This is a genomic window from Nocardia sp. NPDC051756 (assembly GCF_040681495.1).
Taxonomy (GTDB): domain Bacteria; phylum Actinomycetota; class Actinomycetes; order Mycobacteriales; family Mycobacteriaceae; genus Nocardia.
Genome location: NZ_JBFAYV010000011.1, coordinates 1 through 115,343 on the forward strand (window position 1 = coordinate 1; position 115,343 = coordinate 115,343).

Genomic DNA, 115,343 nt, shown 5'->3' on the forward strand with positions numbered 1-115,343 from the left:
TCACCGACCCCAACACCCTCGCCGCAGCCACCAGCAACCTGCCCGGCACCTACAACTACAAACAACCCACCGGCAACAACCACGACAACAACAACAACGACAACAGTGGCGGCGGTAAAGGCGGCGGCGGAACAGGCGGCGGCAAAGATAGCGGCAGCGGAGGCAAGCCCGGCGGAAGCGACAGTGGCGCAGGCAAACCCGGAGCGGGAAGCGGCGGTAAGAGCGGCGCGGGGAACAGCCCGCACTCCAGCGCAGGTGCCGGACCGTCTCCCACCGGCCGCCCAGGCCCCACGCCCGCCAACTCCCCCGGTGGCGCCACCGGCCCACTCACCGATGCCACCGGGCCGCTGTCGACTCTCGCAAACATGTTGCAGCAGTTGAACTCCGGCGCTCTACTTGGCCCGTCCGGCGTTTCCGGCCCGTGGGGTGCGTCCGGTCCCTGGGGCGCCTCCGGCCCACTGGGCGCGTCGGGTCCCTTCGGACTCAACGTCTCTCCGGCCGGCGCCGGTGCCGGCGGCGGTTCAGCAGGCGCCGGAAGCAGCCCCACCAAGTCCGGTGTTCCGTCAACTCCCGTCGATGACAAGCTGTTTCCTCGCGCGGGCGCCTCCGGTGCCAAGACGGAGACCGAGGTCGCCCGGGCCGGCATAGCGCCGTCCGCCGCAATGCCCATGGGCGGCGGCTACCCGATGGGCGGTGGCATGGGTGGCGGAATGGGCGGCGCGCAGGGCGGTCAACCCCAGCAGCAGCGCAAACGCGCGGCCTACCTCGACGGCCCGGAGCACCTGGACGAAGCCGTCGGCGAGGATCCGTTGTCGGTCCGGCCCGTCATCGACCGCTGAGGCACCCCGACCCTCCGAGCCGAATGTGAGGCCCGCCCATGCGTTTCCATGTCGTCAACCTGCCCAACACGCAGACCACCAAGTACTACCAGCCCTGCGCCTACACCCAGAAGAACCGGCGCTTCGCCGAGATGATGACGAACCTCGGCCACGAAGTGTTCCTCTACGGCGGTGAGGAAAACACCGCGGCCTGCACCGAATTCGTCACCATAGTGACGAAAGCCGAGCAGGCCGAATGGTTCGGCGGCAACGACCTGTACAAGGAGCTCAACAATCTGACCTGGGATCCCTACGAGCCGCACTGGCTGATCTCGAATGAACGCGCGGTCACCGAGATCGCCAAGCGCCGGCAGGATCGCGACTTCATCTGCGTCCTCGGCGGCGGCAGCCAGAAACCGATCGCGGATATGTTCCCCGAGCTCATGACCGTCGAATTCGGCATCGGTTACAGCGGGGTGTTCGCCAAATACCGAGTCTTCGAGAGCTACGCCTGGATGCACGCCGTATACGGTTCGCGCACAACGGTTCCCGGCGTGATGAGTGCCCGCGGCGCGTTCTATGACGCGGTGATCCCGAATTACTATGAGGTGGAGGACTTTCCGTTCTCGGCCGAGAAGGACGACTACTTCCTGTTCATCGGCCGCCTGGTCGAGGCGAAGGGCATCCAGATCGCTATCGAGACCTGTCAGCGGCTGGGGGTGAAGCTCGTGGTGGCCGGTGCTGGTGAACCGCCCGCGGCCGATGTCGCCGAGTATGTCGGCGTTGTCGACCACGTGCGCCGCGGTGAGCTGATGAGCCGCGCCCGTGGGGTTTTCGTGCCCTCGCTGTATCTGGAACCGTTCGGCGGTGTGCATGCCGAGGCGATGTTGTGCGGTACGCCGGTCATCACCACCGACTGGGGCGTGTTCACCGAGACCGTGCAGCAAGGCGTGCAGGGCTACCGGTGCCGGAACCTCCAGGAATTCTGCACCGCCGCAGACTCGGTGGACAAACTCGACTATCAGGGGATCCGCGACTACGCGATCTCCAAGTTCTCGACCGATGTCGTCGCTCCCCAATACGAGGCGTATTTCGAACGTCTGCAAACCCTTTGGGGCGAGGGCTGGTACGCCGCGTAAGGAGATGGTCATGACGACAGCACCGCACACCACCGGTGTCCGGCCGACGACCCGACGGAACCTGGTAGTCCTTCGGGCGGGCGACGCGTCGCTGCACGAAGAATGGCTCGCGGGACCGCACCCACGGACTTGGGATCTGGTGGTCAGCTACTTCGGCGACGACCCGCACCGATTTCGCGCCGACGGCGTGATCCGACTGGATCGCAAAGGGCCGAAATGGCCCGCCCTGCACCATGTCCTGACCGTCGACCTGGCCGCGACGCTCGCCGACTACGACTACGTCTGGCTCCCCGACGACGACCTCGCCACCGACACCTACACCATCAATGAACTATTCGAATACGCTGCGCAGTACCGTCTTTCGCTCACTCAGCCCGCGCTCACCGAAGACAGCTACTACACCCACGAGATCACCCTGGTCGATCGCCGGTTCGAGCTTCGATACACGAATTTCGTGGAGATCATGGCACCGTGCTTCAGCCGGGAGTTCCTGGCCCGCTGCCTACCGACGTTCGACGCGACCCAAACCGGTTGGGGCCTGGACTTCCATTGGCCGCGGTTCGCGCCGGACACCTCATCGATCGCCATCGTCGACGCAGTCACGGTCCGGCACACCCGCCCGGTCGGCGGGCCGAATCTGACGGCGGCACGGGCAGCCGGCGTGAATCCCCTGACGGAGTATCACGATTACCTGGTCACGCATGGGATCCACGACCTCACGACGCGGATGTTCCGGGGCGTCGGCGCGGACAAGCGAGCGCGGGCAGCGGAACCGACCGCGATCTGCGTCAGCATCGACGCACCGCATCCCGGGCTGGCGACCTGGTTGAAACATCATGCGGCACACGCGGATCTGATCATCGTCTACACCGACGATTCGGTCGTGCGGGCCACCGTCGAGGAACTGTGCGCGGAACAGTCCGTGCTCCTGCGTGACCGGGCCCCGGACAACGGCGCCGCGGCGGACCGGGAGGTGGCCGATATTCGTTCCGCCGTCGCGACCGCCCTCACGGCCGGAGTGACCTGGTTGCTTCCACTGGGCCCCGACGAACTGTTCTACGACGACGGCCGCCGACGCTGGCAGATTCCCGGCGCTGGTCAGGTGACCTTCCTCGGCCACGAGGCCATCCCCGTCGGTCGCCAGGTGACCGATCCGTTCCACGAATGCACCGTGTTCCGGGTCAGCGGCCGTTCGCCGTTCCAGGACACGCCGGCCAACCGCAGCGCCGTTCGGCTCGGCCCACACGTCACACCGGTCGACCGACATGGATTCACCGGATTCACCGACCCGGGCACGATGGTCACCGCGCCGCTGATCCTGCACTACCCGTACCCGAGCTTCGAGAGCTGGCTGGCCCGTGCGGCCGCGGCGGCCGCGAGCGGGGGGACCCTCGCGCTGAACTTCGCCCACTACTCCCGCGAACTGTTGCAGGTAGCCGTCGCCCACGACCGACTCGACGGCGCCCGCGCCTGCTTCCAAGCCGGGATCCCCTCGGATGGCATGATCGACCGCATGGTGCGCGCCGGCGAACTCATGCGCGCGTACCCGACCCGGGGCCTCCCCTACGCGATGACCAATCGTCAAGTGCCAGCACATACTTCGGCTTAGCCCGGAAAATCGGTTTGCCTCCGCGGTTGTTGTTCGTACCGTGAGCGAATGGATTGCGTAGAGGTCAGGCGGATGCGTACGGACGACTTGCCCGACGCGGAACGCACTTCCGGAGCGGTCTTCCTCGACAGCGATCGACGTGATCGGCGGGTCAGTGAGCCCGAACCCGAACCTCGATCGGAAGATGCCGCCGAGCGGTGGATCGAGCGGATGCGCTACTTCCTCGGGATCGATCCGCAAGGTTGCTGGGTCGCTGCCGACGGTGCGCAGATCGTCGGATTCGCGGTCGCGCAGAACCGAGATCGCCTGTGGTACTTGGCGACCTACGGTGTCCTGTCGAGCCGGCAGGGGCACGGCATCGGGAAACGACTGCTCGACGCCGTCCTGACCCACGCCGACGGTCGCCAGGGAATGTTCTCCTCCTCAGTACATCCCGGCGCCACGCGACGCTACCGATTGGCCGGGTTCTCGCTGCACCCCCAGATGCGCATGTTCGGCACCGTCGATCGCACCAAGCTGGCGGCGGTGACCGGACTGTCCGACGGGTCGGCCGCGGACTTCGACTGGATGAACCGGCTGGACCAGCGGCTCCGCGGGGCCGGCCATGGGCCCGATCACCAGTACCTGCTGGCCGGTCACCGCCTGGTCGTGTCCCGGGCCGGCGACGAGCCGGGTTACGTTTACCTCGACCACCGAGGACGGCCGATTCTGCTTGCCGCCGCCGATCAGCGGACCGCGGAAAAGCTACTGTGGGAAGCGCTCGCCTCCACAGACGGCGACACGCTCGTCAACTGCATCACCACCGCGAACGAGTGGGCGATCGACGTCGGACTGGCCGCCGGACTCCGTCTCGGCCAAGAAGGTTATCTCGCCGTTCGTGGCATGCCGACTCCAGCGCCCTACCTGGCCAGCGGGCAGTTCCTTTGAATCGCGGGCCTGTCCTCCGGAGCGGTTTTCGGGTGGTTGACGCTGCGTGATGCCCTAGAGTTTGGGCGAGCGCACGTTACGAGATCCGCGACGATGGGGTGACGTTCGATGGTCGAGCATGTGGCTAAAGCGGGAACCGCCGGGACATTTCGCAATGCGTTGAATCCGGCGGCTGATCCGTTCCTGACCTATTACGCAGGGAACTACTACCTTTCGACCAGCCAAGGCACCGTCTTGCGGATCTGGAAGGCTACTTCACTGGGCGATCTGGCTGCCGCACAACCGAATACGGTGTGGTGCGACCAGGACCCCGCACGCAACCAAGACATGTGGGCGCCGTCTTTCCGTCTGCTCGACGGGCATTGGTACTTCTACTACAGTGCCGGCGACGGCACCCGCGACGGACACCGCCTCTATGTCTTGCGGTCGGAGGGCTCGGATCCGTTGGGCCCGTACACTTTCGCCGGCCAACTCGGCGCGCCCGAAATGTGGTCGATCGACCCGGAACTGCTACAGCTCGGCGGCCGGCTCTACCTGTTGTGGGCCGGCCCGAACAACCTCCTGCACATCGCCCCGATGAGCGACCCCGTCACCGTGTCCGGCCGAGCCGTGTACCTGCCCTCGGCCGGTGGATGCGACGAGGTACGCGAAGCCCCGACGACAATCCAGCGCAACGGCACCACCTACCTGGTCTACTCCACCTGCGACACCGGAAAACCCGACTACCAGCTGTGGATGCATTCCCTTCCACCCGGCGCAGACCCCCTCGTACCCGCCAACTGGCACCAGCACCCAACCCCACTCTTCACCCGCAACGACCCCGCCGGCGTCTTCGGCCCAGGCTCCAACGGCTTCTTCCAAAGCCCCGATGGTACCGAGGACTGGATCGTCTACCACGCCAAAGACACCAGCGAATACACCTACGACCGACGAACCACCCGCGCCCAAAAATTCACCTGGAACACCGACGGCACACCAGATTTCGGCAGCCCACTCTCGATGGACACCGACATCCCATTACCCTCCGGTGATCCCGCAGCTTCGAATGCCGCCGACGATCGGGCGTGAGCGACCGGACGGCAGGCGAGCCGACAAATGCTTTGTTCACGACGTTCCCATCCGTGCGCCGAAGGATTGATAACTCAGGAGATCTTGCGGCGGTAGGTGAGCATGGCGAAGAAGTAGGCGACTGCGAGGATGCCTAGGCACCAACCTAGGGCGATCCAGATGTCGCCGCCTACTGGTTGTTCGGTGAACAGGTTGCGGACGGCGTTGACGATGTAGGTCACCGGTTGGTTCTCGGCGAATGCGCGGACCGGGGCAGGCATGGAGCCGGTGGGGACGAAGGCCGAGCTGATGAAGGGGAGGAAGATCAGGGGGTAGGAGAAGGCGCTGGCGCCGTCGGCGGTTTTCGCGGTGAGGCCGGGGATTACGGCGATCCAGGTCAGGGCGAGGGTGAACAGGATCAGGATGCCGGCTACGGCGAGCCAGGCCAATACTCCTGCGCCGGAGCGGAAGCCCATGAGCAGGGCGACGAGGACGACGACCACGACCGAGATCAGGTTGGCTACGAGTGAGGTCAGCACGTGCGCCCACAGCACCGACGACCGCGCGATCGGCATGGATTGGAAGCGTTCGAAGATGCCGCCCTTCATGTCCAGGAAGAGCCGAAATGCGGTGTAGGAGATGCCCGATGCGATGGTGATGAGCAGGATGCCGGGCAGCAGGTAGTTCACGTAAGAGTCCGAGCCGGTGTTGATCGCACCGCCGAATACGTAGACGAACAGCAGCATGAAGGCGATGGGCATGATCGTGGTCGTGATGATGGTGTCCACGCTGCGCGTGATGTGCCGCAGGGACCGGCCGAGCAAAGTGGCGGTGTCGCCGAAGAAGTGCGTGGTCATGAGTGTTCCTTAGTCGTCACGGCTTCGTCGCCGACGAGGGAGAGGAAGACGTCTTCGAGAGTTGGCTGCTTCTCGACGTATTCGACTTTGGCGGGTGGGAGCAGTTGTTTCAGCTCGGCGAGGGTGCCGTTGACGATGATTCGGCCCTTGTGCAGGATGGCGATCCGGTCGGCGAGTTGTTCTGCCTCGTCCAGGTATTGGGTGGTGAGCAGGACGGTTGTGCCTTGGCCTGCGAGATCCTTGACCGCTTGCCACACTTCGAGGCGGGCTTGCGGGTCCAGGCCGGTGGTGGGTTCGTCCAGGAAGATGATCGGCGGGTTGCCGATGAGGCTCATGGCGATGTCGAGGCGGCGGCGCATACCACCGGAATACGTGGAGACTTTGCGAGTGGCCGCGTCGGCCAAAGAGAAACGGGCGAGCAGGTTGTCGGCGATCGCGCGGGGGTCGTCGAGGTGGCGCAGCTTCGCCACCAGCACGAGATTCTCCCGGCCGCTGAGGATTTCGTCGACGGCGGCGAATTGTCCGGTGAGGCTAAAGGATTCGCGCACGTTCGCCGCCTGGGTGGCGACGTCGAAGCCGTTGACGACGGCCGTGCCCGCGTCGGCTTTGAGTAGCGTGGCGAGGATTCGGATGACGGTGGTCTTGCCGGCGCCGTTCGAGCCGAGCAAGGCGAAGATGCTGCCGTGCTCGACCTCGAAGTCCACGCCGCGCAACACATTCAGGTCCTTGTAGGACTTTTCCAGGCCCTGTACGCGGATTGGTGGAGCTTGCTGTGTCGTCATCGGGCGGCCCTGCCTTCGTTGTCCGCAGATGCGGCCACGGCGTCGACCTGGACCGACACCGTGCCGATCCGGGTCGGATTGATGCGTTGAACGTTCATGTGATCACCCTTGGGGTTGCTACACAGCATATACGTAGATGTATACGTAGATACTATAGGTATAGCTATACGTACACACAAGTGGCAGTTGTGTGGGAGTTGAGAGTTCATGATTGAGGCGTCCGCAAGTACGGAAACCCCAGTTCAGAGACCTATATAGCGTCGTCGAGGACGCGCTCGACGTGCGCGAGGTAGTCGAGCAGATCCCCGATTTCGGCCAGCGGCACACCCGCTCCGGCCAACGTTCGGACTTGCACCAGCCGCAGTAGCTCGGCAGGTCGATACCGGCGAGCGCCGGAACTGTCGCATTCCGGTTCCCCGACCAGGCCGTGCCGGTGATACTCCCGCAGCGTGGCCACCGTGACGCCGGCGAACGCCGCCGCCCGGTCGACAGTGAACCCGTCTCGCGCGGTATGCATTGTCCCGCAGTACTTCTCAGGAACCCGCGCTTGCGCTGTCGGCATCGCCCTAACTTTTCTCTCCGGCAGCGCGCTCGATGGCGGTGATCAGCCGCTGCTGTTCACGGCTCATCCACGACTCTTCCTGATAGTTCCGCGCAAACGCCTCGATGAACTCCACCGGATCCTGACCGACAACCTCGCGGATAGGCGTTCCCTCCGCCGCGCTCTGCTCGAACAGGTCGAGCAGGTCCTCGAACAGCGAAACACCGCCGCCCGACCCGGAGTAGTTCACGTACCGTTCGAAAGCATCTACGGCCGTATGATACGGCGCGGGAAGCTGTTTCACCCGCGCCTTGTACTGCCACCAGCGCCGCTTCTCGCCGAGGTCGCCGATCACCTTTTCGATGAACATGGTCACTTGCCTCCTTCATGAAGTTGTTCGAGCCGTTCCGCGAGGAATCGCCAGGTGCTCCAGAACTCGTCGAGGTATTCGCGCCCCTGCGCGTTGAGCGAATACACCTTGCGCGGCGGACCCTTCTCCGACGGGATCTTCTCCACGTCGACCAGATCCTTCTTCTCGATCCGGACGAGCAGGGCGTAGATGGTGCCCTCGGCGATGTCGGCGAATCCCTGCTCACGCAGCCACGCCGTGATCTCGTATCCGTACGCGGAACGCACGGACAGGATCGCCAGGACAATGCCCTCCAACGTGCCTTTGAGCAGCTCTGTCATCTGCTTGCCCACGGATCACCTCCCACTACTCAATATCACTGACTACTAGTAGATAGTAACACTGAATAGCGGCAAGGCAAGGGGCCCGCAGCACGTGCTCTGAACCCCTTCCCCGCTCTACGAATAGAACGGTTTCTCCAAGCACCCCAACATGATTCGGCGCAGACCGCCCCGTCGAGGGGACGGTGAGCAATCCCCCACAACCTTGGGCATGACGCCCTACCCGGGGGCGGCGATGATGTGACTACCGAATGGAGATGATCCCTGGGGGGATTCGATGGTTTCTTTCGCCGATTTGCGGGATGCTAAGCCGGATCTGTGGCAGGTGGCTGCCGATGATCTGTTGGCGGTGTCCAAACAGACCGAGCGGACTGCGGACAATATTCATGCCAACGGCATCAAGGCGCTCGAGAACAGCTGGCCGGACAACACCGGTACCCGGGCCCGCGAAACCCTGGTCAAGGTCGCGAATCGGATGGTGAACGCGAGCATTCTGTCCCGCGGTGCGATGACCGCGCTCGACGCGCTCCAGGATTCGGTCGCCATCGCGCAGCGCGAATTGACCGCCGCCGTGAATTACGCGACCGCGCAACAGTTCTCCGTGGCGGCGGACGGATCTCTGAGCATGCCACCGGACGGCGAGTTCAGCATCGCCAAATATCTGTCGATGCTGAGCACCCAGCGCATGATCAACGACGCGATCGAGGCGGCCACCCAGGCCGATCAGGCGTGCGTGGAGGCGATCGCCGCGGTCAATGTCGATCCGGACAACGTGACGCAGGAAGACGCGCAGAGCAGGCAGAGCGAGGCGGTGCGCAAGGCGCTCCAAGAGATGCGGAACCTGCTGCCCGACGGATTGTCTCCACATCAGGTCGAGCAATGGTGGAAGGCACTCACGCCCGAACAACAGCAGCAACTGATGCGCGCGGTGCCCGTCGAACTGCACAACCTGGCCGGAATTCCGGACGACGTGAAGAAACAGCTCGCCGACGACGGCCGCGGCTACGATCCGGTGAAAACGGTCCGCTGGGCGCTGGAAAATGCCAACAACACAGACATCGACGTTTTCGGCAACAATTGCGCGAACTTCGCCTCGCACTCGCTGCGGGAAGGCGGCCTGAAAGACAAGATGGACTTCTGGAGCTGGGGCACGCTGGACAGCGACAACTGGGGCACCTCGTTGGCGGGCGACGCGGGTGTCCCCGGCATAGAAGGCAAAACGCACACCCGATCCTGGTATAACTCGGACGCGCAGCGACAGTTCTTCCTCGAGCACGGCGGCGCCGAGGTGCCGCCGTCGGCCGCGAAACCAGGTGACATCGTGTACTTCAATTACAACGACGGTCCGGGCGGTCACCCGGACGGCGAGAGCCACCACACGGCCGTGGTCACCGCGGTCCTGCCCGACGGTGAAGTGCTGTACACACAGCACACGCCGGGTGCGGCGAACCAGAGCCTGAACGACCGCCTGCCGATGGTCGAGCAGGGCGAGGGGCGGCAGGGGATCACGATCGTCCGCCCGAAGGAAACATGGTGACCACGGCGCCGGCCCGTACCGCCGAGTGGTCATCCGCCGCCCTCGGGCTGGTCGCACTCGTCGGATCCGTTGCCGCGTACGGGGTTCGGCATGCGCGGCGGCAGGATTGGCAGGACCTGGTCGTCGGCACCCGCTGCCGCACGATCCCGCCGCTGCCGAACGTCACGGCGTTGAACTGGCTCGGAATCGTGTCGAGCGTGGTCGCGATCATGGCATTCGCGTACTACTGCCGGGTGGTCGTTCGCGGGCGCGGGACGTCGCTACGCGTCGTGATCGGCGCATTACTCGGAGTGGTGGCCGTCGGCTGTGTGGTGATCGGACTGCTGTTCGTGACGACCACCCCGACCGATGCGCACGACGGTTTGGACGGCAGCGGATTGCCCTGCGCCAGCGGGTAATCCGTTCGGGGAGAGGAAGTTCGATCATGACCGACGAGATCAACATCGCGCCGGGTGAGGTGAAACAGTCCGGCTCGACGATTTCGACCGAAGCAACCGAGGCGCGCACGGCGTTGAAGGCGATGTTCGACTCGGCGCAGCCGGCCGCGGACGGGAACAAAGGTTTCGCGTCCGGCCCTGCCCTGGTCACGTATTCCAACGGGCTGAAAACCGAGATGGAGGGCACAATTACCGATCTCGAGACGACTGGCCAGAAGATCGTGGCGGCGGCGGAGACGTTGCAGGGCATGGACGTCGACAACGCCACCGGTATCAGCCGGGTCGCCACCGCGCTCAACGGTTTGGGCAAGCCGCCGCAGTAGTTACTGTCGGATCAGTTGGCGCAGTGCGGGATTCGGTCCGTCGGGGTGTGTGATCACGGCTGGGCGGGCGTGGACCTGTTCGACGGCTCGTCGGCGTAGTTGTGCGCGGTCTTGTTTTCCGTTGCAGGTCAATGGGATTCGGCGGGTGCGGACGAAACGGCTTGGTACCGATGCCGACGACAGTTGTCGACCGAGGCAGGCGCGTAGGCGGCGGAACAGAGCTTCTGGTTCGCATTCGGTGTCGGTGGGTTGGATCCAGGCGACCATGGTGGTGTCGTCATCGACGTCGACCGCGACCACCACGGCTGCGGCGACCCCGGGATCCGCGAGTAGATGCTGCTCGATCTCCCCCGGCTCGATTCGCTGACCGCGGATCGTCACCTGGTCGTCGACGCGGCCGAGATACTCCAGTTCGCCGTTGACCAGCCGTACTCGGTCGCCGGTTCGGTAGAGCCTCGACACAGACGAACCCGCGGGGGCTGCGACGAACGCTCGCGCGGTCAGGTCGGGACGGTTCAGATATCCGGCTGCTATCGGGATGCCGCCGATGTGCAGTTCACCCTCGTCACCAGGGCAGACCGGCAGTCCGTCGGCGTCGAGGACACTCAGCACGCAGTTATCGATCGGCCGGCCGATGTACACCGCGTCGATGTCGGCCGGGTTGCTCGGACAGGTCCAGGCCGTCACGTCGATCGCGGCCTCGGCCGGGCCGTACAGATTGTGCAGCGCGGCGGGCAGTGTCGCCACGAACTCCCTGGCCACGGGCACCGGGAGCGGCTCACCACCACAGAACACGTGCCGCAACGACGTACACCGGGCAGCGTCCGGCCACCGCAGGAACTCCCGCAGCATGGACGGCACGAAATGGCAGATGGTGATCTGGTGCCGCGCGATGGCCTGTGCGACCGCGACCGGGTCGCGATGTTCCGCCGACGCCAGGAAGACGCATCGCGCACCCGCGATCAGCGGCAACAGCAGTTCCCAGCCGGAAACGTCGATCGAGACCGGTGTTTTCTGCAAGATCCGGTCATCGGCGCCGACCCCATACGTCTCGCGCATCCATTCCAGGCGATTGCCCAACGCGCGAACAGACACGACGACACCCTTCGGTGCGCCCGTGGATCCCGAGGTGAACAGCACATAAGCGGGTTGATCGGCCGGCACCTCCGGCAACGGGTCGAGCTCGTCCGTGTCGGCCTCCCGGGGCAGATCCAGCGCCCGCAACCCGCACTCGACGACCAGTTCCCGACCGGCACCGGTCACCAAAGCCACTGCGCAGTCGGCGATCTCGGTGACCTGCCGCATCCGCGCCGTGGACGCGCTCGGGTCGACCAGCAGGTAGGGCAGCCCGGCCTTGAGCACACCGAGCAATGCGACGAGCAGGGCGGAGCCGCGCGGTACCGCGATCGCGACGGTCCGCCCCCGCGGCGCGCTCGTGCGGAGCAGCCGGGCGACGCGATCCGAGCGCAGCTCCAACTCGCGATAGGTCAGCTCACCGCAGCCGTCCGCGGCGGCGATCGCCCCCGGCGCCCGCGTCGACGCCGCCCGGACCAGACCCGGAATGCCGTGCCGGAAACTCCGCTCAACGGTTCGGCCACGCAGCTCCAGCGCCGCCACCGAGTATTGCTCGTGCAACAAGACCTCCACGCTCCAACTCAGTCCCTCGATGACCACGGTAGGCCGCGGAATCCCCCGGACATACGGCCCTGACGCAACCTTTACGAGGCGGGAGACGCTGGTCACGTAATCGGAGCGGGAGCGTCTCGGTGCGGTCAGGTGGTCAGGCGCAGCCAGGCGGTGGCGAGCGCGTGGTGGCCGGCCGCGGTCGGGTGGACGCCGTCCGCGGACCAGTATTCCGGTCCGGTTGTGGCGGCGAGTTCGGCGAACATGGTGTCGGCCGGAATGAGGTGAGCATCGTACTTTTCCGCGAGTGCGTGCACCGCCTCGATCTTCGGGTCGAGATCGGCGCGCCACTCCTTGCGCTCTTCCGGTCCGACCGACGCGACGCCGGCCTCGACGACGCCGTCGATGGGCAGGAGGAACGGTTCGATGAGGATCAGCTGGGTGCCCGCTGCGGCGAGGGGTGCGAGTAGGCGGTCGTAACCCGCTTGGAACTCTTCCACGGGGATCACATAGCCGTCCGGATCAAGAGTATGCCAGCCCATGTCGTTGACACCGACGAGGATCGATACGACGTCCGGGTGAGCGTCGAGTACATCTGTCTGCCAACGTGTTTCGAGATCCACCACCTTGTCGCCGGCGTTCGCGGTGTTCAGCCACGTGACGGGGCGGTCGGGGTGGCGGAAGCACCATTCGCCCGCGACTCGCAGGGGGTAGGCGCAACCGGTTTCGTCCTCATCGACCGGTCGACGGAGGTCGGTGATCGAATCGCCGGTGAACATCACGGTGGTTCCCGGGCGGAGGGTGATCGTCATTTCCGTGCTTCCTATCCTGCCTGAATTTCAGTGCGTGGTAACGAGTTCCGAGCTGGACAGCGGGAGCGGACCGCTGCGGAAGAGCAGCGCGGCCAGGGCAGCGGCGCAGAGGAAGACCGCTGCGGCGATCCAGAACACGAGGTGGTATCCGGCCAAGGTTGCTTCGGCGATCGCGGCGGGCTGTGCCGCGGTCGCCGGATGGTGGGCGAGCCTGTTCGCGATGACCGTCGTGGCGAGTGAACTGAACACCGCCGTTCCGAGGGATCCGCCGATCTGCTGGGCGGTGGTCACCAGGGCGGCCGCTACTCCGGCGTCGTGCGGGTGAACTCCGCTGGTCGCGGCGTTCTGCACCGGGCCGAAGATCAAGCCGAAGCCGATGCCCGTGACGAGCAGAGCGGGCAGGACGGCGCTGACGTAGCTGGAGTCGGTGTGGATGCCGGTGAGGAGCGCCATGCCGATCGCGGCGAGCACGCAACCGATCGGGACCAGCGGCCGAGGTCCGGTGCGCGGCAACAACACTGCGCCGGAGAAGACCGCGCCCACCATGACCGACGCGATCATCGGAAGGAACGCGACTCCGGTCAGAACTGGGGAGAATCCCAGCATGTTCGCCAGGTAGTAGGTGAGGAACAGGAAGACGGCGAACATCCCGATTCCGGAGATTCCGAGCGACAGGTACGCCGCTCCGCGGACCCGGTCCAGGATCACCCGCAAGGGCAGCAGCGGATGTTCGGTGCGGAGTTCGATCAGCACGAAGGCGGCGACGAGCGCGACGCCCGCCAGGACCGAACCGATCGTCCGGAAGTCGTTCCAGCCGTGCGTTTCCGCGGTGCCGAGACCGTAGACGATTCCGACCAAACCGAGGACCACAGTGACCGTGCCCGCGATGTCGGGGCGGGTCCGCTCCGGTCGATCGCCGTCGCGCAGGAAGATGATCCCGCCGATGAACGCGACCGCGGCGATGATCAGGTTCACGTAGAGGCACCACCGCCACGAAAGACTCTGCGTGAGAACGCCTCCCAGCAGCAGTCCGACCGCGCCGCCCGCACCGGAGATCGCGCCGAAGATGCCGAACGCGCGGCCGCGTTCCTTCGCGTCGTCGGCGAAGGTGACCGACAGCAGCGACAGCGCCGCCGGTGCGAGCATCGCGGCGAACGCGCCCTGGCCGATCCGGGCGATCAGCAGCATCGAGAAGTCCACGGCGGCACCGCCGAAGGCCGACGCGACGGCGAATCCGCCTACGCCGATGAGGAATAGCCGTTTGCGGCCGAAGAAGTCCGACAGACGTCCGCCGAGCAGCAGGAGGCTGCCGAAGGCGAGGGCGTAGCCGGTCAGCACCCATTGCCGGTAGTCGGCGGGAAAGCCCAAGTCCTGCTGGGCACTCGGTAGTGCGATGTTCACGATGGTGGAGTCGAGGATGTCCATCAGCTGGGCGAGGCCGAGGACGACCAGGGCCATCCAGCGGTTCGGCACGCCGGCCCCCGCTTTCCGCGGCGCTGCTCTGACGGTTTCGGTCGATGACGTGGTGGAGGTGTCAGGGTTCATGGTGCTCTCTCATGGGATGTGGGCGTGACGAGGCCGGCCGCCAACGCCATTGGCGGCCTGAGGTTTTCGGATAGAGGTCGGGTCAGTCGACGAGCAGCACGAGCTTTCCGCGCACCTGGCCCGTCTCGCCGGCGCGGTGTGCTTCAGCGACTTCGGCCAGGGGGAAGGTGCGGCCGACGGGCAGGACGAACCGGCCGGATTCGATCAGCTCGCCGATCTGGTCGATCACGTACAGCGCGCGGCCAGCGTCTCCCCTGCTGAACCGCACACCGTGCTGCTCGGCGCCGGCGAAGTCGGCGAGGGTGACCACATGCGCTGCGCCACCGGCGAGTTCGATGAGTTCGGGCAGGATGCCGCTGCCGGCCACGTCGAGCGCGAGGTCGACACCGTCGGGTGCGAGTGCCCGGACCCGCTCGGCCATGCCCGCACCGTAGGCGACGGGTTCGGCACCGAGCGAGCGCAGGAAATCATGGGTGGCCGGGCTACCGGTGCCGATCACGCGGGCACCCCGGGCGACGGCGAGTTGGACCGCGGCACTGCCGATGCTGCCGGAGGCGCCGCTGACCAGCAGTGTGCTGCCGCTTCCGACGCCCAGCTGGTCGAGGGCGCGTGCTGCCGTCTCGAGCGCGGCAGGCAACGCGGCGGCGTCGGCGAAACCGAGCGATGGCGGGATGGGAGCGTAACAGGCCAGCACGGCCAGTTCGGCTTGTGCGCCGCTCTCGGCGGAGAAGCCGAACACGCGGTCGCCGAGGGCGACGTCGGTGACATCGGGACCGAGTTCGTCGACGATGCCCGCCGCCTCGTACCCCAGGGTCTGCGGGAGTTCCTCGTCCATGAGTCCCTGGCGCTTCTTCCAGTCGCTCACGTTGACGCCCGCGGCGCGCACGGCGATCCGGACCTGACCGGGGCCCGGGTGCGGATCCGGCAGGTCGACGATTTCGAGGACGTCGGGGCCGCCGAACCGGCTGAACTCGACTGCCTTCATGAGGTGCTCCGTTCTCGCCGCAGAGGGCGCGGATGGATGGGCACGTCGGGCGTGCCGAAGCTGACTCGCCAAGACTGCTCCGTGCCGCTCACACGGGGCGCACACCACGCTGACACGGGAACTGCCCTGATGTGAGGACCCGGGTGGGAGTGCGCGAAGATCGGGGGATGAACGGGGATGCGCGACTGCACGTCACGCTGCTGGGCGCCTTTCAGGTGTCCCGCGGTGAGGCTGCGCTGTCCGTTCCCGGGGCGCGGTTGCAGGGGCTCGTCGTTCGGCTGGCGCTCGCGGGTGGACGGGTGGTCCCGCAGGGGGTGCTGGTCGACGCGATCTGGGCGGCAGATCTGCCGGCCGATCCCGCGCACGCCTTGCAGGCGCTGGTCTCACGGCTGCGGCGGATTCTCGGCTCGTCCGGGGATGTCGTGCAGGTCGCGGGCGGATACCGGCTGGCGGTGGACGACGTGGACGCGGTGCGGTTCGAGCAGCTCGCCGCGGCCGGGCGTGAACACCTACGTCGTGGTGACGTGAACGCGGCGGCGGCCGCGCTCGGCGAGGCCGTGCAGTTGTGGGGTGACCGGCCCGGCGTCGAACCCTCGGTCGTCGCCGCGGCGGCGCCCGCCGTGGCGGCTCGGCTGGCCGGCGCCTCCGTCGAGGCTGTTGCCGATCTCGCCGAGGCCGAGTTGTCGCTGGGATGGCCGGATCAGGCCGCCGATCGACTGACCGCGTTGCTCGCCGAGCAGCCTGTCCACGAGCGAGCGGCCGCGCTGCTCATGGACGCGCTTGCCGCCCAGGGTCGCCAAGCCGAGGCGCTTGCCCTGTACGAGCGGGTCCGCGAATCCCTCGCCGACGTTCTCGGCACCGACCCGGGTGCCGCTCTGCGCGAGCGCCACCTGAGTCTGCTTCGTGCGGATCAGCCTGCGCCACAAGCCGACTCGACCAATCTGCCTGCGCCGCTGACCAGCTTCATCGGCCGTGACGACGACCTCGCCCGCATCGACACGCTGCTTGCCGCCGGGCGCTTGGTCACCGTGCTCGGTCCCGGTGGGGCAGGCAAAACGCGGCTCGCCGTCGAGTCCGCGCGCCGGCGTCGCCACGAATACCGTGACGGCGCTTGGATGATCGACCTCGCTTCTGTCACCGAGCCGTCGAAGGTCGGCGCGGCGCTACTCACTGCGATCGGGTTGCGCGGGTCGGCGTTGTTCGAGGCCTCGGCCAAGCTGCGTGGCGACCCGGTCGGCGAGCTGGATGTGCTGGTCGATCAGCTGAGCGGGCGGGAATGCCTGCTCATGCTGGACAACTGCGAACACCTGATAGACGCTGTAGCCCAGCTGATTTCGGCGCTCCTCGCTCGCTGCGCCGGGTTACGCGTGCTGGCCACGAGCCGCGAACCGCTGGCGATCGACGGCGAAGCGCTGGTCCCTCTCGGCCCGCTCGCCGTGCCTGAGCCGGACGCGGACATCGAGCAGGCCCGTGGTGCGGCATCGGTGCGCCTGTTCACCGAACGAGCGGCAGCCGTGCGCCCCGGATTCGAGGTCGGCGAAGGCAATCTCGACGACGTGCTGCGCATCGTCCGCGCCCTGGACGGCATGCCACTCGCCCTCGAACTCGCCGCCGCCCGCCTGCGCACACTCGCGCTGGCCGACCTGACTGCCGGGCTCGCCGACCGATTCCGGCTGCTCACCACCGGCAGCCGCACCGCCCTCCCCCGCCATCGCACGCTCCGGGCCGTCATCGCATGGAGCTGGGACCTATTGAGCGAGCCCGAACGGATTGTCGCCGAACGAATCTCAGTGCTACCCGGTGGCGTCACATCCGCCTCGGCCGCTGCGGTCTGCGCTACCCCAGCGGTAGCTGCCGGAGCCGGCGCGGAACAGATCTCGGCAGTCGGTGCCGCCGTACCGGCCGATGACCTCCCGGAACTGCTGGCCGGCCTGGTCGACCGGTCGCTGCTGCAACTCGCACCGGACACCGGGCGATATCGGATGCTCGAGACGATTCGCGAATACGGGCTCGAACGCCTTGCCGCGCAGGGCATTCTGACCGGCGTGCGGGATCTGACCGCGCACTACTTCGGCGACCTGGTTGCCCATTACGACCCGTTGCTGCGTGGTCCCGAGCAACTCGACGCACTCCACGTGTTGCGGTCCGAGTACGACAATGTGCTCGCGGCTCTGCGACATTCCTGCGACACCGGTGATGCCGACGGCGCGATCGGGCTCGCGGTGAACCTGACGTGGCACTGGCAGATGCTCGGCCAGCGCAACGATGCGGCCTACTGGTTGGGCGAAGCGGTCGCGGTGCCGAGTGAACGGCCGAACGTGCAGCGGGACATCGCCGAAGGGCTGCTGCTCACCACCATCGCCACGCAGAGTGCGCTGGTCGTCGACTCCGCCAAGGAGCAGCGCACGGAACTCTGGAGGCTGGCAGATCGACTGCTGAGCCAGCCGGAGTTGCCGGGCTTCGGCGGGGCGCTGATCACGGCCAGGCTGGCTTCTATGGCGGTGCACGAGGCGTCACCGGCGATCATGCAGCGGCTGATCGACGGGCCGGATGTGTGGCTGGCCGGGTTGGCCCGTATGTTCCGTTCCCATCTCGCGGAGAACGCGGGGCAGCTCGATCAGGTCCGCGGCGACGTGAGCGCCGAACTGGATTGCTTCGCGCAGGCGGGCGATCGCTGGGGTCTGGCCACAGCGTTACCGATGCGCATACTCCTGCGGCAGTACGACGGCGATCTGGACGGCGCGCTGGCCGATCTGACCGAGGCCAAACGGCTGGCCCGCGAGTTCGGGTCGCTCAGTATCAGCGACGAGATCTTCATCGACCTGCGCTGGATCGATCTGCATGTGCGGCTCGACGAGACCGCGGCGGCGATCGAGATGATCGCGGCGACACGAGAGCGCTTGCAGCGCAAGACATCACCCGAGCTGGTCATGCTGCTCGACATCCGCGAGGCCGACCTGTCGCTCCGCGTCGGCGACCTCGATCGGGCAAGGGCGCTGATCGAGGCGGCCGAGGCCACGTTGTCCGAGCGACACCCGTTCAGCGGCGATCAAGGACAGGCGGTGATCGGCGCGGTGCGGGGCGCACTCTGCCTCGAACTCGGCGACGGGCCAGGAGCCGCGGACGTGCTGAGCCGGGCTTATACGGCGGCGGTCGACGCTCGGGACATGCCGATCGTCGCGACGGTAGCGGTCACCGTGGCCGCGCTCGCCGCGTTGTACGAGCGATATGACGACGTGGCCGCACTACTCGGCGCGGCAGCTCGACTGCGGGGCGCGCATGACCGGACCGATCCGCAGGTCCGAATACTGAGCATCCAGGGCCGGACTACATTGGGCGACAAGGGCTTCGACGACGCATACGACAGCGGCTGGCAGCTGGACACACCTGCGGCATTGGCTCGAGTCGATCCGGCACGGCTGCGGATCCCGCCCGAAACCCAGCCGGATACATCGGTTCGCCGGTAGGATCCGATGCACGAATGCCGTTGCCACACAGGTGATTGAGCTATTCCACGCGAGGGCCAGGTGATACGTCCTAACGCACCGACCGCGTCGGCGTGAGAGCGAAATGGAACCAGGTGTCGTACAACCATTGCTGATAGGCGGCAGAGTCCCAGCCGAGGGTTCGGGTCATCAGGATGTAGGTCTCGGCCTGGCTGAGCAGGCCGACGGTGGCGATAGTCCAGTCCAGGTCGATGCCGGGATCGAGGAGTCCGTCGGCGTGCAGTTGCTGCCAGACGTGGGTGATGTTGGCGTGGGTGGCGTCCCGGCCGGCCTTGGCCGCGGCGGCGATGAGTGGTTCGCTGGCTTCGGCTTGCACGGCGACCGCGATGAGCGGGGCGGCGCGTTCCATCAATCCGCGGGAGCCCTCGGCGTACGCACGAATTCGTTCATCGAGGGTCGATGCGGTGACCGCGCGTACGTGCCACTCACGGTGCGCCACATCGACTTCGGCGGTATCGCCGACGATCGCCACATCGATCGCCCGGTTGAGCAGATCAGCCTTGGTGCCGAACCTCAGGTACACCGTGCGCGCACCGACGCCCGCAGCGGTGGCAACATCCGCGAGGGTGGTCGCGACATAGCCGTCGGTGAGGAACAACCGGACCGCCGCGTCCAGGATCTTCTGCTCGGTCTCGGCCTTGCGTGCCTCCCGCAACGCAGATTGCTTCTTGACACCACCACTCACTAGATGCACCCTTACTATATCAATGCAGTGATACTGCATTTAAGCACTGTTACTGCAAAGGATACGTCATGACCCCCACCTTGGCCGGAGTGCATCACCTCAAACTGCCCGTGTCGAACCTCGCCAGATCGATCGAGTGGTACCGGACGCGACTCGGCTACGAGGTCGAGATCGAGTTCCACGAGCACGACGTACTCATGGGCGTCAGCCTCCACCACCCTGCGGGCGGCCCGATGTTCGCATTGCGACTCGACCCCGAAAAGGCCGCCGCAGCAGCCGGATTCGACTACTTCTCCATCGGCGTACCGGACAAGACGTCGATCGTCGACCTCGCCGAACACCTCAGCGCCCTCGGCGAGCAGCACGCCGGGGTGCACTTCGCGACCATCGGCTGGATCCTGCCCGAACTGCACGACCCCGACGGTCACGAGGTGCGTTTCTACACCGTCGCGTCACACACCGACGTCGACCCGGCACACCCGCTGGTCATCGACGACGCGCGCAAAACCAGTGCAGCACGGGAACATTCGCACTAGCGCCCGGATCTCACCAGCCGTTGTGGCGGGCCCACACCGCGTCGATCACGGGCGTGGTGGCGGCGCTCGAGCCATCGATCACGTGATAGCGGTCGTGTTGGGCGGCGGTGGCGCAGGCGTGGTTGGGGAGGATGCGTAGGCGGGTGCCGAGGGGAAGGTCGGGGGTGGGGTGGGGGCTGTCGGGGCGGGGGGTGAGGATGCCGTGTTCTTGGCTGGCTCCGGTCATGATCAGGTCTGGAATGAGTTGGCCGGCAAGGGTTGTGACGAGGCCGTAACCCTGGTCGACGGGCTGGTTCTGGGGGCCGCGGTCGCGGGAGGTGGCCATCCAGCCGCCGTCAGTGATGGTCCAGTTCTTGGCGGGTTGGTGCCCGATGACGGTGACGACTACGGACAGTGCGAGGTCGTCGGGGGTGCAGATGCCGATGCCGGCCATGACCAGGTCGAAGAAGACGTAGTTGCCTGCTCTGACCTCGGTTACTCCGGTGAGGTCGATGGCGCCGTGGGCGGTGGGGGTCGATCCGACGCTGACCACCGGACAGGGCAGTCCGGCGAGGCCGAGGACATGTGCCGCGCCCACCGTGGCGTCACGCTCGTCTTCCGCGGCTTTCCGCAGCGCGTCCGAGGTGTAGGCGAAGTAGGACTCGCCGGCGTGGCCGAGGACACCGGCAAGATTGTCCACCAGGATCTGGGCGATCTCGACCAAGGCGGGATCGCTCGGCGTGACGCCGCCGCGGTGACCATCGCAGTCGATCTCGATCAGCGCGGGGATTCGTATGCCGTGCTCGCGGGCGAAGCGGGTGACCGCGTCCGCTTGAGCTGAACTATCAAGTAGGACAGTTATTTTGATGCCGCGAGTGATGAGTGCGGCGACGCGGGGCAGCTTGTGCGGATCGATGCCGACAGCGTAGAGGATATCGCGGTAACCGGCATCGGCGAAGTACTCGGCCTCGCCGAGGGTGGAGACGGTGATGGGTCCGGGTTCGTCCGCGTGCACGCGGCGGGCGACGTCGATGGATTTGCTGGTCTTCACGTGGAGGCGCAGTGGTACGCCGAGCGTGTCCAGATGGTCTTGCAGCCGTTGGATATTGCGGTCGAGGCGGGTGGTGTCGACGACGGCGAAAGGGGTGTCGGGGGTGTCCAGCGTGGTCACGAGTTTCCTACGAGTCGTGGTGGCGGCGCAGCAAAGCGGCGGCGAGGGTGAGGTCTTGCAGAGCGAAGCCGGAGCTGTCGAATACCGTGATGTCTTCAGGTGAGCGTCGGCCCTCGGCGGCACCGGTGAGCACGGCACCCAACGGGGTGAGCACGGCCGAACCTGCGTGCTGGAATTCGCCGATGGCGCTCGACTGGTCCGGCAGGTCGCAGAACAAGCGGGCTCGGTGGTACAGCTCTGGCGGTAGTTCCTGCTTGCCGGGTCCGTCGGCGCCCATCGCGGAAATGTGGGTGCCAGGGGTGATCCATGCGGCGTCGAAAAGCGGGGCGCGGGCGGTGGTCGCGGTGACGACGATGTCTGCCGCGCCGACCGCGGTCTGCGCCTCGGCAGGTTCGGCCGGTAAACCGGTGTAATCGATTACCGCTCGGGCTAATTCGCTCGCAGCTTCGGGGCGTCGGCCGACCACGAGGACCTTGTCGATCGGTCGCACTCGAGCCACAGCACGCACCTCGTAGAGAGCTTGGTTGCCCGTGCCGATCACGGTCAGGGTGCGCGCGTCGGACCGTGCGAGAGCGTCGACGGCGAGCGCGTCGGCAGCAGCGGTGCGATAAGCGTTGGCGGTCCCGGCCTCCACCACCGCAGCCAGGCGACCGGTCTCCGGCGAGAGCAGCACGATCGTGGAGTTGTGCCGCGGTATCTCGACGTTGCCGGGCCAGTAACTACCGACTTTGACGCCGACCAGGTCACCCGCCGAGCCGGATTTCAGCGTGAACCGATTGGCAGAAGCATGCCCGATCACCACCGGAAACGCCGTTCCCGTCGTGCTCGCCACGAACGCCTCGCGCGCAGCCCGCAACGCGAGTTCCTCATCGATCAGCGACGACGACTCGGACTCGGTGATCAACACCGGGACGGATGCACGGATTTCCCGAAACCCCGTGTCGGTCATGGCAGTTCGCTGTCCTTCTTGAATATGGCCAGGTCGTTGTAGAGGCCGGTCCGGGAGATGCCGAGGCGTTTGGCCACCCGCGCGGGCGCTCCACGCAGCGCGAAAACACCCGCATCATGCAGCGCGCGAACAAGTTCGAGCCGCTGCTCCCGCCCGAGCGCCGACGCGGGCACCGCGTGCGTGCGCTCGGCACGCTCGATCAGGGAGTCGAGCACCTGGTCCAACTCCCCCGAGAAATCTGTCGCCGGCACAGGCGAATCCGCGCTCACGGACAAGCCAAGCAGATCCGACAGCACCCCCGTCGCCCGGTTGATCGCCGAGAGGTCGATGTTGATGCACAGCGCGCCGATCAGTGACCCGTCCGCGTCGTGCAGCGGCAGGGTCGTGCACTTCAACAGCCGCCCGTCCTGCGCACGCGTGACGTACCCGACCTCATTGCTCGCCTCGGCCCCCGCCGCCAGAACCCGCAGCCCGATCTCGCTCATCGCATCCCCGACCGCACGCCCGGTGACCGAACCGGCGACCGCGGCCACCGACCGCTCCGGCTCGCGATAGTCGTGCAAAACCACCTCGCAGCTGCGCCCGAAGGTGGCCGCGATCCCCTCGACCAGCGGCTTCAGCGCACCGAACACCGCGTCCGCAGTGTCGGTCACCTCTTCCCCGCCGACGTCCCGGCGTTGCCGATCCGTGCCGCCACCATCAAGACCACCGCGATCATCCCGATTGCTCCTTAACAAAGTGTCTAGAACTGAACAAAGTGTCACACACTGGGCGTGTGAGCGCCACTCGGCCGATCAGAACTCGGCGACTTCAGGATCTGAATTGCCGACAACTCCCTGCGCCGGGCGTCAGGACCCGGCGCTGGCCTCGATGTCGATCAGTCGACGCAGCGTCGACAGTTGATGCTCATAGTCGCCGTCGAGCTTGACCAGCAGGCTGGTAATTCCGGCGGCGCGATAGTGCGTCAATCGCTCGGCGATCCGGGCGGGTGTTCCGATGAGGTTGGTCAGCTCGCCGAGTTCGCGCGGAACAGCGCGACGCGCAGCGGCTTTGTCGCCGGACTGCCACAGTTCGACCACCCGCTCGACGGCCGTTCCGAAACCCAGGCGGGTGAAGGCGTCGTTGTAGAAGTTCCGCCCGCCGACGCCCATGGCGCCGATCGTGAACGCGTATCCCTCGGCGTGCTTGTCGATCGCCTGCGCCGCCGCCTGGTCGTCGTCGGAGATTTCCACGGCGACGGGTGCCACCAGGTCGAGATCGGACAACGAGCGTCCGGCGTTAATTGTGCCCTCGCGCAACGGATCCAGGAAAACCTCGGCCGCTTCGGGGATGAACGCGTTCCCGAGCCAGCCATCGGCCAGTTCGCCGGTCAATCGCAGGTTTCGTGGACCCATCGCCGCGTTGTAGATCGGGACGTGGGCCGGCTTCACCAGCGGTTGCAATGCCCGCCCAGGCCCGTCCGGCAACGGGAGCGGATAGATCTCGCCGGCATGCTCGAGCCGTTCGCCGCGACCGACCGTCCGGATGATCTCGATCGTCTCGCGCGTGGTCTGCACCGGCTGCCGAAACCGAATGCCGTGCCACCCCTCCATGACTCGCGGCCCGGAAACGCCGATGCCGAGGTCGAACCGTCCGCCGGACAGCTCGTGCAGGCTCAACGCCGAGGTCGCCAGCAGCGCGGGCGTGCGCGACCCGAGCTGAACGACGAACGTCCCCAACCGGATCGACGACGTTTTCGCCGCCAGATAGGCCAGCCCGGTGAGCGCGTCGTAGCTCCACACCTCCGCCACCCACAGCGACGAAGCCCCGGCTTCCTCTGCCGCGACGGCGAACTCCACCGCGCCGGGCAGCCGTGGCTCGATCAGAACACCGATACGCATCGCGCCTCCTCGGGCATAGTGGCAATAGCGTATAGAGAGATCGGATCGCAGCAGCAGGGAAGGGTGCGGATGCGCTATCGAGACTGTCCGACTATCGAAGTGGCGGAACGGATTCCAAGCGACGCGGACACCGTGTGGGCACTGATCACCGACATCGAGTTACCGGTACGCAGTTCACCTGAACTGACGTCCGTCGAATGGGAGGGAACCGCGGGCCGGGTCGAGCCGGGCGCGCGGTTTCGCGGTCGAAACGATCACCCCGCCCTCGGATCCTGGGAAACCGTCTGCGAAATCGTCGAGGTCGAGCCCCCGCGTCGCTGGGTCTGGCGAGTGCTCGGCCCCGACAACGGCACCAGCGCCACCTGGGCTTTCGAGATAGACCCGGCGCGCGAAGGTGTCATCGTCCGACAATGGGCGCGGATGGGTCCAGCACCGTCCGGGTTGACCCCGGCCATCACCGCGAACCCGGAACTCGAAGGCCGGATCATCGCCCGGCGGCTGGAGGAATGGGCGGACGGCATGCGCGCGAACCTCGCCTGGCTCCGCACCGAGGTCGACAGCGAAGCCCATCCCTGACCAGCCGCCTCGACCCGGAGATCAGGCGTCAGTGGACTGGAGAGTATCGGGCGTTGCTTCCCGGTCAGGCTCTTGCACCCGATACAACGGGTTGGGCCACCAGATCTTCGGGCCGATGACGCTGAAAAGTGCTGGGATTACTACGGTTCGGACCAGGAAGGTGTCGAGGAGGATGCCCAGGCCGACGATGATGCCCAGCTGAGTGAGGATGATCAGCGGAAGAACGCCGAGTACGCAGAAGACGGCGGCTAAAACGATGCCGGCGCTGGTGATCACGGCGCCGGTAGCCGAGACGGCGCGAACGATGCCCTGGGTGCTGCCGTGGTCGGGGGTTTCTTCGCGGGCCCGGCTGACCAGGAAGATCGTGTAGTCGACGCCGAGGGCCACCAGGAAGAGGAAGGCGTACAGCGGGGCGCTGGTGTCCAAGGCGGGAAAACCGAAGAGGTGCAGGCCGATCCAGGCGCCGAGGCCGAGCGCGGCCAGCGCGCTGAGCACCGAGACGCCCACCAGCAGCACGGCGGCGGGGACGGCGCGCAGCAGGGCGAGCAGGATGGTCAAGACGACGGCCAGGATCATCGGAATCACCACGCGCTGATCGTGTTCGGCGGCTGTTCTGGTGTCCAATCCCTCCGCGTCACCGCCGCCGACGAGCGCGCCGGGTATCGACGCCAACTCGCCGCGCATCGACTCGATCGTGGAAAACGCTTCCTGGGAACCAGGTTCGGCGTTCAGTACGACTGACCAGCGCGCCAACCCGGACGGCGAGGTTCCGGTCGAGGTCACCTGCGTGACACCGGGCAAGGCGCGCAACGCTTGTTCGACTCCGGCGGCCGAATCACCCTTGGCCAGAACGATCGTCGGGTTGGCCGCACCTGCGGGGAAATGCGCGGCGAGCGTGTCGAATCCCTCGACGGATTCCGCGCGAACCCGGAACTGATCGGTCTGCGACAACCCGACGTCGGTGCCGATCAACCCCGCCGCGAACCCGCCGAGCACGATCAACGTCCCGCTGGCCACGAGCACCGGCCTGCGCACCACCCACGCGGCGATCGCGTGCCACATCCCCTGCTCGGCCGCGATCCGATCGTCCGCCTGCGGCACGAACGGCCAGAAGACGTTCCGCCCGAACAATGCCAGCGCGGCAGGCAGCGCCACCAGCACGAACACCACCGCAACCACCAACCCGGCGGCCGCACCCACACCGAGACTGCGAGTATTGGGCAGCGAAGCGAGCAGCAAGGTGAGCAGCGCGGCGACCACCGTGACGTTGCTCGCCAGAATCGCCGGTCCGGCATGCCGGACCGCGTGCCGCAACGCGGTTCGATGATCGGCATTGCGGTGCAACTCGTCGCGATAGCGCGAGACCAGCAGCAGGGCGTAGTTCGTCCCTGCACCGAAGACGAGCACGCTGGTGATGCCCGAGGTCGACCCGTCGAAGGCGAGTCCGGTCAGCCTGGCCAGACCGGTACCAACGGTGGCGGCAACCCGATCGGCGGACCCGACCACGAGCAATGGCACCAGCCACAGCACCGGCGACCGATAGGTCACGATCAGCAGCAACGCGACGACCACAGCCGTCACCGCAAGCAGCGTGATGTTGGCGCCGGCGAAGGAATCCGCGATGTCCCCACCGAACGCAGGCCCACCGGTCACCTGAATACGCAGATCCCCCTGCTGCCCGGCTTTCACCGAATCCCGCAGCTCATTGATGCGATCGGTCAGCGCGAACCCACTCAACTTGGCATCGACCGGCAACCGCCCGATCGCCGCCTTCCGATCGGGCGAGATCGCCAGATCCCCGAGTTTCGAGCGCAGCCCGGTCAGATCATCGGCACCCAGCTCGGCCGCATCGGTGCGCGTCACCACGACCACCGCGGGTGCCGTGCCGGCATCCGGGAACTGCGTCAGCAGCTCTTTCACCTGCGCCGATTCCGCACTGCCCGGCAACGAGTTCGGCGCCTCCCCCGCGGCATCGTTCCCCCCGATCCCGCCGATCAACCCCGCCGAGACGGCGGCAAGCACCACGAGCAACAACCATGACCTACGAGCGGTGACCACGGCCGCGAACCGATCCCACATGCGCATCACCACACGATCGCAGACCCGCGCGCAGACCGCGCGTTGTCACCGCACCCGCGTGGGCATCATCACCGCAACTATTGCCCGGTGCCGTTGTCGAAAACCGGTGGGAACGTCACCGGCAACGTGGCCAGTGCTCGGTGAAACGGCCCCGGCCGCCAAACCAATTGAGCTGCGGGGACGGATAGTTCGAGGTCGGGCAGCACATCCAGGAGCTGGTCGACGGCTTCCTGCGCGACCAGGTAGGCGGCGGAACGGGCGGGGCAGGCGTGCGGGCCTGCGCTCCAGGCCAGGTGGGAGCGGTTACCGGTGCGGTCGTCGGCGCGGATCGCGGGGTCGTTGTTGGCGGCGGCCATGCTGATCACCACCGGCTGGTGAGCGGGCAGCCACACCTCGTCGATCAGGACGGGCTGGCGCGGGTAGGTGATGCAGAAGTTGGCCATCGGCGGGTCGGTGAACAGCACCTCGTCCAGCGCGTCGCGGGTGGACAGGCTGCCGCCGAGCAGGTCGCCGCCGAAGCGGTCGTCGTCCAGGATGAGCAGCAAGGCGTTGAGGATGAGATTTTGCAGCGGTTCGATGCCCGCGCCGTACAGGACCACCAATTGGTGGACCAGTTCCAGGTCGTCTAGGGCCACCTGATGGGTGAGCAAACGGGTGGTGACATCCTCGCCCGGTGCGGCGCGCTTGTGTTCGACCAGGTCCATCAGCGCCGCGCTGAGCAGCTGATTGCCTTCGGCCGCATTATCGCCCTCGAAGATCGCGACCATGCCGCGGGCGATCCGCTCGCCGATGTCGGCCGGGCAGCCGAGCATGCCGTTGACCACCCCGAACGCCAGCGGCTGCGCGAATTCTCGGACCAGGTCGGCCTTTCCGGCCCGGCGGAACCGGCCGATCAGCGCCGTGGCCAGCTCGGTCACCGTGCCGCGCAGTTCACTCAGATCGATGCCGTTGATGGCGGCGGTGTTCGCCAGCCGATACCGCGCATGCTCGGCTCCGGTGCTGCGCAAGGCATTCGGCCGCCACTCGAGCAGCGGCAGCACGGCGGAGTCGGCCGGAGCGGAGTGCTGCCAATAGCGTGGGTCGGCCGGAAAATGCTCGGGGTCATGCAGGATTCGCAGGGCGGTGTGATAGCCGATCACCAGCGTGGCGGGCACGTCCGGCGCGAGTTCCACGGGTGCCAACGAGCCGTATTCGGCGCGCATCGCGGCGTAGGCCTGATGCGGGTCGGCGGCGAATTCGGGGCGGTGCAAGGAAACTCGCTCGCCGGCCGGACACACCGGCGAGCCGTGGTGCGGTGACGATCGCGTCGCGCGGGCACTGGTTGATGGCATGGTCACAGTCCGGGCCTTCCAGCGAGGGAACGTAGGCGGGGAACGACAGCGGGCCGGCAAAGCGAACCGCTGCCCAGCGACCTTGCCGGGCATACCGGGCGACGGCATCGGCATACGCATCGGTACCTCACCTACGCAACGCGATTGGCGTTACGTCCCGCGACGCCCTGCCTGACGCCCCGGCGCGCGCATGGACTCCGCGCGCATCCGATCACGCAACGGGCGCGGCGCCAGCTCGCCGATCTCCGCCCGGCTGCCGATCGACAGCTTCTGCAACACGGACGCGACCTGCGCGTCGACGGTCCGGGTCGAAATGCCCCGGCGGACAGCGATCGCGCTGTTGGTCCAGCCCGCCGCGGCCAGGATCGCGACTTCGCCCTCCGCGGGCGAGAGCGACGTCCACACGTCCTCGCCCTCCGCCCGCGGCCGATACAGCGACAGCGAGCCGAGGGCGAGCGATTGCAGTTCGCCGCGCTCCGGCCGGAGTCCGCGCCCCTGCTTTTCGGCTGCCGCGTAGGCGGATTCGCCGAGAACCGCGCGTGCCGCGGTGACTGCCTTCACCGTTTCCGCCGAGAATGGCCCGAGCCTGCTGACGTCCATATTCGTCTCGGCGAGAAGCACTTTCGTGCCGCCGGCCAGCTGGGCGATCTCCGTGGCGGCCGCGACCAGCCGCGGACGGTCCGCCTTCGCCTGCTGGGTCTGCTCGATGAGCCGCGCCAGCGCCCAGGTGCGGAACTGCACCGCCCACAGCTCGCCCCATCGGTCGCGAATCTTGGTCAGATGGGTCAGCGCCGAACGGCCGAGCGTCAGTGCCTCACTCGACTGATCGGCGCGGACCAACGCGACCGTCCGGGCTAGTCGAGCCCATGAGTGCACCCAGGAGGCACCCGATGTTTCCACTCGCGCAAGAAAACTCGCGGTCAACGTGTCGGCTTGCTCGACGGTGCCGAGCAGACCGGCCGCGAGCGCGCCGAAGAGTTCGGCCATGACCGAACCGCCGACATCGTTGTCCCGGCGGTACTTCTCCGCGGCCCGGCCCAGCACGACGACCGAGCGTTGGTCGCTGCGGGCGATCAAAAGCTCGACGCCCCAGGCGAACTCGACAGCGGCACTCAAGCCCAGATCGATGTCCGCCGAGGCACGCCAATGGTGCAGGTCCGCGCGCTCGCCGAGACACATCCGTACGCACTCGTCGAGCATCGCCTCGGCCTCCGCGAGCGTCCCTTGACACAGCGCGATCCAGACCACCAAAGCTGTTGTCTCGAGCTGATTCTCGGTCGGTTCCGGCGCGAGGAGCCGGGTAGCTTGCAGCGTCCGGGCGGACCAGAGCCGAATCTCACGGAACGAGCATCCGAGGAAAGGCAACCGGATAGCCAGCAGTCCCCGGCAGATGTCGAGGCCGACCGCGGCCTGTCCCGGCTCGGCCAGGCTGCGGTCGATCGCGGTCAGGATGTTGTCCCACGCCGCGCGCGCCCAATCGAGGTACTGCAATTCGGCCGCGCCGAACCAATTCCGCGCCGCGTCGACCACTTTGTCGCGGTAGTACTCGCGATGCCGGCGTTCCAGCCGCGCCCGTTCGTCGAGGCCGTCCCGCGACCGTAGTTCGAGTCGTTGCTGCGCGAACACGCGAATGCTCTCCAGCAGTGAATACCGGACCGTGGTCGCGGTGAGGTGCGCCGAGACCAGCGATTGGTCGACCAGCCGGTCGAGCAGATCCGGAATCATGCTGCGGGACAGCCGAATCGGTCCATCGCCGTCCAGGTCCGAGCAGACGAACTCGATCGCCTCCCGCTCGGCGCCGACATCGAGCGCCGCGCCGTCCTCCGGATTGGCGTCGTAGCCGGCCGCGAACACCGCCATCCGCTCGAACAGGATCCGTTCCTGCTCATCGCACAGCTCATACGACCACGAGATGACGTCGCGCACCCCGCGATGGCGCGCGTCGGCGCCCACCCGCGGACCGTCGGACCAGCGCAACCGCTGGTCATCCGGCGCCTCGCCGCTCAGTTCGCGCAGAATCATCGGCAGCGGCTCCCGCACCAGACGTGCCGCGGCGAGCCGGATGAACAGCGGATGGTTGTTCACGTGACGGCAGATCTCCGCCATGATCTCGGCCTGATCCGGGTGGGTGACCGATCGGCCGATCAACTCCGACCGCTGCCGGAACAGCGCCACACCATGCTCACGGGACAACGGCGGCACCGGAACTCGGTGCTCGTCGATCCAGCCGATCGCTTCCCGGCTCGTCGCGACGATGGTCAGGTTCGGCAACTCGGCGGTCAGCTGATCGACCACGCTGCCGACACCGTCGAGCACATGCTCACAGTTGTCCAGCACCAGCACCACTTGCTCGCCGGGGCCGGCCAGGGCATCGACGATCGCCTGCCACGCCGAGCGGCCGGAGAAGTCGATCTCCAGCACCGCGTGCGCGATCTCCTCCGCCACGGCGGTCCCGTCGGCCCCGGCGGCGAGGCGAGCCAGCCGGGCCCAATGCGCCTCGACGCCGGTGCTGCGCTGAAACCGGGCCACGGCCTCCGCGGCCAACCGGGTTTTACCGATTCCGCCTGGTCCCAGCAGGGTCACCAAGCGCGGTGCGCACAGCAGCAGCGTGATGATCTGGTCCAGTTCCGGCTGTCGTCCGACGAACGCATCCGGAGCCGAACGCGGGCCGGGCCCCGCGGAGCGGTCTCGAGCACCCATGGCCAGGGACCTTAGCCTGCCTACGTACCTATCCGCCTACTGATGCGTGGATGCGATCGGGCAGCCAACCTCGAACCAGAGGATGAGGAGGAGTCGCCATGTTGTGCTGCGCGTTGCTCTCCGGGTTGGTGCTGGTCGTCGGGCCGCGCCTGGTGACTGTGCTCAGACGTGGTCGTCGTCATGCGGATCCGGCTATGCGACACCGGCCGACGGAAAGCACGGCGTACCTCGAGTTGCTCGACACCCGCCCCGAATCCGTCCCCGCACCCGCTCTGCATCGGAACGCGCTGTGACTCTGGATATTTCGACCACGCCGAGTACTGCGCGCCGGGTGCGCGGCCCGATCACGAACCGGGCGTGGCGGCGAACATTGACGGTATCGCTGTCGGGGTGGGTATTGCTGGCGGTCGGGCCGCCGCTGCTCGAGTTGTCTGCTCCGTGGCGCGCGTTCGCGGCCGGGCTGGCGGTCCCCGGGGCCGGATTGCTGTATGCGATGCCGGCACCACACCACCATCATGGTGTCGGCGCGGCTTTTACTGCGGTGCACGTCATCGTACTGGCGATGGTGATCGTGACGCTCGGGTGGGCGTTGCGTGATCGTCGGGTCGTCGCGTTCGTGGTGGTGGTCGTCGCGGTCACCGCGGTCGGGTGGACCGCCCTGAGCACACCGGTCGCGCTGGTCGTGGCCGCACATATCGCCGGATTTCTCATCGTCGCGGCGGCCACCGGCTGGGCGTTCATGTTCCGTGCCATTGCCCGCTCGGACCATGTCACCGTCCCGGCCATCGTCATCGGAGCCGCGGCGCTCGGCGCGGTGCTCACGAATTCGCATGGCGCCCAGGACTTTCCGCTGGCCTGGGTATCGTGGTCCGCACCTGGCCTGGCCGTTGGAGTAACCCTCGGCATCGTGCTGCGCGAACAGCTGCGGCACCGCAGCGCCCGCCGTGTCGGGCAAGAACGGGAACGCTATCTCGAACAGCGCCGCACGACGTTGCACTGCCCGATCCTCGCCACCCCGATCCCCCTCCGACGCCAGGCCTTGCCGCTGGTCAGCGAGGCGAGCCTCGATCAGCTTCGCCTGCACCGGCATCTGACCAGGCTGGCACTGCAACCGGTGGACAGCTGGGCGGGATTCGACCGCGAAGGCCCAGGCCCGTTGCAGCAGTACCGATATCAACTCAACGCGGTCGGCTGGGGCCTGTCGATGTTCGGTTACGCCCACACCCCCGCTTATTGGGGCGCACCGCACCAAGCGCAACTGAACCTCTTCACGCGCATGCAGGACACGCAGGTGTGGAGTTACTGGTATAGACAGAATCTGTTGGGCAACTGGGACTTTCTCCGCCGACGCGCGGACCCGATCGACGTGCCGCAGAACATCATGTTCACCGGCTACCTCAACCTCCAGCTCGCCATGTTCCGGCAGGCGACCGGTGACGCCGGGTTCGATCAAGCGGGATCGTTCCGATTCCAGCGGTCGCCGGAGCAGATCTATGCGTACGACCACCCCTCGATCAACGACATCGTGCTGCGGAACTTCGGCTCCGAGCTGTGTCTGTGGGCGTGCGAGCCGGTCCCGGTCGGCCGGGGTCGCCGAAATGGGCTGGTATTCCCCTACTGCAATGCCGTCGCGACCGCCGGAGTCGCCGTGCTCGACGCCTTGAACGGAACCCGGCACGCCGCCGACATCGCAGCCCGGCTGCGGGATCGGCTCGACACCGAGTTCACCGCGGCCGACGGCGACATCATCGCCTTTCTCGTCTCCGGCCTCGGGCTGTCCGCCCGCGCCTTCCGCGGTCCCGCCTCGACGGCCGCGATCGCCGGGTTCGTCAGCCCGCTACTGCCGGATCTGGCCTGGCGGGCCTGGGAAATCCTGCGCGACGAATGGCTCGACAGCGGCCGATACCTCGTCCCGACCTCGGCCGGCAAGGAATCGCCGACGGCGGGCGACTGGGGCTCCGGCGTGCCGACCAACGCCGAACCCCTCGCCGCGGCACTGCTGCTCGCGCAGGAATGCGGCGAAGCCGAATGGTGGGACACGCTGTGGACGGAGGCGACCCGGCAATTGCAGTTCTCCCCCGATCAGCCGCAGCCGGGGGTGTGGGCCTTCGAGCGAGCGTCCGTGCACGCCAACGGCATGCTGGGGTTGGGCGGACTGGGCCGCGCGCACGCGTTGACCGACATGATGACCGTGCCGAGGCCGCAGCAGTGGACGCGTGGCCCGCGCATTCGCGCCGTTCCCTATCCGGCGGTGCTGGTCGCCAAGGCGGTCACCGACGGCGCGGGTCTGGACGCGGTCTTCCGCGCGGGACTTCAACCGCAACGGTGCACGGTTCGGCTCGATCAGCTTGTGCCGCAACGTGATTACCGGCTACTCGGCGCGGTCGAGGCGAGCGTCCGAGCCGACGAATACGGGCGGGCGGACCTGACCGTCGACGTCGGCGAGCGAACCGTGCTCGCCCTCCGTCCGAGCTGAGCCGTTCGCCGCGCCGCCGCGTTCGAGTCCGCCGAATTGCGCGGCCAGCACCAGGAGGACTCCGGCGAGTTGCAGCACGGTCAGGCGTTCGGCGGCGAACACCCAGCCCAGCGCCACCGCGACCACGGGACCGAGCAGCATCAGCCGCGACGCGGTCGTCGACTCCACGCCGCGGTAGAGACCGCCGAAGAAGAGCGCGAAGGCCAGCGCGGTCGCCGGGATCGACAACCAGGCGGTCGCGGCGAGCTGGCTCAGCGTCAAACTCGGTGGCACACCCTCGAACGCACCGGCCAGCGGCACCAGAATCAGTCCGCCTGCCAGCATCTGCCATGCGACCGCGCTCAGCGGATGGACCGACGCCGGGACACCCCAGCGGCGGGTGAGCACCATGCCGGTAGCCGAAAGCAGAGCGAGGGCGGCCGCCGCCACGATGCCGGTCGTGTCGGTCCACAGCCCGCCGCGCAGGACGAGCAGTCCGACGCCGATCAACCCGAGCACGGGCGCGGTGAACTGTCTTGCCCCTAGGCGCTGTCCGAACGTGAGCACTACCAGGGGAACAACCACGCATTGCGCGGCGGCGATGGTCGACACCACCCCACCGGGCAGTCGATGCGCGGCAACGGCCTGACAACCGAAGAACGCGGCGAAGTTCAGCACGCCGAGCACGACCATCCGCAGCCACCACACGCCGTGCGGCAGTGCGGGACGGAAGGCGATCAATACCAAACCGGCCGGCAATACCCGGAATACCGCGTTCCACAGCGGCGTAGCGGGCAGGTGCTCGATCGCGAGAAATGCGGTGCCGAAAAGCGCCGGGCCTGCCGCGGTCGACACCAGCGCTCCGGAATTGATCGGACGGAGAACACGCAGAAATACCAAGATGAGCCCTCATCGATTTCGCCACCAGCGGTGTTTCATCGCTCAAATGACGTGTCCAGCAGCGACGCGGCCAAAGCTACTCGCGCGCATGCTATTCGCTCAATAGGTAATTACCAGGGCTCAATAGGTAAGTCACTAGGTACGTTTTTGAAAGCACCTATACGTAATCAGCGATAAAGATATATCGCCGCAGACGCCGATGCTTGCATCATATTCGATCCATTGTCGGCAATTATTGAAACCTCGTTACCGACGTTCGGCAGGCGGTTCGATGTCGCCACCGGAAACCGGAACGACGAGGAGTCCGATACCGGCCAAGGCAAGGACCAACGCCAGCAGATGCAGGCCGATGAGGAGTGCGAGCGCCGCCAAGAAGAGCGCTCGGCGGCCGAAGGCTCGAAGTAGCCGCGCGACATCGGCAGACGACTCATCGGCCGTCGGCAGCAGTCCGTCCAGGTTTGTGGCAGGGCGAGTCACCACGACACCTCCGTATCAACGATTTCACGTCTCCGCGTGCAGAAACAGCACGCCAGACACCAAGATTCGCCGACGGGTCCACCTCGGCACAATGCGCAATCCACGCACGCAGCCTTAGTCGGCGACATAGTCTCGACCGGTGCACTACGACCTGGTCGACCTGCGACTGTTCCTCGACATCGTCACGGAGGGATCCATCACGGCGGGCGCGCGCCGGATGCACCTGAGCCTGCCCTCGGCCAGCGCCCGGGTGCGCGCCCTGGAGAACCAGGCGGGCCTCCCCTTGTTGATCCGCGGCCGACGCGGCGTGCGACCGACCCCCGCGGGCGCCACCCTGGCGCGCCACGCACGCGAGGTGCTGCGGCAAACGGCTCGGCTCGACAGCGCCCTCGCCGGCTACACCCATTCGCCCGTGGCGTCACTGACCCTGCTCGGTGGCGGCGGTGCGATGCACCGGATCATTCCGCAGGCGCTGATCTCGTTTCTGCGCGCCCAACCCGGCATCGATGTGGTTGTCGCCGAACGCCGTACGCCCCAGATGGTGCGGATGCTGACCGACGGCGAGGCCGACCTCGGCGTCGTGATCGAGAACGAGGCCGGCGACTGGGGCCTGGAGGTCGAGCCGCTCTGTGACGGCTCGCTCGTGGTGATCGGCCAGGCCGGCGGAATCCTCGCCGGGCGAACCACTTTGACCTACCGTGAGGTCGCCGAGCATCCACTGGTCGGCCTGGACACCGGTTCCTCGCTGCAACAATGGATCGAGCAGAACATCGGCACCCACGGCGGCCCGCACTCGCGCTACCGCACCCGCGTCGCGAACCTGACCACGGTGATCACCCTGGTAGCCGCCGGCGTCGGCCTGGCCATCGTGCCCCGCAACGCGGTAGTCGCCGACGAATCCGTTGAGGTATGCGAACTTTCAGACCCCTGGTCACGCCGCCACCACCTATTGGCCTGGGGCACCAAGGCCAAAGCATCATCGACCGCACTCACCGCCCTCGCCCAGCACATCCGCCAAGCCGCCGCCGACTGAGCGGTCAGGCTTCGCGGCGTGCCACCAATCAGCCAGGGCGCGTTGACACCTCGATCTCACGCATTGACATCGAGCAACCGCCGCGCGATCTCCCTGGCCCGGTCGGCGGCGGCCGGGGTGGCCTCGCGCACGGACGTCACGATCGCGCCGTCAACGAGCAGCGCGAAGGCCGAGGCCAGGTCCGGCGCGTCGGATCGACCCGCGGCGGTGAGCAATTCGGCCAGGTAGTCGATGACGTGACGCTTGTGCTGATCAGCGACCCGGTGTGCCGCGGAGGCGGGGTCGGCCACCTCGACCATCGTGTTGATGAACGCGCAGCCGCGAAAGTCCTGGCCGGCGAAGCGTTCCGACAGCGCGTCGAAGACAGCGAGCGGCCGGTCGGCGGGTGTGTCCGCCTTCGCTTCGACGGATTCTTTCAACCATTGCAGCCAACGACGGTCGCGTTCCTCGAGCACTGCGACGACCAGTTCGTCCTTGCCGGCGAAGTGCCGATAGAACGACGCGCGCCCGACACCGGATTCCTGGAGCAACCGATCGACGCCGACGGCCCGGATGCCCTCGGCGTAGAAGAGTTCCTCCGCCGTCGCGAGAAGGCGCTGCTTAGCGCGTGTTGCCATGACCGCATGCTACCAGTTCGGAACCGATCGGTTCCGTTTTGCTTGACATTTCGGAACTGATCAGTACCGTTTGATTCCGGCACCGATCGGTACCATCACGTTCGAGCATGGAGTCATGATGTCCCGGCTACCACTTGTGTCCACCGAAACCGCCGACACCGAGCAGGCAGAACTACTCGCCGAGGTGCAGCGTCAGCTCGGCCGGGTGCCGAATCTCTATGCCGGTATGGCGAACAGCCCTGCGACCCTGCGCGGTTATCTCGCCATGCGCGACGCGCTGACCCGAGGGAAGCTCTCCGCCCGGGTTCGCGAACAACTAGCTCTGCTCGTGGCCAGCGAAAATGGTTGCGACTACTGCGTTTCCGCACACACGATGCGGGCGAGCCGGATGGGCTTCACCGACGACGCCATCGCGGCTACCCGTGCGGCACAGGCCGAAGATCCGCACGCGAACGCCGTGTTGCGGTTCGCCCGCGAGGTCATGCGGTCGCGTGGCCATGTCACAGACACCGCGCTCGACTCAGCCCGACGACACGGCGTCAGTGATCCCGAGGTGAGCGAGATCGTCGGCCACATCGCGCTCAACACTTTGTCGAACTACTTCAACCATGTCGCCGAGCCGGAACTCGATTTCCCGCCGGCCGCGCCCGCGAAAGGCAAAGCGATGACCAGCAATTGGCGCCAGGCAAGCAAAGTCGTCCTGGTCGAGGGCTACTCTCTGATAGATCGAGACGGCCGATCGGTACGCACGATCGACGACGTCTCGGTAACGATCGAAGGCGGATTCCTGCACATCAAGGTGCCGGAGAGCGGCGACATTCAGATCGTCTCGGCACCCGCGGTCGCCTTGGTCACCTACCCGGAATCCTGACACCCGTACTCAATTCGCGGGCTGCGCTGACCGAAAGGAGACGAATGGCCTCGCGGGGGATCGCCCGGCCCGGACAGTCACGCAGCTCGCCGCGTACCTGACCGTGGCACTGCTACAGCGTCGCGACATTGTCGTCGGTCGGAAGCATTTCGGCCCGGCGGAACTTGTCGGCAATTCGCGAGAGGTAGTCGATCGATTCCACCGATAGCCCCGTGACCACGTTGGTCAGCCTGCGCAGCGCAGGATCGTTGAGCTGCGTGACGAGCGTGGTGTCGGCGGCGGTGTAGGCGATGTACCCGTAATGCAAGTAGTCCGCGTCGACCTCGAAGAACTGGGCCAAGCCTGCCACCAGCGTCGCCGACGGTTGGGTCCGGCGGCTACGCCGCAGTTGTGAAAGATAGGGCAAAGACACCGAGATTCCCTGCTCGGTCAACGCCGCGACCACCATCTGATTGGTCAATCGCCGTCCGTGATGTCGTCTCCACTCGGCGAACAGAGTGTTCAAACGCAGTGCGAAATGATCGCCCACGCCATCTAGATCCGAACCATCTTCGAGCACTGTCATTTTCGCCCATCCGACTTCGACGCCACCGCACGACACCGTCGCGCCCCGATGCCGCTCGGGGGAATGCAATACATCGGGGCACGACAGCCTCATCAGAGAGCCGGGCGGGGATTGGAACCCACCCGGCTCTCAGATCGAGACTCTCACAACATACCGGTTGCTTCAAGTTTGCTACCAGATGGAAATCACCGTTTCCTCTTGCCGTATAGCAGCACTGACCACTCTTGTCCATCGGCGTCAGGCATCGAATTCGGCCCAAATCAGAGGACTTTCGGCCCTTTGCTCGACGGACTGCGGCGTGAGTAGCACCCGTCGCCGTCGAGATCTCACACCGACCACGACCACGCTGTGCGATTGCCAATGATTTGCCATCAATCCGCTGCGGCACTGACGTCGCCGCAACACCCTCAGCTGATCCGTCGCGCAGCCTATTTCGCGACGCCGGTCCATCCCGGTCGGCTCCGATTGGCCCGGCGGTCCGATTACGCGAGGGCGACTGTGGGTTCCGGTGGGGTCCAGCGACGGGCGCGTGACGCTGCGGAGGAAACGCCGAAATCGTTTTTGAGTTCCTCCGGGATGGCGTACTGCATGACGCGGCCGCGGGTGAGTGAACTGAGTTCGAACCAGGTGGTGAGGTGGCCGAGGCGGTCCAGGGCCCATTCGCCCATAGGTGAACTGTCCTCGATGGTTTCGAGGACGCCGAGCAGGGCGGGGGCGGCCTTGATCGCGGTGTCCCAAGCGGTGCGCGGCACCGCGAGCCAGTCGGCGCAGGTGTCGCCGATGAGATAGCGAATGAGAGCGCCGACGATCGGGTCGAAGAAGGTGCCGGGAACGACTTCCTCGTAAAGGTCGATGAGTTGCCGGGTGAGGTTCACTCCTTCTGTGCTCGGACCCATGTGACGGGTCAGATAGTTGTCCAGGTACTCACGCGCGGACGCCAAGTCCGTCGGTGCGTGCGCTTGATCGACGCCGAGCATCGCACCGACCACCCGCCAGGCGTAGAAGTAGGCCTCGGCGCCGTCCACGCTCATGTGGATGTTCAACCGGTGCAGGCTGTCGAGGACCAGCATGGAGAACAGCATCTGGCCGCCGATCATGTCCTCCTGACAGATCGGTGTCCCCCATTTCGCTGTGTCCCAACGGTTTTCCCGGGACAGGTGGTGGCGAATGGCGGCGTGCAGCAACCGCACCTTCTGCACGGCGGGCACGAAACGGCTCCCGGCCTCGAACGCGTCCGGCTGCATGAGATATACGGTGAACTGCCCGGTTTCGGCCATGCGTTTGGACGGATACTCCAGGGAATGCGTGGCCGACAACAGTTTCGCGACCGGCGGCACGACGTAACAGGCGGGCATGGCGGCGAAGGACAGCGCGGTGGAGATGTGCACGTTGTTGTCGATGAAGAACAGCCTCGCCTTCTCCATCTCGTCCCAGTCCACCCAGGAAGGCGGGGCGGCGGTCGTGTGTAGATACTCGCGGGCGACCTCGGGCAGGTCGTCGGGCAGCGGCGAACCGACGGTGGAGACATAGCGCATCAGGGTGTTGAACTTGCCCACCTCCCCGCGCTCGAACAAAGTCGCCACGGTGGCGTCGGCGAGTTCGTCACCGTGCAGTCGCAGCGCGTCCATCGACTCTTGCGTATAGCTCATCGGAACTCCTTGCCTCGGTGGCGAATCAGTAACGGCGCGTGGTGGCCGCGTGGGCCAGCTCGGTCAGCGCGCGAGCGGCGGGCGCGGGCACATCCGCCAAGGCCTGCGTGGCCTCCTCGACGCGGGTGCTGATCATCTGCTCGATCCGGTCCGGCGCGCCGACCTCGGTCATCAGGTCGCGCAGTTCGCACAGATCCGCCTCGTCGGGCTCGCCGAGGTCGAGCAGTCGGATCAGCCGTGCGCGCTGCAAACTGTCGACGGCGCACCAGGTTTCGGCGAGCAGGGCGGTGGGGCGACGGGCCCGGAAATCGTCGAGATTCGCCTTGCCCGTGCAGGTTCGGTCGCCGAAGAGGCCGAGCAGGTCGTCGCGCAACTGGAACGCCTCGCCCAGCGGTAATCCATACGCGGAGAACGCTTTCCGTAACCGCACATCCGCACCACCCAGCGCACCGCCGATGAGCAACGGTTGTTCCACGGTGTACTTGGCCGTCTTGTACCGCACCACCTTCAACGACTCGTCCACATCCGGAACCGCACCGGTGCAAAGGATTTCGAGACACTCGCCGGCGATCAGCTCCCGGGCCAGCACCGCCCACAGTGGTCGAGCCCGCGACAGGTAGGCCGCAGGGAGTCCGCTGGTGACGAACAGTTGACCGGCCAACGCCATCAGCAGATCCCCGACCAACATGGCGAGCGCCTTACCGGTCTGCTCGAACTCGCGGGCGCGCGGCGCGTGCAAAGCGGTTTGGGCGGTGGGCAATCCGTGCCGCAGCGGGCTGTCGTCGATGATGTCGTCGTGCACGCTGGCTGCCGCGTGCACCAATTCCAAAGCCGCCGCGGCCCGGACGAAGGCGTCACTGTCCGGCTGCCCCGCCGCGCGCCAACCCCAGTAGCAGAACGCCGCCCGCAACCGCTTCCCCTGCCCGCTCGCCAGCACGAGCTGATCGGCCACCGGGCCGAGTCGCGGGTCTATGTCGAGCAGTTGGTCGCGTTCCTGTCCGACGAACTCCCCGAGGATGCCGTCGACGCGGGCCTTGAAAGCGTCGGCGTCGTGCCGCTCAGTCCGCACCGGAACCGGACTTACGCGCGACGACCCGCTGCGCGAGGATCTCCATATGCGCCTGCGGCACAAGCGCATTCCGGTCCAGCGCCAGCCGCCCGCGCGCCTTCAGGTCGCTTTCCGCCGCGCCGGCCAGCCCTGGCAGGTCCGACCGCCGTAGTAGCCCGAACGCCCGATCCAGCACCGGCGCGATTCGGCTGAGCGCCAGATCCGCCAGTCCGGCGGCTAGGAGTACCGCGTCCTCACCCCGGGTTGCTCGCTGATTCGACCTCTGCGACATGCGATCACGCTCCTGTCCCCACCGATCGACATCCGATGCCGCGACCCGGAAACGCTCAACAGGCCCGGTCGATTCAGTGTGGCAGTGGCTGCGCGCGGACGTGCCGAAAGTTCGCAGGACAACCAGTTGTCCTCTCGAATGTCGGCCGCGCGCATGGCCTTCCGTGCTACTCCGGGTCGGCGAGGCGGCGGACGCGGTCGTTGAGGTATCGCTGTTCGGGGACGCTCGCGGCGAGTTGGGCCGCCCGCCGATAGCTTTCGATGGCGCCGGGCAGGTCGCCGATCATTTCCAGCAGGTGTGCGCGGACCGCGTGGGTGCGGTGATGACGGCGCATAGCCGGGTTGTCGAGCAGGGGTGCGATCAGGACCAGGCCTTCCTTCGGGCCGACGGACATGCTGAGGGCGACGGCCCGGTTGAGTGTCACCATCGGGCCGGGTGCGACGTGGTCGAGCATGGCGTAGAGGATGCCGATCTGCCGCCAGTCGGTGCTCGCCCAGGTGGGTGACTCCGCGTGCACGGCGGCGATCGCCGCCTGCAACTGGAACCGGCCGACATGGCCGCGCGGCAGCACCCGCTCCAGGATGGCGACGCCCTCCGCGATCAGGTCGCGGTCCCATCGAGCGCGGTCCTGTTCGGCCAGCGGGATCAGGTTGCCGCCCTCGGTGCGGGTCGCCGCGCGGGAGTGGGTGAGCAGCATGAGCGCGAGCGCGCCCGCGACCTCGTCGTGATCCGGTATCGCACAATGCAATTGGCGGGTCAGGCGGATCGCTTCGCCGGTCAGGCTCCAATCCATCAGTGCGCTACCAGCGGACCGGGTGTGCCCCTCGGTGAACAGCAGATGGCACACGTCGAGGACGGACGCGACGCGCGCGGGCAGGTCCGCTCGGCTCGGCAATTCGAACACCGCGCCGGCCGACCGCAGGGTCGACCTGGCTCGGGTGAGCCGTTGGGTCATGGTGCGTGGCGGGACGAGGTAGGCGGCGGCAATCTGGTCGGTACCCAAGCCACCGACGGCGTGCAGGGTCAACGCGACCTGGGAGGAGCGGCTCAGGCTCGGATGGCAGCACAGCACGAACATCTGCAACATGTCGTCGCCTGCCGAGGCTTGATCCGCCGACGGCGCGACAGATGAGTCGCCGGGCTGCGCGAGTGCGACCGCCTCCTCACGCCCCGCGCGGGCCCGGTCGGCCCGCACCCGGTCGATCAATCGCCGCGACGCCACGGTGATCAGCCACCCGCGCGGATTGGCGGGCACCCCGTCGCGCTGCCACTGCGTCGCCGCCGCCTCCGCCGCTTCCTGCGCGGCGTCCTCACAGTCGCCGAGGTCGCCGTGCCTGCGCAGCAGGGCGGCGAGGACGTGCGGCGACTCCTGCCGCCACACGTCCTCCACCACCCGGTTGCTCACTGGTCGTCGCCGCCCGGCCACATCGCCGGTCGCAGCTCGACGGTTTCCCCCGGGCCGGCGAACTGCGCGGTGATCTCCTCGGCGCGGGCGTGGCTTTCCTCATCGATCAGGAAGAACCCGGCCAGATGCTCCTTGGTCTCGGAGTACGGCCCATCGGTTACCAGCGGTTTCCCGTCACCCCAGCGATACAGCCGGGACGCCTCGGGCGCGCCGAGCGCCTCTCCCGTCACCAACTCACCCTTCTCCTGCATCTCACCGAGCAACTTCTCGAAATCGGAGTTCAACCGATCCCGCTGTTCCTTCGGCATCGCCTGGACCTCGGGCAGGTAGTCGCCCGTCGGATGTCCCCAGGGCTGCGGGTTGGAATGAATCAGGATCACGTACTTCATCTCGGCTCCTTCGCGTTCGCGGATGCGCCCGGCTGACCCATCCTTACCCGAAACGTCGGAGCCGAGGCGGCGATGTCTACATCGATATTGCGGCAGTGCGCATCAAGATCTGTTCATTGACGACCTTGAACACCTTGACATACTTTGTACAAGGTGCGTTGCCGCCCGACATCCGGATTCTCGTTCTGGCGCAGCCCCCGGCGGCAGATAGGTGAAACAATATGTCTTACAAGCTGACTCATGCCTTCGGCAGGCGTGGATGACGCCCACCACCGCACTGGAGGCCGTCGAAGGCGTCGACCTGCACGACAAAGTATGCGTAATCACCGGCGCGTCTTCCGGATTGGGCCGGGAGGCGGCGCGTGCGCTCGCTGCCACGGGAGCGCATGTCGTGCTGGCCGCCCGCGACACCGAAGTACTTACCGCGGTACAGGTTTGGATCGACACGGAGGTACCCGGCGCACGGACGACCACGGTCGCACTGGATTTGACGTCGTTGAACAGTGTGCGGGTCGCGGCGGCCACGATCGCCGAACTCGCCCCGCGGATCGACGTGCTGATGAACAACGCCGGGGTGATGTTCACGCCGTTCGGCCGGACCGTAGACGGCTTCGAAACTCAGGTCGGCACAAATCATCTCGGCCACTTCGAACTCACCCGGCTGCTGGTCCCCCAGCTGGTCGCCGCGGACGGTGCGCGAGTCGTCATCCTGTCCTCCGACGGCCATCGGATCAGCGACGTCGACCTGGACGACCTCAACTGGTGCAACCGCGAATACGACAAGTTCCGGGCCTACGGCGCCTCGAAAACGGCCAATGTGCTGCACATGGTCGAGCTGGATCGGCGACTGCGCGACCGCGGCGTGCGGGCCTACGCTGTGCATCCGGGCATGGTGGCGACGTCGCTGGCCAAGCACATGACCCCCGAGGACCTCACCACGATGCGCGGCTATCTGCCTCGACGGGCCAAGCGCGCCGTGGATCGAACCGCCGAAACCGAAGCGCGACCGAAGATCTCGATGCCGGATCAGGGCGCCGCCACCCAGGTGTGGGCGGCGGTCAGCCCTGAGCTAGCCGATATCGGTTCGGTGTATCTCGCGAACTGCGAAATCCGCAGCAACCCTGCGCCGTACGCGCTCGACGAGGCCAATGCGGCTGCGCTGTGGGAAGTTTCCGAGAAGCTCTGCGCGCAGGAAGGCTGACCGGCCGGAGGTTCACCTACCGGCGAGACCCGCGACGATGTGCTCGGACACGAATCGGCGCACCGCTCGGGGGTTGTCCAGATTCACCTGCATCGGCGGCAACAGTTCGAAGCTGAGCAGCATCCGCACGATCCACTCGCCGGCGGTCGCGGGGTCCACACCGGCGCGGATCTCGCCGCGCTGCTCGGCCTCGCGCACCAGCGGCTTCCACAGGTCCATGGACCGGGTCATCAGGTCGTCGCCGCTGTTGCGCAGCAGCAACAGCAGTACCGATTCGTTGCTCGCGCCCGGGGCGAGCGTGTCGGCGCGTTGCCGATGCGCGCAGATCAGCACCGCCGCGGCGGCGACCTGGTCGGCGAGTGTTTCGTGTTGCCGCACCTCGGTGACCAGCGCTTCGATGAACGCCGTCGTCACGTAATCCAGTGCCGATTTGATCGCGGCGTCGCGATTACCGAAGGCGTTATAGACAGTGCCGCGAGACACACCCGCGGCCTCGGCAACCGCGGTGAGATTGAACTGCCTGGGCCCCAGCCGCTGCAACGTCGCCGTGGTGGCGCGCATAAGCGCAGGTGACACCGTCCGACCCGACTGGCCCACCGCCTCGCCCATTTTCACGACTCTATCGATAACAGTTCAATCGGAGCAACTCGTTGCGGGCCACGCGGAAACCGAGTTGCCAGGGCAGACGTCGGTGGGGTTGGCTGGAAGTCCCATGGCGCACATAGATATCGCGGATCTCGATTACTTCCTCCCGGACGGGCGACAGCTGCTCGACGGGGTCGGCTTTCGGATCGGCGAGGGGGTCAAGGCGGCGCTGATCGGGCCGAACGGCACCGGGAAGACGACGTTGCTCGGGCTCATCGCCGGTGATCTGACCCCCGACGGCGGCTCGGTGACCCGGTCCGGGAATCTGGGGGTGATGCGGCAGTTCGTCGGGCAGGTCGACGACGACTCCACCGTGCGTGACCTGCTGATCGCCGTGGCCGCGCCCGCGGTCCGGGCGGCCGCGATCGCGCTCGACGCGGCCGAGAACGCGTTGATCGAACAGGACGAGCAGTCGACTCAGCTCGCGTACGCGCATGCGCTGACGGATTGGGTCGATGTCGGTGGATACGACGCCGAAACGTTTTGGGATCGGGTGACGACGGCCGCCCTCGGTGTTCCGTTCGACAAAGCCAAATGGCGTTCGGTGCGCACGCTCAGTGGCGGCGAGCAGAAGCGGGTCGTGCTCGAGGCCTTGTTCGCCGGGCCGGACGAATTGCTGCTGCTCGACGAGCCGGACAACTATTTGGACGTTCCCGGCAAGCAGTGGCTGGAACGAACGATCGCCGAATCGGACAAGTCGGTGCTGTTCGTCAGCCACGATCGCGAGCTGATCGCGAACGCGGCCACCCGGATCGTCACCCTCGAACCCGGGGTCAGCGGCGCGACGTCCTGGATTCACGGTGGCGGCTTCGCCGGCTATCAGCAGGCGCGCGAGGATCGCAATTCGCGCCTGGCCGAATTGCGCAGGCGCTGGGACGAAGACCACGCCAAGTTGCGCGCGCTGGTGCTGCGGTTGCGGGAGAAGGCCAAGTTCAACGACGGTGTCGCGGCGCGCTATCACGCCGCGCAGACCCGGTTGGCGAAGTTCGAGGCGGCCGGTCCGCCGGAGGCGATTCCGTTGCGGCAGAACGTATCCGTGCGATTGCGCGGCGGCCGGACCGGACGGCGCTCACTGGTGTGCACCCAGCTCGAACTCACCGGATTGATGCGGCCGTTCGACGCGGAGATCTGGTTCGGCGACCGCGTTGCGGTGTTGGGCGCCAACGGATCCGGCAAGTCGCACTTCCTCCGGCTGCTGGCCGCGGGCGGCACCGATCCGGAAAACGAGCACCGCCCGATCCAGGACATCGACATTGCGCCGGTGCCACACACCGGCACCGCGGTACTCGGCGCCCGGGTCCGCCCAGGCTATTTCGCGCAAACCCATTCGCGACCGGACCTGTCCGGCCGGACGCTGCTGGAGATCCTGCATCTCGGCAACGAACACCGCGACGGAATGGGCCGCGAGGCCGCCACCCGGGTGCTCGATCGCTACGGCCTGGCCCGCGCCGCCGAACAGCGCTACGACGAACTCTCCGGCGGCCAGCAGGCCCGGCTGCAAATCCTGCTGCTCGAACTGTCCGGCGTCACCATGCTGCTGCTCGACGAGCCCACCGACAACCTCGACCTGCACTCCGCCGACGCGCTCGAACAAGGCATCGCCGAGTTCGCCGGCACCGTCGTCGCCGTCACCCACGACCGCTGGTTCGCCCGCGAATTCGACCGCTTCCTCGTATTCGGTTCCGATGGCACCGTGTACGAGCGCGACACTCCGGTCTGGGATGAGACGCGGGTAAACCGCACGCGCTGAAGGCTTCTCGCCGAATCGGTCTACGCGGGCATGGTCAGTGCGCCGGGGATGGCGGCGAAGGCCTGACGTATTTCGGCGATCAGGGTCGGCGCAGTTGCTTCGACCGCACGGGTACCGGCCTGGGACCGGTCACCGCGCCAGGCGATGGTGGGATCGACGCGGTCGAAGCCCTGCTCGAACGCCGCCTGCACGGCAAGGCGGTGCTCGAATTCCGTTGAGCCGGAACGAGTAACGCCGCCTACTTCTTGACCTCGTAGCGCAGCAGGGCCAGGCCGTTGTCGAAGGCTGTGGCCTCGGCCAGCTTCAGTTCGCGCGGGTTCTCGAACACGCGGGTGCCCTTGCCGCGGGCGACCGGGCAGACGCGCATCTGGACTTCGTCGACGAGGCCGGCGTCGAACAGGGAGCGCACGAGGGTCAGGCTCCCCCACACCCAGATATCCTTGCCGCTCTGCTGCTTGAGTTCGCGGATGGTGGCGGCCGGGTCGCGGGTGACGGTCGCGGCGGGGAAGTCGCCCCAAGGGGCTTCGTCGAGCGTCGACGACGCGACGAACTTGGTGAGGGCGTTGACCTTCTCGCCGTACTCGCCCTGATCCTTGGCATAGGGCCAGTAGTCCTTGGACTGGGCGTAGGTGTTCGCGCCGATGATCATCGTGTCGACCGAGTCGATGAACTCCATCACGCCGGCCTGATACACCTGGTCGGACTTCTCGGAGAAAGGCTCCGCCGTGACGAAGCTGAGCCCGCCGTCTTCCTCCGCGACGATGTTGTCGACGGTTACCCACTGCTGGACGATGAGCTTGCGCATGGCGGTGATCCTCCTCGGTTGTGCGGCCCGTTTCGGCCGCTGTACCCCTGGGACGGAGCCGTGATCACGTTCTCGACATCCGGCCGAGAATTAATTTTCATGATCCAGCCGACCACGACCGCCGCACCCGCGGACACCACCCCACAGGCCAGCAAGCCGATACGCGGACCCCACTCTTCGGTGACCCAGCCGATAATCGGTGCGCCGATCGGAGTGGTCCCGGTGAACACGATCATGTGCAGCGACATCACCCGCCCCCGCATCGCCGGTTCGGTGGCCAACTGGATCGTCGCGTTACTCGACGTGAGGAAGGTGAGCCCGAGCAGACCCACCGTGGTCAGCATCGCCGCGAACACCCAGTGAGGCGAACATGCTGCCCGTCGAACTCACGCCCCACTCCATCGCCGGCGCAACCCCAATTCCGCCGAGGAGCGCGGTCAACGAATGAGATCCACTGTGGCACAGGGGATCATTCGCAACCTGCCTGCGGGGGTATCGCGACTGCGCAGAGCCTGACTGACGCCACGGACCTGAGTGCCTCGGTCGAGGACCGGAACGTGCTCGGGGGACCTACACCCATTCGGTGAGGCGGATGATGAGGCCGTTCGGGTCGCGCATTTGGAAGTATCGTTCGCCGGAGTTGCCTTCCCATTTCGAGAAGACGGGAGGGGTGACTATTTCTACTTCGGCTTGGCGGAGGCGGGTGTATTCGGTGTCGACGTCGTCTATGACGAGGACGATGATCATTCCCTGGTTGAGGGGGCCGGCTATGGATTCGGGGATGAAGTCGGGGGCGCCGACGCGGAGGAATGCTATGTGCAGGCCCGCTTCGGCCGAAAAGACCACGGCGAGGCCGTCGTCGGAAAGGGTGTCGGTGAAACCGAGATGGGTGATCAGGAAGTCCGCCGAGGCGTCGGGATCGGGGACATTCACCATTATGGCGCCGCCGAGGACGTTCAAACCTACCGCCTACCCTTCTTCGGGACCGCCTGCGGATAAATTTGCCTGGCTGATCGTAACCCGTGTACCCCGTCCAGCTCAGTGTCCCGCACCACTCGAGTCGCCGGATCAGTCGAGGTCAACTGGGGAATTGGGGAATCCGGCGGCGTGGACACCATCGTGCGACATGGGACACCATTGATCCAGTGTCCCAGCCTTGGCCGACCACCCGAGCCACGGCGATTCGCATTGGATCCTGCCCAGGAGAATTTCGATGTATAAGCGACCGCTATTCCTTGCCGCCCTGATAACTCTCGTTGCCGCTCCGGTCGTTTCGGCGGCCCCGGAGTCAACCACGTCCGACTATCCGTCCTACGTTTCGCTCGGCGATTCCTACACGTCCGGGTCGTTCCTGCCCTTCGTCAATGTGCCCTGCGCCAGAGCCGACCGCAACTATCCCCGCCAGGTCGCCGCCGCGATCAAACCCAAGTCCTTCGCCGATGCCAGTTGCGCCGGCGCGACCACAAAGGCAATGACCGACCCGCAAGTGCCCACTGGCAACCCACCACAATTCGACGCACTGAAACCGGACACCGCGTTGGTCACCCTCGGCATCGGCGGCAACGATATTCCGGCCTTCGAGATCGTGTTCAACTGTGGCGTGCGGGATGCGGCGGTACCGCACGGCTCCCCCTGCAAGGACTTCTACACCAGAGGCGGCACCGACACCCTGGCCGAGCAAGTTCGCGACATCGCCCCCAAAGTCGGTGCGGCACTGGACGGTATCCACCGGCGTTCGCCGAAAGCCAAGGTCCTGCTCGTCGGCTACCCGACGATACTGCCCGAAACCGGCCCCGGCTGCTGGCCGATCGTCCCGATCTCCGACGGCGACGTCCCGTTCCTGCGGGACAAGATAAAACTGCTCAACCAAGTCCTCATCGAACAGGCATCCCGGCACGGCGCCACCTACGTGGACACCTACACCAGCAGCATCGGCCACGACATGTGCCAGGCCCCAGGCACGAAATGGCTCGAAGGCCCCATCCCCACGGACTTGGCCGCCCCGCTGCACCCGAACGCGCTCGGCGCGCAGAACCAAGCCCGTCGGGTACTCGCCGCACTCCGCTAACCATCGCCCGAATAGGGCCGCCTGCAACCCGATTCGAGGCACACGAAACGATCACCAGGGAACGACACCCTCGTCGTCGAAGAACCCGCCGCGCGGCCCGTCATCCGGCAGGGTGGCGATCCCGCCCGGCGCAACAACGCAAGCATCGTATTCGTCACTCGAACAACCCCGAACACGTTGGTATCGAACACATTCCGGACGACCTCCCGACCACACCGTAGCGGTGGGTTGACCTACCGAAATCCGTTGGCCAGCAGGGCCTTCAGTTGATCGTGTGGGAGGGCCGGCGAGTAGTGGCCGTCCCGGCCGGTCATCGAGGTGTTCACGATGAGAGCGTTCAGCACGGCCTCCTCGACGGCCTCGACGACCGCGGTGTACATCGGATCCATCCGGTTCCACGGCAGGCGGGCGGCGGTGACGAGGTCGGCGGAGGTGGGCTCACCACGCGGAAAGCCGGTGTCGGAGGGGCGATCTCCCGCGGTGGAGAAGGCGAGGAACAGGTCGCCGGAGAACAGGCTGCCGGTGGTGCCGGTGCGGGCCAGGCCGAACGGGACCCGGCGAGCCATGGCCGTGCACTGCAACGGATCCAGTGGCGCGTCGGTCGCGACGAGGACGATGACCGAGCCGGAACCACCTGGCGCGGCGGGCATTCGGTCAGGTGCGGTGCCCCAGTCGGTGGATTCCATCGGATTGGGCACCTCGAGCTGCTCGCCCACGCGATGTCCGCGGATCGTGAGTTCGTGCCGTGAGCCGAAATTCGCCTGGAGGAACACCCCGACGGTATAGGTCTGCGCCCCGAACTCGACCAGTCGCGACGCGGTGCCGCTGCCACCTTTGAAGGCGTAGCAGTTCATCCCGGTCCCACCGCCGACCGAACCTTCGTCGAGAGGTCCGCTTCGAGCCGAATCCAAGGCGGAGACAACGAGTTCCGGCGTGACGTGCCCGCCGTTGATGTCGTTGAGATACCCGTCCCAGGTTTCGGCACAGACCGGAAGCAACCACTCCCGGGCGAGCACCGGATCGGTCTTGTTGATCCACTGGATGGCCCCGGTATGGCAGGCGCCGATGGCATGGGTGTTGGAGATGGTGACCGGCATCGACAGCTGGCCGACCTCGTCTATCCATGCGGTGCCGGTCATTTCGCCGTTTCCGTTGAGCGAGTAGCGCCCCGCGGCGCACGGCCGCCCGACGCCGGACCGCCCGCGCGGCAGGATCGCCGTCACGCCGGTGCGCACCGGTCCCTCCCCTATCCGCAACGGGCCGTCCCCGGCGATCAGCGTCTGATACCCCACCTCGATTCCGGCGACATCGGTGATGGCGTTCCACGGACCCGGTGTGCCACTGGGCGCAAGGCCGAGTGCCCGCGCCCGCGGACGTCCGTCGGGGGAAAACGATCGATGCTCGGTCATCGGGTCATCCTTCGGGCGTCGTGATGTCGAGGCAGTCCGTGGCCGTCCGCGCATAGGAGCAGATCAGCTCGGCGGCACGAGCTTTCGTGATCGACCGGTTGCGGCTGACGATGTGCAGGCCGTAGGCGTCTTCCAGCGCAACCAGGTTCGCGGCGACATCCAGGACCGGTGCGTCGATGGTGAAGTGCCCCTGCGCGACTCCCACCTCCAGCGCGCTCATATACACCGCCACCTGCTGCTCGAACAGCGCGGTGATCCGGTCGCCGTGCTCGGCGGCGACGCTGCGATAGGCGGCCAGCCGGTACAGCGCGACGACCAGTTCGTCGGCGTCCGAGGCGGGCAGACCCGCCCAGATCAGCGCGCCGATCTTCGCGCGGGCATCGGTGATGGTCGCGACCATGGCCAGCCGCCCGCCGAAGAACCGGTCGCTGGCGTCGCGGTGGACCTCGCGCAACAGGTTGTCGAGATCGTCGAAGTAGTAGTGCACCGTCGCCGGGGACACTCCCGCGACCTCGGCGACCTCCCGGATCTTGAGCTTGCCCACGCCACGGTCGGACACCGCGGTCAGCGCCGCGTCGAGAATCACCCGCCGCGCCCGCTCCTGATCCTTGTGCCGTGCCATCCGCCCCTCCTGTTGCCTCATGTTGATGATGAATTAATCATTCGTAACAACGAAAACCGGATCTTAACCGCCCCTTTAGGTCATTCTTTGACTGTACATCAAAGAAAGGACCGGCCATGGCGACACAGACCACCGGCCAGACTGCCGACGACGACCATCAACATCCCCGCTATCGCCAGCAACTCTCGCGAGCGCTCGGCATGGGGGAAAACATCCTGATCACGCTGTCGTCGGTGACGCCGGCCTCGAGCGTGTTCATCATCATTCCGTCGATCCTGTTGGCGGCGGGCGGTGCGTCGGTCCTGACCCTGGCCATCGCGGCGGTCGCGTCGGTGTTCATCGGCCTCTGCTACGCCGAACTCTCGGCGACCTATCCGATCACCGGCGGCGAATACACCTGGGCCGCCCGGTTACTCGGCCGGCCGATCGGATTCGCCCTGTTCGCCCTGACACTGGTGAACGGCGTGCTGATCATCTCGGTCATCGCCCTCGGCACCGGCGACTATCTCGGCGTCGCGATACCTCAGCTCGGCGGCAAGTGGGTGGGCATCGGCGTGATCGTGGTGACGACCGGGATCGCGATACTCAACATCAAGGCCAACGCCTGGGTGACCGGCGTCTTCCTGTTCATCGAGATCGCGGCGATCGCGGTTCTGGTGTTCCTCGGCTTCACCAATGTCGAACGCGGACCGTCGGAATGGGTGCACGCGATCACGATGACCGACGGCGGCTCGACGCCGGTGGGCGCGGGCGCGCTGGCCGCGCTCATCCCGGTTGCGCTGTTCGGCTACAACGGCTACGGCGCCGCGGTCTACTACGCCGAGGAGACGAAGAACGCGACGCGCACCATCGGCCGGGTGATCATGGTCTGCCTGGCCGCCACCGTCGCCATCGAGATCTTGCCGCTGGCCGCCGTGGTGCTCGGCGCACCGTCGATGACCGACCTGCTGACCAGTCCGGCACCGATGAACTACTTCCTCACCGAACGCGGCGGATCCGCGGTGAACACCCTGGTGAGCGTCGGTATCGCGATCGCCATCGTCAACGCGGTGATCGCCATCATCCTGCAGATATCGCGCCTGCTGTTCGCCTCGGCGCGCGACCGGAGCTGGCCCGACCCGATCGATCGGGCGCTGGCCGGCGTGCACCCGCGCTGGCACACACCGGTGGTCGCCACCGTCGTGGTCGGCGCGCTGGCCGCCGTCGCGGCGACCGTCTTGCCGCTGTCCTGGCTGATCACCGCGACCGGCGCGGGACTGGTCATGGTGTATCTGTTCGTCGCGCTGGCCGCGTTCCGGGTGCGCAGCCGCCCGTCCACCGGCGGCTATCGGATGCCGCTGTGGCCGCTGCCGCCGATCATCGTCGTCGCGGCGATGGCCTATGCGGGCTACAGCGTCATCGACGCCTCCTGGCAGCAAATGGTGGTCGCGGTCGTCGCGATGCTCCTCGGCTGCGCCTACTACCTGCTCTACCTGCGTCCGCGCCCGGAGCGCTGGAAGCTGCCCGATCCCATTCAGGAGTCGTGAGCCGAAGCCGAGACCGGTTGCGCGCGTTGCGCGCACCGGTACTCGTGCGGGCTGATGCCGTAGGCGGCGCGGAAGGTCCGGCTGAAATGCGCGGGGTCGGGGAAACCCCAGCGCGCGGCGATGGCGGCGATCGAGCGGTCGCGGCGCAACGGGTCGCGCAGGTCGCGGCGGCAACGCTCCAGGCGCCGCTCCCGGATCCAGCCCGCGACGGTGGTCGACTGTTCGTGAAAGAGCTTGTGCAGGTAGCGAGTCGAGATGTAATGCGCGGTGGCGATCCGCTGCGGCGAGAGATCGCCGTCGCCGAGATGTCCTTCGATGTACGACATGACCTGCGAGGTCAGTGGGCGGCGCACCGCGGTCCTGGTCGAGGCGAGCAGGTCCAGGCGGCCGGCCAGCACGGTGACGAGCAGGTCGACGATGTTGTCGGCCAGACGGGTCTCGGCCGGGCCGGTCACCTCGTCGAGGTGGCCGGCCAGTTCGCGCAGCAGCATCGACAGCAGCGCGCCCGCGCCGTGGTCGCCGGGGACCCGGCGGGCGGTGACAGCGGCGATCCGATCCTCGGGCAAACACAGCAGCCGTCGCGGCAGCATCAGCACCAACTGCCGGTAGGGACCGTCGAATGCCATGGAGTAGGGGCGGCTCGTGTCGTATATCGCGAAATCACCCTCGGCCAAACGTGTTTCGCGGTCGTCCTGGGTAAGCAGACAGTGTCCGTGCAACTGCACGCCCAGCTTGTAGCACTCCGGATCGGAGCGCGCGATCAACGCCGGTGTCCGATGCACCAGATGCGGGGTAGCCCCTACTTCGGTCACCTGAAGCGCGCCCAGCGCGACGCTGCGTAACCGGCCGTCGAAGGGTTCGGCACCGACGCGTTCCACCTGTAGCGGCACGAAAGTGTGCGAGACGGCGTCGCGGAAGCTGTCGAATCGGTCCACGCGCGAGAACCGCGGCGGAATCGCCACCGGCATGTGCCCTCCTCGATGATGCGGCACTGTCAGGTCACGATCATATACGATTTCGTAGCTGAGATTCTATGCGACAGTGGAACATCTTCGCCCGCACCACGTCCGGTCCGGTCAGGCGGCTCCGGTGTTCATGGCGTGCAGCACCGTGTGCGGATCGATGCGATCACCTTCCAAGGTCACGCACAATCGCCCGCGGTACAGCACCAGCACCCGATCGCAGAGGGCCGCGAGCTCGTCCAGGTCCGTCGAGCACAGCAGCACCACCGTGGTCGCCGCCGCGGCGCGCAGCAGCGCGTGGATCTCGGCCTTGCCGCCGACATCCACGCCTCGGGTTGGGTCGTCGAGCAGCAGTACGGTCGGCTCGGCCGCCAGCCATTTGGCGATGACCACCTTCTGCTGATTCCCGCCGGACAGCAGGCCGCACGCCAGATCGACATCGGAGGTTCGAATGTGCAACCGCGACACCAGTTCTCGTGCGCGGACCCGCAACCTGCCCGGCGTCAGCAGCGCACCGTCGCGCGCCAAGGCCACGGACCGGATCTGGGCCATGTTCTCCCACACCGGCTTGTCGAGCATCAGCCCGATCCGCCGCCGATCGCCCGATACCAACGCGACGCCGGCGGCGATCGCCGCACGAAGACCGGATGGACCGGATCGACCGTCCGGCAGGGTGATCCGGCCCGCGCTCGGCGCGCACAGCCCGGCCACGACTTCGAGAACGGCGCTGTGCCCCGACCCGACCAGTCCGGCGATGCCGACGATTTCCCCTGGCGCGGCACTGAATTCGATCTCGTGCAACCGGTCGGGCACGTCGACGCCCGCCACCCGCAACGCACCGGAGACCGGCTCGGACGCCCGCGCCACCGCGACATCGGCTGCGACGGTTTCCCGCTCGCCGAGCATGGCCGTCACCACCTGGTCCAGGTCCAGCTCGGCCCGCGGCATCGCCGACAGCACCGTCCGCCCGTCGCGCAGCACGGTGATCTCGTCGCACAGCGCCAGGGTCTCCTCCAGGATGTGCGAGACGAACACCACCGCTACCCGCCGTTCCCGCAGTACCCGAACGATATTCAGCAATCGTTGCGTGCCCGCCTCGTCCAGCGCCGAGGTCGGCTCGTCGAGGATCAGCACGCGCGGCTCGGTGATCAGGGCCTTGGCGATCTCCACCAGCTGGCGCTGGGCCAGTGACAACGTCCCCAGCTCACGACGCACATCCACATCGAGCCCGAGCTGGGCCAGCACCGGCTCGGCGCGCGCAACCATGGCCGCCCGGTTCCGGAACGGCCCACGGGTGGGCTCGCGCATCGGATACAGGTTCGCCAGCACATCGAGGTCGGGGAACAGATTCAATTCCTGCGACACCACCGCCACCCCGTTGCGGGCGGCCTGAGCGGTCGAGCTGAACGACACCGGACGCCCGGCGAGCCGCAGGCTGCCGCGATCGGGTGCCACGGCGCCGGATACCACCTTGATCAGGGTGGACTTTCCGGCGCCGTTCTCCCCCAGCAGCGCGTGCACCGACCCTTCGCGGACCGTCAGCTCAGCGTCGTGCAGCGCGGTCACGCCGCCGTAGGCTTTGCCGACGCCGCTGACCTCGAGCATTGGCGCGCTGGTCATTTCGCGTCTGCCAGCGGCCGCAGGTAGCTCCCGGGATCGGCGAGCTGACGGGCCGCCGCGTCCGCGAACCACTGCCGCCTGCTCTGGTCGTTCTGCTGCCGGGCGATGATGTCGTCGATGTTGGCGGCATTGATGATCAACCCGCCCGGGTTCCACCAGCCCTGGGTCAGCGGTTTGCCGGTGCGCGCGTGCTCGGCGAGCAGCCGAATCGCGATGTAGCCCTTGAGCCAATGCTCCGGCGAGGCGAGCGCCGCGACATAGCCGTCCTTCACCCCGATCAACGCTTGCGCGTCGGGATCACAGGACCCGACGAGCATCCGGCGACCGGTGTTCTTCTGGATCAACGACAGCGACACCGCGTCGGACGCGCCCGCACCGAGGTAGGCGACGGCGTCCGGATGTGCCTTCACCGTGTTGTTCCACTTGTTGTAGTTGTCGGTGGGTTCGGAGCCGGTGTCGAACGGACCGAGCACGGTCAACGTCGGACGCTGTTCTTGCAGAACGGCTTTCATGCCGTCCAGCCGCTGACTCAGCAGATCGAGCCCCGGGATGTCGTTGCCGAGGACCACCTCGCCGGTGGTGCCGACCGGGATCTGCTTGATGATCTCGGTGGCGAGGCTGCGGCCGAGTTCGGTGTTGTCGTTGCCGACGTACAGCTCCACCTTCGCGCCGGCCGGCGGCACGGTGTCGACGGTGGCCAGCGGAACTCCCGCGGCGGCGGCCTGCTGGAGCGGGCGCACGAACAGGTCCGGCGTGAGTGTTTCCATCGCGACCCCGTCACGAGCGGTGCGCACCGCGGCCTGGAACTGCGACACCTCCTGTGGACCGTTGATCGACGGCGGCGCGGTCTCGGTCAGATCCACGTCCCCGGCGTCGGCCGCGCCCGCCGCGGCGCCTAAAGCCATCTCCTGGAACGGATTCTGCGAGGTGGTGGCGTAGACGAACGCCATGTGCAGCGTGCCGGTCTTCGGCCCGCCGCCGGTTCCGGTGCTGCTGCTACCGCACGCGACCAAGACCAGCGCGCAGCTCGCGACCGCGCCTTGCAGCCATTTGTTCGATCGATTCATCACGATCCCTTTTCCTTCGAAGATGTTCGCTAGAGCCCGAATTCGGACTGTTTGGCGCGTCGGCGGCTACGTAGCAGGCTGTCGATGGCCACCGCGATCAACACGACGACCCCGCTGGCGAACGCGCTCCAGTTGACCGGGATGTCGAAATACACCAGCCCGCTGGACACCACGCTCAACAACACCGCGCCCGCGACCGCGCCGACCACCGTCGCACTGCCCCCGCGCAGCGGCGTGCCGCCGATCACCGCCGCCGCGATGGCCTGCAACTCGAACCCCGTCCCGACATTGGGGTCGCCCGAGGTGAAGAACGCCAGGCCGAGCACCCCGGCCAGCCCGCACAGCGCGCCGACCCCCATCAGCACCAGCAGCCGCGTACGACCCGTCGAGATACCGGAGAACTTTGCCGCCTCCGGGTTGGAGCCGATGGACCGGACCCGATAGCCGAACGGGGTCAGGCGAAGAATGACGGTGAGCACCGCGGTGACCACGAGCAGCACCCACACGCTGACCGGCAGTCCGAGCCGATCGCCCCCGACCACCGTGAAAAACGAGTTGTCCAAAGGCAATCCGTTGACCTGCTGCCCGTTGCTCCACGCCGCCGCCAGCCCGCGATAGACCTGCATCGTGGCCAAGGTCGCCACGATCGCCGGAATCGCGATGACCTGCACGACGAGCGCGTTGACCAGACCGAGCAACGCGCCGAACACGATCGCGACCCCCGCCGCCAACCACGGATTGACCCCCGACCGCATCAGCACCGCCGCGGTGATCAGCGACAGCGCGAACCCGGCCCCCACCGACAGGTCGATCTCGCGCATGGCCAGCAGGAACGCCATCCCCGCGGCGAGCAGCCCGACGTACACCGAACTCTGCAAGACGTCGCGAATCTGCCCGGCGCTCAGGAAGTCCGGATGCAGCACCCCGATCAGGATCACCAGGGCAATGGTCGCCAGCAGCACACTGTTGGACTCGGTGTGCAGCATCCGCCGCAGCAAAGGGGTGATACCGGTGTCATTGGCGGTCACGATCGCGTTCCTGTCGTCGAATGTGCGAACCAGCTTCCGGCACCCGGCCCGAGATCCCTTGTCCCTGCGTGCACAGTCCTTGTCCGCCAGAACACCCGGCCCGGGCGGCCCTCGAATTCGCCGGTTCGCGCCGGATACCGTCGGCGCCACAACAGCGATGCGGAGATCCGGATGGACATGACGAAACGTTTGGCGGGACAGGTCGCCCTGATCACCGGCGGCGGCACCGGCATCGGCGCGGCCGCGGCCCGGCGGCTGGTCGCCGAGGGCGCGGCGGTGGTGCTGTGTGGCCGGCGGCGGGAACCGCTGGAGGCGGTGGCCGCCGAATTGGGCGACGCCGCCCTGGTCGCGGCCGGCGATGCCGCGAACACCGCGGACGTCGAGCGGATGGTGCACGCCGCCATCGATCGCTACGACCGGCTGGACCTGGTGGTCGCCAACGCGGGCGGGCACGGGCTCGGCACGGTGGGCGACACCGGCGACGCCGACTGGCAGCTCGCCATGCAGACCAACGTGACCACGGCGTTCGTCACCGTGCGCAGCGCGTTGCCGCACCTGCGCGTGCGGGGCGGCTCGGTCGTGGTGGTGTCCTCGCTGGCCGGGCTGTTCGCCGGACCCGCGGTGGCCGGTTACGTCACCGCCAAGCACGCGCTGATCGGGCTGACCAAGTCGCTGGCCCGTGACTACGGCCGCGACGGCGTGCGGGTGAACGCGCTGTGCCCGGGCTGGGTGCGCACCGACATGGCCGACGAACAGATGGATGTGCTTGCCGCCCAACGCGGTATCGATCGCGAAGCCGCCTACCGATTGGTCACCCGCGACACGCCTCTGGGCCGCCCGGTGGAGCCGGCGGAGATCGCGACCATCATCGCCTTCCTGCTGTCCGCCGATTCCGCCGCGATGACCGGTTCGGTGGTGACCGCCGATGCCGGCGCGTCCGCGGTCGACCTGCCCACCATCGCGTTCGCACCCAACGATTGAGGAGACACCGATGGCCGAAGACACCACCGCAGTACAGGATTGGAACTCTCCCGCCGACTGGAAGGAGATGGACGACTTCGCCGCCGGCATCGACGGCAACCGGATACCGCCCACCGATCGACTGAAAGGCCAACGCTGGCAACTGCGCAGGTCCGACGACGTGATCACCGAACTCCGGTTCGACTCCGCCGATCAGGTGCAGTGGACGCGCGGCCCCGATTCCGGCACCGACTGGTATCAGGCGATCGAGGTCTCCCCCGACGTGTTCTTCCTCGACCAGACCTTCGCCGACCGGCCGCACGTCACCGAGGTCACGGTGCTGCACCTGCCGACCGCGCGCACCGTGACGATCGAATCGACCATCGCCGAGCAACCGACCCCGGGCGTCCCGCAGGTGTCGCAGCGGTTCTTCGCCGGCGTCGTCGATCCCGGTGACGGCCGCGTACCGAGCGGCCGAATCCCCGGCCCCACCCGCGATCTCGTGGGTTGGCGCGCCCTCTACCGATACAGCCCCGACCACCTCTACGAGCACGTCTACCTCAGCTCCGAGCGCTACTGCTGGCAGTGCCTGGTCGGCGAACAGCGCGGCCACGGCGACGTGGACCTGACCACCACCTGGAAGCTCGCGGACGACTTCTACGTGTTCACCTTCCGCGAGTTCCTCATCCCGGTCGCCGCGACCTGGCTCTACGATCTCGCCGCGATGCGTTCCACCGGAAAGTTTTTCGGCATCGGCCGCGGCGGCGCGGTGCGCAACGCACCCGGCGGCGCGCACATCACCAGCCTGGGCCGAGTGGAGTATCCCCAAGACGGACAACCGATTTGAAGGAGACAAACGCCATGAACCGCGACCTCGAGGTGATCACGGCCCACTACGCCGCCTCCGACCGGGGCGATCTGCCCGGGATGCTGGCCCCGCTGGCCGCCGACGTGGCCTGGACCGAGATGGCCGGTTTCCCCTACGCGGGCACCTACATCGGCCCGGACGCGGTGCGCGACAACGTCTTCGCCCGCATCGCCGCCGAATGGGACGGCTATACCGCCGCGGTCGACGAGATCGCGGGCGGCGGGGAGGGCATCGTCATCGGAATCGGCAACTACTCGGGCACCTTCCGGGCGACCGGGCACTGGATGACCGCCCGGTTCGTGCATGTGTGGCGGCTGTCGGACGGAACCGTCGTGCGCTTCGAACAATTCACCGACACCGCCGCGGTCCAGGCGGCCATGCGGCCCTAGTCCGCCGGAAAGTTGCCGAGCCCGTGCAGGATTCGGAATTCGCGGGGCGGCACACCGTAGGTCAGTTTGAACAGCCTGCTGAAGTGTGCCGCGTCGACGAAGCCGCGCCGCGCCGCCACCGCGGCGACGGTGAGGTCGTACAACGCGGGATCGGTGAGGTCGGCGCGACAGCATTCCAGCCGTCGCTGCCGGATCCACCCGCACACCGTGGCTCCCTCGGCGCGGAACAGCTTGTGCAGGTAGCCGAGCGACAGATGCGCCGCGGCGGCCGCCATCGCCGGGGAGAGTTCGGGATCGTCGAGGTGGTCTTCGAGGAACGTCTTGACCCGCGGCAGCACTCCGTGAGCGGTCGCCGCCGGATCTTCGCCGGCGTGGGCGGCCAGCACCGTTGTCACCAGATCGATGACGGTATCGGCCAGCCGTAACAGCTCGACCGTGCCGAATTCACCTGTTCTGGTGGTCATCCCGGCCAGCAAGGCCGGTAGCAATGCGGTCGCGGGGTGCCTGCGGGACAGCGCGGTGGCGGTGATCGCGTCGAGTCCGTTCACCGGCAGGCGCAATACGCGACCCGGCAACACCACGACCCGCAGCCGGCAGGCGGTGTCGAAGAGCACCGAGTAGGGCAGCGACATATCCAGTACCGCAACATCATTCGGTGCGAGCCGCACCTGACGGCCGGATTGGCTCAGCAGGCAGTGGCCCCGAAACGGCACCAGCACTTTGTAATACGACTCGGGGCGTACCGTGCCGATGCCGCGGTGGGCGATCGCGGACACCTCCGCGAACACCAACTCCCCCGCGGCGTGCCCGCGGACGCGTCCACGAAAAGTCGCCGGATCATCGACCACCATGTCCAGCGGCGAACTCGCCTCGGCGTGCTCGCCGGAGGTGCCGTCGATGCGGGTCAGGATCGTCATCGCCTCATGCTGCCCGGCCCGCGCCGCCGCCACCCGCGGAATCGGCGTTCGGTGCGGTGCCGGGCAACCCGCTGTTCCCTGTCCGGCAACCGGATTCGCGCTAGAGCGGCGCCATCAGATCCGCGGCCCGTTCGGCGATGACCATGGTGGGCGCATTGGTGTTGCCCGTCGTAATCGTCGGCATCACCGACGCGTCGGCCACCCGCAGGCCCGTCACCGCGCGCACCCGCAGCGCGGGATCCACCACCGCCTCCGGACCCACGCCCAGCGCGCAGGTCCCGCTCACGTGGTGGTAGCTGAGCACCGTGCGCCGGATGTAGTCGCGCAGGTCGGTCCCGGCCCGCACCTTCGGCCCGGGATATTGCTCGACCGCGCCCCACTCGCGCAGCGCGGGCGCCTCGCCGATCTTCCGGCACAGCGTCACCGCGTCGGCCAGCCGATACAGGTCCGCGGGCGCGGCAAGCACTTTCGGGTCGATCAGGGTCGGCCCCTCGGCACCGGCGACGGTCAGTGACCCGACACTGTCCGGCCGAATCAATCCGGCCATGAGCGAGAACCCGTTGCCCGGCCCCGTCATCCACGGCTCGTACAGCGGGACACTGAAATGCAGCGGCTGCACATCGGGCACGGCCAATCCCGGCTCGCTGCGCCAGAACAGCTGGGTCTGCGCGTGCGGCAGCCCCGGCGTGTGCACGATCTCCCGCTCAGCGCTGAAAATCACCGGCACCAGCCAGTGGTCACGCAGGTTCCGGCCGACACCGGGAAGATCGACGATCGGCTCGATGCCGACGGCCCGCAACTCCGCGGCCGGCCCGATGCCCGAACGCAGCAGCAACGCGGCCGAATCGATCGCGCCAGCGGTCAGCACCACCTCGGTCTGTGCCGACGCCCGGAACGGCCGGCCGTCGATGCTGCCGGTCACGCCGACGACCCGTCCGTGCCGCAGCACGACCCGATGCACCCGTGCACCGGTCCGCACGGTCAGCCGCGAATTATCTAGCGCCGGTTTGAGATAGGCGTCGGCGGTGGTTCTGCGCCGCCCGTCGTGCAGGGTGAACTGCGCCCGCCCCGCGCCGTCCTGCACCCCGCTGTTGTAGTCCGGATTGGCGGGCACCCCGGCCTGCTCGGCCGCCGCCAGGATGGCCTCCTGGATCGGATCGACCGCGTAATCGCTGAGCACATCCAGCATGCCACCGGTCCCTTTGACGCCCGAGTCGTCGCGGTCATAACGCTCGATCCGCCGGAACAACGGCTCGATCTCCCGCCACGACCAACCGGGATCGCCACACTCGGCCCAGGAGTCGTAGTCGGCCGGGTTGCCCCGCACGTAGATGGTCGCGTTGAGCGCGTGCGAACCGCCGAGCACCCGCCCGCGCGGCATATGCAGGCGACGCCCGGCGGCATGCGGCTGGGCGACGCTGAAGTAGTCCCAGTCCTCGGCCGTGTGCCACAGCTCGTGCATCCGCAACGGGTCGTGGATGGCCGGATTGGTATCGGCCTGGCCCGCCTCGAGGACCAGCACGGTGGCCTCGGTCCGGTCCAGCAGCCGGCGGGCCAGCACCGAACCGGCGGTGCCCGCGCCGACGACGATGTAGTCGGCGTGCAAGTCGTAATCCGTCACCCGATGGATCGTCGCCGCCTGACCGCCCCCGGCGCAGGCCCGGCCGTGACAGTGTGCGCGTGAAGTCAACGGATGGACACCGGGTGCGCGATGGGGCGCGGCGAAACGGCCGCAGAATCATGGGCATGGATGGCACTGTGCCGCAACGCTCGCCCTCGACCGGCCCGGACGGGACCGGTTCCAAACACGAGGCCGCCTACGAGCTCATCCGGTCCCGGATCGTCGCGGGCGAGTACGGGCCGGGGTATCGCCTCGTGCTCGAGCAGCTGGCCCGGGAGTTCGGCGTCAGCGCGGTGCCGGTGCGGGAGGCCGTGCGCCGGTTGGAGGCCGAGGGATACGTCGAGTTCATCCGCAATGTCGGCGCTCGGGTGGCGCATCTGGAAACCGGTGAATACCAGCAGGCCATGCAGACCTTGGCGGTGCTGGAAGGGTACGCGACGGCCGCGGCGGCGACGCGGATGCGCAAGACCGACATCACCCGCGCCCGCACGCTGAACCGGCAGATGTCGCAGGCGCTGACCGCCTTCGACCCGGCCGCGTTCACCGAGCTCAACCATCGCTTCCACGACGTGATCCTGCAACGCTGCCCCAATTCGCACATCCGCTCCCTGGCCGGGGCCGAGTGGGCCCGGCTGGACCTGGTGCGCCGCACCTCGTTCGCGTTCGTGCCCGGCCGCGCGCAGGGCTCGATCGCCGAACACGAGCAGCTGATCGACCTCATCGAGACCGGCGCCGACGTACGCGAGATCGAATTCGCCGCGCGGGACCACAAACTCGGCACCCTGCGCGCCATCGCCGAGCGCACCCGTCGCGCGAAGTCCTGAACTCACCGCGGGTGCGCGGACAGCGCGAAACCGGGGTCCCAGAGCTCGTTTCGGGTTCCGGTGAGCAGATCGGCGGCGATCTCGCCGAACACCGGCGCGAATTTGAAGCCGCGCCCGGAGAACGCGGTGAGCAGCAGCATTCCGGTGTCCTCGTCGAGATCGACGAGGGGCAGGTCGCCGGGCGCGAAGATGTCGTGGTGCATCGAGTAGCGGACCGGTTCGGGGTTCAGATCCGGGATGAAATCCGCTGCCCAGCTGCTGATTCGGCGCAGATCGGCGCGACTGAAGGCGGGCACGTCGTCGGGTCCGGAGATGGCGGCCCACAGCGGCTCCGTCGCCACCTTCACGCTGTAGGAATCGTGGCTGGGTGTGCCGTAGAGGTGCACGCCGTCCTCGTCGCGGATGAACGCCGGAAAGCGTTCCGCGGTGAACAATTCGGGATGATGCGGCATGAACCAGGTGAGCGAGAGCGGCAGGATCTGGAGGAATCCCTTGAGGTCCGGGCGGAGCCGGAGGGTCCACGATCCGGTGGCCACCACGACTTTGGCGCACGTTACCCGGACATCGGGCGTCACGATCTCCAGTCGGCCGCCGCATTCGTCGAAGTCGGTGACCTCGGCGTTGGTAATGATCCGCGCGCCATGGGATCTGGCCGCTTCGACGGCGGCCAGGACGCTCGCTTCGGGGTACAGGCTGCCCGCGTGGTGATCGAATACGGCGACGGTGTCGTCGTCCACGCGATGTTGCGGATAGCGCGCACGCAAGGCAGCCGCGTCGAGCACCTCGTGCGGCAACTCGAATTCCTCCGCCGAGGCAATGGATTTGGCGATGCCGCCCGACCCCGCCGCACCGATCTGTAACGCGCCGCATTCGTCGTAGAGGTGTCTGCCGCTCTCCCGCTCCAGTTCCTGCCACAACTCGCGCGCCCGCCGCAGCCGCGGCACGTACCGCGGCCCCTCGTGCACGGCGGAGCGGAACAGGCGAGAGTCGCCGGCGTACGACCCGCGGGCGTGACCGACACCGAACTGTTCGATGCCGATCACGTCGAGTCCGCGTTTCGCCAACTGCCACAACGCCATCGAACCCGCGCTGCCCAAGCCGATGACGACCACATCCGCGTCCATTGTTCGAGCCCTTTCCGTCGTCATGCCAGTGCGGGCGAATGCCACAGGTTCAGGGTGGTGCCGATGCCTCGCTGGACGGCGTTTCGGTACACCACGGTCCCCCAGGCGACGTCCTCGACGGGCATGCCGCCGACCGAGAAGAGCACGATCTCGTCGTCGCCGCGGCGACCGGTCTGCGCCCCGGCGGCGATCGCGCCCAGGTCCACCAGATCGTCCTCGCGCATCACCCCGGCCTGGATCATGTCCATGAACTTGCAGCCGAGGATCGGGATCCGGTTGTGCACCGGGTGGCCGACCTCCTCGGCCCACGCCTCGTAGAGGCGGACGTTGTCGACGACCTTGCGGACGTCCGGTCCCTGCATGGATTCGTCGATATCGCACATGGCGGGCATGCTCAGAAACGCGCCCGGCCGCACCCAATCCCGCACGACAGTCGGATAATTCGCCGGATCACCGGGCACGCCGGTGGTGCAGTAGGTGACGATGTCACTGTCGCGCACCGCGTCCTCGATCGTGTCCACGATGATCGTTTCGAGCTGCGGATACTCCTCGGCGACCCATTTGCCGAAGGCGTCGATACTGCCTTGACCGCGGCCCTTGATCTTGACGGTATCGAGGTTCGGACAGGCCGCCACGAACGCGGCGAGCGAGGTTCGCGCCATCACGCCGGGACCGACGATGCCGACCACGCGCGAGTCCGGACGAGCCAACAGGCGAGCGCCGACCCCCGGCACCGCGCCAGTTCGATAGGCGGACAACAGATTCGCCGACATGAGCGCGAGCGGCGCACCGGTATCGGTATCGCTGAGCAGGAACATGAGAATCGACCGCGGTAATCCCTTGTCGCGGTTGGCGATATTCGATCCGTACCACTTCATCCCGCTGGTGCCGAAGCTGCCGCCGAGGTAGGCGGGCATCGCCATGAACCGCCGCTCCGCGGTATTGGCGGGCATATTCGGGAACGGCGAGGCGTCCGGAAAGGTGATCATCGCCCCGTGCGAATCGCTGTTCGGACCCGCCATACGGTAATCGCCCCGGTGCAGCAGCACGAAGGTCTCCTGCATGGCGTCCACGCAGGCGGGCATGTCGGTGACTCCGGCGGCGATCATGTCGGGTTCGGAGAGATAGAGAAAGTCGATCGAGGGCGTATCCATGCTGCTTCCTTACGGCACCGAGGGATGGACCGGACGTCCGGCGAACCAGGTTTGTACGGACTTGGTGTCGATCAGTTCGGCCGGGTCGATGCCGAACGGATCACGGTCCAGGACAGTGAAATCGGCGGACTTGCCCGGCATCAGCGAACCGGCGACCGCGCCGAGACCGGTCGCGCGCGCGACGCCGATCGTGTACGCACGCATCGCCTCGGCCACGGTCAGCGCCTGCTCCGGCCCCAGCGTTCCCGGGAACGCCCCCGTGGGGTCGGCCCGAGTCACCAAGCCCTGGATGCCGATCCACGGATTCGGGCTCGGCGTGACCGGCCAGTCCGAACCGCCGGCCAGCAGCACGCCCGAGTCGAGCAGAGTCCGGTTGGGACACATACGAATTGCTCGGTCACGCGGGATACACTGGCAATGTGCCTCGAAGATGACACCCGGAAACCACAGCGGCGGAGACAGATCCGCGACGACGTTCAACTCGGCGACGCGGGGCAGATCCGCCTCGTCGATGTACTCGCCGTGCGCGAGTTGCACGATCGTGTTGGCGTAACCGGCGGCGCGGACCTTGGCGACAGCGTCGAGAAGCATTCGGACAGAGCCGTCTCCGGTGCAGTGCACCTTCGCACCCAACCCCCGCCGGGCCACCTCGACCAGCCAATCGGTGAGTTCGGCGGGAGTCATCGCGCTCTCCCCCACCCAGGCGTCCCCGTGCTGGGCGTCCGGCAGGTACGGCTCGAGGAACAACGCGGTGCGCGAGGTGGGCACGCCATCGAGGAAGATCTTGACGAAGTCGGGCCGGTGGTGGGTGGTCCGATACTGCCCGGCCGCGTCCAGCAGCGGGACGCCGATCGGATCGGTGCCGAAGATGCGGTCGTTGATCTGCGCCGAGGTCACCACCCAGGCGTTCAGGTCGCCGCGCCGGTCGAGTTCGGCGAGCGCGCGCAGCATCGGCAACGACGCTGCCGCGTCCTGAAAGTGCGTGATACCGAAGCCGTGCAACAGTTCGACGGCCCTGCGGCACCCGGCGGCATCGAGGGCGGTGCTGTCGCCCAGCGACGACGCGTAGGCTCGTTCCACCGGAATGAGCGCCGATTCGATGAGCAGCCCGACCGGAGCACCGGTCTCCCGGTCGCGCACGATCTCGCCGTCGGCCGGGTTCGGGGAGGACGCGCTGATGCCCGCGAGTTCCATGGCGCGCGAGCTGACCCACCGATTGTGGCAACTGTCGTCCCGCAGCAGCACCGGCCGTCCCCCAGCGGCCTGGTCGAGCCTGCGCAGGACAGCTGAACTCGAAACAGCCTGGGCGAGCGTACTTCCCCACCCACCGCCGACGACCCACGCATCGTGCTCGAGCCGGCCGGCCCACTCCTCGACGGCGGTGAGCACCGCGTCGAGCGAGGCGGTGGCGTCCAACGCCAGCTCGAACAAGTCGGCGCGGCCGGCCACGAGATGGTGCGTGTGGACATCACCCAGACCAGGCATGACGAACGCGCCGCCGTGATCGACCACGGTCTCGCGTCCGGTCAGGTCGCCGGGCGCGGGATCCAGTGCGACGACGAGCCCGTCTCGGACCAGGAACGACGACGCGTGCGGTACCGCCTCGTCGGCCGTCCACACCGCCGCATTCGTGTGCACCGTGTCAGACATAGTGACGTCCCATCTCCGCGTACCGCTGCGGCGAACGCGCTCGAAGTACCAGCGCCGCAACAACTCCGGCAACCGCGACGACCAGAAGCAATCCCGGCAGCAGCCAGACGAGAACACCACCGGCACTGATGAGCAGATCGAAGTTCCCGATCGCATATCCGAGGATGGCGACCAGGGCCGCGCCGGCCACCATCGGCGCGATCAGCGTTCGGACGAGGTTCGCGTCCAGGTCACGATTCCGATGAAAGAACGCGACGACGGCGAACGAGCACGCGGCCATCAGCGCGATGACGCCCAGCGTGCCCAGGTTGGTCAGCCAGGTGAACAGTGCCCGCACGGGGTCCTGCCCGGTCACCGCGAACACCCCGACCACCACCAGCGCCAGCACCGACTGCGCGACCGAACCGACATGCGGGCTGCGGTGCACAACATGGGTCCGGCCCGCACGAGCAGGCAGCAGACCCTCCCGCCCGAGTGCGTAGCTGTACCGGGCCACCGCGTTGTGGAACGCGAGCACGGCCGCGAAGACGCTGGTGCAGAACAAGAACCGCATGATCGTCGAATACCAAGGCCCGATATAGGAATTCGAGAGTTCGAACAGGAACGTCGTTGGATCGGCGAGCTTTTCGATGAAGCCCTGGGTGTTGTCGACGCCGGCGCCGTTGATCATCAGGAAGGTGACGGCCGTGTAGACGACACCGATGGTGAGCACGGACAGGAACGTCGCCCGCGGCACCGTCCGCTTCGGGTCCGCGGCCTCCTCGCTGTAGATCGCGGTGGCCTCGAATCCGACGAACGACGCGAAGCAGAACAGCAGCGCGATCGGGAGCGAGCCGCTGGTCAGCGCGCTCGGCGTCAGCGGGGTGGCGCTCATCGAGGTGGTGCCGAAGTCGCCGCCGCGCACCGCGATCACCACCGCGAGCACCAGCACCACGAGGAACTCGGCGGCCACCAAGACCGACAACATCTTCACCGACAGATCGATCTGCCGGTAGCCGAGCACCGCGACGAAGGCGATGCCGATCAATACGTAGACCCACCAGTCGATGTCGATGCCGAACTCGTCGGCGAAGAACCCGCCGGTCGCCGCGCCGAACAGTCCCCAGAGACCGATCTGCATGGCGTTGTAGCTCAACAGGGCGAGATACGCTGCGGCACCGCCGAATTGCTGACGGAGACCACGGGTGATGTAGGAGTAGAACGCGCCGGTGCTCGTGTGGTGACGTGCCATCGCCGTATAACCGACGGCGAACACCAGCAGCGTGCCGACGGTCAGGATGTAGGCGCCCGGCACGCCCGCACCGTTGCCCAGCAGCATCGCCACCGGCGCACCGCCCGCCATGGCGGTGAGCGGCGCGGCCGCGGAGATCACGAAGAACGTCACCCCGAACACGCCGAGCGAACCCCGGCGCAGCTGGTGATCGTGGACGACCGGCTCGTTCGCCGGACGGTCGAGGGTCATGAGAACTCCAGCGGTGGCAGCAGGATCTGATCGAAGAAGTGGGCTAGTTCCGTGGTCGCGGTGAGCGGAAACACCGCGGCCACATACTGATCCGGGCGCACGACAACCACCGCGCCGCGGCGATCGATGCCCCGTTCGGCGAAGATGTCGACCTGCGGGTCGGTCGCGTAGACCTTCTCGTAGTCGACGACGTGGAACGGCCCGACCGTCGGCAGGAAGATCGTCGGCACCGTGCCGATGTCCACGCCGGTGTGATCCTGTCGGTAGATGACCTTCACGTCGAAGACGGTGTCCCGGTCGGCGTTCTTCGGCGTGTACGCGACGAGCGGAGATTCGGCTGACGTGGCGAGCCAGCTCGCCCACCGGTCGAGCACCGAGACATCGGATCCGACCACTGCCGGGTCGGCGGCGAAAGCGTATATCCGCCAACGACCGTCGGCTCGGTGGTGATGCCCGAGATGGACCGGATTCGCATCGGCGACCCGGACAACCGGCGCCGACTTGAAGCGCTTCCCGATCGGAAAGCCGCTCGCGAGAGTCTGATGCGTCGGTGCGCCGACGATCATCGACGGCTGGTAGGTGGTCATGAATCCGGCCGGGAATTCCGCGGTTTTGACGTAGAAGTCCTCCAGCGCCGAGGGCGATTCGAACTCTTCCGGGCGCTTGGCCATCATGCTCGACCATTCCCGGTCGAAGTCGATGAGATTCTGCGCAATCACTTGTCGCTCTGCCGAATACGTCGCCAGCAAGGTTTCCGGGCTCCGGCCGCTGAGCACGTGACCGAGTTTCCAGCCGAGGTTGAATCCGTCCTGCATCGAGACATTCATGCCCTGCCCGGCCTTCGCGCTGTGCGTGTGGCACGCGTCGCCGGCGATGAACACCCGCGGCGTCCGGGTGCCCGCCTCGTCCAGCGGTACGTCGTCGAAGCGGTCGGTCACGCGGTGGCCGACCTCATACACGCTGTGCCAGGCGACATCTCGGACGTCGAGGGTGTACGGATGCAGGATCTCGTTGGCCTGCTCGATGATCGCCTCGATGCTGGTCTCGCGCACCCTGCCGTTGTCGTCCTCGGCGACCTCACCGAGATCGACATACATGCGGAACAAGTAGCCGCCCTCCCGCGGAATGTGCAGGATGCTCCCGCCGGTCCCGGACTGGATGGCGCACTTGGTGCGGATATCGGGAAAGTCCGTGACGGCCAGCGCGTCCATCACTCCCCAGGCGTGGAACGCTTTGTCCCCCTGCGGAGCACAGCCGATGGCGTCACGCACGCGACTGTGCGCCCCGTCCGCGCCGACCACATACTTCGCGCCCACCGTGCGCGACTGTCCCGCGCGGTCACCCGCGGTGTGCACCAAGCTCACGCGCACCGGATACTCACCGTCGGTGATCTCCAGGTCGCGGAACCGGTATCCGTAGTCGGGCCGCATCCGCGTCGGCGCGTTGGCCATCGCCTCGGCGAAGTAGTCGAGCACTCGCGCCTGGTTGACCAGCAGATGCGGGAACTCGCTGATGCCGGTCGGATCGTCGCGGGTCCGCGCCGCCCGGACGATCTTCGACGGATCATTGGGATCCGGCTTCCAGAAGGCCATTTCGGTGATGCGGAACGCCTCGGCGACGATGCGCTCGGCGAAACCGAATGCCTGGAACGTCTCGACACTGCGCGCCTGGATGCCGTCGGCCTGCCCGATGGCCAGGCGGGCCGGGCGCTGCTCGATGATCCGGGTCTCGACCGTCGGGAACTGGGCCAGCTGAGCGGCCGTGATCATGCCCGCCGGGCCGGTGCCGACGATGAGCACGTCGACCGCGTCGGGGATGTCGTCCGGCCGGTCGAGGCCGACACCGGCGGCCGGTTGCACACGCGGATCGGTGGACACGTAGCCGTGATGATGGAACTGCACTGTTCAGACCCTCGTCATTCCTCTGATCGGGCTTACCGCCTGTGCCGCTTCATGATCGGGACCGAGCGGGATCGCGCGCCGGTCGCGCAGGAGCAACGTGGCCACGAAACTGACCACGACGAATCCGCCGAGATACAGCACGACCGACGTGGTTGTCCCGCTGGCGCGCACCAGCGCGGCGGCGATCGTCGGCGCGAAGGCACCGCCGAGGATCGCCCCGATCGCGTACGAAACCGCCACTCCGGAGAATCGGACCGAGGCCGGGAATAGCTCGGCGTAGAACGCGGCTTGCGGACCGTAGGTGAATCCGAGGCCGACGGTCAGCAGCGCCAGCCCGCACCAGAGCAGCCACGGGTTCCCGGTATTCACCAGCGGGAAGAGCGGGAACAATGCGGCAAGTAGGAGCACCCAGCCGATGAGATAGGTTGTGCGCCTGCCGATCCGGTCGCTCAGCGCGGCGCCGATCCAGGTGCAGATCAGCCAGGTGACGGCGGAGCCGGCGACCGCCCACAGCACCGGGCCGCGGGCGAGGCCGACCGGTCCATGCGGATCGGTGGCGTAATTCTGGATATAGCCGCCGGTGGTCATGTACCCCACCGCACTGTTGCCCGCGAAGGCGAACGCCGCGACCAGCACGAGCAGACCGTGTCTGCGGAACAGCTCGACGATGGGGGTCGTGGCCTGCTCGCTGCGTTCGGCGATCTCGACGAAGACCGGACTCTCCTCGACCCGCCGGCGAATGTAATGACCGATGAGGATCAGCACGATCGAGAGCAGAAACGGGACGCGCCAACCCCATTCGAGGAAGGCGTCGCCGGGTGCGATCATCGTCATCAATGCCAGCACACCGGAGGCGGATAGCAAGCCGAGCGGAACACCCACCTGTGGAGCGGCGCCGAATACCCCACGCCGGCCGGGTGGTGCGTGCTCGACCGCCATGAGCACCGCGCCACCCCATTCACCGCCGGCCGAGATCCCTTGCAGGATGCGCAGCAGGATCAGCAGGATCGGCGCGGCGAGGCCGGCGACCGCGTAGGTCGGCAGCAGGCCGATCAGGGTCGTCGCGCCGCCCATCGCCACCAGCGTGACCAGCAGGATGACCCGTCGTCCGTACTTGTCGCCGAAATGACCGGCGAGGAACGCGCCCAGCGGGCGGAACAGGAAACTGATCCCCACCGTGAGGAAGGACAGGATGGTAGCGATCCCCTCCCCGGCGGGCTGGAAGAAGAGCTTGCCGAAGACCAGGCCGGCGGCGCCCGCGTAGACGAAGAAGTCGTACCACTCGACGGTCGTCCCGACCACGGTGGCGAAAACGACTCGGCGGCGGTCGGTTTCGCTGACATTCGGTGGCCCAGACCGGGGTGGCGCGCTCATCTGGGACTCCTTCGGGTTGTGCTCGTCGTCGGCGATGCCGGGGTAGGTAGCGCCGGAGATCACGACGACTTCGAAATGCGATCTGCGTCACTTGCGGGTCGCTTCACCGATGATATACGATTTGAGATACGATGCAAGAGCGGTTTGAGGAGGTCCATGAAGATCGACATCGACGCAGGTGATCGTCGGTTTTCCGGCTTGCCGACCAGGCCGGGCAAGATCATCGCGGTCCATCTCAGCTATGCCTCCCGGGCGGATCAGCGGGGCCGTCGACCGGCGCACCCGTCCTACTTCCTGAAGCCGAGCAGCTCGGTCGCGGGGAGCGGCGGTGTCATCGAAAGGCCGCGCGGCACAGAGCTTCTGGCGTTCGAAGGCGAGATCGCGCTGATCATCGGCACTTCCGCTCGCCGGGTGCCGATCGAATCCGCTTGGCGGCATGTCGCCGCGATTACCGCGGGTAACGACTTCGGCCTGTACGACCTGCGCGCCAACGACAAGGGATCCAATATCCGATCCAAGGGCGGTGACGGCTTCACGCCGTTGGGGCCCGACCTGATCGATGCGCGAACCGTCGAGCCCGCGGTGCTGCGAGTACGCACGTGGGTCAATGGTGTTCTCGCCCAAGAGGACTCCGCGTCGGGGATGATCTTCCCACTCCCCCAGCTGGTTTCGGACCTCTCGCAGCACTTCACCCTCGAACCCGGCGATGTCATCCTCACCGGAACCCCGGCCGGCTCTTCGGTCGTCGTCCCCGGCGACGTGGTCGAAGTAGAGGTCGACGCACCCGATACGGTCGATGCGCCCAGCTCCGGGCGTCTGGTCACCACGGTCGTGCAGGGCACCCACGAGTTCGACGACGCCCTCGGTTCCCTCCCGTCGGCCGACGACACCCAGCGGATCGAAGCGTGGGGATCCCGTTCCGCCGCAGGGCTTCCCGCGACAGCGATCTCCGCGGAGTTGCGCGCCAAGCTGTCCAGGGTGCCGGTCGCGGCGCTGTCGCAGCAGCTTCGCAAGCGCGGCCTGAACAACGTGTCCATCGAGGGCGTGCGTCCGGTGCAGCCCGGAACCCGGCTCGTCGGCACCGCCAGGACCCTGCGGTTCGTGCCGAATCGCGAAGACCTGTTCCTCGCGCACGGCGGCGGCTACAACGCGCAGAAGCGGGTGTTCGACACCGTGGCGCCGGGCGAGGTCATCGTCATCGAGGCTCGCGGCGAGACCGGATCGGGCACGCTGGGCGACATTCTCGCCCTCCGCGCCCAGGTGCGCGGGGCCGCCGGCGTGGTGACCGACGGCGGAGTGCGTGACCACGACGCCGTCGCCGACATCGGTCTCCCGGTTTTCTCCGCCGGTCCGCATCCGGCGGTACTCGGCCGCAAGCACGTGCCCTGGGATTGCGACCTCACCATTTCCTGTGGTGGCGCCACGGTCCAGCCCGGCGACATCATCGTCGGCGACGGGGATGGTGTGATCGTCCTACCCTCGAACATCGCCGAAGCAGTGGTCGACGATGCGCTCGAGCAGGAGATCCAAGACGGCTGGATCGCCGAGCAGGTCTGCGCCGGTCATCCGGTGGCCGGGCTGTTTCCCCCCGATGCGGAATGGAAGGCGAGGTACCGACAGTGGCGGCAGAAGCAGTGAATTCCAGTGGTACGCAGAGCAAGTCCCAGCTCGCGTATCACTGGATCAAGGACCGGATCGCGCGGCAGGAGTACACGCCGGGCTACCGGCTGGTGCTCAGCGCCATCGCCAAGGATCTCGACATGAGCGTGGTTCCGGTGCGCGAAGCGATCCGGCAGCTCGAGGCCGAGGGCCTGATCACCTTCGAACGCAATGTGGGCGCTCAGGTTTCGATGGTGGACGACTCGCAGTATCGGCACAGCATGCAGGCGCTCAGCGTGCTCGAAGGCGCGGCGACGGCGCTGGCGGCCGGTCGATTATCCGAGGACGACCTGCGCCGGGCACGGGCGGTCAACGAACGAATGATCGAGTCCCTGGACGATTTCGACCCGAGCGCGTTCACCGCGCTCAACCACGAGTTCCACGCGATCCTGTTCACCAAGTGTGTGAATCCGCGCATCGTCACCCTGGTCGAGGCGGAATGGTCGCGCCTGGGCCACCTGCGCTCGTCCACCTTCTCCTTCGTGCCCGGCCGGGCGCACGAATCGGTACGCGAACACGAGAACATCGTGCACCTCATCGAGACCGGCGCCCCGCTCGGCGAGATCGAGCAGGTCGCCCGCCGCCATCGCTCGGCCACCCTCGACGCCTACCTGGCCCACGAGCACCCCGACGAACCCTCCGGCCTAACCGCCCTCTGAACCTCGAACCTGGAGTCGCTGATGACGAACGCGGTGCGCACCCCCGCCACCCCGCACATGCCCTCGGACCTACCGACGCGCATCCAGCACTACATCGACGGCGTGTTCGTCGACTCGGTGGACGGTGCGACGTTCGGCGTGCTCGATCCCGTTACCAACGAGGTCTACGTCCAGGCGGCCGCGGGTAAACAGGCCGACATCGACCTCGCGGTGATCGCGGCGACCAAGGCCTTCACCGCCGGGCCGTGGCCGCGGATGCTGCCGCGCGAGCGGTCGCGCGTCCTGCATCGGATCGCGGACATCGTGGAATCCCGGGACGCGCGGCTGGCCGAGCTCGAATCGTTCGATTCGGGGTTGCCGATCACGCAGGCGCTCGGCCAGGCTCGACGCGCGGCGGAGAACTTCCGGTTCTTCGCCGATCTCGTGGTCGCCCAGGTGGACGACGCCTACAAGGTGCCAGGGCAGCAGCTCAATTACGTCAACCGCAAGCCGATCGGCGTCGCCGGGTTGATCACGCCGTGGAACACCCCGTTCATGCTGGAGTCCTGGAAGCTCGCGCCGGCGCTGGCCACCGGAAACACGGTGGTGCTCAAGCCCGCCGAGTTCACGCCGCTGTCGGCGTCGCTGTGGGCCGGGATCTTCGAGGAGGCCGGGCTGCCGCACGGGGTGTTCAATCTGGTCAACGGGCTCGGCGCGGAGGCAGGCGACGCGCTGGTGAAACATCCTGGCGTGCCGCTGATCTCGTTCACCGGCGAGAGCCGCACCGGGCAGATCATCTTCGGCAACGCCGCCGCGTCGCTGAAGGGCTTGTCGATGGAACTGGGCGGCAAGAGCCCCGCCGTCGTGTTCGCCGATGCCGACCTGGACGCAGCCATCGACGCGACCATCTTCGGCGTGTTCTCGCTCAACGGCGAGCGGTGCACCGCGGGGAGCCGGATCCTCGTCGAGCGGCCGATCTACGACGAGTTCGTCGAACGCTATGCCGCACAGGCGAAACGGGTGGTCGTCGGCTATCCGCACGACCCGGATACCGAGGTCGGCGCCCTGGTGCATCCGGAGCACTACGACAAGGTGATGAGCTACGTCGAGCTCGGCAAGTCCGAGGGCCGTCTGGTCGCGGGCGGTGGCCGTCCCGATGGTTTCGAGACCGGAAACTTCGTCGCGCCAACGGTATTCGCCGATGTCGAGCCGGAGGCCCGGATCTTCCAGGAGGAGATCTTCGGCCCGGTCGTCGCGATCACGCCGTTCGACACCGAGGAGGAGGCGCTCGCCCTCGCCAACGGCGTCCGGTACGGCCTGGCCGCCTACGTCTGGACCAACGATCTCAGGCGCGCGCACACCTTCGCGCAGGCGGTCGAGGCTGGCATGGTGTGGCTCAACTCCAACAACGTCCGCGATCTACGGACCCCATTCGGCGGTGTGAAGGCCTCCGGGCTCGGCCACGAGGGCGGCTACCGCTCCATCGACTTCTACACCGATCAGCAGGCCGTGCACATCACCCTGGGCGCGGCGCACAACCCGACCTTCGGCAAGCAGGAACCATCGTGACCGTCACCCCAGACTCCCCCGAACCCGTTGTGACCGTTGCGGATCCGATCCGCGCGGGTAACCCCATTCGCACGCCGGAGGCCGCGCCGCCGGATGTGGTGCGGTGTGCGTACATGGAACTCGTCGTCACGGACCTGGCGCGATCACGTCGCTTCTACGTCGATATCCTCGGCCTCGTGGTGACCGAGGAGGACGAGAACACCGTCTACCTCAGGTCATTCGAGGAATTCATCCACCACAACCTGGTGCTCCGGCAGGGTCCGGTCGCCGCCGTCGCGGCGTTCGCCTACCGGGTGCGTAGCGCCGCGGAACTGGACCGGGCCGTCGAGTTCTACACCGAGCTGGGCTGCCGGGTCGAGCGGCGCGCGACGGGCTTCACCAAGGGCATCGGGGACTCGGTGCGGGTCGAGGACCCGCTCGGCTTTCCGTACGAATTCTTCTACGACGTCGAGCATGTCGAGCGCCTCGCCTGGCACTACGAGCTGTACGGCCCGGGCGCGCTGGTCCGGCTCGACCACTTCAATCAGGTCACGCCCGACGTCCCGCGCGCGGTGAAGTACATGGAGGACTTGGGCTTCCGGGTCACCGAGGATATCCAGGATGCCTGCGGCACGGTGTACGCGGCGTGGCTGCGGCGCAAGTCCACGGTGCACGACACCGCGATGACCGGCGGGGACGGGCCGCGAATGCATCACGTGGCGTTCGCAACCCACGAGAAGCACAACATCATCGCCATCTGCGACAAGCTCGGCGCGCTGCGGATGTCCGACCTGATCGAACGCGGACCCGGCCGGCACGGCGTCTCCAACGCCTTCTACCTGTACCTCCGCGACCCCGACGGGCATCGCGTCGAGATCTACACCCAGGACTACTACACCGGCGATCCGGACAACCCCGTGGTCACCTGGGATGTGCACGACAACCAGCGACGCGACTGGTGGGGCAGCCCGGTGGTACCGAGCTGGTACACCGACGCCTCACCCGTGCTGGACCTGGACGGCAACCCACAGCCGGTCGCCATGCGGACCGACGAATCGGAGATGGCCGTGACCATCGGCGCCGACGGGTTCTCTTACACCCGCAAGTCCGAAACCGACCGGACGCAGGGCGAATTCAAGCTCGGCGCGCAACTCTGAGAGGAGCATCGATGCTGCCCACCGAGGCGATCACGACGATCGCCGACGAGTTGGCCGCGGCCGAGCGGGACCGCCGCACCATCCCGCTGCTGACCGCTCGCTATCCCGGCATGACCGTGGCGGATTCCTATGCGGTGCAGAACGAATGGCGTCGCCGGGGCATCGAGAGCGGGCGGAAACCCGTCGGCCGGAAGATCGGGCTCACCAGCAAGGTGATGCAGGCGGCGACCGGCATCACCGAGCCGGACTACGGTGCCATCTTCGCCGACATGGTCTTCGACAACGGGTCGGTCATCGAGCACGGCCGGTTCGCCAATGTGCGGATCGAGGTCGAACTCGCCTTCGTGCTCGGCGCTCCGGTCGACGGTCCCGGCGCGACGATCTTCGATGTTCTGCGGGCCACCGAGTACGTGGTTCCGGCGCTGGAGATCCTGAGCTCGCGGATCGACCTGCCCGGCCGGACCATCGTCGACACGATCAGCGACAACGCGGCGATGGGCGGAATGGTTTACGGCGGCAATCCGGTGCGGCCCAACGAGATCGACCTGCGCTGGGTCTCCGCGTTGCTGTACCGCAACGAGACGATCGAGGAATCGGGGGTCGCCGCCGCCGTACTCAACCATCCCGCGACCGGAGTTGCCTGGCTGGCGAACAAGCTCGGCGAGCACGGCGATCGGCTGGACGCCGGCGAGATCGTGCTCGCCGGGTCGTTCACCCGCCCGCTGTGGGTCGAACAGGGCGACACCATCCTCGCCGACTACGGACCGATGGGAACGATCTCATGCCGATTCACCTGAATCGGACGTTGCGCGATGCGCTGGCCGACGCCGACCGGGCGCTGTACGGCGGGTGGATCACCACCGGGTCGCCGGTGGTGGCCGAGATCATGGCCGGGTCCGGGCTCGACTGGGTGCTCATCGATATGGAGCACGCGCCGAACGGGTTGGAATCCGTTCTGGCGCAGCTGTATGCGGTGTCGGGCTATGCCGTGACGCCGGTCGTGCGGGTGCCGGTCGGCGATACCGTGGTCATCAAGCAGGTCTTGGATCTGGGGGCCCAGAACATCCTGGTGCCGATGATCTCCACGGCCGAACAGGCGCGGAATGTCGCTGCGGCAGCGCAGTATCCGCCGATCGGGCGGCGCGGAGTAGGGAGCGCGCTGGCGCGTTCCGCACGCTGGAATCGCATCGACGGCTATCTCCCCCATGCGGCCGAACATGTTTCGGTGTTCGTGCAGATCGAGACCCTGGAGGGCATCGAGAACGCTCGCGCTATCGCCGAAACGCCGGGCATCGACGGTGTTTTCGTCGGGCCCAGCGACCTCGCGGCCGCGATGGGGTTACTCGGTCAGCAGACCCATCCCGACGTCACCGCACAGGTGCGCAAAGCCTTCGCCGACGTCATCGACGCCGGAAAACCGGTAGGCGTCAACGCTTTCGATCCGGCGCAGGCGACGGCCTACGCCCACCACGGGGCGACGTTCCTGCTGGTCGGCGCGGACGCCGCCCTGCTCGCCCGCGGCTCCGAAGCGCTCGCCCATCGATTCATCGGCTCGCCGCCCGGCGAAACACCCCGCGGCAGTTACTGATCGCCCACACAGAAGGACCTGGCCATGACGTCAACGGCAGTCAGCTACGACAACCTCCTCGCGACCATCACCGACCCCGACGGGCGGGCCATCCCCGACCCCGCGACCGGAGAGGTGGTTGGACGAGTCCGTTTTCAGCCCGTCGAGGAACTCGACGCGGCGATCGCCCGCGCCCGTACAGCGCAAATCGCTTGGGCCGCACGCAGCGATGAGGACCGCGTCGATCTCCTGTTGCGCGCCGCCGACGCCGTCGAAGCCGCGACCGAGCCACTCGCCGAACTGCTTTCGCGGGAACAGGGCAAGCCGCTCAACGGCCCCAATGCCCGTTTCGAGGTCGGCGCCTGCGTCTCGTGGCTACGGGCCACTGCGGCAACGACATTGCCCGGCGAGACGGTGGTCGACGACGAGACCACCCATGCGGAGCTGCGCTACCGCCCGCTCGGCGTGGTCGGCGCGATCGGCCCGTGGAACTGGCCGATGATGATCACCATCTGGCAGATCGCCCCCGCGCTGCGGATGGGCAACACCACCGTGGTCAAGCCCTCGGAGTACACCCCGCTGAGCGTGCTCGCGCTGGTCGAGGTGCTCAACAGCGTTCTGCCCCAGGATGTTCTGCAAGCGGTCGCCGGTGCGGGTGACGTCGGTGCCCGCCTGGCCGGCCACCCGGACATCGACAAGGTGATGTTCACCGGATCCACCCGAACCGGCCAGGCCGTGATCAGGAGTTCGGCCGACACCGTGAAACGACTGACCCTCGAACTGGGCGGCAACGACGCGGGCATCGTCCTGCCCGACGTAGACCCGCAGGCGATCGCCGACGACCTGTTCTGGGGTGCGTTCATCAACACCGGCCAGACCTGCGCCGCCATGAAACGCCTCTACGTCCACACCGACGTCTACGACGCCGTCTGCGCGGCCCTCGTCGAGATCGCCGCGAACACGCCGATGGGTCGCGGGCTGCACGAAGCCAATGTCCTTGGCCCGCTCCAGAACCGTCAGCAGTTCGACATCGTCTCCCGCTTGGTCGAAGCGGCCCGCGCCTCGGGGGCCACGCTGCTCACCGGCGGTGACCCCGATCGCACCGCCCCCGGCAACTTCTATCCGCTCACCTTGGTCGCCGACATCGACAACGACAACCCCTTGGTCGCGGAAGAACAGTTCGGTCCGGCTCTCCCGATCGTCCGCTACCACGACGTCGAGGACGCCATCACCATGGCCAACGCCCTCGACGTCGGCCTCGGCGCATCGGTCTGGAGCGCCGACAAGGCCACCGCCCGCACCATCGCCGCCCGCCTCGAAGCCGGCACCGTCTGGATCAACTCACACGGCGGCGTCCACCCGATGATCCCGTTCGGCGGCGTCAAGCAGTCCGGCTACGGGCTCGAATTCGGCGTCGAAGGCCTCAAATCCGTCTCCGCACCCCAGGTCGTCAACGGCTGACCGGCACCGGCGGGTTAGCGGTGGATTCGCCGAAGGGGCGGTCAGCGCAGTAATCTTCGTACGGTGTCCATTCATCGCCCACTATGGACCCTTCCGCCGGACGAGCGTGTAACCCCGCCGGACCAGTCCGCATCGACCAGCTATCGCGCGGACCTGGACGGGCTGCGCGGGCTGGCGATCGCGCTGGTCGTGGTGTTCCACGTGTGGTTCGGGCGGGTGTCCGGGGGCGTGGACGTGTTCCTGGTCCTGTCCGGTTTCTTCTTCACCGGACTGCTGGTGCGACGGGCCGAATCGACCGGGTCGGTGGGTGTAGCCCACACGCTGCGGCGTACCGCTCGCCGGCTGATTCCGGCGATGGCGGTCGTGCTGGCCGCGATCGTGGCCGCGACGGTGATCATGCGGCCCTACACGCAGTGGTCGGACGTGGCGGCGCAGACGTTGGCCTCGATGTTCTACTACCAGAACTGGCAACTCGCGCTGACCTGGTCGGACTACCTGGCCGCGGATCCGTCGGTGAGCCCGCTACAGCACCTGTGGTCGATGTCGGTGCAGGGTCAGTTCTATCTCGTCGCGCTCGCGCTGGTCGCCGGGACCGCCTGGGCGTGCCGGCGCAACGAATGGACAGCTCGGCTGCGACCGGTGCTGGGCGTGGTGATCGTCGTGGCCGCCGTCGCGTCGTTCGGCCTCGCCGCGACGGGGACGGCCACCCATCAGGGCTGGAACTACTACGACAGCTTTGCCAGAGCGTGGGAATTGCTCGTCGGCGCGGGCCTGGCCATCGCGGCCCCGTATCTACGCCTGCCGCAGAAACTTCGGTTCGGGTTGGCGGGGCTCGGCCTGGCCGGTGTCGTGCTGTGCGGGTGGTTGATCCTCGACGGGGCCAACCGATTCCCCGGCCCGTACGCCCTGCTGCCGGTCGGTGCCGCCGCGGCGCTGATCGTCTCGGGCAACAACCTCGCCGCCGATCAGCGGCCGCTGTTCAATCGGCTCCTGTCGACGCCGGGGATTCGCTGGCTCGGGGATATCGCCTATCCCCTGTACCTGTGGCATTGGCCGATCCTCATCTTCTACCTCGCCGAACGCGGTCAGCCCAATGCGGGACTGCTCGATGGTCTGGGCATCATCGCGGTCTCGGTGGTCCTGGCCTTGGTCACCCACCGCGTGGTCGAGGAGCCGCTGCGGGTGCGCTCGCAGGGCGGCGCGGATCATTCGATCCGAGCCCGGCGCACCGCCACCTGGGTGGTGACGGCCGCGGCCGTGCCGATGGTCGCGGTCACCGGGCTGTGGCAGATCGCGGTGGGGGTCAGTCCGCCGCGACCGGTCGGCGCCTTGAATCCGACGCTGTATCCCGGAGCGGAAGCCTTGGTCTCCGGCAGGCCCACGCCGCACGCGCGCATGCGGCCGACGGTTTTCGAAGCCCCCGCCGACGCACCCGCACCTACCGGAGACGGCTGCATCGCCGACTGGGACAACGCCGAACTCATCACCTGCACCTACGGCGACCCGGACGCCGAGCACACCCTCGCCGTGGTCGGCAGCTCGCACGCCGAGCACTGGCTGCCGGCGCTGGAGGTGCTGGCCGAGCGGCATCCGTTCCGCATCCAGGTCTATCTGAAGATGGGCTGCCCGCTCACCCTGGCCGAGGACGCGACGTACAAGGGCGAGCTGATCCCCGATTGCCGCGACTGGTCCCAGCAGGTGATCGAGCGGCTCGGCGCCGACCGGCCGGATTGGGTGTTCACCACCGGCACCCGGCCGCGCGACGACACCGGCGACGAGACCCCGCCCGAGTACCTCGACGTCTGGTCGGCCCTCGGCGAACGCGGCCTCAACGTCATCGCGATTCGCGACACCCCGTGGTTGCGGAGCAACGGAGTTCGCTACAAGGCCATCGACTGCTTGGCCAAGGGCGGCGATCGCCTCAGCTGCGGGATGAAACGCACGGACGCGCTCGACCCGATCAACCCCGAGCTGGCGCCGACCTGGTCGTTCCCGAACGTGTACCCGATCGACCTCACCGACGCGGTCTGCGAAGGCGCGGTGTGCCCGGTCTCCATCGGCAATATCCTGGTCTACCACGACGAACATCATCTGACCGCAAGCTATTCGCGCTCACTGGCCGACGAGCTCGGCCGTCGGCTACAGCCGTTGCTCGGCTGGTGGTAGGAGCCCCCGAATAGCGGTGGTGAAATCTCGGTGCGCGCAATAGTGTCCGGCCGCGCGGCATCGAGTACGTTGGCAACGATGTCGTCGGTGTTGCGGGAGTATTGAGGATCGTGGTCAGCGGAAGAATTCGCCGAGCCTGGAAACTGGGCTTGGCGACGCTCCTCGCGGTCGTCGCCGTCATCGCCGGAAATACCGCCACCGAACCGGTTTTCACCGCCGCGGTAACCCTCGATACCGCACCGGCCGTGCCTGGCGTCCCGCTGCGCCTCGCCTACGGCGCCTCCCCCGACATGTTCGGTGATCTGTATCTCCCCACCACCGGCGCCGCGCCGTATCCCGTGGTCGTGCTGATCCACGGCGGCGGCTGGTCGCAGAATCGCACGCTCGACCATGTCGGGCCGCTGGCCGCGTCGCTGGCGCAGGCGGGCGTCGCCGTGTGGAACATCGAGTATCGGCGGGTCAACGGCGTCGGCGGCTGGCCGATCACGCTTACCGACGTCGATGACGCGGTGCGGTCCCTGGCCACCGTGGTGAACCTGCGCTCCGGCAATCGGCTCGATCTGCAACGGGTCCATCTGGCCGGGCATTCGGCGGGTGGGCAGCTGGCGGCGTGGGTGGCCGGCCGGCAGACCACCGGTACGGAACGCGCGCTCAACCCGATTCGCATTCGCAGCGCCACCCTGATGGCCGGCGTGCTGGATCTGGAGTTCGCGGTGAACAACGGACGTGACGGGTATGTCCGCAAGCTGCTCGGCGGGCGGCCCGACGACGTCCCGGATCGCTATCGAATGGCTTCCCCCATCGCCCACCTGCCCGTCGGCGTGCGGATCAGCGCCCTGCACGGCGACCGGGACACCGTCGTTGCCCCCGCGCAGAGCCGGCGCTACGTCGCCGCCGCGCAACGGGCAGGCGAGACCGCAGATCTGCAAATCCTCGACGGGATCGGTCACGGCGAGTTCGCCGACGCCAACTCACCGGCGTGGGCGGCCGCCCGCAAAACCATCCTCGAGCACGTCGCCACACTCCGATAACCCTTACCGCGCAAGCCCTTTGGCCCGCCTCGCCAGCCGATCGGCTGGCGAGTTCAGCTCGTCAGGGGCTGTGCCCGAATCGTCGCGGCCGACGGCGTTCAGTTCTCGTTATCGCTTTAGGAGGCTAGGTGCTCGACATTCAGGAGATCTCCGACCGGTTGGAGATTCAGGAATTGCAGGTGGCGTATTCGACCGCGATCGATAGCCGGAATTTCGAGGCCTTGGACAATGTGTTCGTGCCCGAGGCCGACATCGACCTGACCCCGTTCGGCGCTATCGCGGGCAAGCTCCCCGAGATGAAGAAATGGCTCGCCGAGAGCATGGCGCAGTTACCCGCCTCCCAGCACCTGCTGGGCAACCCGGAAATCCACGTCGACGGCGACCGGGCGACGGGGCGGGTGATGTCCTACAACGCGATCGCGTTCCCGGCCGAGGACGGCGAATCACCGATCGCGCTGCTCGGCATGTGGTACATCGACGAGTATGTCCGCACCCCGCAGGGCTGGCGGATTTCCCGGCGCGGCCAGGAGCGCAGCTGGGCCCAGGGATTACCGACCGCACCCGCGAACTGACCCTCGGTTACGCGTGACCGCCGCCCAGTCCCGGCTTGTCCAGTCGTGGCTGGGTGCCGAAGGTGGGGCGGTTGGTGGTTTCCACCGGCTCCGGCACGTCGGCTATCGGACCGCGGGTGTCGGCGCGAGCGGCGACCTGACGCTGGGCGAAGGCGATATCGCGGGCGGTGCGCACGGACAACCGGCCCAGTGAGGTGGCGGCGAAGAACAGGATGAGCGCGCCGAGGCCGTAGAAGAAGGTCAGTTGCAGGACGGCGCGTTTCAGGTCGGAGGTCGCGACCGGGTCGCCGTGCGAGCCGATGCTCAGCGCGTCCGCCAGAAACGGTCCGATGATGAACCACAGGCCCGCCGCCGCGGCCAGCCAGCCGCCGAAGCCGGCGACCAGGCGGTTACGGCTGGCCAGCATCAGCCAACCACCGACCACCGCGGTCGCGCCGGGCAGGACCTCGAGCCAGCCACGCGCCGAGGTCCACACCCAGGAGTCGTCGGGGGTGTAGGCGAAATCGAAGTACGGCCCGATGAACGGAATCAGGGCGCCCCAGATCCCGAGCAATAACACCGCGAGCCCGCCCAGGGCTCCGCGGCTGCGCGGAATCCTCAGCCTGGGGCCGCGGTCCGCGGAAACGTTGTCGACGTTCATCAGAGCCTCCATTCGTCGAAGTAGCTGCGATTACCGCGTACCCTCGACGGACGGACATATGCACAGGATGCATAAATAGCTCAGCGCGGCGGCCGCCATTCGATTCGACCGCCCTGGAAATCCTGGGCCCGGCCGCCGTTGTAGTCGTATTCGTCGCTGATCGGATAGCCGTAGCGACCGTTTTCCCAGTTCTGGCTGGCCCAGATGTCCCGGATCGCGCCGACGATCACCCGCGCGCCGGTATCGGCCGACCAATAGATGGAGCCGCCCTCGAAATGCTGTCCGGCCCCATTGTTCTTGGCGCGGAATTCGTCGGTGGCGGGGAAGCCGAGCCGGCCGTCCTCCCAGGACAGCGTGGCCCACTTGTCCCGGATCGCGCCCCAGGTGTTGTGCGCGCCGGTCGCGCGCGACCAGTGGATGGTGCCGCCCTCGAAGTGGTTGAAACGACCAGGCTTTCGGGTCGCCAGCTCTCGGGTGGTGGGATAGCGCAACGCGCCGTCCTCCGCGCCGAGGTCGTCCCATTTGGCGCGGATCGCGCCGCCGATCTCGTTGGCGTGGCCGTCGGAGACCAGCGGATGCCAATAGATCGAGCTGTCCTTCTCGAACTCCTGGTGGCGGCCGCCGCGGGAGGCATCGGACTCCGCGTTCACCGCCAGACCGAAGAAGCCGACGCCGCCGGCCTCGTCGTATTCGATCCGGATCGCGCCGTAGATCGGATACGGCTGCGCGGAGGCCTGGGTGGTGCTCAGGGAAAGAGTGGTGAGCGCCGCGAGGACCGTGGCGGCGCGGACCATTCGGGCCGCTCGACGTCGACCATGCTTCGGATACCGCGGATCGGGTGACATGACCCCTCCTTGCGCCCCAGGTATTCGACCCATTTTACTTGCGCCCGAGCGCTTTAGACAGGTCCGCAGCGCCACTTGACAACCGGGTATCGGGACGCCGCTACCGGTAGTAGACCTCGAGTTCCGCGATCGAGGTGAAATAGGAACTGCCGCCGGGCTTTCCGACGATCCGGACCCCATCACCGGCCAAGGTGGCGAAGTTGAAGGTGTAGCTCTTGAACGCGCCGGCCCTGGGCGTATACGGATACCGGGGCTCGACTTTCGTATTCTGCGCGTCGATCCACTGGAAGTTCTGCCGCACCTGAACGCGCAATCCGGCGGCGAACCAGCCTCCGTCGTCGAACATTTCGCCGGTCGTATAGACGACCTGGTTCAGCAGATAGGGCTTCGACCAGGTGAAGCCCCAGTAGTCCAGGTCCTTGTTCTCCTGGTCGAAGCTGTTCTCGCTCTTGGTGAAATCGCCGTCGTTGTAGTACTCGGTATGGCCGTAGTGTGCGGATTTCTCGATCGGGGTGACGGACGCGCCGCTGTAGGCGAGGTTGTCCCGCGGGTCCGGCTGGTTCGCCGGCGACTGCGCACTGAACGGTTGCAGCGCCAGTTTCCGCAGGTTGAAGCTGTACGCGGTGTCGCCGCCCGCGCTGCCCACCCACCAGTTCGACTGCACCCACATCGAGGTGCCGTCGGGCGAGATGAACTTGGACGGGATGGTGGTGGCGTAGCCGCCGTTCTTCGGACCGGGGCAGCCGGGTCCGCGACCGAACCACGGATAGCCGCCGAAATCCTTGGTGAGGAACAGTTTCCAGGGTCCCCACGGCGAGGGCGCTTCATAGAACTCGAACGTGTACTCCGTCCATGACGTGTACAGGTACCGATTCAGCGCCTTGACGTACACCACGCCGCCCTGCGAGATCACCGAAAGATTGTGCGGGGACTCGCGATAGTTGCGCAGCGTCGTGTACTGCCGCCGGGTGTCGCGCAGCACCGCGCGGCGTTCCTCCAGCTGTTTGCTCCACCGTGGCTTGTCGCCGTCGAGTCCGGCGAAGAACTCCCACCGGTTGCGTTGCTCGACAGCGTCTTTCGGTGCGCGCGCCAGGTACAGGTCGAACGGGTCGGCTACGGTCGCGGTAAAGGACCCGCGCCAATTGCCGTCCAGGCCATAGGCATAGACGTAGCGCGCGGCATCCGCGCCCAACGCCGCCGCGGCATCGCCGGAGTCCCGGCCGAAGTCGATGAAGAAGATCGTGGTGAAGACTCCCCCGGTGAACATCGGCTGCTGCGTCTTGTGCCAGGTCTGCCCGTGATCGTCCGACCACGAAACGCTGGCGGCAGGCGCGTCATTGAACGCGATGTCCTCGTGCCCGGCCCGCAGGTCCTGAATCGCCAGATAGAGCCGCCCGTCCACGCAGACGATCCCGGTCGGCTTCCGGTTGTACCGCTCGGGATCTCCCCACACGGCCCCGACCTCATCCGACACCGCCAGTACCTCACCGGTGAACCCGTTCTTCGGATCGCCGCTGATCCGATTGACCGCGATGTCGTGCCGCGGTCCGTCCGCGAACCCGCTGCCGTCTCCGTTGACCGAATACAGGTTGTCGTCGTCCGCCCAGCAGGTCACCCACAGGTCCCCGTCGCTCTCGCTGTCGACCTCGAGCGCGTTCCCGACCGCCACGGTGGCGAAGAACGTACTCAACTCCGAGGCGGGAGTGTCGGGCACCGTCGGTTTCTCGCCGGCGCCATGCTCGGACTCGACCGCGGGCACCCGCGACTGGGCCGACCCAGCACCCCCGAGCCCGACTGCCAGCACCCCCGCGGCCCCCGACACTCCGGCGATGAACCGCCGACGACCTAGCCCGCTCACCGCCGCCACCCCGGACCCACACCGATAACGCTGTTCACGCACACCATCTTTCGAGCAAAACCAATTACCGGCACCGACAGTAGCCGTTACCGGCGGCGAACTCTTTCCGGCCACGGCGCACCGTCCGAAAGATCAGCAACTCTACGATTCATCTACCGAGACCAGAGAGTGAGCACGCATGGAGATCGAGGAAGGTCGGACGAGTGCACCCACGCGGTGGGCGGTCGCGATGTGGGGTGTCATCATCGCGGTGCTGGCCGCGCCGGTCGCGGCCGCGCTGGTCGGGATCGTCTACCGGTTCCCGATCCCGTTCGGTGACGACGCGCGCGGCATCGCCGAGGTCGGCAACGCGGCCATGGCGTCGGTGTTCTACCTGATCAAGGGCGAGGGATTCGTGCTGGCGGCGCTCGGTGGCGGCGTCGGCTACTTCCTCGCCAGAGCCCTCGGCCCGGGTCTGTTCCGCCCGCTGGCCCTGTCCGTCCTGGCCGCTTTCGGCCTTGCCCTGCTCGGAGCCATCAGCCTCGCCTCGATGTAACCGATTGCGGCGCCTCTGGTTCGGACTGCTACAGTCCGAACCAGGCAGTGACCTAAAATGTGGCCTTACAACCGTTTTGGCGGCGACCCAGGCCCGGGTGCTGTGTTCGGAGCTATGGCGACTTTCGACATTCCGGCCGTCGACGAAGTGCATTCACTCGTCCCGGCAATCGATGAACTTCCTGGGCGTTGCGTCCCCTATTATTTGGCCGCCGGGGAAGGTGAGCGGTACGAACTCGGCGGGCAGCTGATCACGATCATCGCGCGCGCCGAAGACACCGGCGGGCAGTTCGGTGCGGCATATGTGTACGGCGGCAAGGGAATCGAGACACCGTTCCTTTCGCACGAGCGGGAGCATCGGTTCCTGCACGTCACCGACGGACAGCTACAGGTGTGGCTGCCGGGCGAGACGCAGGTCCTCGTGCCCGGCGCGTCGGTCGCGATTCCACCTGGAACACCGTATGCCTACCGCATGCTCGCGCACCGCACGCGATTCCTGAGCTGGCTCACCGGCGGCGACGGTCACCGGTTCGCGCAAGCAACGGGCCGCGAGACGACATCACATGTCTTCGACATCGCCGCTGACCAGCCGATATCTGCCGGTCGCCGATCCGAACTGGCGGCTCAGTTCGGCATACGAATCCACGATCTCGAAAAGCACGACCTCCCACCGCGAACCGGCACACGGCTGCCGCCCGACGAAACGCCCTACGTCCTGGACGCCGGCGAAGGTGACCGCTGGGCAAGCATGGACCAACTCAATTCCCATCTCGCCCGCTCACGCAATACCGGCGGAACCTACTTCGCCCTGCACACCAGCGGAGGCAAGAGCCCCTACATCCCCCGCCACTTCCACCGCAGGCACACCGAGAACTTCCTCTGCCTGGACGGCCGAATCCTCTTACACGCCAACGGCACCGAAATCCTGCTCACTAAAGGCGACTTCCTCCACGCCCCAGCAGGCACCATCCACAGCTTCGCCTTCGACGGCCACAACACCCAAATGCTCGGCCTACTCACCACCGACATATTCGAGAAGTTCTTCGAGTACATGAACACACCGACCCAGGCCCACATACACACCGAAGGCGGCGACATGCGTTTCCCCACCGAAGGATTCGCGCGAGCCCGCGCCGAACTCGACCTAGAGGTAGTCGGCCCACCACCCGAGCGACGCCATGATCGCCGAGTCGGCTGACAAGCGGTGCACAGGTAGTCATCATCAGTCCCATGGCCACGCGCTCCTCTGCTGAAAACGATGCCGAGCAACCGTTTCGGGTGATGCCGTGGTGGCTCGTGCTCGGCGGTTTCGTCCTGGCGATCGGGTTCGGACTGCTGGTGACGTGGTGGCTGTGGAACATCGCGGACACCGGCGGCGCGTCCCGAGCGGCGCTGCGCATCGACGCCGTCCGCACGGGTTTGACCGTGGTCGCCGGGACGGGTGGCGCGGTGGGACTGCTGCTGGTAGGACGGCGTCAGTGGCTGAACGAGCGGACCCAGCAGCACCGGGAACAGGTCGACGCCATCACCCGGGCGCATCAGGAACGCGTGCAAGCGCACGTCGAAGCCACCGCGGCGGCCGATCGAACTGCCCGGGATCGCGCCATGGAGATCTCGGAGTACGACGCGACCGAGCGCAGGGTCACGGACCTGTTCGCCAAGGCGGTCGAGCATCTCGGCTCGGACAACGCGCCGGTCCGGCTGGGCGGGGTGTACGCGCTGGAACGGCTGGCGCACAACAACGAGCGCTATCGGCATGCGACGGCCGATGTCCTGTGTGCCTACCTGCGCATGCCGGTGCGCCGGGAGGCTTCCGACGAAGAGCACGTGCGGTTGGCCATCCAACGCATCGTGACCCGCAGAATCCGGTCGGGGCCGGACAGTTGGGCCGGTTTGCGGCTCGACCTCGCCGGTGCTCGACTCGACGGATTCGACGCGGCGGGATGCGATTTCAACGATGTCGACTTCACCGGATCGACCTTCGCCGGGTCGACCACCTTCGACGACAGCAGGTTTCACGGCGAGGCGCGGTTCGGCGGCGCGAAGTTCCTCGGCGACGCGTGCCTGCGCCGAACGCAGTGGCACGTTCCGGTGGACTTCAGCGGCGCGGACTGGCAGTCCGCCGTCAACTTCGACGAGTCGGTGTTCGAACAGCACGCGCGCTTCGACCAGAACAGGTTCGGTGATCAACGAATCTCGTTCCGCGAGACCACCTTCAGGCGGACGGTCACCTTCGACCACAGTCGCCTGGGCGAGGCGACCTTCGGCCGGGCCGGTTTCGAGTCCAATGCGTCGTTCGAGCATGTCGAATTCGGCGACGCCGTGTCCTTCCGCGGCGCGGTATTCGGTGGTATCGGGATGTTCCGGCGATCGGTTTTCACCGGTGCCGTGGATTTCAGTGATGCGCGATTCGGTGAGCACGTGTCCTTCGACCGCGTCGATTTCACCGGCGGCGTCAGCTTCGGACCGGGTCCGATCGAGCGAATGAGTGCGGTTCGTGCCCGGATCGGCGTGCACTCGATCCGCCAGCTACCAGCCGCCTGGATCGAGCAACCACTCGATGATGAATGGGTAGGCCTCGCACCGAGCGTTTGAATGCTCCGGCCAGCGCAGGGCGCTGTTCCCTTCCCCCTTCTACTGTATACACGATTCCGGGCCCTCATGAGACATCGGATTGTGGTCCATAATCGCTCGCGATATGCCGAAACCACCAGGTGAGGAGTAGCGGGATGGCCTTTGTGCTCGGCTTCGGGGAGATCGATCGGACGCAGGTTGCGGTCGTGGGGGGCAAGGGGGCGAACCTTGGGGAGTTATCGCGGGTCGAGGGGGTGGAGGTGCCGGCGGGGTTCTGTGTGACGACGGAGGCGTTTACGCGGGTTGTGGGGCCGGAAATCGAGGATCGGCTGGTGGAGTTGTCGCGGCTGGAGCCGGAGGATCGGGCGGCGATCGGCGTGCTGAGTGCGGACATCCGGCAGGCGGTCGAAGGGCTCGCCATTCCGGAGGATGTGGCGGCCGAGATCGTCGATGCGCATGCTCGGCTGGGAACCGAGGGTGCCTATGCGGTCCGCTCCAGTGCGACCGCGGAGGATCTGCCGAACGCGTCCTTCGCGGGCCAGCAGGACACCTATCTGAACATCGTGGGGTCCGGAGCGATCCTCGAACACGTCAGCCGATGCTGGGCTTCACTGTTCACCGAGCGAGCCGTTACCTATCGTCTGCGAAACGGTTTCGGCCACAAGTCGATTCAGATGGCGGTAGTCGTACAGCGGATGGTGTTCCCGCGCGCCGCGGGCATCCTGGTCACCGCCGACCCGGTCACCTCCGATCGGAGGGTCGTGTCCATCGACGCCGGCTTCGGTCTCGGCGAGGCCCTGGTTTCCGGCCTGGTGAACGCCGACATCTACCAGGTGCGCGACGGCAATATCACCAGCAAGACGATCGCCACCAAGAAACTCGCCGTCGAGCCGGTGCCATCGGGCGGAACCGAGGTGCGGGAGATCGCCCAGGAACGCCGCAACGAGCCCGTCCTCTCCGATGCCGAGGTGCTGCGGCTCGCGCAGCTCGGCCGCCACATCGAGGCGCATTTCGGCAGCCCCCAGGACATCGAATGGTGCCTGGATGGCGACGCGATCCGCATCGTGCAGAGCAGGCCGATCACCACGCTGTTCCCGATTCCTGTTGCCGCCGACGAGGAGAACCACGTCTATGTGTCGGTCGGCCATCAGCAGATGATGACCGATGCGATGAAGCCGCTGGGAATCTCGCTGTGGCAGCTCACGAGTCGCGCGCCCATGCGGGACGCGGGCGGCCGGTTGTTCGTGGATGTCACCAGGGCGCTGACCTCGCCGAAGACCAGCGCAGGTCTGGTCGCGGCACTCGGCAAGTCCGATCCCCTGATCGGCGACGCACTACAGACTGTGGTCGATCGAGGCTTCGTTCCTCGAGTGCCAGAACAGGTTTCCACAGCCACACCGCCGCCGGCACCAGCACCGATCGAGACCGATCCGAGCATCGTCACCGAGCTGATCGCCGCAAGTGAGGCCTCGCTCGATGCTTTGACCCGCGACATCAAAGCCGAGTCCGGACCGAGTCTGCTCGACTTCATCAAGACCGACATCCAAGAATTGCAGCGAGTCCTGTTCACCCCATTGGGTTTACAGGTGATCAACGCCGCGATGGACGCCTCGTTCTGGCTCAACGATCAGCTTCAGGAATGGCTGGGCGAAAAGAACGCCGCCGACGCGCTCACCCAATCGGTTCCCGGGAACGTGACGTCGGAGATGGGCCTGGCCCTGCTGGACGTCGCCGACGTGATCCGCCCGCACCCGGAGGTCGTGGCCTACCTGCAACAGGTGGAGCAGGCAGGAAACGACGACTTCCTGAACGAACTGGCGCAATACCAAGGCGGCCAAGCGGTCCGGGCCGCGATAGAAGACTTCCTGGACAAGTACGGTATGCGCTGCGCCGGCGAGATCGACATCACCAGACCACGCTGGACCGAACGCCCCGCCACCCTCGTGCCGACAATCCTCGGCAATATCAAGAACTTCGGGCCCGGCGCGGGCAGGCAGCGCTTCGACGACGGCCTGCGCGACGCCGAGCAGACGAAACTCGAACTCCTGCAACGCTTGCGCGCCCTGCCGGACGGCGAGCAGAAGGCCGAGGAGACCGAGCGGATGATCGACCGCGTCCGTACGTTCTCCGGGTATCGGGAGTATCCGAAGTACCGCATGGTCAGCCGCTATTACGTCTACAAGCAGGCGCTGCTGCGGGAGGCCGAACGTCTGGTGTCGGCGGGCGTTCTGCGCGACCCCGAAGACATCTTCTACCTGAGGTTCGACGAACTCAGCGAGGTGGTCCGAACGCGAAGCGCGAGTGCGCAACTCATCGATGAGCGCAAGGAAGCATTTCGCACGTACCAGACGCTCACCGCGCCACGAGTGCTCACCTCCGACGGCGAGACCCTGACCGGGGCATACCGCCGCGAAGACCTGCCCGCGGGCGCGCTGCCCGGAATGGCGGTGTCCGCCGGGACGATCGAGGGCCGCGCCCGCGTCGTGTCCGACATCGCGCAGGCCGACCTCGAAGCCGGCGACATCCTGGTCACCGCCTACACCGATCCGAGCTGGACCCCGCTGTTCGTCGCGATCACGGGCCTGGTGACCGAGGTCGGCGGCCTGATGACGCACGGCGCGGTGATCGCCCGCGAGTACGGACTGCCCGCGGTCGTCGGCGTCGAGCACGCCACCGAGTTGATCCGCGACGGGCAGCGCATCCGAGTGCACGGCACGGACGGATACGTCGAGATCCTGCCGGACTGAAAGGTCAGGACAGGTCGGCGTATTCGTCGGCGCCGAAGCTCAGGCGGATGTCGTGGTCGACCTGGTTGCCGGTGATGGTCACCTGCCCGGTCACCAGCGGGTAGCCGCGCGCGACGACGGTGTACTCGCCCTCGGGCAGGTCGGCGACGGTGTAGCGACCGTCCGCGTCGGTGTGGGTGGTGCCGACCGGCGCGCCGGACCAGTCGACCACGGTGATCCGGGCGTTGTGCACCGGCCGTCCGTCGGCGCGCACCGTCCCCCACAGCATCGCCATCGGCGCCAGCTCGACGTCGAACCGGAAGCGGCCGCCGTCCGGCACAGTCAATGTCGTTGCGGTAGGCCGCATTCGGGCGGCGACCGCGACCAGCGTGTAGGTCCCGGCCAGCACGCCCTTGCAGGCGTAGGCACCGTCCGACGAGGTCACGGCCGCGCCGACCACCTCGCCGCGCAGGTCGGTCACGGTGACCGAGGCGCCGGCCACCGGCTCGCGGGCGGCGCTGCGCACCACACCCGACAGCTCGCCGGAGCCCTCCAGCGTGACGTCCACGTGCTGCGCGCCGTCCACCGCGAGAACCTGCACCGCGGCCGGTTGGTGCCCGTTCGCCGAGACGATCAGCACGTAGTTGCCCGGCGCGGGCGGCTCGATGACGTAACTGCCACTGCCGTCTCCGCTCGCGCGTGAAACCTGGTGTCCGCGTTGATCGATCAGGGTCAGCACCGCGTCCGGCACCGGCTGCCCGTTGTCCCGGCGGATGGAACCACCGATCGTCCGGCCGCTCGTCACAGCAACGGCCGGTGCGGTCGACACATCCGACAACTGTTGCGCCCCAATACCATTGACGTGCGCGAACATCGGCTCCGGCTCGGCGGCAACCGGTTCCGGCTGCCGCAGCTCACGCAGCTTCGTGCCCTCGACATCGATATCCGGCAGAACCCGGTTGAGCCACTTCGGCATCCACCACGCCCCCTTGCCCATGATCACCAGCAACGCCGGCACCAGCACCATGCGCACCACGAAGGCGTCGATGGCAACACCACAGGCCAGCGCGAAACCCATGGACTTGGCCGTGACGTCCTGTTCGAGCAGGAACGAGCCGAACACCGAGATCATGATGATCGCCGCCGAGGTGACCACCCGCGCCCCGTGGTGATACCCGGAGATCATCGCGTCGGTCGGCGACTTGCCGTGCACGTATTCCTCGCGCATCCGGGTCACCAGGAACACCTGATAGTCCATGGCGAGCCCGAATACCAAGCCGATCAACATGATCGGTAGGAAGCTGACGATCGGCTGCGGATCGGCGATCAGGCCGAAGGTGCCCTCCTGGAAGATCAGCACGGTCGCGCCGAAGGTCGCCGCCATGGAGAGCAGGAAGCCGAGCGCCGCGGTGAACGGGACCAGAATCGACCGGAACACGAGGATCAACAGAACGAACGCCGCACCGGCCACGATCGCCAAGTACGGAACGATCTTGCCGAGCAGGACGTGGTCCATGTCGGCGTAAATGGCGGTGGTGCCGGTGATGCCGTATTCGATGCCGTATCGCTCGGTCAGTTCGGCTTCGGCGGCGCGGGCGTCGCGCACGAGGTCCTTGGTGGCCTGATTGTTCGGCCCCGATCTCGGAACGCCGTTGAGCATGACGCCGAGCTTGTTCGTGCTGAATTGCGGTGTGGTGACGTAATCCATCTCCGGGAACGCGGCGAGCCGGTCGTGCAGCGCGGTGACCGCGGTCGCACGCTCACCTTCCGGCACCCGCTCCAGATCGGCGGCCACGGTCAGGATGCCGTTGCGCCCTTCACCGAAGCCCGCGGTCCGGATGTCGTAGGCCTGCCGGACCGTGGATTCGGTCGGGAAGCTGTCCTCGCCGGGCAGACCCAATTGCAGGTTCAGCGCCGGAGTCGCCAGTGCGGCAAGCGCTGCGACGGCCATGGCCAGCGCGATCCATGGTCGCTTGCCGATCAGCCGGGCCACCCGCATGCCGTTGGTGACGGAGGTGTCGTCCTCCGGGTCGTGCCGGGCGACCAGCGGCAGCTTCGGTTTGAACAGGAAACGGCCGAACACACCGAGCAGGGCCGGCATCAGGGTGATTGCGGTGATCACCGCGAACAACGCCGCGACCGCGCCACCCAGGCCCATGAACGTCAGGAAGTTCACGCCGACGATGCTCAGCGCACTCAACGCGACGATGACCGTGAGACCCGCGAACACCACCGCGGATCCGGCGGTGCCGACCGAAATGCCCGCGGCCTCTTCGGGACTCGCCGCCACCCGGAGTTCGTGTTTGTAGCGGGAGACGATGAACAACGCGTAGTCGATGGACAGCGCGATGCCGATCATCGACGCCAGGAACGTCGTGAAGCTCGGCACCTCGATGATCGAGGTACTCAGCGAGATCACCATCATCGCGGCGCCCAAGCCGACGATGGCGGTGATGATCGGCACGAAGGCCGCCATGATCGCGCCGAAGGCGATCACCATGACCACCAGCGCCACGCTCATGCCGATCATCTCGGCGTGCCCGCTCGGCTGTTCCTGCTTCTGCTCGATCGCGCCGCCGATCTCGACGGTCAAGCCCTGCGCGCGGGCCGCAGCGGCCACGTCGTAGGCGGCGCGCCGCTCTTCGTCGGTGATGTCCATGGCCGAGGCGATGTCGAACGGCACCGAGAGCACGGCAACGGTCGCCGGTGCGTCCTTGCTCAGCACATTGAGCGGCGCGCCAGCGCATTTCGACGGGTCGGCGTCGGTCAGGCAGCCCATCGTCTTGGTCAGCTCGACCGGGTTCTTCAGTGCCGCGGCTTCCTTTTCGGAGACGAGCTTGCGCTTGCCGTCCTCGACCGAGAGCGTCTTCAGGTCGGCAATCAGCGCGTCGATGGCATCACTGTTGCGCTTGTCGGTCAGCTTGGTGCCGTCGGGCGCCTTGATCACGTAAGCGCCGCTGACGGCGTCGATGCCGAACTGATCGGACATGCCGGGGAACTGCTTGTCCAGGATCTGGGTGGCGCGTTCCGACGGCAGCGACGGCATGCTGAACTCGTCGCTCATCGGCTTGCTCAGCAGGCCGCCCGCGGTGCCGAGCACGCCGAGGAAGACCAGCCACAGCGGCAGCACGATCCACTTGCAGCGGAACGCGAATTTGCCCCAGCGATAGAGGAATACGGACACGACTAGGTTCTCCTGGAGGTAACCGGATAGTGCTGAGTTCAGGGCCCGTACAGCACCTTCGCGGCCCACCTTGCCTGCGAACAACTCCCCCGGACGGCCGCTGTCTACCTACCGCACGGTAGGGATCGAAGCGCAAGAGAAGGCCGTAAACGGAGGATCAACCTCTGGTTTCGAGACACTACCGCACGCCGAATCGGCAGCATTCTCGGGCCGAAGATATTGCGTATGCCGTTGCGCGACACTGTTGCATAGGATCGCCGGATGGGGACACGGCTGGTTCAAGTCAACTTCAAGGCCCGGGACGACGCAGCGCTCGGCCGGTTCTGGGCGGACGCGCTCGGCTGGGGACTTTCCAGTGAGGGACCCGGCGTGACCAATGTCGAACCCGTGGGCCTCACCTGGCCGGATCCCACCGCGTTGTTCATCGATGTCGTCAGCGTCCCGGACCCCGAAACGGTGAAGTACCGGGTCCATCTCGATCTCGCTACCACCTCCGCGGCGCATCAGGCGGAATTGGTCGCGCGCCTCCAAGAGTTGGGTGCGACGCCGGCCGACGTGGGTCAGGGTGACGTGCCGTGGACGGTGCTGGCCGATCCGGAGGGCAACGTGTTCTGCGTGCTGGAGCCGCGCCCGGTCTACCTGGACACCGGACCTATTGCTGCCGTGGTGGTCGACTGCGCGGATCCGCGGGCCATGGCCCGGTTCTGGGGTTCGGCGACGGACTGGACCGTGCACGAGGTGGACGATGATCATGCGACGCTGCGTTCGTCGAAGGGGGTCGGTCCCTATCTGGAGTTCCTCCGCACGCCCGACCTGAGGTCGGTGCGGACCCGCGTTCACCTCGATCTGCTGCCGTATGCCGGCGATGATGCCGCGGTCGAGGTGGCTCGGCTGAAGACGCTGGGCGCCGAGGAAACCGATATCGGGCAAGGGGATGTGCCGTGGACGGTGCTGGCCGATCCCGAGGGTAACGAGTTCTGTGTGCTTGCGCCTGGGCGCTGAGCGAGCCCAAGGTCACGTCACGTGCGCTAAGCTCCCGAACTAGAACAGGTTCTCGGGGAGGGGGCTGCGGCGATGCGCGCAGTGTGGATCGTAATGGTGCAGGCCGCGGTTTTCGGGCTGGCGACGACCTTCGCCGACGGGGCGTCGGCAGTGCCGCTGCCGGAAGAGGATTCGTTCTATTCGGTGCCTCCCGATATCGCGAATCTGCCCAACGGCACCGTGCTCGCGTCCCGGCCGGTCGACACCCAGTCCTTCCTGCTGCCGTTGCCTGCCGACGCGTGGCAGGTGCAGTACAAGACGATCGACAATCACGGACGGCCCAGCGCCTACATCGCCACAGTTCTTGTTCCGCAGCAGGAATGGACCGGGGCCGGACCTCGCCCGCTGGTGTCGTACCAGGTCGCGGAGGACGGTGTCGGCTCGAAATGCGCACCCTCCTATGCGTTGCGCGGCGGGCTCGGCGGCGGGCCGAGCAATGCCTTCTCCGAGACCGGAGTAATTCGCCTTGCGCTCCAACAGGGTTGGGCGCTCGTCGTGCCGGACTATCAGGGGCCGGAGTCCGACTTCTCCGGTGCCGACGGTTACGCCCACGGCGTGCTGGACGGTATTCGCGCCGCCAAGGCATTCGGACCCGCGGCCATCGATGACTCCGCACCGATCGGCATGTGGGGGTACTCCGGCGGAGCCCAATCCACTGCTGTCGCAGCCCAAGCGCAAAGTTCCTATGCCCCGGATCTACGGCTGACCAGTGTGGCGCTGGGCGGGGTGGTCGCCGATCTGGAGGCCACCATGTCCGGCTTCAGCGGCGGAATCGCAGGCGGCGCAGTCGTTGTCGGCCTGGTCGGCCTGAACCGCTCTTATCCCGATGCCGATGTTCTTCAGTACGTCAACGAATCCGGCCGCGGAATGCTGGCCGCCGGCCAAACGGATTGCCTGCATGACGCCGCACTGGCCCACCCGTTCCTCGACGCCGCGGACCTGGAAGCATGGCCCGGTTCGATCACGAACAACCCCGAGTTGAGCAAGGTCGTCCGCCGTTCCAGCCCCCTCTTCCGCGCAGGCGCACCCACCGCGCCGACGCTGCTCTACCACGCGATCGCCGATGAGTTCGCCCCCATCGCCGCCGCCCGCAACCTCGCCGAAAAATACTGCGCCACAGGAACTCCGGTCCAACTAACCGAGAATCCGATCGGCGAGCACGGCACCGAAGCCGCCGCAGGCCTACCCACCGCCCTCACCTACCTAGCCGACCGCTTCGCCGGAAAACCCGCACCCAGCACCTGCTGACTCACGCAAAACTCATCGGCGCCGAGCACCGCTCTCAGTCATCGAGATCGGCGAGGGCCGCCGCTAGATGCAGGTTGTCGACCTCCCGCAGTGCGCCGGCCGCGAACGGGTGCAGCCCCGACTTGGCGCAAGCATCCAGTAGCCGAATGTGCACGCCCCACGTCACCAGAGGCGGTTCGGACAGCAGAGGCAGCAGTGCGTCTAGGTGGTCGCCCAGTTGGGATACCGCCTCGACGCGAATGTTCTCCCGAAGGTCGGTGCGCGCCAGCTCGATCAGCCGGTCGTCGAGCTCGCCCGGTGGCGTATGCGCAGCACAGGTCGCCAGCGCCTCGTAGCCGCGGGTACTGGCGATCTCCCCGGAGGCGACCAGATCCCAAGTGAGCGTAGCGATCTCACTGGACCTCGGCACGAATCGCAGGTAGTAGACCGCGGCTTTGCGAACACCCGATTCCGGGTCATGGGCGAGCGCGAACAGCCGATCCGCCTCGTGCCAGGTGGACAGGATGGGGCAGCACAGCGCTCGCACCTCTTGGTCCGGATGGCCGGACAGAAAGATAGCGAGACCAGGGCGGTCGACGGCAGGGACGGTGGTCCAGTCGTAGCGACGCAGTGCGTCCAGTTTCGCCGCCCACGGACCGTCGAGGTCGGAGTACATGGCGAAGAGCTCCGCCGTCGGCGGCACGGATGGGCCAGGCCGACTGGGCTGTGACGGCCCGGGCGACGGTGGAGTATCGAGCACGGGCGGCGCGAGCAGGTCGGCGACGGGGGCGATCCACTGCGGGATCCGCAGTTGCTCGGACTCGAAATCGCCGCGCAGGTCATCTCTGGAATCCTTTGCCGCTATTGCCCTTTCGTCATCACCCTGGGCTATCTCGTGCAGCAACCGCAGTGTGGCGCGGCTGAAGTAGTAGCGCAGCGTGTCGATCGCGGAACAGGCCACGTCGGTGTCGCTGTCGACGGCGGCGCGGTGCAGGGCTGGTTCGGCGGCGATCGGTTCGTCCCAGCACAGGACGTCGGCCGCGGTCCACCGCACCGCGGGGTCCGGGTGGTCGAGACCCTGGATCTTGTACTGCTGCCAGCGCGGTTCCTCGAAGCCGAACTCGATTCCTGCCAGCGCGTGCCGGTGCAGAAGGTGGTGTGGATCGCGCAGCACCGGTTCGAGCAGATCGGCCTCGCCGCGTTCGGCCTGCCGCAGCACACAGGCGCGGATCAAGTCGTCCCCGGTATTCCACCAGGCGCGCAGGTCGGCGCCCTCCGGGCACATTCCCGCGCGCTCCAGGACCCGCAACGCCGCCAGCCGCACCTCGGCCGGACGGTCCCGGTCGTGACCGATCTCGGTCAGCCGCGTCACCGCGCGCGGGTCGCCGAGCCGACCGAGCACATCCCCGATCTGCTCCCGTTCCAGCCCACCGACGCCAGGGTCGGCCAGCTTCCGGACCAGCTCGAAGGTCGCCGACCGATCCTGCTGCTCTGCGACTCGCTCCAGTTCCCCTACCCCTTGCATTCGTCCATCCTTGCCGAGCCACCCCCGCTGGTCTATCGAGAATCGCCCAACCTTCGAGCCATGGTTCTCGATGCTTGACGCCGCCCGCGCCCGCGTCCGCTGAATCAACAAGGCGTGATCGACACAAGATCAGCAGCGGATGATGCAGAGGGCACAGATCGCTTGCTGCGTACCGACAATCAAGTAAATGAGCATTCTTCCCTCGCAACGCCCCTACCTGCATCTTCGCGTCAATACGCGCGCGGAGTCCGGTCGACATGATTAACTCGACCCCGCATTGGGAAAAGGGGAGTTTCATATGGAGGCTACGGCCGCGCAGCGGGCAGCGCTGAGCATGATCTGCGATACGTTCGTTCCCGGCGACGGGGCGACGCTGCCGCCGGCGAGTGAACTCGGCGCGGTCGATACCGTGTTCCGGTTGCTGGCGCGCAGTCCGCGGGAGGCCGATCGTAAGCAGCTGGCGATGCTGTTGGGGTGGTGGGATTCTCGCCTGACCGGAGTGCTGCTGGGTGCGGGTCCGCGACGGTTTTCCACGCTGTCGCAGCAGGAGCGAGAGCGTGCGCTGCTGCGGCTCGGCGACTCCCGGTTGGCACCGGTGCGCGCGATCTTTCAGGCGCTCAAACAAGCAGCGTTGTTGGCCTACAACGTGACTCCGGGTCCCACGGGCAGCAACCCGCTGTGGAAGGAGATCGGCTACCCCGGACCGGCCGGGCAACTCAGTACTGCGCCGCAGCCGGCGTTGACGCCGATCCGGTGCACCGAGAACACCACCCTCACTTGCGATGTCGTGATCGTCGGATCGGGTGCGGGCGGCGGCACCGCGGCGGCCGTGCTGGCCGAGGCCGGTCTCGATGTGATCGTGGTCGAGCGCGGAAAATATTACGACGACCGGGATTTCGGCGCGGGTGAACTCGCGGCACTCGAACAGCTCTACGCTCCTGGTGCCAGCTCATCCGAGGGCCAGATCACCCTCGTCGCCGGTACCTGTCTGGGCGGCGGCACCGTCGTCAACTGGAGCACGTCCCTGGCCACTCCCGATTCCGTTCGCGCGGAGTGGGCCGAATTGGGCGCGGCGCAGTTCGCCGAGGCCGAGTTCGGCGATGCTCTCGAGGCGGTGCGCCGCCGACTTGCCGTCACCGACACCCGCTCTCCGCTCTCGGCCCGTGACGCGGTCCTCGAACGCGGCGCGCAGGCACTCGGCTGGGACGTGAGTGCCCTGCCGCGCAACGTAACCGAAGCCTGCGACGCCGGAATCGAATGCGGCTCCTGCGGTTACGGCTGCCGGGTCGGGGCCAAACAGTCCGTCACCAAGACGTGGCTGGCCGACGCCGCCGCGGCCGGTGCCCGGCTGGTCGTCGACGCGAACGTCCGCAGCATCAAGGTGAACAACGGCCGCGCCGAGGGCATTTCGGCGATCACCGAGTCCGGCGCGCAGATCGAGGTGCGCGCCCGCGCCGTCGTCGTCGCCGCGGGCGCGGTGCAGACACCGGCCCTACTGCGCCGATCCGGTCTGCGCAACGAGAACATCGGACGCCACCTGCGCCTGCATCCGGCCGCCGCGGTGTTCGGCGTCTTCGACGAGGAGGTGCGCGGCTGGGAGGGCCCGCTACAGGGGCGAATCTCCCGTCAGCACGCGGATCTCGACGGCAACGGCTACGGCGTCATCTACGAGACCGGCCCGGTCCATCCGGGCCTGGCCCTCGGCTTCATGGGCTGGCGTGGCGCGGACGCGCACCGCCGCACCCTGCTCGACTTCGCGCGCACCACCCCGATCGGCGTCATCACCCGCGACCGCGATGCGGGCACCGTCACCGTCGACAAAACCGGCGAGCCGATCGTCAACTACCGCCTGTCCGACTACGACGCCGCCCACCTGCACACCGGAATCGAAGGCGCCGCAAGCATTCTCGAAGCGGCGGGCGCGCGCCGCATCTTCTCCGGCCATCAGGCCGGCGTGGATTACGAACCCGGCCGTCGCGGCTCGCACGCCGACTTCGCCGCCGCCTGCCGCGCCGCGGGCTACGGACCGGGCCACTGCGCGATGGGCGCCCTGCACATCATGGGCTCGGCCCGCATGGGCGGTTCACCGCAGCTCTCGGCCACCGATCCCGACGGAGCCACCTGGGAAGTCGCGAATATCGTTGTCACCGATGGCTCCTGTTTCCCCACCGCGTCCGGCGTCAATCCGATGGTCTCCATCGAAGCGATCGCCTACATGAACGCGAAGCGGCTGGCGGCTCGGTTGACCTAGGCCGCGATCACTCGCCCTTCGGCACAAAGCACCGTCAGCGCGACCGGACCGGATGCGTGACGGCCAGTGGCGCGTAGCGATCGAATTCGACGGGATCGTGCGCGCAGAAGATGTCCACCTCACCGGTGGTGGCGAGTTCACGCAAGCGTTCGACGTTGTGCAGACGGTTGGATCTATTGGACTGCATGGCGTATTGGAAGACCTTGAACCCGAGCGGGCAGGTCGGGTCGGCCGAAAGTTGACCGTGGAAGTCGTAGGAATCACCCGCGTGCAGCAACCAGCGCGGGCCCTCGGTAGCGCCGGTATCGATCGCGACACCGGTGTGCCCGCGGGTATGGCCGTCCAGTGGGATGAGCAGGATTTCGTCGGGCAGGCCGGGTAATTCGCGGACGGCACGGAACCCGAACCAGTCGGCACCGTCGACCCGATGCTCGGCCCATTTCGGACCGTGCGCCCAGGATGCGCCCGCATAACGCCGCCGCTCCATGAAGGTGAGCGGCCTGCGCGCTGCTTCGAGTTCATCCGCGTTGACGTGCACCGTCGCGTGCGGGAAATCCGGCAGGCCACCGGTGTGGTCGATATCGAGATGGGTCATCACGATGTGCCCGACATCGCCGGCGGAATAGCCGAGTCGCTCGATCTGCCGGATCGCGGTTTCCTCAGGATCCAGCACAGGATGGACGCCCAAGACGAATTCGGCGCCGAGGGTTTCCTTCGGTTGCGCGATGTCGTTGGTGCCGATGCCCGTATCGATCAGCACGAGTTGGTCGTCTGTTTCGATCAGCAAGCAATGGCAGACGCATTTTCCGCGGCCGAACAACGACCCGGTGCCATTGACGAGTCGCGGCGAAGGTGGACGCAGAGTTCCGCAGTTGAGGTGATGTATCCGCATTGATACTCCTGCCGTTGACGTGCGTTTCAGATTCCTCAGCATGCCCGACCCGTCCGGCAAAGTCTAGAAAAACTTCCAGACTTTGGCATACAGGCGGCTACCATCGACGCCATGGCCCTCGCCGATCCGAATCGCACCCCCACCGCACGCACCCGACGGCATCGCGCCGCGGGCGCGGCCCGTCGTGACGCGCTGGTGCAGGCCACGGTCGAGGTGGTCGCCGAGCAGGGCATGGCCGGCATCACCCACCGCGCGGTGACCGAGCGAGCCGGGGTGCCCCTGGCCACGATCAGCTACTTCTTCGAATCGATCGATGCGCTCGCCGAAGAAGCACTACGCGTATTCATCGCCGAGCGAGTGCGGGTGCTGACCGCCCTCAGCGAAACCCTCGCGACGACCGACCACGACATCGCCGACCTGGCCACGCTGTTCGCCGACGCCACGGCCGCGGACCGCACGCAAAGCATGGCCATGATCGAGGCGGTGCTGCACGCCGGTCGTCATCCCGCACATCGCCCCGCGGTCTCAGCGGCACTGGGCGCGTTGCGACAGGTTGCCGTCACCACCCTCAGCGCGGCCGGAGCGAGCGACCCCGAGGGCGCGGCCGGATCCTTCGTCGCCCTGATCGACGGCTTCGCCCTGCACGCGCTCGCCGAGGAAACCCAGCAGGTCGACCGGATCGGGCTGCGCCGCGCCATCCAGGCGCTGTTCCTCGGCGAACTCGTCGCGGCAGGCCGAATCGAGGACGCCGTACACCTCGCCGCGCAATCCACCTGAGCGCGCGCCACGCCCCCAGTTCCATTGGCATATTCGATGCTCGAGAATTGCCGAAAACCGTGTCAACAAGTCTTGCAGTCCAGCTGAGATCGACTGCGCCCCAAAACTATGGGCATTTCAGCGAATTTTCAGCACACCAGCGCGCCGATGCGTAAAGGTACACTCTTGGGTTAACCGTTCAGCAGGCCATGCACGAGGGGAAGGTCCGGGGGATGTCTGACACCGACGGCCGGGGAACTCTGCGCAGTGAAATCGCCGCGTTCTATGCCGGTTTCGGTCAGCCCGAAGCCTTGCAGGCCGCATTTCGGCAGGCGGCGCTGTTCGTGCCGGTGACCGAGGAGGAGCGCGTCTCCATTTCGCAGCTGGGCGGCGTCGATTGGCTGTGCGCCTTCACCAGCATGGAGGAATACGCCCGCTACATGATGGCGCGCGGCTACTTGGCAGAGGACGGCATCGACCCCGACCGCGAATACCGGTATCACACGCTCGCGGGGTGGCGGCTGCTCGAATACGCCGAATCGCGGGAGCAGCCGACCGGCGTCACGGTCGACATCGTCGGGTCGGCCCCGATGGCATTTCCGCCGGAAGTAACCGAGTAACAAGCGAATCGAGGGGGCGTTATGGCACAGCAGGTGAAGGTCGACCCGGCGGTTCTGAAACAGGCCGCGGAAGGGATCGAATCCACCATCGGTGAACTGTCCGGCATGGGCATCGGCGAAACCGGCAATATGGGCCGCGGATTCTCGCTGCTGACCATGTCGACGCTGGAGGCGGGCAAGGCGACGGTCCAGAAGACCTTCGAGGAGTTCACCGAGCGGTGGTCGTGGGGCGTGCGCGCACTGGTGCAGGCGGGCAACTCGATCGCCATGAGTCTGGGCTTGGCGGCCGGGCGCTACCACGAGATGGACACCAAGCTGCAGGACCTGGGCAAGAAGATGTGGACCCATCTCGCGGGCAACCCACATCTCACCGATGAACAAATCACCAAACGCTCGTGGGGAGATACGTTCTCCGACAACGCGTTCAACCACATCCGCAACGCGGACTACAGCATGGCCTCGTTCGACAAGGCGAACCAGAAGATACAGACGAATTGGAAAGTGATCCAAGCGGTCGGCCCGCAGGCGTACGCGAACCTGTCCCCCATCACCGGCAGCCTGATTACCGGTGAGACGCCCGGCTGGAACACCGGTGCGGCGCAGAAGGCGGCCGACATCATGAAGGAGTCGGGGGGACAATAGCTTTGGGGCTCTGGGATGTCGTCGACAGTATCGGCGACGCGATCGAGGACGGCGTCGAAGCGGTTGTCGAAGGCGCCGGTCAGGTCATCGACGACGCGTTGGACTTCGCTGCCGACGGCGCGAAAGCGATAGGCCTGGATGGCATCGGCGAGGGACTGGACGATCTCGGCGACAATATCGCCTCGGCCACCGGCGGTGATGTCGAAGAGGAAGAGCTCGGCGAGACGGAGGATCCGAAGGAACTCATCCGCGGCGAGCCGTCCGAAATCAGTTCCACCGCAGAGACATTGCAGAAGATGGCCGCCGCCATCGAATCCACCGGCCAGGCGCTCAAGCAGATCGACGCCGCCGACTGGGTCGGCGAGGGCGCGGACGCGTTCAACGCGGTCTACGACAAGCAGCCGAAGCTGTGGTTCGACTGCGCCGACGCGTTCACCTCGGCGGCCATGGCGATGCGGGGCTGGCACAACGAGGTGAAAACCGCGCAGGACAAGGCCGCCGACGCCATCGACAAATGGAAGGCCGCCGACGCGGAGGAACGCAGGCAGAAGAACTGGTGGAACTCGCTCACCGGCGAGCAGCAGGCGCAGACCCCGCTGGTCGACACCTGGACCTCCATGCGCAATGACGCGCGAGAGATATTGCGCGGCGCGCGAACTCAGCGCGACAACGGCGCGTCCATCGCGGTGAGCGCGTTCGCCGCCGCCACCGAAAAGGCCCCGAAGGAACCACCTTTCACCGAGCGCTGGATGGCCAACGTCTCGGATCTGTACGGGGTGCTCGAACACGGGGCGTTGAACTTCACCTCGGGCCTGCTCACCAGCTTCACCGGGCTGGTGCAGTTCGTGCGCCAGGTCAACCCGACCGACACCTACAACCTGACCCATCCGGCCGAATACGCGGCGGGCCTGTCCGATCTCGCGACGGGATTGGTTGTCGCAGCGGCAGATCCGGGCGCGACGGTGTCGGCGATACTGTCCGATGCCAGGAAGAACCCGTTCGAATTCCTCGGCTCGTTGACCGGTGACGCGCTGCTCACCGCCGCCACCGGCGGTGGCGGCAGCGCCAAGACCGCGATCAATGCCCTGCGGAAGTTGAAAGATGCCAGTCGGCTCGCCCGCGGTGCCGAAGATGTCGGACGGCACCTGCCCCGCGTCTCCCCGCACCCGACGCCGACGCACGAACCACCCGGCACCCCTTCGCATCTGTCGATGGAAACGTCGCAGCGACCCGCGCCGACGAATATCGACAACGGGCACACACCCACCAATACGAACCCGATCCAGGCGAACAGTCACCACGACGCCCCGGCGCCGAGGACCGAACCGAGCCCGCACCAGTCGGAGCCGGCGGCGTCCAACCCGACGCAGCACGCACCTGAACCAACACATCATGCGCCCGAGCCGACACACCACGCACCCGAGCCATCACCCACGCATCACGCGCCTGACCCCGCACCGACTCGGCACGCGGATCCAGATCCGACGCCTGCCTCGCACACGGATCCATCGCCTGGTCCGAACTCGCATACCGATCCCTCGCCGACGCCTAACCAGCGCGTGGATCCCACGCCCGACCACTCGCCCGCCCCACGCGCCGACCCGGACCCGGCACCTTCGCCACATACCAGAACGGACCCGGATCCGGCGTCTCGTCCGAACCCCGATCCTGATCCCGATCCGCGTACCGATCCCCGTCCAGAGGTCAGGAACCCGGCACCGCACGCCGACACCACACCGCACGTCGAACCCGAGCATGCGCCGAGCCCGCGGAGTGCGGTCGATTCGACACCGACGCCGCATGCGAACGCCGATGCGCCTGCGACGCCGCATGCGCGTCCTGAGGGGACCACCACTCCACACACAAACCCCGAAACGACGTCACCGCACGCGAATCCTGAAACGGCGTCACCGCATACGAATCCCGAGACAACGTCACCGCACACAAACCCCGAGACAACGTCGCCACACACCAATCCCGACACGGCAGCATCACCGCACACGAGCCCCGACACGACAGCGTCGCCACACACGAATACCGACACGACACCGTCCGCACGCACGGATTCAGACCAGACTCCGAGCGCGCGCCCGGACGCACGCGTGGACCCCGATTCCTCTCCCGCGGCGCACAGCCAGCCCGACGCGACAGCGCCGGGCCGCCCGAACACACCGGACGGACAGCCTGGCGCTACCCGCCAACCCGATCCGGTCCCCGCATGGCACGGGTCTCCCGCACCGCACGTCGACAGTCCAGCACCGCATACCCGGCCGGACGGAACACCCGGAACCCGCCCACAGCCAGACTCCACACCCGCGAACCGTCCACACTCCGACGCCCCGCGGACTGATCCCGCTACCCGTACACAGCCCGATCGAGCACCCGCAGCACGCACGAATCCAGACCACGCACCCACTACGCGTCCCCAACCCGACAAGGCCCCGACCGCACAACCACACCGCGACCCGGTACCTGCCAGCCGCGCCGATCCGCATTCGTCACCTTCGGCCCGCACGCAACCACATTCGCCCGCGCACGCGCGTCCAGAACACACACCCCAACGCCCGCATGCCGACCAGCCGCCCCGAGCCCACTCGGACGCGCCACAGCGCCATCCGGATTCACCGACCCGCCGAGGTCCCGATGGCGACGCGAATCCGCGCGCGCCCCATCATGATCCGGACCGACCGCCCGGCCGCAGGGATGGCAGCGACCGTCCGCATCATCCGGACGATCCCCCGCGAGATCGTCACCCGGATCGAGATCACCAGCCAGACCGCGACCGCCAGCCAGACCACGATCGCCAATCGGATCGCGACCGCAAACCCGACAATGAACGCGGCCCCGACCACGATCGAAAACCCGACCACGATCGCCACCCGGACCGCGACCGCCATCCAGAACACGACCGCAAACCTGACCACGAGCGTGCCCCGGATCGCGACCGCAAACCTGACCACGACTCCGAACGCGACCGCAAACCAGATCACGACCGCGAACCCGACCCGGACCGCGATCACAAACCCGACCGCGACCGTGAACCAGGCCGCGACCGCCAGCCTGATCATGATCGCGAACCCGACCACGAGCGTGCCCCAGATCGCGACCGCAAACCTGACCACGACTCCGAACGCGACCGCAAACCAGATCACGACCGCGAACCCGACCCGGACCGCGATCACAAGCCCAACCGCGATCATGAACCAGACCGAGACCGTGAACCGGAGCGCGACCGCCAGCCCGATCATGATCGCGAACCGAATCGCGATCCCGACCACGATCCGGACCACCCGACGGGGCAGGATCGAGCCGACGCCGATCGCAATGCCCACGACCACGTGCGCGAATCCGGCCCCGAAACCGATCGGACACCGGAACAGAAGACCTGTTCCGAAGACCCCGTCGACATCAGCACCGGCGAATTCCTGCTCCCCGAAACGGATCTCGACCTACCCGGCGTCCTCTCGCTGACGCTGCTGCGGGCACACCATTCGAACTACCGCTTCGGCCGCTGGTTCGGCCCGTCGTGGTCCAGCACGTTGGACGCGCGGATCGTCATCGAGGACGCCGGCGTCACATTCATCGGCGAGAACGCGATGATGCTCGCCTATCCGCACGCCGAGGTCGGCGTTCCCGTGCATCCGCTCACCGAGGGCCAGCAATGGTCGTTGACCCGCACCGAAGCCGGCGGCTATCGCGTACGCGATCAGCGACGAGAGCTGATCTGGCATTTCGCCCCCGAGCTCGGACTCGACGGCATCGAAGCCAGATTCGGCAACTACGCGGTCTCCGCCATCACCGACCGGCACCACAATCGTCTCCGCTTCCACTACGACGCCGACGGAGTACCGATCGAGGTCACCCACTCGGGCGGATACCGAGTCCGCATCGACTCCGACCGCGCCCGGATCACCGGCCTCTCGCTCCTCACCGACGACCCGGATATCGGCGAGTTCGCCACGCCCATACTGGAATTCACCTACGACGAAACAGACCTGATCGCGGTAACCGACGCCGACGGCGCAACCACCCGCTACACCTACGATGCCGACCACCGGATGACGTCCTGGACCGACTCCAACGGCAACCAGATGGTCAACACCTACGACGAGTCCGGCCGCGTCGTCTTCCAGCGCGGCACCGCCGGAATCCTCAACTGCGACTACGACTATCTCCCCCTCCCCGACGGCTCCGGCCGCCTCACCACCATCACCGACTCCCTCGGCGCCACCACCTCCCACGGCTTCGACCGCGAACTCCAACTACGCGACATCATCGATCCCACCGGCCGCCGCACCCACATCGACTACAACGCCGACCGCAGGCCACTGACCATCACCGATCCCGACGGTGCAACCACCCGCTACCTCTACAACGACGCGGGCGACCGGGCGAAAATCATTCGCCCCGACGGCAATTCGACCGAGATCGAATACCTCTGGCGCCACCGTCCGAGCACGATCACCTCCCCCGACGGTTCGATCTCGCGTCGCGAATGGACCACGGACGGCGACCTCGCCGCGGTCATCGACCCGGCCGGAAACCGCACCGAATTCACCTACCACCCGAATGGGGCGCTGGCGACCATCGTCGAATCCAACGGCGCCCGCACCACTATGCAGGTGGACGCGGCCGGCCTGCTGACCCAGGTCACCCAACCCGACGGCACGGTAACCCGGATCCGGCACGACGCCGCAGGCCGACCCACTCACGTCATCGATCCGCTCGGCACAGCGACCCGATTCGACTGGTCCCCGGCCGGAAAACTGCTCCGCAGAACAGATCCCGACGATCACACCGAATCATGGACCTACGATGGCGAGGGCAACACCCGCAGCTACACTGACCGGACGGGTGGCGTCACCCAATTCGCCTACGGCGCTTTCGATCTCCTGCACTCCCGCACCGAGCCCGATGGATCGATCACCCGATACACCTGGGATACCGAACGCCGCGTCACCGCAGTCCACAACCCCATCGGCCAAAGCTGGACCTACGAATACGACAGCGCTGGAAGGCTTATCGCCGAAACCGACTATGCCGGGGCGACAACCCGATACACCCACGACCGAGCCGGACGAATCGGCGCGATCACACCGGCCACCGGCACAACTCGCCACCACCGCCACGACCTCCTCGGCCGGCTCACCGAGATCACCGCGGGCGACGAGTGGATCCGCTACACCTACGACCCGGTGGGACGCGTCCTCTCCGCCGTCAACGGCACCGGCGCGGACCCCACGCACTCCCTCGAATTCGCCTACACCGCAACCGGAAGCACGGCAGCCGAGCGGCTCGACACCCGGCAACCGATGCTGTTCGAACACGATCAGCGCGGCCACCGGATCCGCCGGACCACTCCCTCCGGCGCTGTGGCCACCTGGCACCACGATGTCACCGGTCGCTTGGACCAGCTCAGCGCCGACGAGCGCGACATCACCTTCGACTACGACCCCCTCGGCCGGTTGACCGGCTGGCGGGTCGACGAACTGGCAATAACCCGTGGCATCACCGCGGTCGGGCAAGTGACCCACCAAGACGTGACCGCCTTCCCCGCACGGTCGCTGTCCCTCGGATCCGGGCTGTCCGCCCGACCGGCCCCACACCTGCTCCGCCGCGACGAATTCACATACCGCCCAGACGGATACCTCATCGGGCACACAGTCGCCCGTGCGCAGGCCGACCGCCTTCATCGCGACTACAGCCTTGACGCCGCAGGTCGCATCACCACCGTATCCACCAACGGCAACCCGACCGAGCGCTACACCTACGATGCACTCAGTAACATCATCAACTCCGCCACACCGGCAACCCCGTCGTCATCGACACCTGTTGCCGCACCGGCCTTCCCCACTGACGACAATCGCCGTGAGTACCGCGACAACCTCCTTGTCCGCGACGGTCGAACGCGCTTCCACTATGACGCCGCCGGTCGACTGATCCGCAAGACCACCGTCCGCCTCTCCCGTAAGCCCGACGTGTGGCACTACCGCTACAACGCCTTCGATGAACTCGTCGATGTCTGGACCCCCGACCACCAGTGGTGGCACTACACATACGACGCCCTCGGCCGCCGCACCACGAAACAACACCTGGCCACCGACGGCACCGTCCTCGAGCGCGTCGATTACCTCTGGGACGGTTTACATCTCATCGAGCAGGCCACCAGTACTTCCACCATTCGCTGGCAGTACCAGCCTGGCTCGCACACGCCGCTCACCCAAACGACTGACGTGGCCACGATCGATCGCGAGTTCTACGCGATCGTCACCGACCTCGCCGGCGCCCCAACCGAACTGATCGATCCCACTACCGCTCAGTCCGTGGCCGTCGCCGCCGCCGACCTCTGGGGCCGGACCAACTGGCGCGGGAAGACAAGCTCGCCACTACGGTTCCCGGGTCAGATCTATGACCCCGAAACCGGATTGCACTACAACATGTTCCGGTATTACAACCCGGACACCGGCCAGTACCTCACACCCGACCCGCTCGGCCTGGCCCCCGCACCCAACCCCTACGCCTACACCACCAACCCGCTCAGGTTCATCGACCCGCTCGGCCTGACACCGAGCGCGTGCGAGCGGTTCGACAACTTCAACCGACAGGTCACGCCCGGGGAGCTGCAACGTGCGCCGGCCCCATACCCCGGCGGCAGGGCGGGACACGCTGACACGAAACACCGCGTCACCCCCCAAGTTCAGGCATCCATCCTCAACAACCCGGATCGGGTCTTCAGCGGGACCTTCCGAGGCGAGAACCACATCACCGGACAGCCCTACACCCGCGAGGTCGACATCTACTACCGGGCAAGCCACAACGACCCCGCCAGAGGTTCCGTGGTAATCACCGAAGCGGGCAACAAGAACTCCGTCATCACGGCCTATGGTTTGATCGACAGGCGGGTCCCGAACCCCAAACCGGTCAAGGTGGACAACTGGGCGGGCAACCCGGACTACGTCGAAATCCGCACGAATAACGGCGCCAATGAGGTGGTGTTTCCCAACCGGGAGCGCTGGGAGAGGAACGACTGGCCATGACGGTCGAAGATGGCCCCGAGGACAACCCGTCATCGGGCCGGTGGCTGTCGGCGATCGCCGCCGTTGCCGACAGCCTCGCCGCTCATCTCGGCGAGCCGGTGAACGTGGTCGACCCAGGTGAAATGGAGGATGCGTTCTCCTGTCTCATCAGAGGTCGTGAGCCGTCCGGTCCATCCCTCCAGCTGGCGTGGGAGGGCATACTCGGGATGCATTACAGCGACGGACAGCCGAATATCAGCGCGACGCTGTTCCTGTACAGCCGCGGCCGTCGTCTGCGGCTCGACAATCACTCCGGCAGTTTTCTGGAGATCGTCTACGAGGGCGCCCTGGACGGCTCGGGGACCTGGCGTGATCTGGGCTGGCTCCAGGACGACTTCGGCGAGTTCGAAGCCTACGACCGCTACAGCGGCTGACCGCCTGCCGCGCGATCCGAAGCTTTATCGCCGGGTTGGGCTGACGGCTCTCAGCACCCACTCAAGCCCGGACTAGTTTCTCGACCGCGGCGACCACGCTTGCGGCACCATCCTCCTCTGCGATTCGGGCGGCCAGTTCTTCTGCCGCAGTTCGGTGGGCGGGTTCGGTGAGGGCCATATCGATGGCGCGGGCAAGCAGTTCCGCGGTGAGTTTGGGGCGCGGCAGGGTCGTTGAGCTGACTCCGAGTTCGCGGAGGCGTCGCGCCCAGAACGGTTGGTCACCGCCTGGCGAAGGCACTGCAACGGCAGGTAGTCCAGCGCGCAGGCCGGCTGCCATGGTGCCTGCGCCGCAGGAATGGACTACTGCCGCAACCTTTCCGAACAGCCAGTCGTGCGGGACCGGGCCAACAGTCAGGATGTTGTCGTCGACTACCCCGAGGTCGGCCCCACCCGACTGGATCACGCCACGCATTCCAACCTTGCGCAGCGCCACACCGACGAGTTCCGAAATCCGAGTGGCCTCACGCTTGCCCAGCATGAGGCTGCCCAGGCCGAAAAATATTGGTGCCGGGCCTGATTCGAGGAACGAGACAAGCTCACCGGGCGGCTTCCAGTCCTGCGGGCGTTGCGGCCACCAGTATCCGACTACGTCGAGACCAGCACGCCAATCCGCAGGACGCGGCAACACGCTGGGCGAAAAGCCGTGCAGGATTGGCCATTCGGCGGCGGTCCGCCGCCGTCGTAGTGTCCGCTGCGGCACGCTCGGCAAGCCCAACTGCTCGCGGAAGCCGGCGATCGTCTTGCCGTACATCCGATCGAACATCGCGGTGGCGAACCGACCTGCACTCCGATTCAGCACGGACCCGGCCGACCACGCCCCGACCAACGACGGCGGGAACGCCGCGGTCGTCGAGATCGGTTGCAGGCGAACGCCGATGCTCGGGATGTTTCGTGCTTCGGCCAACGGATGCCCGGCGAGTTCGGCGAACGGGGAGAGCAGCAGCACGTCGGCGGGTACGTCGTGCAACGCGGCGAGGAGGTTCTCGCCGAGTTTGCGCATCCCCTTCGGCAGCACCATCTCCTTGGCCGCCTTCAGCGGATTCTCCTCGTCCAGTTCATGTTCCAGCTCGAAGTCGACCGCCACGGCTCGCAACCCGCAACCGGTTATCTCGTCGACCAGATCCGGCGTCGCGGTCAGCACGACCTCGTGGCCGGCGTTGCGCAACCGGCAGCCGAAGGCGGTCAGCGGGACAATGTCTCCGCGAGATCCGTAGGCCGCGATCACAATTCGCGCCACTATTTCCTCCCTCGTTTCGGGTGTCTGGTGGCCAAATCGAAGGCAACGACCAGATCCTCGCCATAAGCGACGACATCGAAGTCGGGATCCCCCGTCGAGCGCAGTAATGCTCCGCCGATCGCACCGCGCAGAGCAGTAGCCATGGAAGTCGCCGACAGCTCACGAAACTCGCCGGTCTCGATCCCGAGCGCGAAGATCGCTTCGAGCTCCAGCTTCGAAAGATCCGCCAGCTGAGCAGGTTCGAGATCGACGCCCACTTCGTGCAGCCGTTGCCCGGCACTGCTGCGGTAGTTCGAGCCGATCTCCATCAACGCGATCTGCTGCGAACGGTACGTGGCAATGCATTTCGCGTGCGCCCTGATGTGCGCGGCCAGCTTGCCCCGCGCCGTCGCTTCCGCCTCGACCATGGGCAGCATGACGTCGAGCACAGACCGATACAGCTCCGCGACGATCGCCGCCACCATCTCGTCCTTGTTCCCGAAGTGGTACTGCACCACGCTCATCGCCACCCCGACCCGCTCGGCGATCTTGCGCACCGATGCCTGGTGATACCCGAGTTCGGCGATCGTCTCGATAGCGCACTCGACGATCTGCGCGCGCCGCGCGATCTCGGTGAACGTAGCCCCCTCGTTAGGTCGCATGACCTAACCATAGGTCACCTGACCTAACGAACCAGGGCGATTGCCGAAATCGCCGCTAACGGAAGTACGGGTAGTCCTGTACCCAGTGGAATCCGCGACTGCGCAAGGTGAAGGTGTTCAGATCGACGCGTTGCAGGGTGATCGTGACCGGGCGGTCATTCAGCTTGCCGCGGAGTAGTAGCTGGTCCTGGGTTGGCCGTTCGGCGGACAGCATCGCGAATAGTGTTCGGCGTCCGGCAGTTTCGTCAGTGGTTAGTTCCAACTGACCGTTGGGGAAGAAGTCGGCGCGTGCCGGTACCAGTTCACCGTTCATCCGTTGGTAGGTTGCCGCTTCTGGAGCGTCGAAAACTAGACGCTGCCAACGGTTCTCATCCGTAGTCAGCGGTGGCAACAACTGTCCGTCGAGGGTGAATTCGCGCACGTCCCAGATTCCGTACAGCTCGGATTTCGGGCGAGCAGGCCCGTATTGGTCTTCCCAGACCATCCAGCGGTCGAAGCCACACCCCAGCGCGACCCAGATACCAAGGGCCACTTGAACCCACACTGCGATGCGGTTCCTCCGACTGTCGGTGAACAGTGCGGGTTGGGTCAGCGGCGCGCAATCACGTTGCCGCACGAACACATCGACCAGCTGCCGCAGATACGGGGCGAGCAGGAACACGCTGATCAGCAGCAGGTGGGACGCGAGCACCTTCTCGGGAATATCGAAGGTCATGTTCGTCAACAGGACCTGAGCCATACTCGCCAAACTCACCACAGCGCCCAGCACCGCAGTCCGGGGGACGAACAGCAGCAACCCGGCGACGACTTCCACTGCGCCGAGCGTCATTTCGTACGGATAAGAACTGCCGATCTGCAACCAAAGCACCGACGCCGGGCTCAGATCGCCGTACGGCTGCAACAACTGCGCCAGCGTCGGGCCGGGCATCTGGGTCGGGATCAGCTTGGCGAACCCGAACGACAGCATCGTCCCGCCCAGGCACAGCCGCAGGAACAGCGTGAACCAGGCCAGCAGGCGGGGATGAGAAGTACGGCGGTCGAAGGCCGTCCACACCGCGGTGACTACCACCGCGACAACCAGGATGCAGAGCAGCAGCACCCAGACGGCCGCCTGGTCACCGGCTCCGGA

The 115,343-nt window shown here is 66.8% G+C and carries 97 protein-coding genes and 2 pseudogenes (1 of these 99 running past the window's edge); 45 read left to right on the plus strand and 54 right to left on the minus strand.

Going from position 1 to position 115,343, the window contains the following annotated elements; all coding sequences use genetic code 11:
- The 5 genes and pseudogenes from AB0M22_RS37700 to AB0M22_RS37720 form a co-directional block, all read left to right on the plus strand.
- Positions 1–839: pseudogene (locus tag AB0M22_RS37700) on the plus strand (hypothetical protein); the annotation flags it as partial.
- Between the two features lie 38 nt (positions 840–877).
- Entirely contained in the window at positions 878–1,957 is a 1,080-nt protein-coding gene (locus AB0M22_RS37705; RefSeq protein WP_364737142.1) for a glycosyltransferase, read from the plus strand.
- A gap of 10 nt (positions 1,958–1,967) precedes the next feature.
- Positions 1,968–3,566, plus strand: a complete 1,599-nt coding sequence (locus AB0M22_RS37710) for a DUF707 domain-containing protein (protein WP_364737144.1) — start codon at positions 1,968–1,970, stop codon at positions 3,564–3,566.
- Between the two features lie 72 nt (positions 3,567–3,638).
- Positions 3,639–4,493 (plus strand): GNAT family N-acetyltransferase, encoded by an 855-nt coding sequence (locus AB0M22_RS37715; RefSeq protein WP_364737146.1) that lies wholly within the window; start codon positions 3,639–3,641, stop codon positions 4,491–4,493.
- A gap of 108 nt (positions 4,494–4,601) precedes the next feature.
- Positions 4,602–5,561, plus strand: a complete 960-nt coding sequence (locus AB0M22_RS37720; protein WP_364737148.1) for a glycoside hydrolase family 43 protein — start codon at positions 4,602–4,604, stop codon at positions 5,559–5,561.
- A 74-nt stretch (positions 5,562–5,635) separates the two neighbouring features.
- On the opposite strand, the gene AB0M22_RS37725 is transcribed toward AB0M22_RS37720, so the two are convergent.
- From AB0M22_RS37725 to AB0M22_RS37745, 5 genes are all read right to left on the minus strand, one after another.
- The gene (locus AB0M22_RS37725) at positions 5,636–6,397 is read right to left on the minus strand and encodes an ABC transporter permease (protein WP_364737150.1); all 762 of its coding nucleotides are present in this window, start codon (positions 6,395–6,397) and stop codon (positions 5,636–5,638) included.
- Positions 6,394–7,179, minus strand: coding sequence for an ATP-binding cassette domain-containing protein (locus AB0M22_RS37730; protein WP_364737152.1), 786 nt, complete (start codon positions 7,177–7,179; stop codon positions 6,394–6,396). The genes AB0M22_RS37725 and AB0M22_RS37730 overlap by 4 nt, the downstream gene beginning before the upstream one ends.
- 250 nt (positions 7,180–7,429) lie before the next feature.
- The gene (locus tag AB0M22_RS37735; protein ID WP_364737154.1) at positions 7,430–7,696 is read right to left on the minus strand and encodes a MerR family transcriptional regulator; all 267 of its coding nucleotides are present in this window, start codon (positions 7,694–7,696) and stop codon (positions 7,430–7,432) included.
- Positions 7,697–7,745: 49 nt separating this feature from the next.
- On the minus strand, positions 7,746–8,090 hold the full coding sequence (locus AB0M22_RS37740) for a DUF1048 domain-containing protein (RefSeq protein WP_364737489.1): 345 nt from the start codon (positions 8,088–8,090) through the stop codon (positions 7,746–7,748).
- Between the two features lie 2 nt (positions 8,091–8,092).
- Positions 8,093–8,422 carry a PadR family transcriptional regulator gene (locus AB0M22_RS37745; protein WP_364737156.1) on the minus strand — a complete coding sequence of 110 codons (330 nt, stop codon included), beginning with the start codon at positions 8,420–8,422 and terminating at the stop codon, positions 8,093–8,095.
- 265 nt (positions 8,423–8,687) lie between these two features.
- Here AB0M22_RS37745 and AB0M22_RS37750 point away from each other — a divergent pair, with 265 nt between their 5' ends.
- The 3 genes from AB0M22_RS37750 to AB0M22_RS37760 are packed head-to-tail and all read left to right on the plus strand — an operon-like array spanning position 8,688 to position 10,707.
- Complete coding sequence (locus tag AB0M22_RS37750) at positions 8,688–9,947, plus strand: amidase domain-containing protein (RefSeq protein WP_364737158.1); 1,260 nt, start codon at positions 8,688–8,690, stop codon at positions 9,945–9,947.
- The gene (locus tag AB0M22_RS37755) at positions 9,944–10,345 is read left to right on the plus strand and encodes a hypothetical protein (protein WP_364737160.1); all 402 of its coding nucleotides are present in this window, start codon (positions 9,944–9,946) and stop codon (positions 10,343–10,345) included. Before AB0M22_RS37750 ends, AB0M22_RS37755 begins: the two co-directional genes overlap by 4 nt.
- A 26-nt stretch (positions 10,346–10,371) precedes the next feature.
- Positions 10,372–10,707 carry a type VII secretion target gene (locus AB0M22_RS37760; protein ID WP_364737162.1) on the plus strand — a complete coding sequence of 112 codons (336 nt, stop codon included), beginning with the start codon at positions 10,372–10,374 and terminating at the stop codon, positions 10,705–10,707.
- On the opposite strand, the gene AB0M22_RS37765 is transcribed toward AB0M22_RS37760, so the two are convergent.
- From AB0M22_RS37765 to AB0M22_RS37780, 4 genes are all read right to left on the minus strand, one after another.
- Positions 10,708–12,345 (minus strand): amino acid adenylation domain-containing protein, encoded by a 1,638-nt coding sequence (locus tag AB0M22_RS37765; RefSeq protein ID WP_364737164.1) that lies wholly within the window; start codon positions 12,343–12,345, stop codon positions 10,708–10,710.
- A gap of 134 nt (positions 12,346–12,479) precedes the next feature.
- Complete coding sequence (locus AB0M22_RS37770) at positions 12,480–13,142, minus strand: SGNH/GDSL hydrolase family protein (protein WP_364737166.1); 663 nt, start codon at positions 13,140–13,142, stop codon at positions 12,480–12,482.
- A gap of 27 nt (positions 13,143–13,169) precedes the next feature.
- Positions 13,170–14,687 carry an MFS transporter gene (locus tag AB0M22_RS37775; protein ID WP_364737168.1) on the minus strand — a complete coding sequence of 506 codons (1,518 nt, stop codon included), beginning with the start codon at positions 14,685–14,687 and terminating at the stop codon, positions 13,170–13,172.
- Positions 14,688–14,769: 82 nt separating this feature from the next.
- Positions 14,770–15,672, minus strand: coding sequence for an NADP-dependent oxidoreductase (locus tag AB0M22_RS37780; protein WP_364737170.1), 903 nt, complete (start codon positions 15,670–15,672; stop codon positions 14,770–14,772).
- Between the two features lie 167 nt (positions 15,673–15,839).
- On the opposite strand from AB0M22_RS37780, the gene AB0M22_RS37785 reads away from it, so the two are divergent.
- The gene (locus AB0M22_RS37785) at positions 15,840–19,139 is read left to right on the plus strand and encodes a BTAD domain-containing putative transcriptional regulator (protein ID WP_364737172.1); all 3,300 of its coding nucleotides are present in this window, start codon (positions 15,840–15,842) and stop codon (positions 19,137–19,139) included.
- Between the two features lie 70 nt (positions 19,140–19,209).
- On the opposite strand, the gene AB0M22_RS37790 is transcribed toward AB0M22_RS37785, so the two are convergent.
- Entirely contained in the window at positions 19,210–19,863 is a 654-nt protein-coding gene (locus tag AB0M22_RS37790) for a TetR family transcriptional regulator (RefSeq protein WP_364737174.1), read from the minus strand.
- 68 nt (positions 19,864–19,931) lie between these two features.
- Between AB0M22_RS37790 and AB0M22_RS37795 the strand changes: the two genes are divergently transcribed.
- Complete coding sequence (locus AB0M22_RS37795; RefSeq protein ID WP_364737176.1) at positions 19,932–20,399, plus strand: VOC family protein; 468 nt, start codon at positions 19,932–19,934, stop codon at positions 20,397–20,399.
- 10 nt (positions 20,400–20,409) lie between these two features.
- Here the strand turns inward: AB0M22_RS37795 and AB0M22_RS37800 are convergent, their stop codons facing one another.
- From AB0M22_RS37800 to AB0M22_RS37815, 4 genes are all read right to left on the minus strand, one after another.
- Complete coding sequence (locus AB0M22_RS37800; protein ID WP_364737178.1) at positions 20,410–21,549, minus strand: DSD1 family PLP-dependent enzyme; 1,140 nt, start codon at positions 21,547–21,549, stop codon at positions 20,410–20,412.
- Positions 21,550–21,556: 7 nt separating this feature from the next.
- A complete protein-coding gene (locus AB0M22_RS37805; protein WP_364737180.1) occupies positions 21,557–22,498 on the minus strand; it encodes an ornithine cyclodeaminase family protein in 942 nt (313 codons plus the stop codon).
- Positions 22,495–23,151, minus strand: a complete 657-nt coding sequence (locus AB0M22_RS37810; protein ID WP_364737182.1) for a PAS domain-containing protein — start codon at positions 23,149–23,151, stop codon at positions 22,495–22,497. The genes AB0M22_RS37805 and AB0M22_RS37810 overlap by 4 nt, the downstream gene beginning before the upstream one ends.
- Before the next feature lie 195 nt (positions 23,152–23,346).
- Positions 23,347–24,378, minus strand: coding sequence for an LLM class flavin-dependent oxidoreductase (locus AB0M22_RS37815; protein ID WP_364737184.1), 1,032 nt, complete (start codon positions 24,376–24,378; stop codon positions 23,347–23,349).
- Between the two features lie 99 nt (positions 24,379–24,477).
- Between AB0M22_RS37815 and AB0M22_RS37820 the strand changes: the two genes are divergently transcribed.
- Positions 24,478–24,954, plus strand: coding sequence for an SRPBCC family protein (locus tag AB0M22_RS37820; protein WP_364737186.1), 477 nt, complete (start codon positions 24,478–24,480; stop codon positions 24,952–24,954).
- 21 nt (positions 24,955–24,975) lie between these two features.
- Here AB0M22_RS37820 and AB0M22_RS37825 read toward each other — a convergent pair whose 3' ends face one another.
- The 3 genes from AB0M22_RS37825 to AB0M22_RS37835 form a co-directional block, all read right to left on the minus strand.
- Positions 24,976–27,039: an MMPL family transporter gene (locus AB0M22_RS37825; RefSeq protein ID WP_364737188.1), complete on the minus strand. Its 2,064-nt coding sequence runs from the start codon at positions 27,037–27,039 to the stop codon at positions 24,976–24,978.
- A gap of 71 nt (positions 27,040–27,110) precedes the next feature.
- Positions 27,111–28,364, minus strand: coding sequence for a cytochrome P450 (locus tag AB0M22_RS37830; protein ID WP_364737491.1), 1,254 nt, complete (start codon positions 28,362–28,364; stop codon positions 27,111–27,113).
- A 150-nt stretch (positions 28,365–28,514) separates the two neighbouring features.
- Positions 28,515–31,064 carry a LuxR C-terminal-related transcriptional regulator gene (locus tag AB0M22_RS37835; protein WP_364737190.1) on the minus strand — a complete coding sequence of 850 codons (2,550 nt, stop codon included), beginning with the start codon at positions 31,062–31,064 and terminating at the stop codon, positions 28,515–28,517.
- A gap of 289 nt (positions 31,065–31,353) precedes the next feature.
- Between AB0M22_RS37835 and AB0M22_RS37840 the strand changes: the two genes are divergently transcribed.
- Entirely contained in the window at positions 31,354–33,540 is a 2,187-nt protein-coding gene (locus tag AB0M22_RS37840; RefSeq protein ID WP_364737192.1) for a hypothetical protein, read from the plus strand.
- Here AB0M22_RS37840 and AB0M22_RS37845 read toward each other — a convergent pair.
- Together AB0M22_RS37845 and AB0M22_RS37850 are read right to left on the minus strand one after the other, a co-directional pair.
- Positions 33,436–34,374 (minus strand): EamA family transporter, encoded by a 939-nt coding sequence (locus AB0M22_RS37845; protein ID WP_364737194.1) that lies wholly within the window; start codon positions 34,372–34,374, stop codon positions 33,436–33,438. The two genes, AB0M22_RS37840 and AB0M22_RS37845, sit on opposite strands and share 105 nt — an antisense overlap.
- Positions 34,375–34,665: 291 nt before the next feature.
- Positions 34,666–34,899 (minus strand): hypothetical protein, encoded by a 234-nt coding sequence (locus tag AB0M22_RS37850; protein WP_364737196.1) that lies wholly within the window; start codon positions 34,897–34,899, stop codon positions 34,666–34,668.
- A 136-nt stretch (positions 34,900–35,035) separates the two neighbouring features.
- On the opposite strand from AB0M22_RS37850, the gene AB0M22_RS37855 reads away from it, so the two are divergent.
- Positions 35,036–35,929 (plus strand): LysR family transcriptional regulator, encoded by an 894-nt coding sequence (locus AB0M22_RS37855; protein ID WP_364737198.1) that lies wholly within the window; start codon positions 35,036–35,038, stop codon positions 35,927–35,929.
- Positions 35,930–35,985: 56 nt separating this feature from the next.
- On the opposite strand, the gene AB0M22_RS37860 is transcribed toward AB0M22_RS37855, so the two are convergent.
- A complete protein-coding gene (locus tag AB0M22_RS37860; protein ID WP_364737200.1) occupies positions 35,986–36,546 on the minus strand; it encodes a TetR/AcrR family transcriptional regulator in 561 nt (186 codons plus the stop codon).
- Positions 36,547–36,664: 118 nt separating this feature from the next.
- Here AB0M22_RS37860 and AB0M22_RS37865 point away from each other — a divergent pair, with 118 nt between their 5' ends.
- A complete protein-coding gene (locus AB0M22_RS37865) occupies positions 36,665–37,417 on the plus strand; it encodes a carboxymuconolactone decarboxylase family protein (RefSeq protein WP_364737202.1) in 753 nt (250 codons plus the stop codon).
- A 112-nt stretch (positions 37,418–37,529) separates the two neighbouring features.
- Here the strand turns inward: AB0M22_RS37865 and AB0M22_RS37870 are convergent, their stop codons facing one another.
- The 6 genes from AB0M22_RS37870 to AB0M22_RS37895 all read right to left on the minus strand — a co-directional run bounded on the left by AB0M22_RS37870 (position 37,530) and on the right by AB0M22_RS37895 (position 42,765).
- Positions 37,530–37,877 carry a transcriptional regulator gene (locus AB0M22_RS37870; protein WP_364737204.1) on the minus strand — a complete coding sequence of 116 codons (348 nt, stop codon included), beginning with the start codon at positions 37,875–37,877 and terminating at the stop codon, positions 37,530–37,532.
- A gap of 587 nt (positions 37,878–38,464) precedes the next feature.
- Positions 38,465–39,631: an oxygenase MpaB family protein gene (locus AB0M22_RS37875; protein WP_364737206.1), complete on the minus strand. Its 1,167-nt coding sequence runs from the start codon at positions 39,629–39,631 to the stop codon at positions 38,465–38,467.
- A gap of 25 nt (positions 39,632–39,656) precedes the next feature.
- A complete protein-coding gene (locus tag AB0M22_RS37880) occupies positions 39,657–40,700 on the minus strand; it encodes a polyprenyl synthetase family protein (RefSeq protein WP_364737208.1) in 1,044 nt (347 codons plus the stop codon).
- Positions 40,690–40,971 (minus strand): hypothetical protein, encoded by a 282-nt coding sequence (locus AB0M22_RS37885; protein ID WP_364737210.1) that lies wholly within the window; start codon positions 40,969–40,971, stop codon positions 40,690–40,692. Before AB0M22_RS37885 ends, AB0M22_RS37880 begins: the two co-directional genes overlap by 11 nt.
- 166 nt (positions 40,972–41,137) lie before the next feature.
- Positions 41,138–42,376: a DUF6596 domain-containing protein gene (locus tag AB0M22_RS37890; protein WP_364737212.1), complete on the minus strand. Its 1,239-nt coding sequence runs from the start codon at positions 42,374–42,376 to the stop codon at positions 41,138–41,140.
- Entirely contained in the window at positions 42,373–42,765 is a 393-nt protein-coding gene (locus AB0M22_RS37895; protein WP_364737214.1) for a YciI family protein, read from the minus strand. The genes AB0M22_RS37890 and AB0M22_RS37895 overlap by 4 nt, the downstream gene beginning before the upstream one ends.
- 259 nt (positions 42,766–43,024) lie before the next feature.
- Between AB0M22_RS37895 and AB0M22_RS37900 the strand changes: the two genes are divergently transcribed.
- Positions 43,025–43,966 (plus strand): SDR family NAD(P)-dependent oxidoreductase, encoded by a 942-nt coding sequence (locus tag AB0M22_RS37900; RefSeq protein WP_364737216.1) that lies wholly within the window; start codon positions 43,025–43,027, stop codon positions 43,964–43,966.
- Positions 43,967–43,978: 12 nt separating this feature from the next.
- Here the strand turns inward: AB0M22_RS37900 and AB0M22_RS37905 are convergent, their stop codons facing one another.
- Complete coding sequence (locus AB0M22_RS37905; protein ID WP_364737217.1) at positions 43,979–44,575, minus strand: TetR/AcrR family transcriptional regulator; 597 nt, start codon at positions 44,573–44,575, stop codon at positions 43,979–43,981.
- A gap of 103 nt (positions 44,576–44,678) precedes the next feature.
- On the opposite strand from AB0M22_RS37905, the gene AB0M22_RS37910 reads away from it, so the two are divergent.
- Positions 44,679–46,361, plus strand: a complete 1,683-nt coding sequence (locus AB0M22_RS37910; RefSeq protein ID WP_364737219.1) for an ATP-binding cassette domain-containing protein — start codon at positions 44,679–44,681, stop codon at positions 46,359–46,361.
- Positions 46,362–46,381: 20 nt separating this feature from the next.
- On the opposite strand, the gene AB0M22_RS37915 is transcribed toward AB0M22_RS37910, so the two are convergent.
- From AB0M22_RS37915 to AB0M22_RS37930, 4 genes are all read right to left on the minus strand, one after another.
- Positions 46,382–46,552, minus strand: coding sequence for a hypothetical protein (locus tag AB0M22_RS37915; protein ID WP_364737221.1), 171 nt, complete (start codon positions 46,550–46,552; stop codon positions 46,382–46,384).
- A gap of 47 nt (positions 46,553–46,599) precedes the next feature.
- Positions 46,600–47,166 carry a dihydrofolate reductase family protein gene (locus AB0M22_RS37920; protein WP_364737223.1) on the minus strand — a complete coding sequence of 189 codons (567 nt, stop codon included), beginning with the start codon at positions 47,164–47,166 and terminating at the stop codon, positions 46,600–46,602.
- Positions 47,136–47,510, minus strand: coding sequence for an MFS transporter (locus AB0M22_RS37925; protein ID WP_364737493.1), 375 nt, complete (start codon positions 47,508–47,510; stop codon positions 47,136–47,138). The genes AB0M22_RS37920 and AB0M22_RS37925 overlap by 31 nt, the downstream gene beginning before the upstream one ends.
- Before the next feature lie 226 nt (positions 47,511–47,736).
- The gene (locus AB0M22_RS37930) at positions 47,737–48,126 is read right to left on the minus strand and encodes a VOC family protein (RefSeq protein WP_364737225.1); all 390 of its coding nucleotides are present in this window, start codon (positions 48,124–48,126) and stop codon (positions 47,737–47,739) included.
- A 253-nt stretch (positions 48,127–48,379) separates the two neighbouring features.
- Between AB0M22_RS37930 and AB0M22_RS37935 the strand changes: the two genes are divergently transcribed.
- Positions 48,380–49,234, plus strand: coding sequence for an SGNH/GDSL hydrolase family protein (locus AB0M22_RS37935; protein WP_364737227.1), 855 nt, complete (start codon positions 48,380–48,382; stop codon positions 49,232–49,234).
- 233 nt (positions 49,235–49,467) lie between these two features.
- Here the strand turns inward: AB0M22_RS37935 and AB0M22_RS37940 are convergent, their stop codons facing one another.
- Entirely contained in the window at positions 49,468–50,643 is a 1,176-nt protein-coding gene (locus AB0M22_RS37940) for a P1 family peptidase (protein ID WP_364737229.1), read from the minus strand.
- Between the two features lie 4 nt (positions 50,644–50,647).
- Entirely contained in the window at positions 50,648–51,265 is a 618-nt protein-coding gene (locus AB0M22_RS37945; protein ID WP_364737231.1) for a TetR/AcrR family transcriptional regulator, read from the minus strand.
- A 116-nt stretch (positions 51,266–51,381) separates the two neighbouring features.
- Here AB0M22_RS37945 and AB0M22_RS37950 point away from each other — a divergent pair, with 116 nt between their 5' ends.
- The gene (locus tag AB0M22_RS37950; RefSeq protein WP_364737233.1) at positions 51,382–52,791 is read left to right on the plus strand and encodes an APC family permease; all 1,410 of its coding nucleotides are present in this window, start codon (positions 51,382–51,384) and stop codon (positions 52,789–52,791) included.
- On the opposite strand, the gene AB0M22_RS37955 is transcribed toward AB0M22_RS37950, so the two are convergent.
- The 4 genes from AB0M22_RS37955 to AB0M22_RS37970 all read right to left on the minus strand — a co-directional run bounded on the left by AB0M22_RS37955 (position 52,779) and on the right by AB0M22_RS37970 (position 57,468).
- Complete coding sequence (locus AB0M22_RS37955) at positions 52,779–53,759, minus strand: helix-turn-helix domain-containing protein (RefSeq protein ID WP_364737235.1); 981 nt, start codon at positions 53,757–53,759, stop codon at positions 52,779–52,781. The genes AB0M22_RS37950 and AB0M22_RS37955 overlap by 13 nt on opposite strands.
- Positions 53,760–53,867: 108 nt before the next feature.
- A complete protein-coding gene (locus tag AB0M22_RS37960) occupies positions 53,868–55,373 on the minus strand; it encodes a sugar ABC transporter ATP-binding protein (RefSeq protein ID WP_364737237.1) in 1,506 nt (501 codons plus the stop codon).
- A complete protein-coding gene (locus AB0M22_RS37965; RefSeq protein ID WP_364737496.1) occupies positions 55,370–56,440 on the minus strand; it encodes a substrate-binding domain-containing protein in 1,071 nt (356 codons plus the stop codon). The genes AB0M22_RS37960 and AB0M22_RS37965 overlap by 4 nt, the downstream gene beginning before the upstream one ends.
- Positions 56,441–56,469: 29 nt before the next feature.
- Positions 56,470–57,468, minus strand: a complete 999-nt coding sequence (locus tag AB0M22_RS37970; protein ID WP_364737239.1) for an ABC transporter permease — start codon at positions 57,466–57,468, stop codon at positions 56,470–56,472.
- A gap of 171 nt (positions 57,469–57,639) precedes the next feature.
- On the opposite strand from AB0M22_RS37970, the gene AB0M22_RS37975 reads away from it, so the two are divergent.
- Genes AB0M22_RS37975 through AB0M22_RS37985 form a run of 3 tightly spaced genes read left to right on the plus strand, consistent with a single transcriptional unit; the run spans position 57,640 to position 59,685 of the window.
- Entirely contained in the window at positions 57,640–58,449 is an 810-nt protein-coding gene (locus AB0M22_RS37975; RefSeq protein ID WP_364737241.1) for an SDR family oxidoreductase, read from the plus strand.
- Between the two features lie 10 nt (positions 58,450–58,459).
- Positions 58,460–59,275, plus strand: coding sequence for a molybdenum cofactor biosynthesis F family protein (locus AB0M22_RS37980; RefSeq protein WP_364737243.1), 816 nt, complete (start codon positions 58,460–58,462; stop codon positions 59,273–59,275).
- 14 nt (positions 59,276–59,289) lie between these two features.
- On the plus strand, positions 59,290–59,685 hold the full coding sequence (locus AB0M22_RS37985; protein ID WP_364737244.1) for a nuclear transport factor 2 family protein: 396 nt from the start codon (positions 59,290–59,292) through the stop codon (positions 59,683–59,685).
- On the opposite strand, the gene AB0M22_RS37990 is transcribed toward AB0M22_RS37985, so the two are convergent.
- Complete coding sequence (locus AB0M22_RS37990) at positions 59,682–60,602, minus strand: helix-turn-helix domain-containing protein (protein WP_364737246.1); 921 nt, start codon at positions 60,600–60,602, stop codon at positions 59,682–59,684. The two genes, AB0M22_RS37985 and AB0M22_RS37990, sit on opposite strands and share 4 nt — an antisense overlap.
- 100 nt (positions 60,603–60,702) lie before the next feature.
- Positions 60,703–62,223, minus strand: a complete 1,521-nt coding sequence (locus tag AB0M22_RS37995) for a GMC family oxidoreductase N-terminal domain-containing protein (RefSeq protein ID WP_364737247.1) — start codon at positions 62,221–62,223, stop codon at positions 60,703–60,705.
- A gap of 125 nt (positions 62,224–62,348) precedes the next feature.
- Between AB0M22_RS37995 and AB0M22_RS38000 the strand changes: the two genes are divergently transcribed.
- Entirely contained in the window at positions 62,349–63,047 is a 699-nt protein-coding gene (locus AB0M22_RS38000; RefSeq protein ID WP_364737248.1) for a GntR family transcriptional regulator, read from the plus strand.
- 2 nt (positions 63,048–63,049) lie between these two features.
- Here the strand turns inward: AB0M22_RS38000 and solA are convergent, their stop codons facing one another.
- The 6 genes from solA to AB0M22_RS38030 are packed head-to-tail and all read right to left on the minus strand — an operon-like array spanning position 63,050 to position 71,712.
- Positions 63,050–64,171 (minus strand): N-methyl-L-tryptophan oxidase, encoded by a 1,122-nt coding sequence (gene solA, locus AB0M22_RS38005; RefSeq protein ID WP_364737250.1) that lies wholly within the window; start codon positions 64,169–64,171, stop codon positions 63,050–63,052.
- A gap of 20 nt (positions 64,172–64,191) precedes the next feature.
- The gene (locus tag AB0M22_RS38010; protein ID WP_364737252.1) at positions 64,192–65,325 is read right to left on the minus strand and encodes a tyramine oxidase subunit B; all 1,134 of its coding nucleotides are present in this window, start codon (positions 65,323–65,325) and stop codon (positions 64,192–64,194) included.
- A 9-nt stretch (positions 65,326–65,334) separates the two neighbouring features.
- A complete protein-coding gene (locus tag AB0M22_RS38015) occupies positions 65,335–66,975 on the minus strand; it encodes an amidohydrolase (RefSeq protein WP_364737254.1) in 1,641 nt (546 codons plus the stop codon).
- Positions 66,968–68,437: an APC family permease gene (locus tag AB0M22_RS38020; RefSeq protein WP_364737256.1), complete on the minus strand. Its 1,470-nt coding sequence runs from the start codon at positions 68,435–68,437 to the stop codon at positions 66,968–66,970. Before AB0M22_RS38020 ends, AB0M22_RS38015 begins: the two co-directional genes overlap by 8 nt.
- On the minus strand, positions 68,434–70,338 hold the full coding sequence (locus tag AB0M22_RS38025) for an FAD-binding monooxygenase (protein WP_364737258.1): 1,905 nt from the start codon (positions 70,336–70,338) through the stop codon (positions 68,434–68,436). Before AB0M22_RS38025 ends, AB0M22_RS38020 begins: the two co-directional genes overlap by 4 nt.
- 3 nt (positions 70,339–70,341) lie before the next feature.
- Entirely contained in the window at positions 70,342–71,712 is a 1,371-nt protein-coding gene (locus AB0M22_RS38030; protein ID WP_364737498.1) for an MFS transporter, read from the minus strand.
- Positions 71,713–71,868: 156 nt separating this feature from the next.
- Here AB0M22_RS38030 and AB0M22_RS38035 point away from each other — a divergent pair, with 156 nt between their 5' ends.
- The 10 genes from AB0M22_RS38035 to AB0M22_RS38080 all read left to right on the plus strand — a co-directional run bounded on the left by AB0M22_RS38035 (position 71,869) and on the right by AB0M22_RS38080 (position 83,511).
- Positions 71,869–73,350: a fumarylacetoacetate hydrolase family protein gene (locus AB0M22_RS38035; protein ID WP_364737261.1), complete on the plus strand. Its 1,482-nt coding sequence runs from the start codon at positions 71,869–71,871 to the stop codon at positions 73,348–73,350.
- The gene (locus AB0M22_RS38040) at positions 73,311–74,030 is read left to right on the plus strand and encodes a GntR family transcriptional regulator (RefSeq protein WP_364737263.1); all 720 of its coding nucleotides are present in this window, start codon (positions 73,311–73,313) and stop codon (positions 74,028–74,030) included. The genes AB0M22_RS38035 and AB0M22_RS38040 overlap by 40 nt, the downstream gene beginning before the upstream one ends.
- Positions 74,031–74,051: 21 nt before the next feature.
- Positions 74,052–75,578, plus strand: coding sequence for a 5-carboxymethyl-2-hydroxymuconate semialdehyde dehydrogenase (hpaE, locus tag AB0M22_RS38045; protein WP_364737265.1), 1,527 nt, complete (start codon positions 74,052–74,054; stop codon positions 75,576–75,578).
- Positions 75,579–75,607: 29 nt separating this feature from the next.
- Positions 75,608–76,714, plus strand: coding sequence for a 3,4-dihydroxyphenylacetate 2,3-dioxygenase (gene hpaD / locus AB0M22_RS38050; RefSeq protein ID WP_364737500.1), 1,107 nt, complete (start codon positions 75,608–75,610; stop codon positions 76,712–76,714).
- Positions 76,715–76,725: 11 nt separating this feature from the next.
- Entirely contained in the window at positions 76,726–77,511 is a 786-nt protein-coding gene (gene hpaH, locus AB0M22_RS38055) for a 2-oxo-hept-4-ene-1,7-dioate hydratase (RefSeq protein ID WP_364737267.1), read from the plus strand.
- Complete coding sequence (locus AB0M22_RS38060; protein WP_364737269.1) at positions 77,496–78,302, plus strand: HpcH/HpaI aldolase/citrate lyase family protein; 807 nt, start codon at positions 77,496–77,498, stop codon at positions 78,300–78,302. The genes hpaH and AB0M22_RS38060 overlap by 16 nt, the downstream gene beginning before the upstream one ends.
- Before the next feature lie 24 nt (positions 78,303–78,326).
- Positions 78,327–79,742, plus strand: coding sequence for an aldehyde dehydrogenase family protein (locus AB0M22_RS38065; RefSeq protein WP_364737271.1), 1,416 nt, complete (start codon positions 78,327–78,329; stop codon positions 79,740–79,742).
- A gap of 63 nt (positions 79,743–79,805) precedes the next feature.
- Positions 79,806–81,908, plus strand: coding sequence for an acyltransferase family protein (locus AB0M22_RS38070; RefSeq protein ID WP_364737273.1), 2,103 nt, complete (start codon positions 79,806–79,808; stop codon positions 81,906–81,908).
- 110 nt (positions 81,909–82,018) lie between these two features.
- Positions 82,019–82,939: an alpha/beta hydrolase gene (locus tag AB0M22_RS38075; protein WP_364737275.1), complete on the plus strand. Its 921-nt coding sequence runs from the start codon at positions 82,019–82,021 to the stop codon at positions 82,937–82,939.
- Between the two features lie 128 nt (positions 82,940–83,067).
- Positions 83,068–83,511, plus strand: coding sequence for a nuclear transport factor 2 family protein (locus AB0M22_RS38080; RefSeq protein ID WP_364737277.1), 444 nt, complete (start codon positions 83,068–83,070; stop codon positions 83,509–83,511).
- Positions 83,512–83,518: 7 nt separating this feature from the next.
- Here the strand turns inward: AB0M22_RS38080 and AB0M22_RS38085 are convergent, their stop codons facing one another.
- From AB0M22_RS38085 to AB0M22_RS38095, 3 genes are all read right to left on the minus strand, one after another.
- Positions 83,519–84,151, minus strand: coding sequence for a hypothetical protein (locus AB0M22_RS38085; protein WP_364737279.1), 633 nt, complete (start codon positions 84,149–84,151; stop codon positions 83,519–83,521).
- An 80-nt stretch (positions 84,152–84,231) separates the two neighbouring features.
- Positions 84,232–84,996: a hypothetical protein gene (locus AB0M22_RS38090; RefSeq protein ID WP_364737281.1), complete on the minus strand. Its 765-nt coding sequence runs from the start codon at positions 84,994–84,996 to the stop codon at positions 84,232–84,234.
- A gap of 100 nt (positions 84,997–85,096) precedes the next feature.
- Positions 85,097–86,854, minus strand: coding sequence for a hypothetical protein (locus tag AB0M22_RS38095; RefSeq protein WP_364737283.1), 1,758 nt, complete (start codon positions 86,852–86,854; stop codon positions 85,097–85,099).
- A gap of 178 nt (positions 86,855–87,032) precedes the next feature.
- Here AB0M22_RS38095 and AB0M22_RS38100 point away from each other — a divergent pair, with 178 nt between their 5' ends.
- The 4 genes from AB0M22_RS38100 to rph all read left to right on the plus strand — a co-directional run bounded on the left by AB0M22_RS38100 (position 87,033) and on the right by rph (position 92,709).
- The gene (locus tag AB0M22_RS38100; RefSeq protein ID WP_364737285.1) at positions 87,033–87,389 is read left to right on the plus strand and encodes a hypothetical protein; all 357 of its coding nucleotides are present in this window, start codon (positions 87,033–87,035) and stop codon (positions 87,387–87,389) included.
- A 114-nt stretch (positions 87,390–87,503) separates the two neighbouring features.
- Entirely contained in the window at positions 87,504–88,586 is a 1,083-nt protein-coding gene (locus AB0M22_RS38105; protein WP_364737287.1) for a quercetin 2,3-dioxygenase, read from the plus strand.
- Between the two features lie 32 nt (positions 88,587–88,618).
- The gene (locus AB0M22_RS38110; RefSeq protein ID WP_364737289.1) at positions 88,619–89,983 is read left to right on the plus strand and encodes a pentapeptide repeat-containing protein; all 1,365 of its coding nucleotides are present in this window, start codon (positions 88,619–88,621) and stop codon (positions 89,981–89,983) included.
- Positions 89,984–90,117: 134 nt separating this feature from the next.
- Positions 90,118–92,709, plus strand: a complete 2,592-nt coding sequence (gene rph, locus AB0M22_RS38115) for a rifamycin-inactivating phosphotransferase (RefSeq protein WP_364737291.1) — start codon at positions 90,118–90,120, stop codon at positions 92,707–92,709.
- Between the two features lie 4 nt (positions 92,710–92,713).
- Here rph and AB0M22_RS38120 read toward each other — a convergent pair whose 3' ends face one another.
- Entirely contained in the window at positions 92,714–95,872 is a 3,159-nt protein-coding gene (locus AB0M22_RS38120; protein ID WP_364737293.1) for an MMPL family transporter, read from the minus strand.
- Positions 95,873–96,133: 261 nt separating this feature from the next.
- Between AB0M22_RS38120 and AB0M22_RS38125 the strand changes: the two are divergent.
- The 3 genes and pseudogenes from AB0M22_RS38125 to AB0M22_RS38135 form a co-directional block, all read left to right on the plus strand.
- Positions 96,134–96,493: pseudogene (locus AB0M22_RS38125) on the plus strand (VOC family protein); the annotation flags it as partial.
- A gap of 45 nt (positions 96,494–96,538) precedes the next feature.
- Entirely contained in the window at positions 96,539–96,874 is a 336-nt protein-coding gene (locus tag AB0M22_RS38130; RefSeq protein ID WP_364737502.1) for a VOC family protein, read from the plus strand.
- Between the two features lie 93 nt (positions 96,875–96,967).
- Positions 96,968–98,161 carry a lipase family protein gene (locus AB0M22_RS38135; RefSeq protein ID WP_364737295.1) on the plus strand — a complete coding sequence of 398 codons (1,194 nt, stop codon included), beginning with the start codon at positions 96,968–96,970 and terminating at the stop codon, positions 98,159–98,161.
- Positions 98,162–98,195: 34 nt separating this feature from the next.
- Here AB0M22_RS38135 and AB0M22_RS38140 read toward each other — a convergent pair whose 3' ends face one another.
- Positions 98,196–99,665 carry a HEAT repeat domain-containing protein gene (locus tag AB0M22_RS38140; RefSeq protein WP_364737297.1) on the minus strand — a complete coding sequence of 490 codons (1,470 nt, stop codon included), beginning with the start codon at positions 99,663–99,665 and terminating at the stop codon, positions 98,196–98,198.
- Between the two features lie 298 nt (positions 99,666–99,963).
- Between AB0M22_RS38140 and AB0M22_RS38145 the strand changes: the two genes are divergently transcribed.
- The gene (locus tag AB0M22_RS38145; RefSeq protein WP_364737299.1) at positions 99,964–101,916 is read left to right on the plus strand and encodes an FAD-dependent oxidoreductase; all 1,953 of its coding nucleotides are present in this window, start codon (positions 99,964–99,966) and stop codon (positions 101,914–101,916) included.
- Positions 101,917–101,950: 34 nt separating this feature from the next.
- On the opposite strand, the gene AB0M22_RS38150 is transcribed toward AB0M22_RS38145, so the two are convergent.
- Positions 101,951–102,850 (minus strand): MBL fold metallo-hydrolase, encoded by a 900-nt coding sequence (locus AB0M22_RS38150; protein WP_364737301.1) that lies wholly within the window; start codon positions 102,848–102,850, stop codon positions 101,951–101,953.
- Between the two features lie 69 nt (positions 102,851–102,919).
- On the opposite strand from AB0M22_RS38150, the gene AB0M22_RS38155 reads away from it, so the two are divergent.
- The 5 genes from AB0M22_RS38155 (at position 102,920) to AB0M22_RS38175 (ending at position 112,276) form a co-directional block, all read left to right on the plus strand.
- On the plus strand, positions 102,920–103,585 hold the full coding sequence (locus AB0M22_RS38155; protein ID WP_364737303.1) for a TetR family transcriptional regulator: 666 nt from the start codon (positions 102,920–102,922) through the stop codon (positions 103,583–103,585).
- Positions 103,586–103,797: 212 nt separating this feature from the next.
- Entirely contained in the window at positions 103,798–104,184 is a 387-nt protein-coding gene (locus AB0M22_RS38160; RefSeq protein WP_364737304.1) for an SseB family protein, read from the plus strand.
- Positions 104,185–104,205: 21 nt separating this feature from the next.
- Positions 104,206–104,826 (plus strand): hypothetical protein, encoded by a 621-nt coding sequence (locus AB0M22_RS38165; protein ID WP_364737306.1) that lies wholly within the window; start codon positions 104,206–104,208, stop codon positions 104,824–104,826.
- Positions 104,827–104,828: 2 nt separating this feature from the next.
- Positions 104,829–111,863, plus strand: coding sequence for a putative T7SS-secreted protein (locus AB0M22_RS38170; protein WP_364737308.1), 7,035 nt, complete (start codon positions 104,829–104,831; stop codon positions 111,861–111,863).
- Positions 111,860–112,276 (plus strand): hypothetical protein, encoded by a 417-nt coding sequence (locus AB0M22_RS38175; RefSeq protein ID WP_364737310.1) that lies wholly within the window; start codon positions 111,860–111,862, stop codon positions 112,274–112,276. The genes AB0M22_RS38170 and AB0M22_RS38175 overlap by 4 nt, the downstream gene beginning before the upstream one ends.
- 61 nt (positions 112,277–112,337) lie before the next feature.
- On the opposite strand, the gene AB0M22_RS38180 is transcribed toward AB0M22_RS38175, so the two are convergent.
- The 3 genes in view from AB0M22_RS38180 to AB0M22_RS38190 are tightly spaced (at most 55 nt apart) and all read right to left on the minus strand, a layout consistent with a single transcriptional unit that may run on beyond the window.
- Positions 112,338–113,573 carry a glycosyltransferase gene (locus AB0M22_RS38180; protein ID WP_364737312.1) on the minus strand — a complete coding sequence of 412 codons (1,236 nt, stop codon included), beginning with the start codon at positions 113,571–113,573 and terminating at the stop codon, positions 112,338–112,340.
- A complete protein-coding gene (locus AB0M22_RS38185) occupies positions 113,573–114,214 on the minus strand; it encodes a TetR/AcrR family transcriptional regulator (protein WP_364737314.1) in 642 nt (213 codons plus the stop codon). Before AB0M22_RS38185 ends, AB0M22_RS38180 begins: the two co-directional genes overlap by 1 nt.
- Positions 114,215–114,269: 55 nt before the next feature.
- Positions 114,270–115,343: the 3' portion of a DoxX family protein gene (locus AB0M22_RS38190; protein ID WP_364737504.1), read on the minus strand. 258 nt of this gene lie beyond the right edge of the window; only the last 1,074 of its 1,332 coding nucleotides appear in the window; its start codon lies beyond the right edge, outside the window; it ends in the stop codon at positions 114,270–114,272.

Excerpts from the sequence above, each read along its gene's own strand:
- AB0M22_RS37885 (WP_364737210.1), bottom strand. The coding sequence starts at position 40,971 with ATGTCGCAGAGGTCGAATCAGCGAGCAACCCGGGGTGAGGACGCGGTA.
- AB0M22_RS37780 (WP_364737170.1), bottom strand. The coding sequence starts at position 15,672 with ATGAAGGCAGTCGAGTTCAGCCGGTTCGGCGGCCCCGACGTCCTCGAA.
- AB0M22_RS38145 (WP_364737299.1), top strand. The coding sequence starts at position 99,964 with ATGGAGGCTACGGCCGCGCAGCGGGCAGCGCTGAGCATGATCTGCGAT.
- AB0M22_RS37705 (WP_364737142.1), top strand. The coding sequence starts at position 878 with ATGCGTTTCCATGTCGTCAACCTGCCCAACACGCAGACCACCAAGTAC.
- AB0M22_RS38185 (WP_364737314.1), bottom strand. The coding sequence starts at position 114,214 with ATGCGACCTAACGAGGGGGCTACGTTCACCGAGATCGCGCGGCGCGCG.
- AB0M22_RS38090 (WP_364737281.1), bottom strand. The coding sequence starts at position 84,996 with ATGTCACCCGATCCGCGGTATCCGAAGCATGGTCGACGTCGAGCGGCC.
- AB0M22_RS38020 (WP_364737256.1), bottom strand. The coding sequence starts at position 68,437 with ATGACCCTCGACCGTCCGGCGAACGAGCCGGTCGTCCACGATCACCAG.
- AB0M22_RS38060 (WP_364737269.1), top strand. The coding sequence starts at position 77,496 with ATGCCGATTCACCTGAATCGGACGTTGCGCGATGCGCTGGCCGACGCC.
- AB0M22_RS37895 (WP_364737214.1), bottom strand. The coding sequence starts at position 42,765 with ATGAAGTACGTGATCCTGATTCATTCCAACCCGCAGCCCTGGGGACAT.
- AB0M22_RS38035 (WP_364737261.1), top strand. The coding sequence starts at position 71,869 with ATGAAGATCGACATCGACGCAGGTGATCGTCGGTTTTCCGGCTTGCCG.
- AB0M22_RS37975 (WP_364737241.1), top strand. The coding sequence starts at position 57,640 with ATGGACATGACGAAACGTTTGGCGGGACAGGTCGCCCTGATCACCGGC.
- AB0M22_RS37815 (WP_364737184.1), bottom strand. The coding sequence starts at position 24,378 with ATGCGTATCGGTGTTCTGATCGAGCCACGGCTGCCCGGCGCGGTGGAG.
- AB0M22_RS37965 (WP_364737496.1), bottom strand. The coding sequence starts at position 56,440 with ATGAATCGATCGAACAAATGGCTGCAAGGCGCGGTCGCGAGCTGCGCG.
- AB0M22_RS38040 (WP_364737263.1), top strand. The coding sequence starts at position 73,311 with ATGGAAGGCGAGGTACCGACAGTGGCGGCAGAAGCAGTGAATTCCAGT.
- AB0M22_RS37935 (WP_364737227.1), top strand. The coding sequence starts at position 48,380 with ATGTATAAGCGACCGCTATTCCTTGCCGCCCTGATAACTCTCGTTGCC.
- AB0M22_RS37750 (WP_364737158.1), top strand. The coding sequence starts at position 8,688 with ATGGTTTCTTTCGCCGATTTGCGGGATGCTAAGCCGGATCTGTGGCAG.
- AB0M22_RS37955 (WP_364737235.1), bottom strand. The coding sequence starts at position 53,759 with ATGCCGGTGGCGATTCCGCCGCGGTTCTCGCGCGTGGACCGATTCGAC.
- AB0M22_RS38100 (WP_364737285.1), top strand. The coding sequence starts at position 87,033 with ATGGAGATCGAGGAAGGTCGGACGAGTGCACCCACGCGGTGGGCGGTC.
- AB0M22_RS37980 (WP_364737243.1), top strand. The coding sequence starts at position 58,460 with ATGGCCGAAGACACCACCGCAGTACAGGATTGGAACTCTCCCGCCGAC.
- AB0M22_RS37740 (WP_364737489.1), bottom strand. The coding sequence starts at position 8,090 with ATGTTCATCGAAAAGGTGATCGGCGACCTCGGCGAGAAGCGGCGCTGG.
- AB0M22_RS37910 (WP_364737219.1), top strand. The coding sequence starts at position 44,679 with ATGGCGCACATAGATATCGCGGATCTCGATTACTTCCTCCCGGACGGG.
- AB0M22_RS37950 (WP_364737233.1), top strand. The coding sequence starts at position 51,382 with ATGGCGACACAGACCACCGGCCAGACTGCCGACGACGACCATCAACAT.
- AB0M22_RS37720 (WP_364737148.1), top strand. The coding sequence starts at position 4,602 with ATGGTCGAGCATGTGGCTAAAGCGGGAACCGCCGGGACATTTCGCAAT.
- AB0M22_RS38155 (WP_364737303.1), top strand. The coding sequence starts at position 102,920 with ATGGCCCTCGCCGATCCGAATCGCACCCCCACCGCACGCACCCGACGG.
- AB0M22_RS37905 (WP_364737217.1), bottom strand. The coding sequence starts at position 44,575 with ATGGGCGAGGCGGTGGGCCAGTCGGGTCGGACGGTGTCACCTGCGCTT.
- AB0M22_RS37735 (WP_364737154.1), bottom strand. The coding sequence starts at position 7,696 with ATGCATACCGCGCGAGACGGGTTCACTGTCGACCGGGCGGCGGCGTTC.
- AB0M22_RS37775 (WP_364737168.1), bottom strand. The coding sequence starts at position 14,687 with ATGAACCCTGACACCTCCACCACGTCATCGACCGAAACCGTCAGAGCA.
- AB0M22_RS38175 (WP_364737310.1), top strand. The coding sequence starts at position 111,860 with ATGACGGTCGAAGATGGCCCCGAGGACAACCCGTCATCGGGCCGGTGG.
- AB0M22_RS38160 (WP_364737304.1), top strand. The coding sequence starts at position 103,798 with ATGTCTGACACCGACGGCCGGGGAACTCTGCGCAGTGAAATCGCCGCG.
- AB0M22_RS38000 (WP_364737248.1), top strand. The coding sequence starts at position 62,349 with ATGGATGGCACTGTGCCGCAACGCTCGCCCTCGACCGGCCCGGACGGG.
- AB0M22_RS37960 (WP_364737237.1), bottom strand. The coding sequence starts at position 55,373 with ATGACCAGCGCGCCAATGCTCGAGGTCAGCGGCGTCGGCAAAGCCTAC.
- AB0M22_RS38065 (WP_364737271.1), top strand. The coding sequence starts at position 78,327 with ATGACGTCAACGGCAGTCAGCTACGACAACCTCCTCGCGACCATCACC.
- AB0M22_RS37760 (WP_364737162.1), top strand. The coding sequence starts at position 10,372 with ATGACCGACGAGATCAACATCGCGCCGGGTGAGGTGAAACAGTCCGGC.
- AB0M22_RS37945 (WP_364737231.1), bottom strand. The coding sequence starts at position 51,265 with ATGGCACGGCACAAGGATCAGGAGCGGGCGCGGCGGGTGATTCTCGAC.
- AB0M22_RS37990 (WP_364737246.1), bottom strand. The coding sequence starts at position 60,602 with ATGACGATCCTGACCCGCATCGACGGCACCTCCGGCGAGCACGCCGAG.
- AB0M22_RS37865 (WP_364737202.1), top strand. The coding sequence starts at position 36,665 with ATGTCCCGGCTACCACTTGTGTCCACCGAAACCGCCGACACCGAGCAG.
- AB0M22_RS37725 (WP_364737150.1), bottom strand. The coding sequence starts at position 6,397 with ATGACCACGCACTTCTTCGGCGACACCGCCACTTTGCTCGGCCGGTCC.
- AB0M22_RS38150 (WP_364737301.1), bottom strand. The coding sequence starts at position 102,850 with ATGCTGAGGAATCTGAAACGCACGTCAACGGCAGGAGTATCAATGCGG.
- AB0M22_RS38015 (WP_364737254.1), bottom strand. The coding sequence starts at position 66,975 with ATGTCTGACACGGTGCACACGAATGCGGCGGTGTGGACGGCCGACGAG.
- AB0M22_RS38085 (WP_364737279.1), bottom strand. The coding sequence starts at position 84,151 with ATGAACGTCGACAACGTTTCCGCGGACCGCGGCCCCAGGCTGAGGATT.
- AB0M22_RS37785 (WP_364737172.1), top strand. The coding sequence starts at position 15,840 with ATGAACGGGGATGCGCGACTGCACGTCACGCTGCTGGGCGCCTTTCAG.
- AB0M22_RS37835 (WP_364737190.1), bottom strand. The coding sequence starts at position 31,064 with ATGGGTGCTCGAGACCGCTCCGCGGGGCCCGGCCCGCGTTCGGCTCCG.
- AB0M22_RS37715 (WP_364737146.1), top strand. The coding sequence starts at position 3,639 with ATGCGTACGGACGACTTGCCCGACGCGGAACGCACTTCCGGAGCGGTC.
- AB0M22_RS37875 (WP_364737206.1), bottom strand. The coding sequence starts at position 39,631 with ATGAGCTATACGCAAGAGTCGATGGACGCGCTGCGACTGCACGGTGAC.
- AB0M22_RS37830 (WP_364737491.1), bottom strand. The coding sequence starts at position 28,364 with ATGCCATCAACCAGTGCCCGCGCGACGCGATCGTCACCGCACCACGGC.
- AB0M22_RS37795 (WP_364737176.1), top strand. The coding sequence starts at position 19,932 with ATGACCCCCACCTTGGCCGGAGTGCATCACCTCAAACTGCCCGTGTCG.
- AB0M22_RS38165 (WP_364737306.1), top strand. The coding sequence starts at position 104,206 with ATGGCACAGCAGGTGAAGGTCGACCCGGCGGTTCTGAAACAGGCCGCG.
- AB0M22_RS38110 (WP_364737289.1), top strand. The coding sequence starts at position 88,619 with ATGGCCACGCGCTCCTCTGCTGAAAACGATGCCGAGCAACCGTTTCGG.
- AB0M22_RS38140 (WP_364737297.1), bottom strand. The coding sequence starts at position 99,665 with ATGCAAGGGGTAGGGGAACTGGAGCGAGTCGCAGAGCAGCAGGATCGG.
- AB0M22_RS37805 (WP_364737180.1), bottom strand. The coding sequence starts at position 22,498 with ATGACCGACACGGGGTTTCGGGAAATCCGTGCATCCGTCCCGGTGTTG.
- AB0M22_RS37900 (WP_364737216.1), top strand. The coding sequence starts at position 43,025 with ATGACGCCCACCACCGCACTGGAGGCCGTCGAAGGCGTCGACCTGCAC.
- AB0M22_RS37825 (WP_364737188.1), bottom strand. The coding sequence starts at position 27,039 with ATGCGCATGTGGGATCGGTTCGCGGCCGTGGTCACCGCTCGTAGGTCA.
- AB0M22_RS37860 (WP_364737200.1), bottom strand. The coding sequence starts at position 36,546 with ATGGCAACACGCGCTAAGCAGCGCCTTCTCGCGACGGCGGAGGAACTC.
- solA (WP_364737250.1), bottom strand. The coding sequence starts at position 64,171 with ATGGACGCGGATGTGGTCGTCATCGGCTTGGGCAGCGCGGGTTCGATG.
- AB0M22_RS37770 (WP_364737166.1), bottom strand. The coding sequence starts at position 13,142 with ATGACGATCACCCTCCGCCCGGGAACCACCGTGATGTTCACCGGCGAT.
- AB0M22_RS38105 (WP_364737287.1), top strand. The coding sequence starts at position 87,504 with ATGGCGACTTTCGACATTCCGGCCGTCGACGAAGTGCATTCACTCGTC.
- AB0M22_RS37940 (WP_364737229.1), bottom strand. The coding sequence starts at position 50,643 with ATGACCGAGCATCGATCGTTTTCCCCCGACGGACGTCCGCGGGCGCGG.
- AB0M22_RS37920 (WP_364737223.1), bottom strand. The coding sequence starts at position 47,166 with ATGCGCAAGCTCATCGTCCAGCAGTGGGTAACCGTCGACAACATCGTC.
- hpaE (WP_364737265.1), top strand. The coding sequence starts at position 74,052 with ATGACGAACGCGGTGCGCACCCCCGCCACCCCGCACATGCCCTCGGAC.
- AB0M22_RS37730 (WP_364737152.1), bottom strand. The coding sequence starts at position 7,179 with ATGACGACACAGCAAGCTCCACCAATCCGCGTACAGGGCCTGGAAAAG.
- AB0M22_RS38010 (WP_364737252.1), bottom strand. The coding sequence starts at position 65,325 with ATGGATACGCCCTCGATCGACTTTCTCTATCTCTCCGAACCCGACATG.
- AB0M22_RS38135 (WP_364737295.1), top strand. The coding sequence starts at position 96,968 with ATGGTGCAGGCCGCGGTTTTCGGGCTGGCGACGACCTTCGCCGACGGG.
- rph (WP_364737291.1), top strand. The coding sequence starts at position 90,118 with ATGGCCTTTGTGCTCGGCTTCGGGGAGATCGATCGGACGCAGGTTGCG.
- AB0M22_RS38030 (WP_364737498.1), bottom strand. The coding sequence starts at position 71,712 with ATGAGCGCGCCACCCCGGTCTGGGCCACCGAATGTCAGCGAAACCGAC.
- hpaH (WP_364737267.1), top strand. The coding sequence starts at position 76,726 with ATGCTGCCCACCGAGGCGATCACGACGATCGCCGACGAGTTGGCCGCG.
- AB0M22_RS37985 (WP_364737244.1), top strand. The coding sequence starts at position 59,290 with ATGAACCGCGACCTCGAGGTGATCACGGCCCACTACGCCGCCTCCGAC.
- AB0M22_RS37925 (WP_364737493.1), bottom strand. The coding sequence starts at position 47,510 with ATGCTGACCACGGTGGGTCTGCTCGGGCTCACCTTCCTCACGTCGAGT.
- AB0M22_RS37710 (WP_364737144.1), top strand. The coding sequence starts at position 1,968 with ATGACGACAGCACCGCACACCACCGGTGTCCGGCCGACGACCCGACGG.